Source organism: Billgrantia sp. C5P2 (assembly GCF_051062895.2).
Map to the genome: position 1 here is coordinate 2,616,198 of NZ_CM128542.1, position 110,511 is coordinate 2,726,708.

Annotated in this window: 114 protein-coding genes and 3 pseudogenes (2 of these 117 running past the window's edge); 42 read left to right on the plus strand and 75 right to left on the minus strand. The window is 60.6% G+C overall.

The features are described 5' to 3' along the window. The 7 genes from ACRWQA_RS12035 to ACRWQA_RS12065 form a co-directional block, all read right to left on the minus strand. Positions 1–525: the 5' portion of a histone deacetylase family protein gene (locus ACRWQA_RS12035; RefSeq protein ID WP_434227210.1), read on the minus strand. 510 nt of this gene lie to the left of the window's left edge; the window shows 525 of its 1,035 coding nt (coding positions 1–525); its start codon is at positions 523–525; the stop codon falls past the left edge of the window. 27 nt (positions 526–552) lie between these two features. Beyond that, entirely contained in the window at positions 553–1,830 is a 1,278-nt protein-coding gene (locus ACRWQA_RS12040; protein ID WP_434227211.1) for a TRAP transporter large permease, read from the minus strand. After that, positions 1,827–2,387: a TRAP transporter small permease gene (locus ACRWQA_RS12045; protein ID WP_263583650.1), complete on the minus strand. Its 561-nt coding sequence runs from the start codon at positions 2,385–2,387 to the stop codon at positions 1,827–1,829. The genes ACRWQA_RS12040 and ACRWQA_RS12045 overlap by 4 nt, the downstream gene beginning before the upstream one ends. Before the next feature lie 74 nt (positions 2,388–2,461). Further along, on the minus strand, positions 2,462–3,532 hold the full coding sequence (gene dctP, locus ACRWQA_RS12050; protein WP_263583649.1) for a TRAP transporter substrate-binding protein DctP: 1,071 nt from the start codon (positions 3,530–3,532) through the stop codon (positions 2,462–2,464). Positions 3,533–3,633: 101 nt separating this feature from the next. Next, a complete protein-coding gene (locus ACRWQA_RS12055) occupies positions 3,634–4,404 on the minus strand; it encodes a helix-turn-helix domain-containing protein (RefSeq protein WP_434227212.1) in 771 nt (256 codons plus the stop codon). Between the two features lie 79 nt (positions 4,405–4,483). Further along, positions 4,484–4,768 carry a hypothetical protein gene (locus tag ACRWQA_RS12060; RefSeq protein WP_434227214.1) on the minus strand — a complete coding sequence of 95 codons (285 nt, stop codon included), beginning with the start codon at positions 4,766–4,768 and terminating at the stop codon, positions 4,484–4,486. A 109-nt stretch (positions 4,769–4,877) separates the two neighbouring features. Further along, on the minus strand, positions 4,878–5,057 hold the full coding sequence (locus ACRWQA_RS12065) for a hypothetical protein (RefSeq protein WP_263583646.1): 180 nt from the start codon (positions 5,055–5,057) through the stop codon (positions 4,878–4,880). A gap of 162 nt (positions 5,058–5,219) precedes the next feature. On the opposite strand from ACRWQA_RS12065, the gene ACRWQA_RS12070 reads away from it, so the two are divergent. After that, positions 5,220–6,428, plus strand: a complete 1,209-nt coding sequence (locus tag ACRWQA_RS12070) for an MFS transporter (RefSeq protein ID WP_434227217.1) — start codon at positions 5,220–5,222, stop codon at positions 6,426–6,428. Then, positions 6,425–6,550, plus strand: a complete 126-nt coding sequence (locus ACRWQA_RS12075; protein ID WP_434227219.1) for a hypothetical protein — start codon at positions 6,425–6,427, stop codon at positions 6,548–6,550. The genes ACRWQA_RS12070 and ACRWQA_RS12075 overlap by 4 nt, the downstream gene beginning before the upstream one ends. A gap of 11 nt (positions 6,551–6,561) precedes the next feature. Here the strand turns inward: ACRWQA_RS12075 and ACRWQA_RS12080 are convergent, their stop codons facing one another. Both ACRWQA_RS12080 and ACRWQA_RS12085 read right to left on the minus strand, forming a co-directional pair. Continuing rightward, positions 6,562–6,894, minus strand: a complete 333-nt coding sequence (locus ACRWQA_RS12080; protein WP_263583643.1) for a TfoX/Sxy family protein — start codon at positions 6,892–6,894, stop codon at positions 6,562–6,564. A gap of 22 nt (positions 6,895–6,916) precedes the next feature. Beyond that, complete coding sequence (locus tag ACRWQA_RS12085; protein WP_434227221.1) at positions 6,917–7,879, minus strand: LysR substrate-binding domain-containing protein; 963 nt, start codon at positions 7,877–7,879, stop codon at positions 6,917–6,919. Between the two features lie 125 nt (positions 7,880–8,004). Here ACRWQA_RS12085 and ACRWQA_RS12090 point away from each other — a divergent pair, with 125 nt between their 5' ends. The 7 genes from ACRWQA_RS12090 to ACRWQA_RS12120 all read left to right on the plus strand — a co-directional run bounded on the left by ACRWQA_RS12090 (position 8,005) and on the right by ACRWQA_RS12120 (position 14,546). Next, a complete protein-coding gene (locus tag ACRWQA_RS12090; RefSeq protein ID WP_434227223.1) occupies positions 8,005–8,874 on the plus strand; it encodes a pirin family protein in 870 nt (289 codons plus the stop codon). Between the two features lie 70 nt (positions 8,875–8,944). After that, positions 8,945–9,577, plus strand: a complete 633-nt coding sequence (ycaC, locus tag ACRWQA_RS12095; protein ID WP_263583640.1) for an isochorismate family cysteine hydrolase YcaC — start codon at positions 8,945–8,947, stop codon at positions 9,575–9,577. 64 nt (positions 9,578–9,641) lie between these two features. Further along, positions 9,642–10,223 (plus strand): antibiotic biosynthesis monooxygenase, encoded by a 582-nt coding sequence (locus ACRWQA_RS12100; RefSeq protein WP_434227225.1) that lies wholly within the window; start codon positions 9,642–9,644, stop codon positions 10,221–10,223. 97 nt (positions 10,224–10,320) lie between these two features. Further along, a complete protein-coding gene (locus ACRWQA_RS12105) occupies positions 10,321–11,262 on the plus strand; it encodes a pirin family protein (RefSeq protein WP_434227227.1) in 942 nt (313 codons plus the stop codon). A 48-nt stretch (positions 11,263–11,310) separates the two neighbouring features. After that, positions 11,311–11,919, plus strand: a complete 609-nt coding sequence (locus ACRWQA_RS12110) for an NADPH-dependent FMN reductase (RefSeq protein ID WP_263583637.1) — start codon at positions 11,311–11,313, stop codon at positions 11,917–11,919. Between the two features lie 108 nt (positions 11,920–12,027). After that, entirely contained in the window at positions 12,028–13,101 is a 1,074-nt protein-coding gene (locus tag ACRWQA_RS12115; RefSeq protein ID WP_263583636.1) for a patatin-like phospholipase family protein, read from the plus strand. After that, the gene (locus tag ACRWQA_RS12120) at positions 13,098–14,546 is read left to right on the plus strand and encodes a GntP family permease (RefSeq protein WP_263583635.1); all 1,449 of its coding nucleotides are present in this window, start codon (positions 13,098–13,100) and stop codon (positions 14,544–14,546) included. The genes ACRWQA_RS12115 and ACRWQA_RS12120 overlap by 4 nt, the downstream gene beginning before the upstream one ends. A gap of 105 nt (positions 14,547–14,651) precedes the next feature. Here the strand turns inward: ACRWQA_RS12120 and yddG are convergent. From yddG to corA, 3 genes and pseudogenes are all read right to left on the minus strand, one after another. Further along, a pseudogene (yddG, locus tag ACRWQA_RS12125) lies at positions 14,652–15,485 on the minus strand (aromatic amino acid exporter YddG); the annotation flags it as partial. Between the two features lie 41 nt (positions 15,486–15,526). Beyond that, positions 15,527–16,297 carry a helix-turn-helix domain-containing protein gene (locus ACRWQA_RS12130; protein WP_434227230.1) on the minus strand — a complete coding sequence of 257 codons (771 nt, stop codon included), beginning with the start codon at positions 16,295–16,297 and terminating at the stop codon, positions 15,527–15,529. A 1-nt stretch (position 16,298) separates the two neighbouring features. After that, entirely contained in the window at positions 16,299–17,384 is a 1,086-nt protein-coding gene (corA, locus tag ACRWQA_RS12135; RefSeq protein ID WP_434227232.1) for a magnesium/cobalt transporter CorA, read from the minus strand. A 186-nt stretch (positions 17,385–17,570) separates the two neighbouring features. Between corA and ACRWQA_RS12140 the strand changes: the two genes are divergently transcribed. Next, positions 17,571–17,726: a hypothetical protein gene (locus ACRWQA_RS12140; protein WP_434227234.1), complete on the plus strand. Its 156-nt coding sequence runs from the start codon at positions 17,571–17,573 to the stop codon at positions 17,724–17,726. Positions 17,727–17,810: 84 nt separating this feature from the next. Continuing rightward, on the plus strand, positions 17,811–18,215 hold the full coding sequence (locus ACRWQA_RS12145; RefSeq protein ID WP_434227236.1) for a VOC family protein: 405 nt from the start codon (positions 17,811–17,813) through the stop codon (positions 18,213–18,215). 114 nt (positions 18,216–18,329) lie between these two features. Here the strand turns inward: ACRWQA_RS12145 and ACRWQA_RS12150 are convergent, their stop codons facing one another. Further along, positions 18,330–18,932 carry a TetR/AcrR family transcriptional regulator gene (locus tag ACRWQA_RS12150; protein ID WP_263583629.1) on the minus strand — a complete coding sequence of 201 codons (603 nt, stop codon included), beginning with the start codon at positions 18,930–18,932 and terminating at the stop codon, positions 18,330–18,332. A gap of 97 nt (positions 18,933–19,029) precedes the next feature. Between ACRWQA_RS12150 and ACRWQA_RS12155 the strand changes: the two genes are divergently transcribed. Beyond that, positions 19,030–19,860: an oxygen-binding di-iron domain-containing protein gene (locus ACRWQA_RS12155; protein WP_434227239.1), complete on the plus strand. Its 831-nt coding sequence runs from the start codon at positions 19,030–19,032 to the stop codon at positions 19,858–19,860. Between the two features lie 86 nt (positions 19,861–19,946). Here the strand turns inward: ACRWQA_RS12155 and ACRWQA_RS12160 are convergent, their stop codons facing one another. Together ACRWQA_RS12160 and ACRWQA_RS12165 are read right to left on the minus strand one after the other, a co-directional pair. Continuing rightward, positions 19,947–20,324 (minus strand): group I truncated hemoglobin, encoded by a 378-nt coding sequence (locus ACRWQA_RS12160; RefSeq protein ID WP_263583627.1) that lies wholly within the window; start codon positions 20,322–20,324, stop codon positions 19,947–19,949. Positions 20,325–20,434: 110 nt separating this feature from the next. Further along, positions 20,435–21,010 carry a TetR/AcrR family transcriptional regulator gene (locus ACRWQA_RS12165; RefSeq protein WP_263583626.1) on the minus strand — a complete coding sequence of 192 codons (576 nt, stop codon included), beginning with the start codon at positions 21,008–21,010 and terminating at the stop codon, positions 20,435–20,437. 347 nt (positions 21,011–21,357) lie between these two features. Between ACRWQA_RS12165 and ACRWQA_RS12170 the strand changes: the two genes are divergently transcribed. The 6 genes from ACRWQA_RS12170 to ACRWQA_RS12195 are packed head-to-tail and all read left to right on the plus strand — an operon-like array spanning position 21,358 to position 27,136. After that, a complete protein-coding gene (locus ACRWQA_RS12170) occupies positions 21,358–24,150 on the plus strand; it encodes a monovalent cation/H+ antiporter subunit A (RefSeq protein ID WP_434227242.1) in 2,793 nt (930 codons plus the stop codon). After that, entirely contained in the window at positions 24,150–24,488 is a 339-nt protein-coding gene (locus tag ACRWQA_RS12175; RefSeq protein WP_263583624.1) for a Na+/H+ antiporter subunit C, read from the plus strand. Before ACRWQA_RS12170 ends, ACRWQA_RS12175 begins: the two co-directional genes overlap by 1 nt. Continuing rightward, positions 24,485–26,014: a monovalent cation/H+ antiporter subunit D gene (locus tag ACRWQA_RS12180; RefSeq protein WP_434227244.1), complete on the plus strand. Its 1,530-nt coding sequence runs from the start codon at positions 24,485–24,487 to the stop codon at positions 26,012–26,014. The genes ACRWQA_RS12175 and ACRWQA_RS12180 overlap by 4 nt, the downstream gene beginning before the upstream one ends. Then, positions 26,011–26,520, plus strand: coding sequence for a Na+/H+ antiporter subunit E (locus ACRWQA_RS12185; protein WP_434227246.1), 510 nt, complete (start codon positions 26,011–26,013; stop codon positions 26,518–26,520). The genes ACRWQA_RS12180 and ACRWQA_RS12185 overlap by 4 nt, the downstream gene beginning before the upstream one ends. Then, entirely contained in the window at positions 26,517–26,786 is a 270-nt protein-coding gene (locus ACRWQA_RS12190; protein ID WP_197568760.1) for a K+/H+ antiporter subunit F, read from the plus strand. The genes ACRWQA_RS12185 and ACRWQA_RS12190 overlap by 4 nt, the downstream gene beginning before the upstream one ends. After that, entirely contained in the window at positions 26,783–27,136 is a 354-nt protein-coding gene (locus ACRWQA_RS12195) for a Na+/H+ antiporter subunit G (protein ID WP_263583621.1), read from the plus strand. The genes ACRWQA_RS12190 and ACRWQA_RS12195 overlap by 4 nt, the downstream gene beginning before the upstream one ends. A gap of 35 nt (positions 27,137–27,171) precedes the next feature. On the opposite strand, the gene ACRWQA_RS12200 is transcribed toward ACRWQA_RS12195, so the two are convergent. Both ACRWQA_RS12200 and cysK read right to left on the minus strand, forming a co-directional pair. Beyond that, complete coding sequence (locus ACRWQA_RS12200) at positions 27,172–27,768, minus strand: carboxymuconolactone decarboxylase family protein (protein ID WP_263583620.1); 597 nt, start codon at positions 27,766–27,768, stop codon at positions 27,172–27,174. 16 nt (positions 27,769–27,784) lie between these two features. Then, the gene (cysK, locus tag ACRWQA_RS12205) at positions 27,785–29,275 is read right to left on the minus strand and encodes a cysteine synthase A (RefSeq protein ID WP_434227249.1); all 1,491 of its coding nucleotides are present in this window, start codon (positions 29,273–29,275) and stop codon (positions 27,785–27,787) included. Between the two features lie 162 nt (positions 29,276–29,437). Here cysK and ACRWQA_RS12210 point away from each other — a divergent pair, with 162 nt between their 5' ends. The 4 genes from ACRWQA_RS12210 (at position 29,438) to ACRWQA_RS12225 (ending at position 34,203) form a co-directional block, all read left to right on the plus strand. Beyond that, complete coding sequence (locus ACRWQA_RS12210; RefSeq protein ID WP_434227251.1) at positions 29,438–31,696, plus strand: ATP-binding protein; 2,259 nt, start codon at positions 29,438–29,440, stop codon at positions 31,694–31,696. Then, on the plus strand, positions 31,693–32,244 hold the full coding sequence (locus tag ACRWQA_RS12215; RefSeq protein WP_263583617.1) for a DUF4242 domain-containing protein: 552 nt from the start codon (positions 31,693–31,695) through the stop codon (positions 32,242–32,244). Before ACRWQA_RS12210 ends, ACRWQA_RS12215 begins: the two co-directional genes overlap by 4 nt. 109 nt (positions 32,245–32,353) lie before the next feature. After that, entirely contained in the window at positions 32,354–32,914 is a 561-nt protein-coding gene (locus tag ACRWQA_RS12220; protein WP_434227253.1) for an OsmC family protein, read from the plus strand. Further along, positions 32,911–34,203 (plus strand): NAD(P)-binding domain-containing protein, encoded by a 1,293-nt coding sequence (locus tag ACRWQA_RS12225; protein ID WP_263583615.1) that lies wholly within the window; start codon positions 32,911–32,913, stop codon positions 34,201–34,203. The genes ACRWQA_RS12220 and ACRWQA_RS12225 overlap by 4 nt, the downstream gene beginning before the upstream one ends. Before the next feature lie 98 nt (positions 34,204–34,301). Here ACRWQA_RS12225 and ACRWQA_RS12230 read toward each other — a convergent pair whose 3' ends face one another. Then, positions 34,302–35,267 (minus strand): LysR family transcriptional regulator, encoded by a 966-nt coding sequence (locus ACRWQA_RS12230; protein WP_263583614.1) that lies wholly within the window; start codon positions 35,265–35,267, stop codon positions 34,302–34,304. A gap of 127 nt (positions 35,268–35,394) precedes the next feature. Between ACRWQA_RS12230 and ACRWQA_RS12235 the strand changes: the two genes are divergently transcribed. The 6 genes from ACRWQA_RS12235 to ACRWQA_RS12260 all read left to right on the plus strand — a co-directional run bounded on the left by ACRWQA_RS12235 (position 35,395) and on the right by ACRWQA_RS12260 (position 43,261). Then, complete coding sequence (locus ACRWQA_RS12235; RefSeq protein WP_263583613.1) at positions 35,395–36,333, plus strand: sodium-dependent bicarbonate transport family permease; 939 nt, start codon at positions 35,395–35,397, stop codon at positions 36,331–36,333. Between the two features lie 264 nt (positions 36,334–36,597). Beyond that, positions 36,598–37,767: an isovaleryl-CoA dehydrogenase gene (locus ACRWQA_RS12240; protein ID WP_263583612.1), complete on the plus strand. Its 1,170-nt coding sequence runs from the start codon at positions 36,598–36,600 to the stop codon at positions 37,765–37,767. Positions 37,768–37,779: 12 nt separating this feature from the next. Further along, a complete protein-coding gene (locus tag ACRWQA_RS12245; RefSeq protein ID WP_434227257.1) occupies positions 37,780–39,387 on the plus strand; it encodes a carboxyl transferase domain-containing protein in 1,608 nt (535 codons plus the stop codon). 7 nt (positions 39,388–39,394) lie between these two features. After that, positions 39,395–40,222, plus strand: a complete 828-nt coding sequence (locus tag ACRWQA_RS12250; RefSeq protein ID WP_263583610.1) for an enoyl-CoA hydratase-related protein — start codon at positions 39,395–39,397, stop codon at positions 40,220–40,222. Next, a complete protein-coding gene (locus ACRWQA_RS12255; RefSeq protein WP_434227259.1) occupies positions 40,219–42,270 on the plus strand; it encodes an acetyl/propionyl/methylcrotonyl-CoA carboxylase subunit alpha in 2,052 nt (683 codons plus the stop codon). The genes ACRWQA_RS12250 and ACRWQA_RS12255 overlap by 4 nt, the downstream gene beginning before the upstream one ends. Positions 42,271–42,361: 91 nt before the next feature. Beyond that, positions 42,362–43,261 carry a hydroxymethylglutaryl-CoA lyase gene (locus ACRWQA_RS12260; RefSeq protein WP_434227261.1) on the plus strand — a complete coding sequence of 300 codons (900 nt, stop codon included), beginning with the start codon at positions 42,362–42,364 and terminating at the stop codon, positions 43,259–43,261. A gap of 145 nt (positions 43,262–43,406) precedes the next feature. On the opposite strand, the gene ACRWQA_RS12265 is transcribed toward ACRWQA_RS12260, so the two are convergent. The 10 genes and pseudogenes from ACRWQA_RS12265 to ACRWQA_RS12310 form a co-directional block, all read right to left on the minus strand. Then, positions 43,407–44,189 (minus strand): restriction endonuclease, encoded by a 783-nt coding sequence (locus ACRWQA_RS12265; protein WP_434227263.1) that lies wholly within the window; start codon positions 44,187–44,189, stop codon positions 43,407–43,409. A 92-nt stretch (positions 44,190–44,281) separates the two neighbouring features. Then, positions 44,282–44,773, minus strand: coding sequence for a hypothetical protein (locus tag ACRWQA_RS12270; protein ID WP_434227265.1), 492 nt, complete (start codon positions 44,771–44,773; stop codon positions 44,282–44,284). Positions 44,774–44,930: 157 nt separating this feature from the next. Then, positions 44,931–45,392, minus strand: coding sequence for a hypothetical protein (locus tag ACRWQA_RS12275; RefSeq protein ID WP_434227267.1), 462 nt, complete (start codon positions 45,390–45,392; stop codon positions 44,931–44,933). Between the two features lie 217 nt (positions 45,393–45,609). Beyond that, entirely contained in the window at positions 45,610–46,320 is a 711-nt protein-coding gene (locus tag ACRWQA_RS12280; protein WP_434227269.1) for a hypothetical protein, read from the minus strand. Then, positions 46,317–47,918: an RHS repeat-associated core domain-containing protein gene (locus tag ACRWQA_RS12285; protein ID WP_487247146.1), complete on the minus strand. Its 1,602-nt coding sequence runs from the start codon at positions 47,916–47,918 to the stop codon at positions 46,317–46,319. Before ACRWQA_RS12285 ends, ACRWQA_RS12280 begins: the two co-directional genes overlap by 4 nt. A gap of 137 nt (positions 47,919–48,055) precedes the next feature. After that, entirely contained in the window at positions 48,056–49,183 is a 1,128-nt protein-coding gene (locus tag ACRWQA_RS12290; protein WP_434227273.1) for a WD40/YVTN/BNR-like repeat-containing protein, read from the minus strand. Between the two features lie 80 nt (positions 49,184–49,263). Continuing rightward, positions 49,264–50,178, minus strand: a complete 915-nt coding sequence (locus tag ACRWQA_RS12295) for a hypothetical protein (RefSeq protein ID WP_434227275.1) — start codon at positions 50,176–50,178, stop codon at positions 49,264–49,266. A 3-nt stretch (positions 50,179–50,181) separates the two neighbouring features. After that, positions 50,182–52,350, minus strand: coding sequence for a type VI secretion system Vgr family protein (locus ACRWQA_RS12300; RefSeq protein ID WP_434227276.1), 2,169 nt, complete (start codon positions 52,348–52,350; stop codon positions 50,182–50,184). Positions 52,351–53,311: 961 nt separating this feature from the next. Beyond that, positions 53,312–54,118, minus strand: a complete 807-nt coding sequence (locus tag ACRWQA_RS12305) for a Stf0 family sulfotransferase (RefSeq protein WP_434227277.1) — start codon at positions 54,116–54,118, stop codon at positions 53,312–53,314. A 152-nt stretch (positions 54,119–54,270) separates the two neighbouring features. Next, a pseudogene (locus ACRWQA_RS12310) lies at positions 54,271–54,573 on the minus strand (VapA/VapB family virulence-associated protein); the annotation flags it as partial. A 161-nt stretch (positions 54,574–54,734) separates the two neighbouring features. Here ACRWQA_RS12310 and ACRWQA_RS12315 point away from each other — a divergent pair. Beyond that, positions 54,735–56,462, plus strand: a complete 1,728-nt coding sequence (locus tag ACRWQA_RS12315) for an FAD-dependent oxidoreductase (protein WP_434227281.1) — start codon at positions 54,735–54,737, stop codon at positions 56,460–56,462. On the opposite strand, the gene ACRWQA_RS12320 is transcribed toward ACRWQA_RS12315, so the two are convergent. The 12 genes from ACRWQA_RS12320 to ACRWQA_RS12375 all read right to left on the minus strand — a co-directional run bounded on the left by ACRWQA_RS12320 (position 56,385) and on the right by ACRWQA_RS12375 (position 68,474). After that, positions 56,385–59,543, minus strand: a complete 3,159-nt coding sequence (locus tag ACRWQA_RS12320) for an ATP-binding protein (RefSeq protein ID WP_434227282.1) — start codon at positions 59,541–59,543, stop codon at positions 56,385–56,387. The two genes, ACRWQA_RS12315 and ACRWQA_RS12320, sit on opposite strands and share 78 nt — an antisense overlap. A gap of 116 nt (positions 59,544–59,659) precedes the next feature. Continuing rightward, on the minus strand, positions 59,660–60,673 hold the full coding sequence (locus tag ACRWQA_RS12325; RefSeq protein ID WP_434227284.1) for a hypothetical protein: 1,014 nt from the start codon (positions 60,671–60,673) through the stop codon (positions 59,660–59,662). 27 nt (positions 60,674–60,700) lie between these two features. After that, the gene (locus ACRWQA_RS12330) at positions 60,701–60,994 is read right to left on the minus strand and encodes a helix-turn-helix domain-containing protein (RefSeq protein WP_434227285.1); all 294 of its coding nucleotides are present in this window, start codon (positions 60,992–60,994) and stop codon (positions 60,701–60,703) included. Between the two features lie 213 nt (positions 60,995–61,207). Continuing rightward, entirely contained in the window at positions 61,208–61,876 is a 669-nt protein-coding gene (locus tag ACRWQA_RS12335) for a hypothetical protein (RefSeq protein ID WP_434227286.1), read from the minus strand. A 131-nt stretch (positions 61,877–62,007) separates the two neighbouring features. Beyond that, entirely contained in the window at positions 62,008–62,631 is a 624-nt protein-coding gene (locus tag ACRWQA_RS12340) for a restriction endonuclease (protein ID WP_434227287.1), read from the minus strand. Positions 62,632–62,678: 47 nt separating this feature from the next. Beyond that, a complete protein-coding gene (locus ACRWQA_RS12345; protein WP_434227289.1) occupies positions 62,679–63,779 on the minus strand; it encodes a PIN domain-containing protein in 1,101 nt (366 codons plus the stop codon). Positions 63,780–63,902: 123 nt separating this feature from the next. Then, on the minus strand, positions 63,903–64,493 hold the full coding sequence (locus ACRWQA_RS12350) for a Swt1 family HEPN domain-containing protein (protein ID WP_434227291.1): 591 nt from the start codon (positions 64,491–64,493) through the stop codon (positions 63,903–63,905). A 3-nt stretch (positions 64,494–64,496) separates the two neighbouring features. After that, entirely contained in the window at positions 64,497–65,135 is a 639-nt protein-coding gene (locus ACRWQA_RS12355) for a DUF5343 domain-containing protein (protein WP_434227293.1), read from the minus strand. 95 nt (positions 65,136–65,230) lie between these two features. Next, complete coding sequence (locus ACRWQA_RS12360; protein WP_434227295.1) at positions 65,231–65,818, minus strand: hypothetical protein; 588 nt, start codon at positions 65,816–65,818, stop codon at positions 65,231–65,233. Positions 65,819–66,076: 258 nt separating this feature from the next. Further along, positions 66,077–66,877: a hypothetical protein gene (locus ACRWQA_RS12365; protein ID WP_434227296.1), complete on the minus strand. Its 801-nt coding sequence runs from the start codon at positions 66,875–66,877 to the stop codon at positions 66,077–66,079. A 383-nt stretch (positions 66,878–67,260) separates the two neighbouring features. Beyond that, a complete protein-coding gene (locus tag ACRWQA_RS12370; protein WP_434227298.1) occupies positions 67,261–67,950 on the minus strand; it encodes an EcsC family protein in 690 nt (229 codons plus the stop codon). 95 nt (positions 67,951–68,045) lie between these two features. Further along, positions 68,046–68,474: a hypothetical protein gene (locus tag ACRWQA_RS12375; RefSeq protein WP_434227299.1), complete on the minus strand. Its 429-nt coding sequence runs from the start codon at positions 68,472–68,474 to the stop codon at positions 68,046–68,048. A 336-nt stretch (positions 68,475–68,810) separates the two neighbouring features. On the opposite strand from ACRWQA_RS12375, the gene ACRWQA_RS12380 reads away from it, so the two are divergent. Then, positions 68,811–68,990 (plus strand): CBS domain-containing protein, encoded by a 180-nt coding sequence (locus tag ACRWQA_RS12380; RefSeq protein WP_434227300.1) that lies wholly within the window; start codon positions 68,811–68,813, stop codon positions 68,988–68,990. A gap of 376 nt (positions 68,991–69,366) precedes the next feature. On the opposite strand, the gene ACRWQA_RS12385 is transcribed toward ACRWQA_RS12380, so the two are convergent. From ACRWQA_RS12385 to ACRWQA_RS12430, 10 genes and pseudogenes are all read right to left on the minus strand, one after another. After that, positions 69,367–69,981, minus strand: a complete 615-nt coding sequence (locus tag ACRWQA_RS12385) for a DUF1294 domain-containing protein (RefSeq protein WP_434227302.1) — start codon at positions 69,979–69,981, stop codon at positions 69,367–69,369. A gap of 528 nt (positions 69,982–70,509) precedes the next feature. Next, complete coding sequence (katG, locus tag ACRWQA_RS12390) at positions 70,510–72,711, minus strand: catalase/peroxidase HPI (protein WP_434227304.1); 2,202 nt, start codon at positions 72,709–72,711, stop codon at positions 70,510–70,512. A 209-nt stretch (positions 72,712–72,920) separates the two neighbouring features. After that, positions 72,921–73,490 (minus strand): RNA polymerase sigma factor SigZ, encoded by a 570-nt coding sequence (gene sigZ / locus ACRWQA_RS12395; RefSeq protein ID WP_434227306.1) that lies wholly within the window; start codon positions 73,488–73,490, stop codon positions 72,921–72,923. A gap of 342 nt (positions 73,491–73,832) precedes the next feature. Further along, on the minus strand, positions 73,833–74,273 hold the full coding sequence (locus tag ACRWQA_RS12400) for a DUF1801 domain-containing protein (protein WP_263583592.1): 441 nt from the start codon (positions 74,271–74,273) through the stop codon (positions 73,833–73,835). 46 nt (positions 74,274–74,319) lie between these two features. Continuing rightward, entirely contained in the window at positions 74,320–74,826 is a 507-nt protein-coding gene (locus ACRWQA_RS12405) for a GFA family protein (RefSeq protein WP_263583591.1), read from the minus strand. A gap of 124 nt (positions 74,827–74,950) precedes the next feature. After that, positions 74,951–75,118, minus strand: a complete 168-nt coding sequence (locus ACRWQA_RS12410) for a hypothetical protein (protein WP_263583590.1) — start codon at positions 75,116–75,118, stop codon at positions 74,951–74,953. After that, positions 75,118–75,381 (minus strand): Txe/YoeB family addiction module toxin, encoded by a 264-nt coding sequence (locus tag ACRWQA_RS12415; RefSeq protein ID WP_263583589.1) that lies wholly within the window; start codon positions 75,379–75,381, stop codon positions 75,118–75,120. Before ACRWQA_RS12415 ends, ACRWQA_RS12410 begins: the two co-directional genes overlap by 1 nt. Continuing rightward, positions 75,378–75,620: a type II toxin-antitoxin system Phd/YefM family antitoxin gene (locus ACRWQA_RS12420; protein ID WP_114573958.1), complete on the minus strand. Its 243-nt coding sequence runs from the start codon at positions 75,618–75,620 to the stop codon at positions 75,378–75,380. The genes ACRWQA_RS12415 and ACRWQA_RS12420 overlap by 4 nt, the downstream gene beginning before the upstream one ends. A gap of 285 nt (positions 75,621–75,905) precedes the next feature. Beyond that, positions 75,906–76,444: pseudogene (locus ACRWQA_RS12425) on the minus strand (IS3 family transposase); the annotation flags it as partial. Positions 76,445–76,560: 116 nt separating this feature from the next. Further along, positions 76,561–77,565, minus strand: coding sequence for an extracellular catalytic domain type 1 short-chain-length polyhydroxyalkanoate depolymerase (locus ACRWQA_RS12430; RefSeq protein ID WP_263583588.1), 1,005 nt, complete (start codon positions 77,563–77,565; stop codon positions 76,561–76,563). An 828-nt stretch (positions 77,566–78,393) separates the two neighbouring features. Here ACRWQA_RS12430 and ACRWQA_RS12435 point away from each other — a divergent pair. Then, a complete protein-coding gene (locus tag ACRWQA_RS12435) occupies positions 78,394–78,855 on the plus strand; it encodes a transposase (protein ID WP_434227429.1) in 462 nt (153 codons plus the stop codon). 98 nt (positions 78,856–78,953) lie between these two features. On the opposite strand, the gene ACRWQA_RS12440 is transcribed toward ACRWQA_RS12435, so the two are convergent. Beyond that, positions 78,954–80,369 carry an FAD-binding oxidoreductase gene (locus tag ACRWQA_RS12440; protein ID WP_434227310.1) on the minus strand — a complete coding sequence of 472 codons (1,416 nt, stop codon included), beginning with the start codon at positions 80,367–80,369 and terminating at the stop codon, positions 78,954–78,956. A gap of 222 nt (positions 80,370–80,591) precedes the next feature. Further along, positions 80,592–81,236 (minus strand): TetR/AcrR family transcriptional regulator, encoded by a 645-nt coding sequence (locus ACRWQA_RS12445; RefSeq protein ID WP_263583586.1) that lies wholly within the window; start codon positions 81,234–81,236, stop codon positions 80,592–80,594. Positions 81,237–81,327: 91 nt separating this feature from the next. On the opposite strand from ACRWQA_RS12445, the gene fabF reads away from it, so the two are divergent. Then, complete coding sequence (gene fabF, locus ACRWQA_RS12450; RefSeq protein ID WP_263583585.1) at positions 81,328–82,593, plus strand: beta-ketoacyl-ACP synthase II; 1,266 nt, start codon at positions 81,328–81,330, stop codon at positions 82,591–82,593. A 402-nt stretch (positions 82,594–82,995) separates the two neighbouring features. On the opposite strand, the gene ACRWQA_RS12455 is transcribed toward fabF, so the two are convergent. Further along, positions 82,996–83,523, minus strand: coding sequence for a Spy/CpxP family protein refolding chaperone (locus ACRWQA_RS12455; RefSeq protein ID WP_263583584.1), 528 nt, complete (start codon positions 83,521–83,523; stop codon positions 82,996–82,998). A gap of 62 nt (positions 83,524–83,585) precedes the next feature. On the opposite strand from ACRWQA_RS12455, the gene ACRWQA_RS12460 reads away from it, so the two are divergent. Then, positions 83,586–84,215 carry a Crp/Fnr family transcriptional regulator gene (locus ACRWQA_RS12460; RefSeq protein ID WP_263583583.1) on the plus strand — a complete coding sequence of 210 codons (630 nt, stop codon included), beginning with the start codon at positions 83,586–83,588 and terminating at the stop codon, positions 84,213–84,215. Between the two features lie 284 nt (positions 84,216–84,499). Continuing rightward, positions 84,500–85,393, plus strand: coding sequence for a DMT family transporter (locus ACRWQA_RS12465; protein WP_263583582.1), 894 nt, complete (start codon positions 84,500–84,502; stop codon positions 85,391–85,393). Here the strand turns inward: ACRWQA_RS12465 and ACRWQA_RS12470 are convergent. The 9 genes from ACRWQA_RS12470 to ACRWQA_RS12510 all read right to left on the minus strand — a co-directional run bounded on the left by ACRWQA_RS12470 (position 85,390) and on the right by ACRWQA_RS12510 (position 92,809). Continuing rightward, positions 85,390–86,334 carry a LysR substrate-binding domain-containing protein gene (locus tag ACRWQA_RS12470; protein WP_434227313.1) on the minus strand — a complete coding sequence of 315 codons (945 nt, stop codon included), beginning with the start codon at positions 86,332–86,334 and terminating at the stop codon, positions 85,390–85,392. The two genes, ACRWQA_RS12465 and ACRWQA_RS12470, sit on opposite strands and share 4 nt — an antisense overlap. A 149-nt stretch (positions 86,335–86,483) precedes the next feature. Next, entirely contained in the window at positions 86,484–87,422 is a 939-nt protein-coding gene (locus tag ACRWQA_RS12475; protein WP_263583580.1) for a sensor domain-containing diguanylate cyclase, read from the minus strand. Between the two features lie 111 nt (positions 87,423–87,533). Further along, positions 87,534–88,121: a Crp/Fnr family transcriptional regulator gene (locus tag ACRWQA_RS12480; protein ID WP_263583579.1), complete on the minus strand. Its 588-nt coding sequence runs from the start codon at positions 88,119–88,121 to the stop codon at positions 87,534–87,536. A 16-nt stretch (positions 88,122–88,137) separates the two neighbouring features. Continuing rightward, positions 88,138–88,557 carry an SRPBCC family protein gene (locus ACRWQA_RS12485; RefSeq protein ID WP_263583578.1) on the minus strand — a complete coding sequence of 140 codons (420 nt, stop codon included), beginning with the start codon at positions 88,555–88,557 and terminating at the stop codon, positions 88,138–88,140. Positions 88,558–88,634: 77 nt separating this feature from the next. Further along, a complete protein-coding gene (locus ACRWQA_RS12490; protein WP_434227315.1) occupies positions 88,635–89,756 on the minus strand; it encodes a GNAT family N-acetyltransferase in 1,122 nt (373 codons plus the stop codon). 52 nt (positions 89,757–89,808) lie between these two features. Then, positions 89,809–90,402, minus strand: a complete 594-nt coding sequence (locus ACRWQA_RS12495; RefSeq protein ID WP_434227317.1) for a GNAT family N-acetyltransferase — start codon at positions 90,400–90,402, stop codon at positions 89,809–89,811. Positions 90,403–90,576: 174 nt separating this feature from the next. Then, positions 90,577–91,146: a GNAT family N-acetyltransferase gene (locus ACRWQA_RS12500; RefSeq protein WP_434227318.1), complete on the minus strand. Its 570-nt coding sequence runs from the start codon at positions 91,144–91,146 to the stop codon at positions 90,577–90,579. An 85-nt stretch (positions 91,147–91,231) separates the two neighbouring features. After that, positions 91,232–91,882, minus strand: coding sequence for a dihydrofolate reductase family protein (locus ACRWQA_RS12505; protein ID WP_263583575.1), 651 nt, complete (start codon positions 91,880–91,882; stop codon positions 91,232–91,234). Positions 91,883–91,912: 30 nt separating this feature from the next. Further along, on the minus strand, positions 91,913–92,809 hold the full coding sequence (locus ACRWQA_RS12510) for a LysR family transcriptional regulator (protein WP_434227320.1): 897 nt from the start codon (positions 92,807–92,809) through the stop codon (positions 91,913–91,915). A gap of 149 nt (positions 92,810–92,958) precedes the next feature. On the opposite strand from ACRWQA_RS12510, the gene ACRWQA_RS12515 reads away from it, so the two are divergent. Further along, on the plus strand, positions 92,959–93,561 hold the full coding sequence (locus ACRWQA_RS12515; RefSeq protein ID WP_434227322.1) for a glutathione S-transferase family protein: 603 nt from the start codon (positions 92,959–92,961) through the stop codon (positions 93,559–93,561). Between the two features lie 238 nt (positions 93,562–93,799). On the opposite strand, the gene ACRWQA_RS12520 is transcribed toward ACRWQA_RS12515, so the two are convergent. The 4 genes from ACRWQA_RS12520 to pcaD all read right to left on the minus strand — a co-directional run bounded on the left by ACRWQA_RS12520 (position 93,800) and on the right by pcaD (position 98,380). Continuing rightward, positions 93,800–94,300 (minus strand): DinB family protein, encoded by a 501-nt coding sequence (locus ACRWQA_RS12520; protein ID WP_263583572.1) that lies wholly within the window; start codon positions 94,298–94,300, stop codon positions 93,800–93,802. Positions 94,301–94,346: 46 nt separating this feature from the next. Then, the gene (locus tag ACRWQA_RS12525) at positions 94,347–94,823 is read right to left on the minus strand and encodes a LabA-like NYN domain-containing protein (protein WP_434227324.1); all 477 of its coding nucleotides are present in this window, start codon (positions 94,821–94,823) and stop codon (positions 94,347–94,349) included. 100 nt (positions 94,824–94,923) lie between these two features. Next, entirely contained in the window at positions 94,924–97,116 is a 2,193-nt protein-coding gene (locus ACRWQA_RS12530) for an OsmC domain/YcaO domain-containing protein (protein WP_263583570.1), read from the minus strand. A 433-nt stretch (positions 97,117–97,549) separates the two neighbouring features. Next, positions 97,550–98,380, minus strand: a complete 831-nt coding sequence (gene pcaD, locus ACRWQA_RS12535) for a 3-oxoadipate enol-lactonase (protein WP_434227326.1) — start codon at positions 98,378–98,380, stop codon at positions 97,550–97,552. Positions 98,381–98,491: 111 nt separating this feature from the next. Here pcaD and ACRWQA_RS12540 point away from each other — a divergent pair, with 111 nt between their 5' ends. Then, complete coding sequence (locus ACRWQA_RS12540; RefSeq protein WP_434227328.1) at positions 98,492–99,406, plus strand: LysR family transcriptional regulator; 915 nt, start codon at positions 98,492–98,494, stop codon at positions 99,404–99,406. A gap of 128 nt (positions 99,407–99,534) precedes the next feature. Here the strand turns inward: ACRWQA_RS12540 and ACRWQA_RS12545 are convergent, their stop codons facing one another. From ACRWQA_RS12545 to ACRWQA_RS12565, 5 genes are all read right to left on the minus strand, one after another. Then, the gene (locus tag ACRWQA_RS12545; RefSeq protein ID WP_434227330.1) at positions 99,535–100,062 is read right to left on the minus strand and encodes a GrpB family protein; all 528 of its coding nucleotides are present in this window, start codon (positions 100,060–100,062) and stop codon (positions 99,535–99,537) included. Positions 100,063–100,067: 5 nt separating this feature from the next. Further along, positions 100,068–100,814: an SDR family oxidoreductase gene (locus ACRWQA_RS12550; RefSeq protein ID WP_263583566.1), complete on the minus strand. Its 747-nt coding sequence runs from the start codon at positions 100,812–100,814 to the stop codon at positions 100,068–100,070. Positions 100,815–100,997: 183 nt separating this feature from the next. Next, on the minus strand, positions 100,998–101,156 hold the full coding sequence (locus ACRWQA_RS12555; RefSeq protein ID WP_263583565.1) for a DUF3309 family protein: 159 nt from the start codon (positions 101,154–101,156) through the stop codon (positions 100,998–101,000). Between the two features lie 171 nt (positions 101,157–101,327). After that, positions 101,328–101,711 carry a nuclear transport factor 2 family protein gene (locus ACRWQA_RS12560; protein ID WP_263583564.1) on the minus strand — a complete coding sequence of 128 codons (384 nt, stop codon included), beginning with the start codon at positions 101,709–101,711 and terminating at the stop codon, positions 101,328–101,330. A 38-nt stretch (positions 101,712–101,749) separates the two neighbouring features. Next, positions 101,750–102,118: a glyoxalase superfamily protein gene (locus tag ACRWQA_RS12565; protein WP_434227333.1), complete on the minus strand. Its 369-nt coding sequence runs from the start codon at positions 102,116–102,118 to the stop codon at positions 101,750–101,752. A gap of 441 nt (positions 102,119–102,559) precedes the next feature. Between ACRWQA_RS12565 and ACRWQA_RS12570 the strand changes: the two genes are divergently transcribed. The 3 genes from ACRWQA_RS12570 to ACRWQA_RS12580 all read left to right on the plus strand — a co-directional run bounded on the left by ACRWQA_RS12570 (position 102,560) and on the right by ACRWQA_RS12580 (position 104,491). Next, positions 102,560–102,985: a DCC1-like thiol-disulfide oxidoreductase family protein gene (locus ACRWQA_RS12570; protein ID WP_434227335.1), complete on the plus strand. Its 426-nt coding sequence runs from the start codon at positions 102,560–102,562 to the stop codon at positions 102,983–102,985. Between the two features lie 71 nt (positions 102,986–103,056). Further along, a complete protein-coding gene (locus ACRWQA_RS12575; protein ID WP_263583561.1) occupies positions 103,057–103,746 on the plus strand; it encodes a type 1 glutamine amidotransferase domain-containing protein in 690 nt (229 codons plus the stop codon). A gap of 151 nt (positions 103,747–103,897) precedes the next feature. Continuing rightward, on the plus strand, positions 103,898–104,491 hold the full coding sequence (locus ACRWQA_RS12580; RefSeq protein ID WP_434227337.1) for a LysE family translocator: 594 nt from the start codon (positions 103,898–103,900) through the stop codon (positions 104,489–104,491). On the opposite strand, the gene ACRWQA_RS12585 is transcribed toward ACRWQA_RS12580, so the two are convergent. Continuing rightward, positions 104,477–105,313, minus strand: a complete 837-nt coding sequence (locus ACRWQA_RS12585; RefSeq protein ID WP_263583559.1) for an AraC family transcriptional regulator — start codon at positions 105,311–105,313, stop codon at positions 104,477–104,479. The two genes, ACRWQA_RS12580 and ACRWQA_RS12585, sit on opposite strands and share 15 nt — an antisense overlap. A gap of 195 nt (positions 105,314–105,508) precedes the next feature. Here ACRWQA_RS12585 and ACRWQA_RS12590 point away from each other — a divergent pair, with 195 nt between their 5' ends. Next, the gene (locus ACRWQA_RS12590) at positions 105,509–107,038 is read left to right on the plus strand and encodes a sensor domain-containing diguanylate cyclase (RefSeq protein WP_434227340.1); all 1,530 of its coding nucleotides are present in this window, start codon (positions 105,509–105,511) and stop codon (positions 107,036–107,038) included. A gap of 6 nt (positions 107,039–107,044) precedes the next feature. Here the strand turns inward: ACRWQA_RS12590 and ACRWQA_RS12595 are convergent, their stop codons facing one another. Together ACRWQA_RS12595 and ACRWQA_RS12600 are read right to left on the minus strand one after the other, a co-directional pair. Beyond that, positions 107,045–108,457: an MFS transporter gene (locus ACRWQA_RS12595; RefSeq protein WP_434227341.1), complete on the minus strand. Its 1,413-nt coding sequence runs from the start codon at positions 108,455–108,457 to the stop codon at positions 107,045–107,047. A 50-nt stretch (positions 108,458–108,507) separates the two neighbouring features. Further along, entirely contained in the window at positions 108,508–109,011 is a 504-nt protein-coding gene (locus ACRWQA_RS12600) for a DUF2938 domain-containing protein (protein WP_263583556.1), read from the minus strand. A gap of 65 nt (positions 109,012–109,076) precedes the next feature. Here ACRWQA_RS12600 and ACRWQA_RS12605 point away from each other — a divergent pair, with 65 nt between their 5' ends. Beyond that, complete coding sequence (locus ACRWQA_RS12605; RefSeq protein ID WP_434227343.1) at positions 109,077–109,490, plus strand: helix-turn-helix domain-containing protein; 414 nt, start codon at positions 109,077–109,079, stop codon at positions 109,488–109,490. Positions 109,491–109,576: 86 nt separating this feature from the next. Continuing rightward, positions 109,577–110,413 carry an AraC family transcriptional regulator gene (locus ACRWQA_RS12610; RefSeq protein WP_434227344.1) on the plus strand — a complete coding sequence of 279 codons (837 nt, stop codon included), beginning with the start codon at positions 109,577–109,579 and terminating at the stop codon, positions 110,411–110,413. 86 nt (positions 110,414–110,499) lie between these two features. Here ACRWQA_RS12610 and ACRWQA_RS12615 read toward each other — a convergent pair whose 3' ends face one another. Further along, positions 110,500–110,511, minus strand: the final stretch of a protein-coding gene (locus ACRWQA_RS12615) for an alpha/beta fold hydrolase (protein WP_434227346.1). Its footprint extends 945 nt past the window's final position; only the last 12 of its 957 coding nucleotides appear in the window; its start codon lies off the right edge, out of view — the gene reads right to left on this strand; it ends in the stop codon at positions 110,500–110,502.

Consider the following 110,511-nt stretch of genomic DNA (forward strand, 5'->3'; position numbering starts at 1 on the left):
GTTGAGGAAGCAGAAGCCTCCGGCCCGCTCCGGCCCGGCATGGTGTCCCGGCGGGCGGCACAGCGCATAGGTGGTACCGTGGCCGCCGAGCAATGCCTCGGCTGCCGCCTGGGCGGTAGCCGCACTGGCCAGGATGCCGCGGAAGCTGTCGGCGCCGATGGGACATGCCATGTCGTGCAGGTGCCAGCCCGCCTGGCCTACCGGATGGCGCGGGTAATGGTGGCCGCCGCCACACGGATGGATGTTGGGCATCACCAGCTCGGAGGCTCCGGGCAGCTCGCGCCAGCGAGCGTGGATCGTCTCGAGGAAATCCAGGTAGCGCGGCGTGTGGATCCTGGCCAGGCGGTCGCGAAGGCGAGGGCTGTCGACTTCCTCCGGCTCGCTCAAGGAGAATCCCGCCGCGGCCAATCCCTGGGACAGCATCTCGGCACGCACCGGCCCCTCCGGCGAGGCCGTGAGCTGGCCACGCACCAGAAAGCTGGCAGGTGCGTGGTACCCCTGGTCGGGGTGGTAGAAGAACTTCATCGTATCGTTCCTTGCATTCTGCATTCCTTAGTCGAGCAGCGAAGGGATCCAGGTGGAGAGCGCCGGGAAAGCCGCGAGCAGCACGATGACCACCAGGAACGCCACGTAGAACGGCAGCGAAGCGATGATCGCCCGTTCGTACGGCACATTGGCGATGCGCGCCGCCGTCATCAGGGTCATTCCTACCGGTGGCGTCACATTGGAGATATTGAGCACCACGATCATCAGGATGGCAAAGTGTAGCGGATCGAACCCCAACTGGATCATCGCCGGCACCAGTACCGGTGCCACCACCACCAGAGCCGGCAGCACGTCCATCACGGTGCCGACCACGATCAACAGCACGCAAACCAGCATCAGTTGCAGGAAGGCCGAGTCGCTGAAGGTGGTAATCAGGCCCGCCGCATCTCGCGCGATTCCTGAGCGCGTCACGAACCAGCCGAGTACCGCCGAGGTGGCAAGCAGAAAGAACACCACACCCGAGAAGCGCACCGTCACCACCAGCGAGTGCCAGATCTTTTGCCAGTTGAGATTGCGATAGAGCAACACGCCGATCGCGATGGCATAGACGGCGGCGAAACCGGATGCCTCGGTAATGGTGGTCAGTCCCGAGAGAATGCCCCCCAGGATGATAAGCGGCACGATCATGGCCGGCAGCGCGGCCAGGAACGAAAAGACCGCCACCTTGAAGGGCGTCGACGCCTGCTTGGGATACCCCCGTTTCCAGGCCAGGAAGAAGCTGACGCCAAGCAGCGCCAGTGCCATCAGCAGCCCGGGTATGATGCCACCGGCGAACAGGTCGATCACCGAGATGTCGCGCAGCAGCGTGGCATAGACCACCATCACCACGCTGGGCGGGATGATGGGTCCGATGATCGACGAGCAGGCGGTGATTGCCGCCGCGTACTCGGCGTCGTAGCCCTGTCGCTTCATCTCGGGAATCATGATCTTGCCGATGGCCACGGTATCGGTGATCGCCGCCCCGGTCAGGCCGGCGAAGAACACCGACACCGAGACGTTGACGTGGGAGAGCGCCCCGCGCACGCGCCCGAACAGGGCATTGTTGAAGGCGATCAGCTTGTGGGTCAACCCGCCCTGATTCATCAGTTCGGCGGTGAAGATGAAGTAAGGAACGGCAATCAGCAGGAACCCCGAAACGCCGGAGAACATGCGGTCGGCGATGATCCCGAGCATGCGCTCGCCACCCATGGCAAAGCCGCCGGCCAGGCCGGAAAGCGCCATTACTACCGCCACCGGCGCACCGATCAGCAGCAGTACGACGAAGGTCACGATGGCAGGCGTCATGCGCGTGTCTCCGTTTCGACGGTTTCGGTGTCGATGGTCTCGATCAGCTCGTCGATGACCGTTTCGTCGTCGATGAAGTGCTCGAGCAGGGCGAAGCCTTGCACCAGGTGAAGCAGGATGATGGCGCCGCTGACAGGCATCACGATAGCGGTGAACTTGCCGGGGATCTGGATACGATCCGAGACCATGTAGACCTGGGTGGCACCCAGGAAGTAGTCCCAGCCGTACCACAGCAGCAGCGCACCGAACAGGCCGATCACCGCCAGGCACAGGCCCGCGGCAAACTGCAGCAGCGCCCGTGGCAGGCTGCGTACCAGCAGCGTCATGGCTACGTGCTCACCGTAGCGCAGCGAGATAGTCATCGAGAGAAAGCCGATCCAGGGCAGGAAGAGCCGCGCCAGCGAATAGGTCCAGCTCAGCGAGCTGCCCGTGACCAGCTTGTAGAGAAACGCCGTGAACGAAATGCCCAGCATGATCAACACGCAGGCCACACAGATCACGATCGCCACCTGATTGACCACGTCGCTCAGGCGGCGCAGGGGCCGAAGGAGTTGCATCGGTTCACCTCGAAAGGCCCTCGACCGGCCGTGCCGGTCGAGGGGCGACGTTGGGCACGCAAACGAACCGCGGGCTACTGGCCGTAGACCGCCGCGTCCGACTCGGCCACTTCCTCCCCGACTCGGGACACTTCCGCGAGGAAGGCATCGACACGCTCTTCCTCGATGCCGAAGTCACCGACGATCCACTCCTTCCAGGCCGGCCGGGCGATGTCAGCCATCCGCTCACGCTCTTCCGTGGGCATGATATGGCACGCCTCGAAACGCTCGCAGGACTCCTCCCAACTGGCGGTGGCCAGTGCCCCCGACATGCCGTGGGAGAGCTCGATGGCCTCGCGCGCCGAGGTGACGATGGCCGTCTGCTGCTCCTCGCTCAGTTCCTGGAACCAGTCTTCGCTGATCAGCCAGGCGGCACTGTTGTAGACGTGGCCGGTGAGCGTGGTGTAATCGGTTACCTCATCGAAATTGAAGGTAGTGTTGAGCACCGGCGCATTGAACTGGCCATCGGCCAGGCCGGTCTCCAGCGCCGTGATCAGCTCGCCCCACGGCAGCGGCGTGGCCGAAGCGCCCAGCGCCTTCATGATGGCGACGTGCCCCGGGTTCTCCTCGGTGCGAATGTTGAGCCCTTCCAGGTCCTCCACCGTCTCGATCAAGCGCTCGTTGTTGGTGAACGCCACGAAGCCGCCGCCGTCGTCGAAGGTGCCTAGGTAGCGCATGTTGGCCTCTTCAATGGTGCCGGACATGAAATCGGCGAACCACTCGCTGTCGAAGAAGGCCCAGGCCTGGCGCCAGTTGTCGAACAGGAACGGGGCAGTCATCAGCTGGTAGTCGTCGTAGAAGGACGACATCGCCCCGGTGGTGATGATGGTGGACTGCAGGGTACGCCCGCCCTGCACTTCCGAGGCGGTCTCCACTTCGGAACCGAGCTGACCGCCACCGAAGATCACCACCTCCACCTCACCGTTGGTGCGGGTCTCGACCAGGTTCTTGAAGTGCACCAGCGCCGGGTAGACCTCGTTGTTGCTCATGTCCTCGGGCAACAGCGTGGCGATGGCCATTTCGTGGGATTGCGCCAGTACGTTGGCGCTGGCAACGGCCAGCGGTAGTGCGGCGAGCGCTGCCAGACGGGTCAGCGACGGGGTCATGATCCACCTCATTATGATTGTGTTTTATGGATTGCCACACCAAGCCTAAGAGGAGACCTTGCGCCCCGCTTGCCCCTGACTCACGTCTTCTTGCCCCAGGCTCAGCGATGGCCACGCTCGCTGGAAGGGGAAACTTCAAAATGACGCCGATAGGCGCGACTGAAGCTGCCCTGATCGCAGAAACCGACCAGGCTGGCGATATGCCCCAGGCTCAGGCGGCTGTGCCGAACCAGCGCCCGGGCATGCTCGAGCCGGCGCTGCTGCACATAGGCCAAGGGTGTGACGGAGGTGAGTTCACGAAACAGCGCATGGAAATGCCCTGGGCTCAGGGCACAGAGCGCCGCCAGTTGGTCGACCCGGATCTCGTCGGCAAGATGCCGATCGATCCAGATGTCGAGGCTGTCGAGGTCGATACGCGCGGTGGCGTGACGGCCGAATGAAGTCGTGCTCGGCGCCTCGTCCTTGAGCTGCAGGTAGAGCGCACGCAGCAGCAGCGCAGCGATCTCGCTGTGCAGGGCCGGGAACTGCTCGAGCTGAGCCATCAGTGTGACGGCAAGCTGATTGAGGCGGGTCGATACGGGAAAGAAACACGGCCGCTCGAACAGACGCTGCAGCTCCTCGCCGTCGCGCATGTCGCCCAGCGCAGCCAGCGGCACGTCGAGTACCAGCGTACGATTGCGTCCGTCGCCTTCGTATTCGTGGTGGCTCGCACAGGGAATCAGGCAGCCACGCCCACTGGTCACTCGATTACCGACGCCCTCGATATCGAGTTCGGTGACACCGCAAGTCGCCAGGATCAACTGGTGGTGCGTATGGGCATGGGCCACATGCTCCTGGCCCAGGTTGGAGGCACGCAGATCGAGTAGAGACATGACGGTTTCTTGACGCCCGCTCGGTCAGGGAACCTCCTACACTACCCTGCCGAGCGGCATCATGAAACGGCCCGTTGGCTCAGCAGCGTCCCTTCATGCTCTGCCCGGGCGGGCAGAAGCCGCCACGGTGACGGTGGCGGTCCCGATAACGGCGATCGTCGTAATAACGATGTCCGTCACGGTAGTGGCGCTTCACGTAGCGCTCGCGGTGATGATGATGCCTGTCGCCGTGATAGTGACGATGGGAACCATCGACCACGACCAGCGGCTCGGGCGTGATGCGCGCCGGCGAATAGCTGCAGCCGGCCAGGGCCAACATGAGGGGTAAAATGGCCAGGGTGAGCAAGCGCAGGGACGTTTTCATGGCATGTACCTCGCAAGGGCAAGAACTCCAGACGCCCCTTCCGGTTCCCGTTCGCAGTCGTTATGGGTACGACTCTAGTCAGTCTAGCGCGCCTTTGGGGAGCGCTTATTCAACAGCGTCCCTTCTTGGCCTGTCCCGGAGGACAGAAGCGGCCACCATGATGCCCGCCATGGCCATCGTCGATGACGATCAGCGGCTCGGACTTGATACGTGCCGGCTGGTAGCTGCAGCCTGCCACCAGCATGGCGGCAAGTATCAGGACGAAAGGAAACAACAGGCGCCGTGACATGACGTATCTCCAAGTTGACGAACAGTGTTCATGATAGCGAAGTACAGCGCCTTTACACATGTGGCGCATTAGCTACAAGGAAGTCGCCAATCGGCGACATTGCCAGCCCATGGAGAAAGCGCGATAGTGCATTCTCGTTAGTCTGCAAACGGGATAATCACCATGGACGCCCTTCGCCGCCACACGTTGCTGTTGATCCTGCTCGGCAGCCTGGTCATCTCGCTGGCCATGGGGCTGCGTCATGGCTTCGGTCTGTTCCTCGAGCCAATGAGCAGCGAGCTCGGCTGGGGGCGCGAGGTATTCGCTTTCGCCCTGGCATTGCAGAATCTCATCTGGGGGTTCGCCCAGCCCTTCACCGGGGCGTTGGCCGACCGTTTCGGTGCTGCCCGGGTGGTGGCGGTCGGCGGTGTGCTCTACACCTTGGGCCTACTGTTCATGGGCCTTTCCGAATCGGCGCTGGGCATGTCGCTCTCAGCCGGGGTGCTGATCGGCCTGGGGCTTTCTGGCACCACCTTCTCGGTAATCCTCGGCGCCGTGGGCCGTGCCGTGGCGCCGGAAAAGCGCAGCATGGCCATGGGCATCGTCAGTGCAGCGGGCTCGTTCGGTCAGTTCGCCATGCTGCCGGGCACCCTGGGCCTGCTCGGCTGGCTCGGCTGGTCGGCCGCACTGCTGGCGATGGGCGCCCTGGCGGCAATGATGGCACCGCTCGGCGCCATGCTGAAGGACCGTCCCTCCGCACGCCTGGCCACCGACCTCTCGCTGCGCGGAGCGCTGGACGAGGCCGCCGGGCACCGCGGTTTCTGGCTGCTGTGCCTGGGCTTCTTCGTCTGCGGCTTCCAGGTGGTTTTCATCGGTGTGCACCTGCCCGGCTATTTGTTCGACAACGGCCTGGCCGTCCACGTAGGCAGCACCGTCCTGGCCCTGGTGGGCCTGTTCAACATCTTCGGCACCTACGCCGCCGGCTGGCTGGGCGGCATCTACTCCAAGCCGCGCCTGCTCAGCTGGCTCTACCTGACCCGCGGTGCGGTGATCGCCGCCTTCGTGTTCCTGCCGCTGAGCCCGGCCAGCGCCTACCTGTTCGGCATCGCCATGGGCCTGCTGTGGCTCTCCACGGTGCCGCTGACCAACGGCATCGTCGCCGCAGTATTCGGCGTGCGCCACCTCTCCATGCTTGGCGGTATCGTCTTCCTGTTTCACCAGGTCGGCTCGTTCACCGGCGTGTGGCTGGGCGGCATGCTCTACGACCTGCATGGCGACTATGACGTGGTATGGAAGCTTGCCATACTGCTCTCGGTGATCGCCGCCCTGCTGCACTGGTTCATCAGCGAGGCACCGGTCAAACGCACCGCGCCCCTGGAGGCTCAGGCATGAGACGGATTCACCTGGTGAAACTCGCCGCGTTGCTGGCCCTCGGCGCTGCCCTGTCACTGGCATGGTGGGGCTGGCAAGCGGCCGACGCCTCGCAGCTGCTGCTCGGCTCGCGACTCTGCTGAACTTTTTTCTGTCAGCGCTTGCCCGCCTTGGCGCGTAGCGCCGCCGCGAAGGCGCCACCCGCCCACTCCGCCGCCAGCTCCTGATCCTCGAAGATCGCCTCCGGGGCGCGGTAGTAGGACATCCTCACCTCGCGGCCCGCCTTGTGGTACAGGAACGGCTCGAGCCCCTCGCGCTCGAAGTCGCCCACGTTGCCGTCGTCCGCCTTCAGGTAGAGGGTATCGTCGGCCACCAGGGCGAACATCAGGCCCTGGTGATAGAGGCCATGACCGCCAAACATGCGGCGGGCGGACACCGGCCCGAACCTTGCGAAGACATCCTGAAGATAATCCGTGTAGTCACCCATGTAGCCAGCCCCATCCTTATCCTTAATTAGCGGCGTCTCGAGACTCGCTTACGCCGTGCGACGGCGCCCAGGCGGTTTCGCTGGTGAAATCGATCTCGTCGATATTCTCGGCCAGGAAGTCGAGCAGCGCACGCACGGCGGGCAGGACACCCCGTCGCGAAGGGAATACGGCGTGCAGTATGCCGCCCCGTGGCTCCCAGCCGGGAAGCACGTCGACGAGGTGCCCCGCCTGCAAGTCTTGCCCCGCCACGAGTAGGGCCAACTTGGCTACGCCGAGGCCGGCGAGAGCAGCCTGATGCAGCGTCTCGGCATGATCGGTCACCAAGCGTGGATGATGACGAATCCGGGCGGTGGCTCCGTCCGGTCCGTCGAGTACCCAGAGGTGCTGCCTGTCGACCTGGTCGAAATCGAGGCTGGGCAATCCCGCCAGGTCGCCTGGTGCTCGCGGCTTCGGCCGCCCCTCGAGTAGCACTGGCGCAGCCAGCAAGCGTTGAGGGCTGCGCGACAGTACCTTCATCGAGAGATCGCTGTCCTCGAGTGGCGGAAAGCGAACCCGGATGGCCATGTCGAGCCCCTCCTTGATCACGTCGACCCGGCGGCTGGTTGCCTCTACCTGCACTTCCACATCGGGGCACTGCGCCATGAAGCGAACCAAGAGTGGCGTGATCAGATAGTTCAGCAGGCTCGGCGGACAGCTAAGCCGCACCGTTCCCCTCGGCTGCTGGATATTGGTCTTGATCAGCTCCTCTGCCGCTTCGGCCTCGACCAGCATCGCCACGCAGTGTCGATAGTAAGCCTGTCCCAGTTCGGTAACCGACAGGTGGCGCGTCGAGCGGTGAATAAGCCGTGTGCCGAGCCGATCTTCCAACTGTGCGATGCGCCGGCTCAGTTTCGACTTGGGCAAGCCCAGGGCGCGACCGGCCGGGGCAAAGCCACCATGATCCACCACCTGCACGAAGTAATAGAGGTCGTTGAGATCTTGCATGGTCACTCACTCTCATCGTTCTACTCATGGAACGCAGAGTGTGCATTATAGCCTCTACCGCCAAGATCGTTGCATCTCTAGGCTTTCTGTATCGGCCAAGTAGCCAATCAAGCAGGAGCCAGACCATGAAGAAGATCCACGGCATCTACGGCGCCCCCCGCGGCCATTGGGTTGGCGACGGTTTTCCAGTGCGTTCGCTGTTCACCTACGACCGCCTGGGCGCCGATCACCTGAGCCCTTTTCTGTTGCTCGACCATGCCGGCCCTTACGACTTCCCGCCGGCCCCTCGGCCTCGCGGCGTCGGTGCCCACCCTCACCGCGGCTTCGAGACCGTGACCCTGGTCTATCGCGGCGAGCTGGAGCATCGCGACTCGACCGGCAGCGGTGGGCGCATCGGAGAAGGCGACGTCCAGTGGATGACCGCCGGGGCGGGAATCGTGCACGAGGAGTTTCACTCGCGGGCCTTCACCGCTCAAGGCGGCACGCTGGAAATGGTACAGCTCTGGATCAACCTGCCAGCCCGGCACAAGTCGACCCCCGCGGCCTACCAGACGCTGCTCGATGCCGACATTCCCCGGCTGGCGCTGCCTGGGCGCGCAGGAGAGCTGCGGGTCATTGCCGGTGAGTACCAGGGCCATGCAGGGCCGGCCCACACCTTTACCCCGATCAGCGTCTGGGACCTGCAGCTCAACGCCGGCGCAGAAACGACGCTGCGCGTACCCGAGGGCCACACCACCCTGCTGGTGGTACTCGAAGGAACGGTACAGGTCAACGGCGATGCCTTGGTACGAGATGCCGGCCTGGTGTGCTTCGAGCGCAAGGGGGAGGAGATACGCCTGGAAGCCAACAACGATGCCCGGCTGCTGCTGCTCGGCGGAGAACCCATCGAAGAGCCCGTGGTGGGCCAGGGCCCCTTCGTCATGAACAGCGTGGATGAGCTTCACCAAGCGTTCACCGATTTCCAGGCCGGCAAGTTCGGCCGCCTGGAGGGCTAGCGGCCCCGCCGCAGCCGACCGCGCCCGAGCCCTGACCGGGCGCACTCACCCAACCATGGAGAAAAATCCCATGTCTTATACCTACAACCGACTGAACAAGGACGATGTCGCCCTGTTGATGGTCGACCATCAAGCCGGCCTGCTCTCGCTGGTGCGCGATTTCAGCCCCGACGACTTCAAGAACAACGTGCTGGCCCTGGCCGACATCGCCAAGTTCTTCGAGATCCCCACCATCCTCACCACCAGCTTCGAGGACGGCCCCAACGGGCCCATGGTGCCGGAGCTCAAGGAGACCTTCCCCAATGCCCCCTATTTTGCCCGCCCCGGGCAGATCAACGCCTGGGACAATGAGGAGTTCGTGGCAGCGATCAGGGCCACCGGCAAGAAGCAACTGCTGATCGCCGGCGTGGTGACTGAGGTGTGCGTGGCCTTCCCGGTACTCTCGGCCCTGGAAGAGGGTTATGAGGTATTCGTGGTCACCGATGCATCCGGCACCTTCAACCAGACCACCCGCGACGCCGCCTGGGACCGCATGTCCCACGCCGGCGCTCAGCTGATGACCTGGTTCGGGGTGGGTTGCGAACTGCACCGCGACTGGCGTAACGACATCGAAGGCTTCGGTGGCCTGCTGGCCGCCCACCTGCCTGCCTACGCCAACCTGATCCAGAGCTACGAGCAGCAGAGCCTGGCGCACAAGCGTTGAGGTGAAAGGGCCCGGCTTGCCGGGCTCTACCCTGCTGGTCACCCAACCGCCATGGAGGCTCACCATGCCCATGTCCGTCTCCGACCCCGCCGCCTCGGTTCACTGCGAGGGGGCAACCATCCAGATCCACCATCGGGTCAGGCCCGAGGCCATGGATCGCTACGAAACCTGGCTGCGCCAGATCATCGAGGCGGCCGGCCGCTTTCCCGGTCATCAGGGGGTGCACATCCTGCGTCCTTCCGAAGGTCATCATGACTACGAGATCGCCGTGCGCTTCGCCAGTGACGCCGATGCCCGGCGTTGGCGGGAGTCCCCCGAGCGCCGCGAGCTGATGGGAACCATCCAGCCCGACCTGCAGCAGGCCGAGCGAGTGGAGATCGTCAGCGGCATCGACTACTGGTTCACCCCGCCTACGCCCGCCAGCAAGCAGCCGACGCGCTGGAAGCAGTGGCTGATAACCACGGCGGTCATCTGGCCTCTGACCATGATCGTGCCGCTACTGTGGCTGCCGCTCCTCCAACTGCTACCGGCACTGGACACCTGGGGCATCCGTCATGGCCTGGTCGCCGCCACCATCGTGGGCCTGGTGGTCTACGCCATCATGCCGCGGGTGGTGAAACTGGTGGCGCCCTGGCTGTTCCGTTGAGGCATGGCCAACCCCGACAGGCAGTGCGGCAAGCGAGAACCTATGCTGAAACAAGCCTGACCGCCCATCCCACTTCGTTCTTCCTGGAAAAACGACAATGAGCAATCTCGTCAACGACACCGACCTCACCTCCTCGCTCGATTGCCCTGTGGTCGAAGGCAAGCGCCAGGTTCAGCATGTGGCGCCACGCACGGCCGATGTCGGCGGCATTCCCGTCAACCGTGTGCTGCCGTCGCGCCAGCGACGCCTGATTGGCGCCTGGTGCTTCCTCGATCATGCCGGCCCGGCGGTATTCAAGGGCGACTCGCGAGGCCTGCGTGTCGGTCCCCACCCGCACATCGGCCTGCAGACCTTCACCTGGATGATCGAGGGAGAAGTGCTGCACCGCGACAGCCTGGGCAACGAGCAGGTGATCCGTCCCGGCCAGGTCAACCTGATGACGGCCGGCCGCGGCATCAGCCACACCGAGGAGTCGGTGCCGGGAGAGACGCACCTGCATGCCGCCCAGCTCTGGATCGCCTTGCCCGAGGCCCAGCGCCGCACCGATCCGCGCTTCGATCACTATCCGCAGCTACCGCAGTGGCGCGAGGAAGCCTTCGAACTGACCCTGCTGACCGGTGAATTCGCCGGCCATCGTGCACCGACACTGGCCTTCTCACCGCTGGTAGGCCTGGATCTGTTGGCGACGTCGGCCGGCTCGCTGACCTTGCCGCTGCGTGAGGACTTCGAATACGGCCTGCTATCGCTGGAAGACGAACTCATTATCGAGGGGGAGCGCTTCGGCGCCAATGAACTGGCCTACCTGGGACGCGGGCGCAACCAGGTCGCGCTCGAACTGCCGGAGGGAGGACGCGCCATTCTGGTCGGTGGCGAGCCGCTGGGCGAGGAGATCCTGATCTGGTGGAATTTCGTCGGCCATAGCAGGGCCGAGATCATCGAGGCCCAAAACGACTGGGAAGCCGGCAGTGAACGCTTCGGCAGCATCCCCGAGTTTCAGGGGGAACGCCTGATGCCACCGCCACTGCCCTGGCGAAACTGACAGCACTACACGGATCCAGCGACCAACTGACGAGAGGGACTATTGCCCATGACGCTACATAAGCCACCACGCATCCTGGTCTTCGCCGGCAGCGCCAGAGAGGATTCCCACAACAAGCGCCTCGCCCGCCTGGCCGCCGAGCGGCTCGATCGGGTCGGCGGCCAGGCGACTTTCGTAGACCTGCGCGACTACCCGCTGCCCCTCTACGACGGCGACCTGGAAAGCCGGGAGGGCCTTCCAGCCAGCGCTCGTAGCCTGCAGGGCTTGCTTGCCGAGCACCAGGGTCTGCTGCTGGCCTCGCCTGAGTACAACGGCTTCATCACGCCGTTGATGAAGAACACCCTCGACTGGCTGTCGCGTTCGGATGGCGAGCGCAGCGGCCTGGCACTGTTCGCCGACAAGCTGGCAGCCGTGGTTTCCGCTTCGCCGGGCGCGCTAGGCGGCATGCGCAGCCTGGCGCTGATCCGCCAGTTGCTCGGCAATCTCGGTGTGACCGTACTTCCCAACCCGCTGGCCGTTCCCCGCGCCGCCCAGGCCTTCGGTGAAAGCGGTGAACTGGTGGACGAGAGCCAACAGCAGCGGCTCGACGCGCTCTGCCAACGGCTGGTGACTACCCTGGTCAAGCTTCAAGCTACCGATTCCACGAGCGGCTCCTGAACGGCAAGTAGTCAGGCACTCTGTAACGTAGATAACCAAGACGCCTGTATCGGGCTCGCCCACAAGAGGTCTACACTGCGTTGCAGCATGAATGACACAGGAGATGGCATGCCCAAGGAAGAACGCAAGCACATCGATCTCGCTCTGCAGGGCGGCGGCTCCCACGGCGCGCTGACCTGGGGCGTGCTGGACAGGCTGCTGGAAGATGAACGCCTGAAGATCGACGGCGTGAGCGGTACCAGCGCCGGTGCGATGAACGCCGTGGTACTGGCCGACGGGCTGCACCGCGGCGGCCGCGAAGGGGCGCGCGAGGCGCTCCATGATTTCTGGCACGGCGTCAGCGATGCGGCACGTTTCTCGCCCATTCAACCGACGCCCTGGGACTGGCTGACCGGTAGCGGCAGCCTCGACCACTCACCCAGCTACCTGATGTTCGAGAGCCTGACCCAGCTCATCGCCCCGGCCAAACTCAACCCCCTGAAGATCAATCCGCTGCGGGATCTGGTATGCAAACTGGTGGATTTCGAGCGCGTCAACGCCTGCCGCAGGGCCAAGATCTACGTCACTGCCACCAATGTCAGGACCGGCCGGGCCAAGGTGTTTCGCCAACCGCAGATTTCGGTAGATACGGTGATGGCATCAGCCTGCCTGCCGTTCATGTTCCCTGCTGTGGAGATCGATGGCGAAGCCTACTGGGATGGCGGCTACAGTGGCAACCCGGCACTATTCCCACTGGTGGACGACATGGATTGCCAGGACCTGTTGGTGGTTCAGGTCAACCCGCTGGTACGTCAGCGGCTACCTGACAGCGCCCGGGACATCATCAACCGTATCAACGAGATCACCTTCAACACCAGCCTGATCAAGGAACTGCGCAGCATCCAGCTGCTACAACAGCTGATCGATGCCGAAGGCCTCGAGGTGGAGCGCTACCGCTCCATGCGCCTGCACCTTATCCACGCCGAGCAGGAGGTGGAGAAACTTTCCGCCTCGAGCAAGTTCAACGCCCAGTGGGACTTCGTCTCGCGCTTGTACCGCCAGGGCCGAGGCTGGGCCGATCTGTGGCTCGAGAAAAACTTCGATGCCTTGGGTCATTACTCCACTTTCGACCTGGATGCCGTGTTCAGCGACACTTTTCGCCCGCTCGTCAGGCCGGGCCAGGAGGAAGAGGGCAAGGCATGACCGAAGTCCTGGCCATCGTCGTTGCGCTGTTCCTGCTGATATACCTGGCCTACCGTGGCCTTAGCCTGCTGATCCTGGCCCCGGCGCTGGCCGCCTTGGTGGCGCTGGCCTCGGTGGATGCTCCGCTGCTGGCCAGCTATACCCAGGTATTCATGGGATCGGCGGGCAACTTCATCGTCAGCTATTTTCCGCTGTTCTTGCTCGGGGCGATCTTCGGCAAACTGATGGAGGATTCCGGCAGTGCGGAGGTGCTGGCCGGTGCCATCGTCGAACGCCTCGGCGAAAGCCGGGCCATCCTCGCCGTGGTGCTCTCCTGTGCGGTCATGACCTACGGCGGCGTGTCACTGTTCGTGGTGGCCTTCGCCGTGTTCCCCATCGCCGCAGCGCTCTTTCGCAAGGCCGACCTGCCCAAGCGGCTGATCCCCGGCACCATCGCGCTGGGCGCCTTCACTTTTACCATGACCGCCCTGCCCGGCACGCCGGCGATCCAGAACGCCATACCGATGCCCTTCTTCGGCACCTCGCCCTTTGCCGCACCGGGGCTTGGCATCATGAGCGGGCTGATCATGCTGGGTCTGGGACAGAGTTGGCTGAGCTACCGCGCCAGACAGGCCCAGGCGGGCGGCGAAGGTTACGGTGAACAGGGAAGCGAACCCACCACCACCCACGACCACTTGCGCGAGCGCGCCGCAGGCGAAGGCTTCGATCTGGCCGAAGTCGAGCCGCAGCAGCGCCACGGGCTGCCTTCGCTGCCCCTGGCGCTGCTGCCCATCGTGTTGGTAATCGCGCTGAACCTGCTCTTTACCACTGTGGTCATCCCGGCCATGGACACTGGCTATCTGTCGGATCCGATCTACGGCGCCACCAGCATCGAATCGGTGCGTGGCTTGTGGTCGGTCATTGCCGCACTGGTACTCTCCATTCTCGTGCTGATCGCACTGAACTGGCCACGGCTACGGCAACTGACAGCCTCGCTGGACAGCGGCGCCAATGCCTCGCTGCTGCCGATCTTCAACACCGCAAGCCTGGTCGGCTTCGGCTCGGTCATCGCCTCGCTCGCCGCGTTCGATGCCATCAGCGCCTGGGTCACCACCGCCGGCGGCGACAATCCGCTGATCTCGCTGGCCATCGCCGTCAACCTGCTGGCCGGCATGACCGGTTCCGCCTCGGGCGGCATGAGCATCGCGCTGGCGACCCTGGGCGATACCTACCTGGCCATGGGCCAGGCGGCAGGCATCTCGCCGGACCTGTTGCACCGGGTCACGGCGGTGGCCACCGGTGGACTGGACGCCCTGCCCCACAACGGCGCGGTGATCACGCTGCTCTCCATCTGCGGGCTGACTCACCGCCAGGCCTACCTGGACATCGCCGCGGTGGCCGTGGTCGGGCCAATTATTTCCTTGATCGTACTTGTCGTTGTGGGGTCGCTGGTCGGCTCGTTCTGAGCGGCTCGCTCTAGGCAACCTCCGCGCGCCGCCACCTCCCGCGAGATCGGGGCGCGCCGGAGTCTCCCGCTTCCTGCGTCGCACCAGCGCACCGCTGCCGATCAGCATGCCCAGGGTGATCACGCCGGCTGCCAGCGCCAGCAGCGGCGTGGCCTCGGCATAGCCGGCCACGATCAGTACCACCGTGGAGAGCAGCGGCGTGGCGTAGGCCAGTAACCCAAGCAAGTGCAGGTCGCCGTGCTTGACGCCGACGTCCCAGGTGAAGAAGGCGCTGCCCACCGGCCCCAGGCCCAGGCCGATCACGCCCAGCCACTCGATACCCTGGGGCCAGCGCGTCGCTTCGAACAGCCCATGGCAGGCGAAGGCCAACAGTGCCGTCACCAAGCAGAAGCCGCCCACCGCGGCCGTGGGCACCGTCTTCTTGGCCCGCGACAGCACGGAGTAGCCGCTCCACACCAAGGCACAGGCAAAAGCGGCCCCGTAGCCCAGCGCACTACCGCCGCCGCCCAGGTCGCCGCCGATCAGCAGCGCCGCCCCGGCGAAGCCCAGCAGCCCACCGACCACGTGCCTGGCCAACAGGCGCTCTCCCGGTAGCATGCCGACGAACAGCACGATCAACAGCGGCCACAAGTAGCTGATCAGTCCCGCGTTGGCCGGCGGTGCATTCTGCTGGGCGACGAAGTAGAGCGCGTGATAGCCGAACAGCCCACCAACGCCCAGCGCCCAGACCGAAGGAGCCTGACGCAGCGGCGCGATGAACGACTCGCCCCGCCCCAGGGCCCAGGCGAGAAAGCAGAGGAAGGCGATGCCGAATGCCAGGCCGGTGAGCAGAAACGGTGGCACCGGGCCCGAGAGCTGGGTCAGGGTGGCGAGCAGCGCCCAGTTGAGAATGGTGGTGGCCCCGATGGCCGTGGCCTGGCGTCGGGTCAGAGCGGACATGATGAGACCTCGTCAGCATTGTCGAGGTCACAGCATGTGCTTTACGTAGGGACGCGGCTTGTCGAATCCTGACCTCTTTCCGAGGCGCCGCCCGCGGCCATCAGCCGCCGCCACTCACTCGGCGAGACACCATGCCGCCGGCGAAAGCTGTGTGAGAAATGGGCGCTGTCGGCAAAGCCGCAGGCCAGGGCCACCTCGGTGAGCGAGGCACCACCGACCCGGAGCAACTCGCAGGCGTGAGCCAACCGCTGCCGTACCAGCCACTCGTGGGGCGACAGGCCGGTCAACGCGCGGAACTGACGGGCGAAGACGGCCTCGGCCAGGTGGCAGCGCACTGCCATGTCGGCAACACGCCATGGATGCGCCAGGTCGGCGCGTACGGCGGGCAGCAGCTCGAGCAGCTTCAGCCGCGGCGGTACGGCGCGCCGGCCCCCGGCTGCTAATGCCAGTTCAAGCCAGCGCCCCAGGGACTGGCCCGTTCCATCCAGCCTTTCGCCGCAGGCCACCAGCTCTTCGGGCAGACGCCGAACCTGGCCTTGCAGTAGCCCCTCGAAGGCCAGCGCCTCGCACCATGCCTCGGGCAGGTCGAGTACCAGCACGCGGTTATCGCCCGGTGCCAGGTAGTGGTGCACGTCACCGCTCGCCACCGGGGCCAACATGCCGCGGGTCACATGCGTGAGCCGGCCTGCCGACTCGAGCTCCAGCGCACCATCGAGCCCCAGCAGCAGTTGGTGGTAGCCATGACGGTCGCTCAGCACGCGATCGGGATAGCATCGCGCCTCGATGACCGGACGTTCCAGTGTGTCGGACATGCTAGAACCAGTGCTTGCGCTTGAACCACACCACCATGCCGATGGCAACGGCGACCATCAAACCCCATACCATAGGATAGCCCCAGTACCAGCTTAGCTCGGGCATGGCGAAGGGGCTGGTGGGGTGGGCGAAATTCATGCCGTACACGCCGGCAATGAAGGTCAGGGGCATGAACACGGTGGCGACGATTGTGAGCTTACGCATGCTCTCGTTGAGCCGATGGCTCATGCTCGAAAGATAGATGTCGAGCAGGCTCGCCGTCATGTCGCGATAGCTTTCCACCAGGTCCAGCACCTGTACGGTGTGGTCGTAGACGTCTCGCATCCACAAGCGCGTGTCGGGCGTGAACAGGTCGTCATGGTCGCGCAGCAACTGGTTGATCACCTCGCGGGTGGGCCACAGGTAGCGGCGCAGCATGATCAGTTCGCGCTTCAGCCCGTGCAGGCGCTCCAGCGTCGAGCTGTCAGGTTGATTGAGGATCTCCATCTCGAGTTCCTCGATGCGCTCGCCCACTCCATCCAGCACCGGGAAGGCGTGGTCCACGGCGGCATCGAGCAGGCCATAGAGCAGGTCGTCCGGCTCCCCCAAGGCGCGCCCACCACGCTCCTTGAGCCGGCGCCGCACCTCGACGAACGGATCCAGCGTCTCGGCCATGACGCTGGCGACGATATTGCCGGCCATGAACAGGGTCAACTGGTAGAGGTGCAGGTTACCTTCATCGTCTACCTCGGGGATGCCGAGGGTGACCACCAGCGATTCCTCGAAGCGCTCGACCTTGGGCCGCTGGCCGCCGTTGAGGATGTCCTCCTGGGCCAACGGATGCAGCCCCACCCGCTCGCCGAGCAGCTCGAGCTCCTCGGACGTCGGCATGCCCTGCACGTCCAGCCAGCACAGCACCCCCTCCTCCGACACCTCGGGAATCGCCTCGGACACGATCTCGTGCATCTCGCCCCAGCGGCCGCCTTCGCGTCGTGCCAGCAGGAACGTCGCCGGCCCCTGCAGGGCGACTTGTTCGAGGGACAGGTCGCGCAGCGTACCGGGCGCCGTGCCGGCCGGGTGATAGTGCTTCTGGAACAGTCGGGTCATGAATGGCTTCCTTGGCAAGAACGGCCAGCTCCAATACTGGCATGTTCGGGCCATGCTGCGCATCCGCCTCTCGCGCTCGCCATGGCCATCGTTGCTTCGGCGCTGCTCGGGACAAGAACGGGATTCGTCTACGCTGAGACGAGTTGCCCCGTGTGGCACCCAGACAGTCCAAGGAAGGAGCCGGTCATGTCGTTTTCCGTAGGCGAGCTGTTCGTCGCGCTGATGTTGATCTCCCTGGCATTGCTGGCGAGCAATGTCGTCCTGTCGCCTGATACTCACCGTGGCCTGGCTGGCCTACGGGCTGATCTACTTCGGCCGCATGGTGCCGGAGCGAGGGCGTGACAGGTGGTGACGGCGAGTACTCTGGTGCCTGCCAGCCGCTTGGGCCATAGTGTCGGTTAGGCCCCAGAACGAACTCGGAACGCCATGCTGCCCATCCAAGGGATCGATCATCTGGTACTGCGCATCCGCGACACCGATGCCATGCTCGCCTTCTACTGCGAGGTATTGGGCTGCACCGTGGAAAAGCATCAGGAAGAGATTGGCCTGATCCAACTACGCGCCGGACGCAGCCTGATCGACCTGGTACCCGTGGAAGGCCCGCTGGGGCAGCGTGGCGGCGCAGCCCCCGGAAGCGAGGGGCGCAATCTCGATCACTTCTGCCTGCGCGTGGAACCTTTCGACGCAGGGGCGATTCGCCAATACCTTGCCACCCATGGCATCGAGGTCGGTGAACTCAAGCAACGCTACGGCGCCGAAGGCCCGGGCCCCTCGATCTATCTCGAAGACCCCGAAGGCAATACCATCGAACTCAAGGGGGCGCCCGCCTGAGCGACAGCATCGCCCTAGTCGCGCCGTCGTTTTGATGTACAGAAACCATCAGAGCGCACAAGAAACTGTAGAGCGTCGCACTACCGGCGTTATCAGGTTTGAAGGAACAGCACGTCAGCTCCTCACTCCCTGCAGCCACGCCATCACGAGGTCCGCCATGGCCTCGTCGCCAAGCCCCTGCGCCTCCAGCGATGCCCAGGTGGTAAACGCCAGGGCATGACGCAGCGTAGTGGTTGGGAGCGAATCCTCCGCCCCCCCGAAGCCCTTACCTATCGTCTCGCCCAACGCATTCAACTGGCCGCGAAAACTCTCCATGGGTCCCTGAAGCGCCGGCACCTTGGGCTCGTCGCGAATAGCGGCCCGCCACATTCGCTGGGTATCACGATAGTAGCGATAGAAGGCCACCAGCGCGGCGCGGGCCTGGTTCTGCCCCACTTCGTGGGAGGCCCAGGCGGCAGGGTCCGGCGGCGGGTTGAGCTCGAGCCAGTGACGGGTACAGGCCGCGAAGACCGCAGTTTCGTCAGGAAAGTGACGATAGACGGTCAGACGCTGCACGCCGGCCCGTTGGGCGATGGCACTTATGGTGGTGGCACTCGGGCCGATCTCTTCATGCAGCGCCATGGTCGCCTCGACGATGCGCAGGCGGGTCTCTTCGCGGTCGGCGGCGCGCTTACGTTGGGTATAACGTCGTGTCTCGGTCATTAAGTGAACATACATGTTCACTCAACTCTTGACAAGCGCCGTCCCTGAGTTTTCACTTGCGACGTGAACAATGGTGTTCACTGAAAACAGATCAAGACCCCGGAGCCTGACGATGACCGACAATAATCCTGTAATGCTGACCACCCGGGAGACCGGAAACGACTGGTGTGTGCTACCCGCCTTCCTGCCGTTGCCCGGCATGGGCGGCCTGGCGGTCAACGCCTTCCTGCACAAGGGCCAAGAGCCGGTACTGGTAGACACCGGCCTGGCCGCGCTCGGCGACGCGTTCCTAGAAGCTCTCGAGGCGGAAATCGACCTCACCGACCTGCGCTGGATCTGGCTGAGCCACACCGATGCCGACCATATCGGCAACCTGGCCCGGATCCTGGAACGCGCCCCCAGGGCAAGGGTCGTGACCAGCTTCCTCGGCATGGGCAAGATGGGCCTGCTCGGCCTCGACGTCAGCCGCGTACAGCTGCTGGAGCCGGGTGCACGGCTCACGCTTGGGGACCGCGAGCTGGTGCCGCTGCGCCCGCCTTACTACGACGCACCGGAGACACTTGGCTTCCTCGATACCCGCTCGCGCACCCTGTTCGCTGCCGACAGCTTTGGTGCCCTGCTTCCCCAACCGGCGGAAAACGTAGCGGAAATCGAGGCGCAAACCCTGCGTGCCGGGATGGTGACCTGGTCATCGATCGACGCCCCCTGGCTGGCCACGGTCGACCGAGCAGCCTTGGGCCGATCACTGCATGCCCTGGAGCGCCTGGCGCCGACCACGGTGCTCTCCGGCCACCTACCGCTTGCCGAAGGAAACCTCTCGACGCTCACGGCGCTGGTGCACGAGGCTTGGTGCCTGGCCCCGGCCACCGAGACTGACCCACAGACGATCGAGGCCGTGGCAGCGCAATTGGATAGCAGCATGGAAATCCGACAGGAGGCATGAAAGCAGTCAGCCATGCTCGGCACTTCCACATGACGAAAAAGGCCCGACGCCGTGAGACGCCGGGTCTGTCCGTCACAGGGGCGCCTTCAGACGTGCATGATCTCGTCCTTGAGCGAATAGGCGATGCCGAGCATCTCCTGGCGCGTCTGGGGGTCAACTCCATGCTTGTCGAGCACTGCGAGGATGTCGTCGATGGCGGCCATGTACTCCGCCTCGCTGATGTTCATGCCGCGATGCGCCTCCAGCATGCTCTTGCCGTGGTATTCACCCGGCCCCCCGCCGCCGAAGGTAAGAAACTGCCGCAGGTGGCCCTTGACTGTCTCCAGGTACTCCAGGTCGTCCCGGTAGGGCAGGAATCGCGCCTGGATTTTCGGGTTCTGCATATGCGCCTCGACGATATCCTCGACCAGGCTAGCGATGCCGACTTCCCCGCCCAGCCGCTCGTACAGTGTTGTTGTGTTCATGTCTCGCCTCCCGGGTCGGATGTCATCCGACCCTTGCCTCCGGTTTCGGACCGGCCTTGTGGTCGATCCGGAAATAGACCGGTCGGTTCAGAGCCCGGGTAAAAAAAATTCTACCCGGCGGCGGCAGAGAAGTAGAAATCGAGCATCGCCTCGAGGGGAGCCGGATCGCCACGCAATCGACTACGTAGCGCTGCGCCTTCCCAACAATCCACCAGCAGGTCCGCCATCTTGCGTGGCTCGCTGCCGGGGGGCAGTTCGCCCCGCTGGCGCGCCTCTTCCAGGCAACCTGCGATACGCTCGGCGATGGTAGCGAAACAGCTGGCGATCTTGCGACGAAACACGTCGTTTACTCCAGACAGTTCCTGCCCCACCCCTCCTAGCAAGCATCCCAGGTAGCCCTCCTCGCGGTACTTCTCTCCCGATAGTTCAAAGAAGCGTCGAACCCGGTCCAGGGGCGGCAGGTCCTGGTTGCCCAGCGTCAGATCCAGCCCCTGGTGAACCTCGACCATGTAGCGGTCGATCACCTGCAGGGCGAAGTCCTCCTTGCTCTTGAAATGATGGTAGAAGGAGCCCTTGGGCGTCTTCGTCTCATCGAGCAAGGCCTGGATACCCAGATCGTTGTAGCCGCACCGTAGCAACATCCCCAATCCCGCATCGAGCAGGCGTTCCTTCGTCGTATGGGCCATAGACACTCCATCCAGACCGAACGGTCTAGTTTCAATATGGTTCAACGCAGCGTTACGTCAAGGACTATCGGCCGGCCCGCATTGAAGGGCCAAAAGAAGCACAGCGTTGACATGAGCCAAGGCACGGGCAGGGAAAAGCCCACTATAGTGGAAACCGTTCATCGCATCTTTACGGCAGGCACGCAACGCGATGCGATGAAAGTTCTCCACGTGCTTCAGGGAGTTTGCATGAGAAGAACAATCAACGTTTGTCCAGGCCCACCCGTCAGTAACCGAGCTGCAAAAGGCCGGAGGTTGGCACGGCCCAGCCACTGGCGTACTTCCTGACGATTGCCGCAAGCGACCACATGGCACTTGCCCTCGTCATCCTGCTACCGCTGCTGGGCGCGATGCTGCCCGTATTTCGCCGTGGCGGCACGTCTCGACAGCTCGCCTGTCTCGCCGCCCTGCCTGCCGTTTCGTGTTTCGCTCTGCTGCTGAGCTGGCTGCCGCGGGTCTCGAGCGGCGAGACCGTCATTTACGAACTGAGTTGGCTGCCCTCTCTGGGGTTGAACGTGGCGCTGCGCCTGGACGGCCTGGGCCTGCTGTTCGCCCTGCTGATCACCGGCATCGGCTGTCTGATCCTGCTATATGCCCGTTACTACTTCGAAGGCAGCGCTTCGGCCGCACGTTTCTACACCCTGATGCTGCTGTTCATGGCGGCCATGCTGGGCATCGTGCTATGCGAAAACCTGCTGTTCATGCTGGTGTTCTGGGAGCTGACCAGCCTGGTGTCGTTCCTGCTCATCGGCTTTCACAGCGACCGCCATGCCTCCAGGCTGGGAGCAAGGATGTCACTGGTAATCACCGGCGGCGGTGGATTGCTGCTGCTGGGGGGCATCGTGCTGCTGGGTCAGGCCGCCGGCGGCTATGAACTCTCGGTGGTGCTCGAGGCCGGAGAGCGAATCCGCGCTCATGAGCACTATGCCCTGATGCTCAACCTGATCCTGCTCGGAGCCTTCACCAAGTCGGCCCAGTTCCCCTTCCACCTCTGGCTACCTCACGCCATGACCGCGCCGACACCGGTCTCGGCCTATCTGCACAGCGCCACCATGGTCAAGGCGGGGCTGTTTCTGCTCGCCCGGCTGCATCCGGCCCTGGCGGAAACCGAACTGTGGTTTTACCTGGTCACCCTGACCGGCATGCTGACGCTGATGGTGGGCGCCTTCGTGGCCATGTTCATGCACGACATGAAGGGGCTGCTGGCCTATTCCACGGTGTCCCACCTGGGGCTGATCATGCTGTTGCTGGGCCTGGGAACGCCCATGGCCGTGGCGGCGGCGCTCTTCCACCTGGTATGCCACGCACTGTTCAAGGCACCGCTGTTCATGATGGCGGGCTACGTGGACCGCGCCACCGGCACTCGCGACATGCGCCATATCAACGGCATGTGGCGATTCATGCCGGTGCTGATGGCGCTGTCGGCGATTCCCGCCGCCGCCATGGCCGGTCTGCCGCTGATGAGCGGCTACCTGAGCAAGAAGATGCTGTTCGGCGAGAGCCTGCTGGTAACGACGCCCAGTTGGGCGACCCTGGTGATCCCCACCTGGGTGACGCTGGCGGGGCTGTTCTCGGTGGCCTACTCGATTCGTATCTTCCACAACGTCTACTTCAACGGCAGGCCCATCGATCTGCCCATCTGGCCACCCCGGCAACCCCGCCTGGCGGCCTTGACGCCCATCGCGCTGCTGGCCCTGGCCACGCTCTACGTGGGCCTGGCACCGGCGGGGCTCAACACGCTTCTGATCCACCCGGCGTTCCTGGCGTCTCGCCAGGCCGACCTCTCCGCCTACGACTTCGCGGCGCTGGGTGGCCCCCTGCCCATGATCATGAGCCTCGTCGCGCTGGCGGGCGGCGCGCTCTTCTACATGATTCGCGATCCGCTGTTCCGTCTTCACGCTCGGCTGCCCGAGGTGGATGCCAAGGAGATCTTCGACTGGATCATGCTGCGTATCATCGCTTTCTCCCAGCAGCGAGTCTTCCAGCTCGAGAACGGTTCGCAGCAGCGCTATCTGGTCTTCATCATGATCACCGTCGTGGTACTGGTCGGCGTGGAACTGCTCGCCGTGGCACGCTGGAACGGCGGCGTGCCGCTCGCACCTCTCGATCCGCTGACCTTACTGGCCGCCATCCTGCTCTGCCTGGCGTCCATCGGCGTGGTGGTCTTCCATCACTATCGGCTGCCGGCGCTGTTGCTGCTCGGGGTGACCGGGCTCTTCGTCACCGTCGCCTTCGCCCGCTTCTCGGCGCCGGACCTCGCCCTGACCCAGCTGATGGTGGAGGTAATGGCGGTAGTGATCATGATGCTTGCGCTCTCCTTCCTGCCCCAGCAATCACCCCGGGAATCCTCGCGCAGGAGGACGGCACGCGACCTCGCCATCGCCGGCCTGATGGGCGGCGGCGTGGCAGCCTTCAGTTTCGCCATCCTGACCCGGCCGCAACAGAGCATCTCCGACTTCTTCCTCGCCAACAGCCTGCCCGGTGGTGGCGGCACCAACGTGGTCAACGTGATCCTTGTAGACTTCCGCGGCTTCGATACCCTCGGCGAGATCACCGTGCTGGGTATCGCGGCGGTGGCTGTGTTCGCCTTCACCCGCGACCTGCACCTCAAGGAGCGGGTAGTCGACACCAACCCTGCACACTGGGTCGCCGAACCGCACCCGATCATGCTCGGCACCGTGGCCCGGCTGGTGCTGCCTATCGCCCTGCTGGTCTCGGCCTATATCTTCCTGCGCGGCCACAACCTGCCGGGCGGCGGCTTCATCGCCGGGCTGATCACTGCCGTGGCGCTGACGCTGCAGTACATGGCGGGCGGGCTGGTGTGGGCCCAGGCGCGCATGCTGACCGCCTTCCGGCCGCTGATCGGTGCCGGCATCCTGATCGCCGTGCTCACCGGTCTCGGCAGCTGGCTGTTCGGCTACCCCTTCCTCACCTCGGCCCATGGCCACATGCACCTGCCGCTGATCGGCGATTTCGAGCTGGCCACCGCGATGCTCTTCGACCTCGGCGTCTACGCCACCGTGGTCGGGGCCACACTGCTGATACTGGCCAACCTCGGCAAGCTGATGACCGTGGCGGGCCCCGGCAAGGAGATCGGCTGATGGAACTGCTCTATGCGATAACCCTGGGCGTGCTGACCACCTGTGGGATCTACCTGTTGCTTCGGGCACGCACCTTCACGGTGATCCTCGGGCTCACCCTGCTCTCCCATGCCGTCAATCTCTATCTGTTCGCCTCCGGCCGTCTGGTCGCCGGCGCGCCGGCCATCGTCGGCTTCAGCGAGCGCTCGGCGGACCCTCTGCCCCAGGCCCTGGTGCTCACCGCCATCGTCATCGGCTTCGCCATGACCGCCTTCGTGGTGGTGCTGGCGCTCAAGGCGGCGGTGGAGCTGCGCAACGACCACGTCGACGGCGAGAACCCGGACGAGGACCTTGCATGAACCACGCCCTCATCCTGCCGATACTGCTGCCGCTGGTGACAGGAGCAAGCCAGCTGCTGCTCTATCGGCTGCCTTTCGGCGTGCAGCGCCTGGTGGGTGTCGCCAGCACCCTGGGCCTGGTGCTATTGGGCGTGTGGGGATTGGCCATGGCCGGCTCGGGGGAGTATCAGCTCTACCACGCCGGCGACTGGCCCGCGCCCTTCGGCATCGTGCTGGTTCTCGACCGCCTCTCCGCCATCATGCTGGCACTTACCGCCGTGCTGGGCTTCTGCTGCCTGCTCTACGCCAGCAGCGGTAGCAGCACCGACAAGCGCGGCGCGCACTTCCACGCCCTGTTCCAGTTCCAGTTGGCCGGCCTCAACGGCGCCTTCCTGACCGGCGACCTGTTCAACCTCTTTGTGTTCTTCGAGATCCTGCTGATCGCCTCCTACGCCCTGCTGCTGCACGGGGGCGGCCGCGCCCGCAGCCGCGCCGGGCTGCACTATGTGGTTATCAACCTGGCCGGCTCCGCGCTGTTCCTGATCGCCCTGGGCACCCTCTATGGCCTCACCGGCACCCTCAACATGGCCGACCTGGCCTTGCGCGTGGCGGAGGCACCGCCGGAAGATGCGCCGCTGCTCGCCGCCGCCAGCCTGATCCTGCTGGTGGTATTCGGCATCAAGGCCGCCATCCTGCCGCTGCTGTTCTGGCTGCCCCGTGCCTACTCGGCCTCCAGTGCGCCGGTGGCTGCGCTCTTCGCCATCATGACCAAGGTCGGCGTTTACGCCATCCTGCGGGTTTTCCTGCTGGTCTTTGCGCTCGGCGAATCGCCGGTCAACGCGACCGCCTGGCTCTGGCTGTGGCCGCTGGCGCTGCTGACCCTGGCGCTGGGCGGCGTCGGGGTACTGGGCTCGAACAGCCTGCGCACCCTGACCGCCTATCTGGTGATCCTCTCGGTGGGCACCCTGCTGGCCACCATCAGCTTCGTCACCCCGGCGGCACTCGGCGCCGCACTCTTCTACCTGATCCACAGCACCGGCATGACCGCCGTCTTCTTCCTGCTGGCCGACCTGCTGGGCCGGCAGCGCGAGGAAGGCTACGACCGCTTCTCGGCGATCGGGCCCATCGGTCATCGTTGGCTGCTGGGCACCCTGTTCTTCGTCGCCGCCATCGCCATGGCGGGCCTGCCGCCGTTCAGCGGCTTCGTCAGCAAGGCGTGGATTCTTCAGGCGAGTTCGCAGGAGCCCCAGGGCCTGTGGCTGTGGGGCGTGCTGCTCACCGCCGCGCTGTTGACCCTGATCGCTCTCAGCCGCACCGGCAGCAACTGGTTCTGGCGCCCCGCTGCCATGGCCAAGCCGTACCCGCTCGAACGCGGTCCGCTGGCACTGGTCTCCACCATGGTCGGCCTCAACGGGCTACTGGCGGTGTTCGGCGAGCCAGTGATGGGTTACCTCGAACTGACCGCCGAGCAGTTGCTCGACCCACAGGCCTATATCGCCGCCGTGCTGCCGCAGGCCATCGCTTCGGCACAGGAGATCGCGCCATGACGCCCTCACCGTTCCGCTCCCGGCAGTTCTGGCTGCCGCATCCCCTGTTCTCGCTGTTCCTGGCGCTGCTATGGCTGTTGATGGTCAACGACTTCAGCGTGGCCCATGCCCTACTGGGGCTGGCCCTGGGCGTGGCCATTCCCTTCGTGACCCACGCCTTCTGGGCCGAAGAGGCGAAGATCAAGCGACCCCTGCCGTTGCTGCGCTACCTGCTGGTGCTGCTGGTGGACATCCTGCGCTCCAACCTGGTGGTGGCCATTCGCATCCTGCGCCCCGCCCGGCATCTGCAGCCTGGCTTCTTCCTCTACCCCCTGGCCCTGGACGACGACTTCGCCATCACCATCCTGGCCAGCACCATCTCGCTGACGCCCGGCACCGTCTCGATCCACCACGATGCGAAGGCCAATACCCTGCTGGTCCACGCTCTACACCTGGAGGACGAGGCCGAGGCCATCGCCACCATTCGCGAACGCTACGAACAGCCACTCGAGGAGATCTTCCGATGATCGCTACCGTCATCACGGTCGCCATGACTCTCTTCGCCATTGCCGCCCTGCTCAATCTCTATCGGCTGGCCGTCGGCCCGGACATCGTCGACCGGATCCTGGCGCTGGACACGCTGATGATCAACAGCATCGCGCTGATCGTGCTGGCAGACATCCGGATGGGGCTGGGCGTGCTGTTCGAGCTGGCCCTGCTGATAGCGCTGATGGGCTTCGTCAGCACTGTCGCCATGAGCAAGTACCTGCTACGAGGAGACGTGATCGAATGACCACTATCGACATGCCATGGTATCTGGAGCTCGTCGTCGCCGTCTTCCTGCTGTTCGGTGCCCTGGTGGCGCTGATCGGCTCCTGGGGGCTGGCCAAGCTGCCCGATTTCTACACGCGCCTTCACGGCCCCACCAAGGCCAGCACCCTGGGCGTCGGCTGCACCCTGATCGGCTCGCTGATCTACTTCAGCTACCAACAGGGCGGCGTCTCGTTCCAGGAGGCCTTGGTGACGATCTTCCTGTTCGCCACCGCACCGGTCAGCGCCCATATGATGGGCAAGGCCGCTCTGCGCCGGCGGCTCCCGGGTGTGGCGCGCACCCGCAACATGCCCGACATGTCCGAACGATAGCCCCCTGATCCGTTTCGACGCCGTTTACCGCAGGTTCAGGTCCGCGCTGCGTCAAGTGCTATCGGCCTGCCCACGCTGAGCGGTTCCACCAGCCCGGGTGGGAGCTCGCGGAAGGCGGCGTCGGCCTCGGCCCCTAGGCCGTCGAGAATACGGGTGAAGAAGGCGCGCCCCGCCACTACGGCAACGATGTCGAAGATCTCGTCATCGGCGAAGCCGTGAGCCCGCAGCGCTTCGATATCCTCGGCGCCGATTTCCTGGGCGCGGCAGGCCACCTTGGCGGCGAAGGTCATCATCGCACGCTCGGCCTCACTGAGCGGCCCCACTTTGCCCGCCACCATGGCCTGGGTCTCTTCCATGCCCAGCAGACCCGACAGGACCTTGGCATGCGCCAGCGAACAGTAGGTGTTGCCCAAGGCACGGGCGGCAGCCAGCGTCACCAGTTCGTACCGGCGCGGCTCCATCGGCCGGCGGATCGTTGCGATCAGCGCCGCCCAGCACTTCATGACCTCCGGGCGATGACAAAACACGCGGGCATAGTTGGGCAAGAATCCGAAGTGGGCCGCTTGGCGCTGGTACATCTCCTTGACCTCGCCCTCGGCCAGTTCCGGGTCAATCGTTTCGATGTAGCTCATGTTGGTTTCCTCCGTATCAGGCCGTGGTGGAGCGTGGGTGCAGCCAGGTCGGCAACAGGAGTTCAGGGTCGATCCTCGCCTCGCTGTCGTAAGCGACGCCGCACGCTGCCAGGCGTTCGCCGAGGCTACCGTCGGACCAGGCCTCGAACAGCTCACCGCAGCCGCCGAGCGGCTCGCCGCCGATGAATATCTGCGGAATGGTCGGCGCCCCGGTGCGCCGCGCCAGCACCGGTCGCAGGCGCACGCCCATGTCGTCGGCCTGACACGCCGGAGCATCCAGCTCCACGCTCACGAAGTCGACGCCCAGGCGGTCGAACAGCTTGCGTGCAGCCCAGCAGAACTCGCACCAGGCCAGGGCGAACATGACCACCGGCGCCTGAGCCAGGTAGTCGTCGAGCCGACGCTCGGCCTCCATATCGTTCGGCGATTCCTGCACTGCGGCCACACGCGCCACGGGCATGGTCGCCGGCTGGGGAGTGGGAGTATCGAAGCGACAACCGGGCGTGGAACGCGACAGCGCCAGCTCTTCCGCGTTCATCTCGTCCTCGATGCCTTCGAACAGCGGCGTGGACTGGTAGCGCTCGCCGGTGTCGGGCAGCATGCAGACCACATGGCTGCCGGCCGGCGCCCGCCGAGCCACCTGCAAGGCAGCGGCCAGGGTCGCACCCGCGGAAACGCCGACGAAGATGCCTTCCTTGCGGGCCAGCTCGCGGGCCAGTCGCAGAGCGTCCTCACCCGCCACCGGCACGACTTCGTCGACCATACCGGCGGCTACCGCCTGCTGGGCGAGCGGCGAGATGAAATCGGGGCTCCACCCCTGCATCAGGTGGGGGCGGAAACGTGGGTGGCTCCTGCCTGCCGGCTGCGCCTCGCCGCTGCCCAGCAGCGGGGCATTGTCGGGCTCGGCGACCACTACGAGGGTCGACGGATCGGCGGCTTTCAGCACCCGGGAGACACCCTTGAGCGTGCCGCCGGTACCGAAGCCGGTCACCCAGGCATGGATCGGCTCCCCTTGCATGTCCTCGAGGATCTCCTGCGCCGTGGTGCGGCTGTGTACCTCGGCATTGGCCTCGTTCTCGAACTGGCGGCACAGGAAGTAACCGTGGGTCTCGGCCAGTTCAACCGCCTTGGCCAGCATGCCGCTGCCCTTCTCGGAAGCCGGCGTGAGCACCACCCGGGCGCCCAGGAAACGCAGCAGCCGACGCCGCTCCAGGCTGAAGCTCTCGGCCATGGTCACCACCAGCGGATAGCCCTTGCGCGCGCATACCATGGCCAGGCCGATACCGGTATTGCCGCTGGTGGCCTCGATCACCGTCTGGCCGGGGCGCAAGGCGCCGCTGCGCTCGGCCGCCTCGATCACCGCCAGCGCCATGCGGTCCTTCACCGAGCCCATGGGGTTGAAGGCCTCTACCTTCACGTGCACGTTGACATCCGGCGGTGCAAGCCGGGAGAGCCGCACCAGCGGCGTGCGGCCGATGGTTTCCAGTATGCTGGCGTAGCGGGTCATGGTGAGTCTCCTCGGGGTGGGTAGACCAACAGCGTTGGCTCGTGCCGAGGAAGCCGGCGTGTAAATCAGCGTGGTTTTTCCTGCCAAAGGAGTAAAAAAATGGGCGGTCGGCCCGGTGGGAACGCGGACTATACTGCTAACGTTCTCCCATAGGGTCCTGACATGAATGCGCTGACCCTCAACCTGCTCGGCGATCTCGAAGTAATACGGGACGGGCGGGTATTGGCGCTGCCTCCCTCCCGGAAAACCCGTGCGCTGCTCGCCTACCTGGCGCGCCACTCCCGCCCCCTGAGCCGCGAACACCTGTGTGACCTGCTGTGGGAACTGCCCGACGATCCGCGTGGCTCGCTGCGCTGGAGCCTGTCCAAGCTGCGCCGGTTGGTGGACGATTCCGACAGGAACCGGCTCAAGGCGGACCGATTGGGCGTGAGCCTGGATACCACAGACATCGACATCGACGTGATCGGCCTGCATGCGCTATGCCACGGCGGCTTGGCGACGGCCGACACCGAAGTGCTCGCACAGACCGCGAGCCGCTACCGTGGCCCTTTCCTGGAAGGCCTGGAGTTGGACCGGTTTCCCGACTTCCACGCCTGGTGCCTGGCTGAGCGAGAAGCCGCCATGCGTGCCCAGACGACCCTGCTGACGACGCTTGTCGGGCGGTTCGCCGATACCCCGGATCGCGCCTTGCCCCATGCCCATGCCTGGGTGCGCCTCGCCCCCTTCGACGAGGCGGCACGCGCCTGGTTGGTGCGCCTGCTGCTGGCCCTGCACCAGCCGCGCGAAGCCGAACGACAGCTGCAGTTGGGTACGCGACTCCTCCGCGAGGCGGGCCTGCCGCTCAACGGCCAGTTGCTGCGTGCCTGGCGAGAGGCCAAGCAAGCCCAAGGCCCATCGGCATCAAGTGCCGAAACGACGATACCGCCACGCCCAACTGATGCTGAACGCCCCTTGGTCCTGGAGGGCGATACCCTCGAAGTGATGCGCTGGGCGGCGCTGCTTGCTCCCGACCCCGACCCAGCCACCCTGGGCCAGGTCTCGGGGCTCGACACCAACCGTATCGGCATGGCCCTGGAGGTGGCCGAACGGCACCAGTGGCTCTCCACCGGCCCCCAGGGGTTGCTGCGCTTCACACGCAGCGAGGTGGCCACCGAGCTGTACGAAGCAATTTCCCCGGCCCGCCGCCAGGCCATGCATCGGCGCGTTGCCGAATGGCTGACCGACGGCCCCCTGAACGACATGCGCCAAGCCAACAGCCTGGCCTACCACGCCCACGCCAGCGGCGACCTTGAACTGGCTGCCCGGGCGATGATCGAGGCCGGCCGCTTCTGCCTGCGCATCTTCGCCAACAAGGAAGCCCAGCACTTCGCCCAGCGAGGCCTGGCACTGATCGACGACATGACCGGTGTCCGGCGCGTGTGCCTGGCCCTCGAGCTTAACGACCTTCTCTACAGTGCCGCGCCCCTGGCAGATTGGGAGGCCGGCGCCGGCGAAGTGGTCGCACTGGCCGAGCAGGCGCTGGAGCACGGTGCCCTGGCCCATGCGCGGCTCGGCTATCAGTTGGCCAGCCATATTCGCTGGGCCCATGGCCAGTGGAGCGACGCCCATGAACAGACCCTGCAGGCGGAGCGTGCGACCCGCTGTTGCGAAGGCCGCGAGCAGGTCATCGCCATGGCCGAGACCGCCCGCTGCCTGGCCATGCTGGAGCGCGACCTGCACCAGGCAGCCGAACTGCTCGCCCAGGCACGCGAACTGGCCATCCGGCAGAATATCGGCCACCCCGCCATTCCGCTGGCCCAAGGCCTGCTCAGCCTGCACGAGGACCGTTTCGACAAAGCGGAAAGCTACTTCAAGGAGGCCCGCACCCTGTGCAAGGCCATGGGCGACAAGCTGGGCGAGTTCCAGGCCCAGGAGACGCTGTTGCTGATGGACTTCGAGCGTGACGATTATGCGCAGGCCCGAGAACGCTGTGCCCAACTGCGTGAACTCGCCAAGCGCCTGCGCGACGGCAGCGAGGCGCCCTATGCCGCCGCCGCCGAAGCCTTGTGCCACTACGCCCTCGAGGACGACCCCGACCCCTTCGACGTCGCTCTCGTCACCCTGCGCCACGCCGACGCGCGCCATCGCCTGGCCGTTCTGCTGCTGCAATCGGCACGGCTCGACCTCGCCCGCACGCGCGCCGAAAGCACCAGGCACCGCGCCAGTGAAGCCCTGGAGCACGCCCGGGTGCTCGAACGCCCCAGCGAGCAGTTGCTGGCCCATGCCCTGCTGGCCGAATGTGCCCGGCGCCTTGGCGACACGGTCGGCAGGCACCAGCACGCCCAGGCCGCAGAAGCGCTGGCAAGTGGGCCCGTCGCCGGCTGGGCCCGACGCCGCTGGCAAGCGCTGCTGGCCCAGCCCACAGCCGAGGACGAAGCATGATCGACGTCATCCTGGAACGTGGCTTCGACCGCCCTCTCGCGCCGGAGCTGGTTCGCTCGCTGAGCGAGGCGGCCCAACCGTGCTTCGACCTGCACCGGATTCAATGGCAGGAGAGCCTGCTGGCCCGGGATGGACGCCGCCTGGTCTGCCATTTCCTGGCCCCCGACGTGGAATCGGCACGTATCGGCCTGCGCCATGCCGGCGCCGACATCAGCTCGCTATGGGGCGGCAGCGTGCACGATGCCCCCGGCCTGAAGGCCACGGATCTGATAGCCGCCAACGTCATGGTGGAGCGCCGCTTCGCCGCGGCGGTGACCTTCGAGGCGATCCAGGCCCTGGAAGACGCTGGATCAGCGTGCCTGGACAATCATCAGGTGCGCTTCCTGCGCACTCTCTTCTCGCTCGACCGGCAGCGCATGCTCTGCCTCTACCATGCACCGGATGCCGAATCGGTACGCCTGGCCCAGCATCAGGCCGGTATGCCGGTCACCCACGTCTGGGCCTTCCAGCGCATCGCACCCGTGATGGATTCCACGCAACCCCTCTGAAAAAACCACGCCCTCTCCCACGCTGGCTCACACCTAGCCCGCCGAATCTCGCTGTTGACCGCTGACGGTCAACCCATGACGAGACACAACAACATTAAGGAGAGTCTAGATGCACACCGCCACCCAACAGATCGACAACGGCGTCAACGTCACCGCCTTGCTGGGCGCCCGCGAAGCGCTGTCCCAGGCCCCACAGGCCGCCCGCTTCACCTGGCGCGCTCACTGCGACTGGGTTCGTGGCACCCATAGCCAGATCGTCGTCGAGGACTTCCATGGCCTCGGCGAAGCCCAGCAGCACCGCTCACGCTTCACCTTCGAGGCAGACCACCCCGAGGTATTCGCTGCCGAAGATCACGGCCCCACCCCGGTGGAATACGTGCTGGTCGGCCTGGCCGCCTGCCTCACCGCTGGCGTCGCCGCCGTGGCCCAGCATCGCGGCATCCAGCTGCGCTCGGTCAAGGCCACGGTGGAAGGCGACATGGACATCCAGGGCATCCTCGGCATGGACCCCGACGTCCGCAACGGCTTCGACGATATCCGTGTGACGTTCGAGATCGACGCCGACGCCAGCCGTTCCGACATCGAGGCGCTGGTGGCCCAGTCGCAGAAGCGCTCGGCGGTCTACGACCTGCTCACCAACCCCACTCACGTGAAGGTCAGTGTGAAATGACCGCAGGGCTTCAACGCCCGCTGCACCGCCCGGCCCGCGCCGTGACCACCGTGGTCATCGGCGCGGGACACGCCGGGCTCGCCATGAGCCACCACCTGGCGCGGCGCGGCATCGACCATGTGATCCTGGAGCGCGGCGAGGTGGCCAATGCCTGGCGCAAAGAACGCTGGGACTCGCTGCGCCTGCTCACACCCAACTGGCAGACACGACTGCCCGGGCAAGCCTACAGCGGGCCGGAACCGGAAGGCTTCATGAGCGTGACGGAACTGGTCGCCTTGCTCGACCGCTACGCACGCGGCCTCTCGGCCCCGCTGCATACCGACACCGAGGTGAAAACGGTATGGCCCTCTGACGGCGGCTACCGGGTAGTCACGAATCGGGGCGACTGGCGCTGCCGGGCGGTGGTGATCGCCACCGGCGCCTGCCAGCTTCCCGTCGTGCCCGCCATGGCCGCAGCCCTGCCGCCCTGGATCGAAAGCCTCACGCCCCATGAGTATCGTCGCCCGGAGCAGTTGCCGCCGGGCGGTGTGCTGGTGGTGGGCGCCTCGGCCACCGGCGCGCAACTGGCCGACGAAATCCAGCGCAGCGGCCGCCCCGTGACGCTTGCCGTGGGGCAGCACCTGCGACTGCCGCGACGCTACCGCGGCCGCGACATCCAGTGGTGGCTGGAACAAGCGGGAATGCTCGACCAGCGCTTCGACGAGGTGGAGGACCTGGCCCGCGCCCGGCGCCAGCCCTCCCCCCAGTTGCTGGGCAGTGACGAGCCACAGGACCTGGACCTAAACGCCCTGAGGGAGCGCGGCGTACGCCTGGTCGGCCGCCTGGCGGGGCTGGCCGGCACCCGGCTGCAGTTCTCGGGTTCGCTTGCCATGCACGCCACGGCTGCGGACCTCAAGCTGGTGCGGCTGCTCGAGAACCTGGATGCCTGGGCCATCACCCACGGCTGGCACGACGCCCTGCCTGCCCCGGAGCACCTGCCACCCACGCGGGTACCGCAGCGGCCCTGCCTCGGTCTCGACCTCGCCAGCGGCGAGATCCGCACGGTGCTGTGGGCCACCGGCTTCCGGCCCGACTTCAGTTGGCTGGACGCGCCGGTATTCGACACCCGCGGGCGCCTGCGGCACGAAGGCGGCATAGTGGCGCCAGGCCTCTACGCCATGGGCCTGCCCTTCATGCGCCGGCGCAAGTCGGGCGCCATACACGGCGCCGACGATGACGCCCGCGATCTCAGCCACCACCTCTCAGGCTGGCTGGCCACGGCAGGACGGCGTCACGACTCTTTTGCCTGATGAATGCTCTGAAGCAGGCGAATGTGCTGATGCAAAAAGACCCAGCCGCTCCTACTGAGCGGCTGGGTCCTCTTTTCATAATGGCGCCAAGCGGAATGCTATAGCTCCGCTCCCACCTCCAATAGCCCCAGCATCGGCTCCAGCTCGTTGGCCAGGAAGCGCGGTTCCACGCATTCGTCGAGATGCCCCGCGGCAAAGCGCAGGAACCCCATAGCGGCATGGGGCAGGCGGCGGTCGCGGCGCACGATGAACTGCCAGTGGCTTTCGATGGGGAAGTCGACGACAGGCAGGATCGCGATATCGGGGTGCTCCGGCGGCAGCACGTGCTCGGAGAGTACGGCCAGGCCCAGCCCGGCCGCCACGCCAACGCGAATCGCTTCGTTGCTGGCCATTTGCAGTGTGGGGCCCAGCGAGAGGCCGTGCTCCTGCAGCCAGCTCTCGAACATCATGCGTGTCGCCGAGCCCGGTTCGCGCAGCAAGAAGCGCTCACGCAGCAGCTCTCCCATGGAAATGCTTTCGCGGTGCGCCAAAGGGTGCCCCTGTGGCGCGACCACCACCAGCGGGTTGCGCAGGAAGCGTCCGGCCAGCGCATGTGCCAACGAGGGAGGATGGCTGAAAACGTAGAGATCGTCGTCCTGGCGTTCGAAGCGGGTCAGCATCTGGCGGCGGTTGCCGATGTGCAGGGTCACGTCGACGTCGGGAAAGGCTTGGCTGTAGGGCCCGAGCAGGCGCGGCAGCACGTACTGGGCGGTATTGACCAGAGCGATGCTGAAGCGCCCCCGTTCGCCGCCACGCAGCGCCTCCAGGTAATCCTCGAAGTCGTCGAAGCGGCCGAGTACCTCGCGGCTGGCCCGGTAGAGCTCCCGGCCCGCTTCGGTGGTGGTCAGCCGCCCATGACCGCTGTGCAGCAACGGTTCCCCCACCGCCTCGCCCAAACGCTTGAGCTGCTGGGATACGGTCGGCTGGGTCAGGTGAAGCTGCCGCGCGGCCTCGCTGACCGAGCCCGTTCGTACCACGGCAACATAGACCTGCAGCAGACGAAACGTCAGGTGGCGTACGTTCATGGTTGGCTTCACTGCAGCATCATAGATAAATATCTATACTATTTGGCATCACATTCAATTGGAATCAATACCACTCACTCCTCACAATCCGCGCCACCTGTCATCGCGTTCCAGAAGAAGAGAGCCCATGCCCGACATCGTCGTGATGTTCTTCCTGCTCGGCCTGCTCGCCGGCGTCGTGAAATCCGATCTCACCATTCCCAAGGCCGCCTACGATACCCTGAGCCTGCTGCTGATGTTGACCATCGGCCTAAAGGGCGGCATGTCCCTGTATGGCAACCTCAACTGGTCGCTGATACCGGAACTGCTTGCCGTGGCCGCCCTGGGCGGGCTGATCCCGCTGGCCCTGATGCCGGTGCTGCGCCGCCTGGTTCGGCTATCGCCCGCCGACAGTGCCAGCATCGCCGCCCACTACGGCTCGGTCAGTGCCGGTACCTTCGCCGTGGCGCTGGCCTTCGCCGAGAGCCGTGCCCTGCCCATCGGCGCCGAGGTCACCCTCTACCTGGTGATGATGGAGCTACCCGCGATCATGGTCGCCATCGCACTGTTCCGCCGCCATTCGGGCAAGGATTCCAGCGAAGCGCTGCAAGGCATCTGGCACGAGACACTGACCAACCGCGGCGTGATCCTGCTGGCCGGCGGTGCGGTGATCGGCGCCATGTACGGCCCGGCCGAAGGCGCCAACGTCACCGACCTGCTGACGGGCGCCTTCCATGCCGTGCTGGCCCTCTTCCTGCTGCAGATGGGCCTGACCGCGGCGGAAACCCTGCGCCCGATTCCCTGGTACCACTGGCGGCTGCTCACCTTCGCCCTGGTAGCGCCGTTCGTGCTGGCCATGGCCGGCCTCGCGGTCGGCCTGATGCTCGGCCTGCCCACCGGCTCGCTGATGATTCTCACGGCACTCGCCGCCAGCGCCTCGTACATCGCCGCCCCGGCCGCCATGCGCACTGCCATCCCCCAGGCCAACATCGGCCTGGCCATGCTGGCATCGCTCGGCTTCACCTTCCCGCTGAACGTGATCGTGGGCATCCCCATCTACCACCAGCTCGCCATGTGGCTGGGCTAAACCGGCTTAACCTGTCGCCACGCCACCGGCCATACCGGCCGGTGGCGCTCATTCCAACCTTCTGCCACGCTTCCCTCTAGCCCTGTTTTACGTTCCTCTCTCGTACCCATCTTCGACATTCGTCGCACCCTTGGAAGCTGCACTTTACGTTAACGTAAACCTCGCCTAGTCTAGTACCATTCGTAAATAGCACTGCGGATTGCGCCTGCGCGGCCCGCATCACCAGACAGCTGGTCTACCACTGACACTAGGAGTTCCGCCGCCATGTTCACGTCCTACAAGCCCCTCGACTTCGGCCTCGATGACGAACTCAACATGCTGCGCGACCATGTGAACGCCTTCGCCCGCGACGAGATCGCCCCGCGCGCCGCCGAGATCGACGAGAAGAACGAATTCCCCAACGACCTGTGGCGCAAGTTCGGCGACATGGGTCTGCTCGGCATCACAGTACCGGAAGAGGACGGCGGTAGCGGCATGGGCTACCTGGCGCACTGCATCGCCATGGAGGAGATCTCCCGCGCCAGCGCCTCGGTGGGCCTCTCCTACGGCGCGCACTCCAACCTGTGCGTGAACCAGCTCAAGATCAATGCCAGTGCCGAGCAGAAAGCCAAGTACCTGCCCAAGCTGATCAGCGGCGAGCACGTCGGCGCACTGGCCATGTCCGAGCCGGGTGCGGGTTCCGACGTGGTCTCGATGAAGCTGCGCGCACGCCGCGAAGGCGACCACTACGTGCTCAACGGCAACAAGATGTGGATCACCAACGGCCCCGATGCCGACGTGCTGGTGGTCTACGCCAAGACCGACCCGGAAGCCGGCTCCAAGGGCATCACCGCCTTCATCATCGAGAAGGACTTCAAGGGCTTCTCCACCGCCCAGAAGCTCGACAAGCTGGGCATGCGCGGTTCCAACACCTGCGAGCTGGTGTTCCAGGATTGCGAAGTGCCGATCGAGAACGTGCTGGGCGAGGAAGGCAAGGGCGTGCGCGTGCTGATGAGCGGCCTGGACTACGAGCGCACCGTGCTCGCCGCCGGCCCCATCGGCATCATGCAGGCCGCCATGGACGTCGTGGTGCCCTATATTCACGAGCGCAAGCAGTTCGACCAGTCCATCGGCGAGTTCCAGCTGGTGCAAGGCAAGATCGCCGACATGTACACCACCCTGAACGCCTGCCGCGCCTACCTCTACGCCGTGGCAGCCGGCTGCGACCGCGGCCAAACCTCCAGGAAGGACGCCGCCGGCGTGATCCTCTACTGCGCCGAGAAGGCCACCCAGGTGGCGCTGGACGCCATCCAGTTGCTCGGTGGCAACGGCTACATCAACGAGTACCCCACCGGCCGCCTGCTGCGCGATGCCAAGCTGTACGAGATCGGCGCCGGAACGAGCGAAATTCGCCGTATGCTGATTGGCCGCGAAATCTACGCTGAATCCAAGTAAGGGGAGCCGGCAATGGCGATTCTGAACACCCAAGTCAATCCGCGCAGCGACGGCTTCCAGGCCAACGAAAGGGCCATGCGCCACGAGGTAATGAAGCTGCGCGAGCTGACCGCGGCGATCAGCCAGGGGGGTGGCGAGAAGGCCCGCACCCGCCACGAGTCCCGCGGCAAGCTGTTCGTGCGCGACCGCATCGACCACCTGATCGACGAAGGCTCACCCTTCCTCGAGTTCTCGGCGCTGGCGGCCCACGAGGTCTACGAGAGCGACGTGCCAGCCGCCGGCGTGGTCACCGGCATCGGCCGTGTGAGTGGCGTGGAGTGCGTGATCGTCGCCAACGACGCCACCGTCAAGGGCGGCACCTACTACCCGCTGACGGTGAAGAAGCACATCCGCGCCCAGGAGATCGCCCGCAAGCACCGCCTGCCATGCATCTACCTGGTCGACTCTGGCGGCGCCTTCCTGCCCCGTCAGGACGAAGTGTTCCCCGACCGCGACCACTTCGGCCGCATCTTCTACAACCAGGCCACCCTCTCCGCCGAAGGCATCCCGCAGATCGCCGTGGTGATGGGCTCCTGCACCGCTGGCGGCGCCTACGTGCCGGCCATGGCCGACGAGTCGATCATCGTCAAGCAGCAGGGCACCATCTTCCTCGGCGGCCCGCCGCTGGTGAAGGCCGCGACCGGCGAGAGCATCAGCGCCGAAGACCTGGGCGGCGCCGACGTGCACGCCAAGATCAGTGGCGTGGCCGACCACTACGCCGAGAACGACGCCCACGCCCTGCAGCTCGCCCGCGGCTGCGTGTCGCGGCTGAACTGGCAGAAGCGCGGCCAGCTCAAGATGCAGGAGCCGAAGCCCCCGCGGCTGGACCCCAGCGAGATCTACGGCATCGTCGGCACCGACCTCAAGAAGCCGTTCGACGTGCGCGAAGTGATCGGCCGTATCGTCGACGACTCCGACTTCGACGAGTTCAAGCGCTACTACGGCGACACCCTGGTCACCGGCTTCGCCCACATTCACGGCTATCCGGTGGGCATCGTCGCCAACAACGGCGTGCTGTTCTCCGAATCCGCCGTGAAAGGCGCCCACTTCATCGAGCTGTGCGCCCAGCGCAAGATCCCGTTGATCTTCTTGCAGAACATCACCGGCTTCATGGTCGGCTCCAAGTACGAGCACGAAGGCATCGCCAAGCACGGCGCAAAGCTCGTCACCGCCGTGGCTTGCGCCAAGGTGCCCAAGTTCACCGTGCTGATCGGCGGCAGCTTCGGCGCCGGCAACTACGGCATGTGCGGCCGCGCCTACGACCCCAACCTGCTGTTCATGTGGCCCAACGCGCGCATCTCGGTGATGGGCGGCGAACAGGCCGCCGGCGTGCTGGCCCAGGTCAAGCGCGAGCAGTACGAGCGCGAAGGCCGCGAGTGGAGCAAGGAAGAGGAAGAAGCCTTCAAGCAGCCCACCCGCGAGCAGTACGAGCACCAGGGCCACCCCTACTACGCCAGCGCACGGCTGTGGGACGACGGCGTGATCGACCCGGCCCAGACCCGCGACGTGCTGGGGCTCTCGCTCGCCGCAGCGATGAACGCGGAAGTCCAGGAAACCAAGTTCGGCGTGTTCCGGATGTGAGGTCGCCATGACACAGACATATTCAAACCTGAATATCGACGGCCGCGGCGTCGCCCGGCTGACGCTGAACCGTCCCGAGGTGCATAACGCCTTCGACGACAGCCTGATCGCCGAGCTCAACGAGCACCTCGCCAAGCTCCACGACGCTGCCCGCCACGGCGAGGTACGCGTGGTGGTGCTGGGCTCCGAGGGCAAGAGCTTCTCCGCCGGTGCCGACCTGAACTGGATGAAGCGCATGGTGGAGTACGATTTCGAGGGCAACCTGGCCGACTCGCGCAAGCTCTCGCAGTTGATGCACGGCCTGGACACCTTGCCCTGCCCCACCGTGTGCCGCGTGCAGGGCGCCGCCTTCGGCGGTGCCGTTGGCCTGGCCGCCTGCTGCGACGTGGTAATCGCTTCAGAGAAGGCCAAGTTCTGCCTCTCCGAGGTCAAGATCGGCCTCTCGCCTGCGGTGATCAGCCCCTACGTGCAGCGCGCCCTTGGCTCGCGCCAGATGCGCCGATTCGCGCTCACCGCCGAGGTGATCGACGCCGACCAGGCGCTGGAACTGGGCCTGGCTCACCAGATCGTCGGCCATGATCATATCGACGAGGCCGTGAGCGAAATGATCGAGACCCTGCTGGCCGGCTCGCCCCAGGCCCAGCGCGCCACCAAGTCGCTGCTGGCCGAAGTGGCCCGCGACGCTGACAGCAAGGCCACCCGCGAGCACACCTGCCGGGTGATCAGCGAGCTGCGCGTCAGTGCCGAAGGTCAAGAAGGCCTGACCAGCTTCTTCGAGAAGCGCCGCCCCGCCTGGGCCGACGACAATACGAATTCCTCGGAGCGCCGCTCATGAGTCAGACCCACGATTCCCGTACCACGCCCTTCGACACCCTGCTGGTGGCCAACCGCGGCGAGATCGCCTGCCGCGTGATGCATACCGCCCGCGCCATGGGCCTGCGCACCGTGGCTGTCTATTCCGACGCCGACGCCGAGGCCCGCCACGTGCGCGAGGCCGACGAGGCCGTGCGCCTGGGCCCGGCCGCCGCCCGCGAGAGCTACCTGAAGGTGGAAGCGGTGGTGGAAGCCGCCAAGCGTACCGGCGCCGGCGCCATTCACCCCGGCTACGGTTTTCTCTCCGAGAACGGCGCCTTCGTCGAAGCCCTGGACGCCGCCGGCATCACCTTCGTCGGCCCGCCCGCCTCGGCGATTGCCGCCATGGGCGACAAGTCCGCCGCCAAGGCGCGCATGGCCAATGCCGGCGTACCGCTGGTGCCGGGCTACCACGGCGACGACCAGGACGACGCCCTGCTCAAGTCCGAGGCTGACAAGATCGGCTACCCGGTACTGCTCAAGGCCAGCGCCGGCGGCGGCGGCAAGGGCATGCGCGTGGTGGAAAGCGGTGAGCAGTTCCAGGCCGCACTGGACGGCTGCCGTCGCGAATCACAGGCCGCCTTCGGCGACACCCGTATGCTGATCGAGAAGTACCTGACTCAGCCGCGCCACGTCGAAGTGCAGGTGTTCTGCGACAGCCACGGCAACGGCGTGTACCTGTTCGAACGCGACTGCTCCGTGCAGCGCCGCCACCAGAAAGTGCTCGAGGAAGCCCCCGCCCCCGGCATGACCGCCGAGCTGCGCCGCGAGATGGGCGAAGCCGCCGTGCGCGCCGCCAAGGAGATCGGCTACGTGGGCGCCGGCACCGTCGAGTTCCTGCTTGATAAGGATGGCTCGTTCTACTTCATGGAGATGAACACCCGCCTGCAGGTGGAGCACCCCGTTACCGAGATGATCACCGGCCAGGACCTGGTCGAATGGCAGCTGCGCGTGGCCATGAGCGAGGCGCTGCCGCTGACGCAGGACGAGCTGACCATCACCGGCCACAGCTTCGAGGCACGCCTCTACGCCGAGGACCCGGAGCAGGACTTCCTGCCCGCCACCGGCACCCTGACCCGCTTCGCCATGGACCTGGAAGGCGCCGGACTCGACCCGCGCCAGGTGCGCCTGGACAGCGGCGTGGAAACCGGCGACGTCGTCTCCATGCACTACGACCCCATGCTCGCCAAGCTGATCGTCCACGGCGACGACCGCGACCAGGCGCTCTCCACCCTCAACCGGGCGCTGGCCGCGCTGGACGTGCAGGGTGTGGTGACCAACCGTGCCTTCCTGCAGCGGCTGGCCACGCACCCGTCGTTCAAAGCGTGCGAGCTGGATACCCGCTTCATCGAGAAGAACGAAGCCACCCTCTTCGCCCCCAAGCAGTACAGCATCGAAGAGTACGCCGGTGCCGCGTTGATCGGCCTCAACCAGCTCGCCCGCGAGTGCGAGAGCGACTCGCCGTGGGACCGCCACGACGGCTTCCGCCTCAACGCCCCGCACACCATCCGTATCTCGCTGTGCGATCCGGCCCACGTGCAGGACGACGAGAACTCGGAAAACGTGGTGGTCGTGGAAGGCACCCGTGCCAGCGGCGCCGACCCGTGGGACCTGACCATCGGCGGCGAGACCCTCACCGCCCGCCTGCAGCACCTGGAAGGCGACGCCGTGGCCGTCACCCTCAACGGCCATCGCCGTCGCCTGCAGGCCCGCCGCGACGGCAACGTCGTCGTGATGGTCGACCCGCGTGGCGAAACCCGCCTGTTCTGGCGCCGTATTGACGCCATCGACCACGGCCACCACGAGGCCGAGTCGACCCTCACCGCGCCGATGCACGGCACCGTGGTCGCGCTGTTGGTGGAAGCCGGTCAGAAGGTGGAGAAAGGCATGCCGCTGATGGTCATGGAAGCCATGAAGATGGAACACACCATGACCGCCCCCGCCGACGGCCACGTGGAAAGCTTCCACTTCAATGCCGGCGATACGGTGGGACAAGGCGACGTGCTGCTGGAATTCGCTCCCGCGGAGTAAGCTGGAAGCAAATCTGAGAGCGCCAAGGTGAGCGGCGCGGGGGTAAGCCGCGGTTCATAACCTCGGCCGAGAACAGGAAGGAGTGTAGAACATGGCATTTCCCAAGCGCGTACGCCTGGTCGAGGTCGGCCCCCGCGACGGGCTGCAGAACGAACCCAACCCGATCGATACGGCCACCAAGCTGGAACTGATCGACCGCCTGGGCGCCGCCGGCCTCACGTACATCGAAGCCGCCAGCTTCGTCTCGCCCAAGTGGGTGCCACAGATGGCCGACCACCGCGAAGTGATGACCGGCCTCAAGCGTCGCCAAGGCATCACCTACGCCGCCCTCACCCCCAACCTCAAGGGGCTGGAAGCGGCACTGGAGTGCGGCGTGGAGGAAGTGGCGGTATTCGGCGCGGCCAGCGAGGCTTTCTCGCAGAAGAACATCAACTGCTCAGTGGCCGAATCCCTCGAGCGCTTCGCCCCCGTACTGGAACGCGCCCAGCAGGCCAACGTACGCGTGCGCGGCTACGTCTCCTGCGTACTCGGCTGCCCCTACGAAGGCGAGATCGCCCCGGCCAAAGTCGCCGAGGTTTCAAAAGCACTCTATGACATGGGCTGCTACGAAATCTCGCTGGGCGACACCATCGGCGTGGGCACACCCCTTGCCGCCAAACGCATGCTCGAAGCCGTGAGCGACGCGGTGCCCATGGCCCATCTCGCTGCCCACTTCCACGACACCTACGGCCAGGCCCTTGCCAACCTCTACGCCGTGCTGGAAGAAGGCATTAGCGTGGTGGACAGCTCCGTCGCCGGCCTTGGCGGCTGCCCCTACGCCAAGGGTGCCTCCGGCAACGCCGCCAGTGAGGACGTCGTCTACCTGCTCAATGGCCTCGGCATCGAGACCGGCATCGACCTGAACAAGCTCGCCGAGACCGGCACCTGGATCACCCAGACCATCGGCCGGCCGAACCGCTCGAAGGTAGGAGTGGCGCTGGCGGCGAAGTAATTAGGTGATAGAAATGGAAAGCCCCTGAGCCAGGAGGTTGGCTCAGGGGCTTTCATCTTTTATTGCTGCTTAACACCAACATCATCAATCTTCCAAGAAGGCCGTTAGCGACGCTTTAAATAGAAGCTCACTGTGTCCGCGCGCATTAATGACTATTTATTAAAAACCTAACCGAAACCTCTTCAGGTGTTGCTAGGACACCTAACCACTTCCCATCTTCTTCTCGCCCGTTTAAAAAAAGCAAAAACTTAACTCTCCCTTTGACGACACCAGCTGTTTTCAACAAAAAACTTAAAGAATGCTGAGGAAGACCTCTCACAACATAGTTTTTCCCGTCAGCCAAGCTTGAAATAAATGTGCTAGCATCTGATTTAGAAATAAATAAAGGAATAATACTCCTCTCAAAAAAACCACCATCCTTTTTCGCCCAATAACTACCTGTTAACCTTCCATCTTTACTCTCCATTATTGCCCAGAAAGGCTCACCAATATAAGTTTCATCAGGAAGTGCAACCGCTTTAATCCTGTTCCCAACCAGTATATTTAATGTTGGCAAATCCTCTAGCTCCAACAACTGAACACCATAATGCTCAGCATATTCCAGCGCTCCAGACTGGTAACCACTTTTACTTACAAATATACCTTGCAGATTCCCTACATCTTGCAGCTTAGCATGAAAATCAAGCACATCTGATTTTTGAACTTTACGCCCAGTGAACTTGCACTCGAAGGCCACTCGATGAACCACGCCTGACCTTTCAAACTGGTAGAATACATCTATTTCATGTTTCGCACCCGACCTCCCTATCAAAATCGAATTGCTTGCAACCACGACCCCTTCATCTCTCAGATTCAAAAGAGTCGAATAAACGTACTGGACATAACTTTCCAGATCCCTTGGTTTTTTCACAAGCTCATGTCTAGACATTTTAAAAACCTATCAAATATGCGACCCACACGAAGATCGATCACAGTGCGTCAGGACAGGGAAGGAACCATTGCGATAGCTATCGTAAAAAATCAGGGAATCTCCCGCCGATATAGCGAGTAGCCCGAGACTCGCCAACGGGTGCCGGTGTGCGCGTCGTAATAACCGCCTTGGGCGCTGCGCCCCTCATCTTCGATTTTCCAGTTACCGCCCCCGTCATAACTCACCGCGGTAACGTCACTGCCCAACAGGCTCGATTCGTCGACTCCGTCAAACAGCAGGCCTTCTTCCGGTGTCAGGTACAACGCATAGCCCTTCAGCTTGGAGGGAAGCTCATGCAGTCGCTGCAAGGTGTCTCCATTCCAGCTCCATACGACACTCGGCCGAGGTGCTTCTCGTTCCTCCGCGGGAAGTGAGAAATAAGGTGCACCTTGGGTGGTCAGCACATAAACGTTGCCTTCGCTATTGGTGGCGATATCCATCACCACATGGCCGGGGATCGTGAAGGTCTGCTGGGAGATCTCTTCTCCCCAAGGCAGCGCATGAATCCGGCTGGCATCGGCAGCGTGATCATAGAAAGCCATGCGCAGCACATTGTCTTGCCCTAGTGCTACCAAATCGAACTGTTGGCGGGGGTTCTCAGGGTTGCGAGAGCCTTCGGGTACCGGCAACTCATCCCAATGCTCACCACCATCCCTAGTGCGCCAGATCCTTGGTCCCCAGCCGATGAGATAGCCGCACTCAGGATCGAGAAAGCGCAGGAAGGTTAATGTTCTGGTCTTCGGGCCAGCGGAGCTTTTCCCACTCTTGTCCCTTGTCGGTGGATTTGAAGAGCTGAGTAAGCTGTGGGAGATAACGCTGCCCGGGAAGACTCTCCTGGGTGCGATCCGTCCAGCCGGTGGCCAGGTAGATAGTGTCCCAGTTTGGCGATAGCCACCAATCAGCTTGCTGTGCTGTCTCCTCGAAGCGCAAGGAGAGTTGGCTATCCAATTCTCCAGCGAGAATACGTACTGCACGACGATTAGCTCTTTCATGGACATTACCCATCCATTCTTCGGCGAACTCGGCCTTGGAATCAGGGTCGTCAAGCTGCTCCTGAGTCATTGGCTTAAACGTCAACTCCGGCTTGGTCAGCTTCATCGAAACAACATTTTCACCATGAACTCGAAAGTCTCCCGGCCCATAAGACTGGTCCTCACTCATGAAGCCGTTACTCACTCGCTCCCACTTTTCATTGCCACCCACGACATAGCCGACAGCCAGAAATAGTAACAATGATATGACAACCCATCGCGAGCCATGTCACGTTCCTTGGTGACAGTTTCGACTGTCAAGCGAATACTATCACTGTACATCCGAAAGAATAGCAATAGAAATCAAAGCCCGGCATGATACACGCCATCGCTCAAAAATCCAAAAACTACGACTTCACCCTCCAAGACTCAACCCTTTCCCTGAGATGATCTCTAATCTCATCTATGAGATGAAGATTCTGCCCAGACACATAAAATTCAACTGCGATATCATCGTAGAAAATATATGTCAGGCACCTTTCCCTCATCCCCGTCTCTGTTACAGGACTATTGCTGTATCGGCAGTCCGCAACCCAAAAATCTAGAGGATCTTTAGGCGCGCCCCCCCCAAGCCTCGGAAGCTGCCTAACCACTGACCAGTTACGACTACTGGTCCGAGGATAAATTTTATACCATCCATCCACATGGTGTGCTTCAATAACTTCCTCTTTCCCAGAATTTGCCTTCTCCCAAAGATCACGGTATCTATCCGGATCTTCATACCGTGCTACCTCATATGGTTCCAACACATGAAGAACTGCGCGTATAACTTCGATATAATCCCCGTCCCTGACTTGGTAGCCTGGCGCTGCTTCTGAAAGCCCTTCCGCAGAAAACTCCAAAACAAACGCCTTAGAGCCATCATCCAAACCAGGCAAGTTAGCAATCCAGCTAGGCATACTCCCCTGACGAGAATTTACTTTTGGGATCTCAAAAGTGTCGTCTCCGAGGTTGACTTTAACGGTGTCGGACATAAAGACCGAAGCCGAATAGCCAATTACGCATGCTGACAGCAAAATAACTATTATAGATCTCATATTACGACCAGTAAGCTTCATTTCCAATCACATCCGCCACACCACACGACGCGGGTCGCATCCGCCTCCCAGACAGAGCCAGTCAATGGTGTTCCACCAAAAGCAGTCGACGGCAAGCCATACTCAGCGAACACTTCGTGATGATAGACTGCGATCTGCTGAGGATTAAGGAGGCCTAAAACACCTGCCGTATCGTTGTTTACCGCATCAATATGCGCATTCATAAGATCCAGCCGGACACTATCAATATCTATTGAGGTGCCTGCATAAACTCGTGAAAATGCCTCCAAACGATTGTTAATACTAGTGCCGCCAAACAGATAATCTGCGACCCCGCCGGATGGGTTCAGTGATGCCAAGCCCGCTCTAGCAACGGGGTCTCCCATTTCTAGTCGAGATTCCCAAAATCCTTGTACATTTCCTACATCGGCCAGTTGTTGTTGCTCAGCTGTTATCCTCAGGTTCTCATGCGACTGGCAACTATGCATTCCCTCCAACCCCAGCGGATCCACCATCCCTGTCGGGTTGCTGACATAGCCATACAGGTTCCTGCCACCCTTCAGACCGATCGGGTCTTGGCTGATGTACCTGCCCTGTTGCGGGTCGTAGTAACGGTGGCGATTGTAGTAGAGACCACTCTCTTCGTCGTGCCACTGGCCCTGGAAGCGGATGGGCTGGGCGGTACGGCCCTGTTCGTTGGTGACCGCTGCCCAGTCGTCGGGCTGGGCTTGCCACAGGGTGTCGCCCCGGGGCGTGACGAGCTGCATGGGTGTGCCCAAGGCGTCGGTGATGTAGGCGCTGATCTGCTTAGGCGCGTCGGGGCCGGCCTGGTCAACTCTGAGCATGGGTACGAAGCTGCCTGGCTCATAGACCACGGTGGTGCGTTGGTTCTCTTTCGCTTCGTGCACAAGCCGGTCGCCATCCCAACCGTAGTGGGTGGTGGCGGTGGTGGCGGTGGTGCCGTTGGCGTGATGGACAGTCTTGCTGATGCGCCGCCCCAGGGCGTCGTAGCGGTAGCGGGCTTCTTCGGTCGCTCCCTGGGCGCTGGTGCGGATCAACCGTACCAGGCGGTTGGCACCGTCGTAGCCGAGGCTGAGCCGCTCGCCATTGGAAGCCTCGCGCTCGATCAGGTTGCCGGCACCATCGAAGCGATAACGGCTGCCGTCGAGTTCGCTGAGCTGGTTGGCGGCGTTCGGGCGTGTGGGTTCACCCGGCTGTGCGTTCAACCGGTTGCCGGCGGCGTCCACCGGGTAGCGGTGAGCGCGGTCGCCGTGCTGGCTGGCAATCAGCCGCCCGGCGGGGTCGTAGGTGTAGGCGATGATCGGGCTGCTACTGCCCTGCCCTGAGCTGCGGAAACTGAGCCGGCCCAAAGCGTCGTAGCGGTAGTGTTGCTCGTCCTGGGCACTACCGGGGCCACGCAGGCTGAGGCGATCCACTTGGCCGAGTTCGGTATAGCCACGCTCGAGGATCAGCGGTTGGGGCTGATCGGCGCTGCTCAGGCGGCGCTGGGTCTCGCGGTGCAGAGCGTCGGGCTCGAGGGCAATTTCGAGGCCCAGCCCGGGCGCGCTGAGGCCGTGCAGGTGGCCGCTGCCATAGGTGTGCCAGGCGAGTTCGGGCAGGTCTCCGTAGCGGCTGGTTTAGCCACGCTACCGCTCAGGAAGACAGCAAGTGTCTTCCCAAGCAGTGGGAGAGTAAATTAAGGCGCATGCATCTAAGGCGTAGGAAACAGCCATTGAGAGGGCTTTCTAGACCCCATTTAGGGAATCTCGCGTCGATAGAGCGAATATCCTTCCACTCGCCAACGGGTGCCGGTTTGCGCATCGTAATAACCACCCTGGGCGCTACGCCCCTCATCTTCGATTTTCCAGCTTCCGCCCCCGTCGTAGCTCACCGCGGTAACGTCGCTACCCATCAGACTAGACTCGTCGACACCGTCAACCAGAAGGCCTTCTTCCGGTGTCAGGTATAGCGCATAGCCCTTCAGCTCGGGCGGAAACTCATGCAACCGCTCCAAGGTATCACCGTTCCAGCTCCACACGACGCTAGGTCGAGGCGCTTCTCGTTCCTCCGCGGGGAGTGAGAAGTAGGGCGCACCCTGGGTGGTCAGCACATAAACGTTGCCTTCGCTATTGGCCGCGATATCCATCACCACATGGCCGGGAATCATAAAGGTCTGCTGGGAGATCTCTTCTCCCCAAGGCAGCGCATGGATCCGGCTGGCATCGGCGGCATGATCGTAGAAAGCCAGGCGCAGCACATTGTCTTGTCCTAGTGCTACCAAATCGAACTGTTGGCGGGGATTTTCAGGGTTGCGAGAGCCTTCGGGTACTGGCAACTCATCCCAATGGTCTCCACCATCCCTCGTGCGCCAGATCTTCGGCCCCCAGCCAATCAGATAGCCGCGTTGGGCATCGAGAAAGCGTAGAAAGGTAATATTCTGGTCTTCAGGCCAGCGGAGCTTTTCCCACTCTTGTCCTTGGTCGGTAGATTTGAAAAGCTGGGTGAGTTGCGGTGTGTAGCGCTGGCCCACTGCAGGCTCATCGTAATAATTGGTCCAGCCGGTTGCCAGGTAGATAGTGTTCCAGCTAGGTGACAACCACCATTCTGCTTGTTGAGCGCGCTCTTCGAAGCGCTGCTCAATACCATTTACCAAGTGCCCTTCTAGAATACGCACAGACCTACGATTAGCTCTTTCATTAACGTTACTCATCCACGCTTCAGTAGGCTCAGCCCTACTTGGATCACTTCGCTCCGCTCGTGGTTTGAATGTTATCTCCGGGTTGGTCAGTTTCATTGAAACCACCTGCTCGCCGCGAATTCGGAAATCACCTGGGCCGTAGGGATTATCCTCCTTCATAAAATCATTGCTAACGCGCTCCCACATCCTTCCTCCCCCTATCCCGTAACTCGCTATCAATACGATCAGCACAGCTAGTGGCCAACGAATTCTACGCATATCCACTCCTAACGCAGGTGATGCATTAAACGTGAAAGCGCTTGTTCTACAGCACTAACCCCTTCATTGACATGCGCACCGACAGCTTCAGCCGCCGCCCGCGCACCGGCTGAGATAGCATCTCTCGTACCGATAATTTTTTCACGCCCCACCTCCATACCGCTATCAAAGGCTTGGTTCCATGTCTCTCCATCCAGCCACTCCTCGACATTTGGCTGAGTACCGATGCGCATCAAGTCACTGATCGGAAGGTCGGCAAGACCAGCATCCAGGTAGGCCGGGACATGAGTATTAAAAGCAAAGGTTTTAAATGTATTCTTATTCAGCTCCAATTCATACTGAGGCACAACCATCTGAACGCTACGATTGGGATACCGGCGACTTACAACATTAACTTCCTCGCCTATCATATTATCCTTCAATCCATCTTCAATATTACTTTGCAGAAGATAGCGCGCGTCGTCTAACCAAGCCCCCCCTGACTCACTTAGCCTAGGCCGTAAACGCTCTCCATATGTGTAGCAGTAATAGTAGCCATAACTGATGTAATAATCTGGCGGCTGATGCTCACAACCAATATGGCGCATCATAAAATTGGAATGGCGTGACCAGTGTTCATGCGTACTGCTGGGAGCAACTAATATATCGCGATTCGCCAGAAGCCGACGTACCACTCCAACATCATCAAAAGGATTCCACCTTGTTGCCCAAGCCCGAATAACTTCCCACGTAGCCACCCCAGTCTTGTCGATAAACTCATCGTGAAGCGGCCGATAATAAAATTCACAACGCCCCAGTAGGCTTTCTGCAGCAGGCGGCACCTGCTTGTCACAAATATGCAGTGGCACCTCAACACGGTCCGTATCGTCCGCTGGGGTATAAGATGCATCCGCCCCGCCCAGTACGCGTTCAAGCGACGTCATAACTCAATCCTCCAGAATATCGATATGAAGCCGCCCCGGCCTTTGGCTTTGCGCCATCTCGGTTTCGCCAAGTTCGTTAGTACGCCCCTCCTGGACGACTTTGCCCTGAGCGTCAGTCATTCGGTAGCGCATGTTGGCAGCAGGAATATTGGTACCCGCCCAGGTGATGACGAACGCTTGATCGTAACTGCCCATGGCAAGCCCTTCTGCACCTACCGGTAACAAAGGTTCTGCCGCCCCCTGCCCACTCCCCGAGCCGGGGCTGCCGCCGGAGTTGATCTTGACCTGGGCGCCGACGATGGTGATGCCGCTGGGGTCGAGCTTGAGGAAGCTGCCGCCGGCCTTGAGGGTAATCTCGGCGCCGGCGTCGATCACGGTCTTGCTGCCGGCCTTGTGGTGCACTTCCTGGCCGGCTTCGACGAGCTGGGCGCGGGCGGTCTTTTCGTGGCGGGTGGTGCCGACGATGAGGTGGTCGTCGCCGTCGACCTGGAGGTGGCGCTGGCCGTGCACGGTGAGGTGGTCGTTACCGTGAATCTCGCTGATGCGGTTGCGGTGCACGGTGAGGTGGCTGTCGTTGCCGATCTCTTCGGTGCGGTCGTTGTTGGTCAGCAGTTCCAGGTCTTTCTGGGCGTGGAGCCAGATCTGCTCCTGGCCGGCCTGGTCTTCCAGGCGCAGTTCGTTGAAGCCTTCACCCTGGTGGCTCTGGGTGCGGATGACGGTGCGGGTCTTGTTGGCCGGGAGTTCGTAGGGCGGGGTGTTGACGGCGTTGTAGATGCGCCCGGTGATCAGCGGCTGATCGGGGTCGCCTTCCAGGTAGCTGACTAAAACTTCATGGCCGATCCGCGGGATGGCGAGGCTGCCGTAGCCGCCGCCGGCCCAGTCCTGACTGACCCGGAGCCAGGCGCTCGCCGTTTCGTTGGGTTCGGCATAGCGATCCCAGGGGAACTGCACCTTGACCCGGCCGTGCTCGTCGCAGTAGATCTCCTCGCCTTCGGGCCCGACGACGAAGGCGACCTGGGGGCCATCGACCCGGGGCTTGGGGTTGGCCTTGGGGCGCCAGGCCAGGTCGGCGGGCATGAGCACGAGGTCGTTGTGGTACGTGGTCATGCCGCCACTGTTCCCGCCCTCGGTCTGGCTTTGGACGATACCGTCCTCTTCCAGGGCCTGGGGCTGCTTGCCGTAGTGGACCACGCCGAGCACTTGCCAATCCTGGTTGAGCTCATCGAGGTCGTGGTCGGTCAGGGTGAAGCGCACGCCCGGGGCCAGCTCGGGCAGGTCGCTTTCGGCGTCGGCGGTGCTGGCACTCTGGCGGAGCGATTCGAGGCGGATGCGGGTGAAGGCCTGGCCGGAGGCGTCGCGCTTGTAGCGGCCGGGGTAGTCAAAATGCTCGTAGTCGACACGCTGGGCGTGTTCCTCCAGCCCGTCGGCGAGGTGGTCGTGCAACTGGCCGTAGGCCGGGCGCTTGAACGAGTAGTCCTTGAGCGTGGTGGATGCCGGGGCGACCCGGGCGAACTGCTCAAGCTTGCGCACGTGGCGGGTCGGTGGCGTGCCGCCGGCGCGGCCGTGGTAGGTACGGCTGCCCAGATGAGTGAGCACCTGGGGCGCGTCGGCGAAGACCAGGCGATGAGCGGCGCGGGGTGTCTCACCGCCCGTCTCAAAGAACTCATGAAAGTAGAACAGGCCCTCTTCGGCGGCCAGACGCTCGACGAAGGCGAGATCGTGCTCACGGTACTGAACGCAGTACTCCCGCGTCTCGGGTTCGCGGGTGGCGGCGAAGGCGACATCGGTGAGGCCGTGTTCGTCGCACAGGGTATTGAGTACGGTGAGCGGCGAGACCTCCTGGAAGATGCGCGAGTTGTGGCGCAGCCCCAGGCGCCACAGCGCGGGCTGGATCTTCACGTGATAGAAGGTGCGGCGATGGCCGCGGTCGCCACGGCCGAACTCGCTGACGATGCCATGGACGCGGCGCAGCGCCTCGCCCTTCTGCCAGATCGTCAGGGTGGCCTCACGGTCGAGAATGTCGGTGGCGGAGAGGCTGCCGTCGCGGCTGGCGAAGTGCACCGTCAGCTCGAAGGGCGCGGAGAGCTCCTCGCGGTGAGTGAACTCGACCACCGCCAGGTCGTCGGCCCCGGCCAAGGCCAGGGTGAATTGCCATCCGCTTGCATCGGCCATGATGCCTCCCTGCGTGAAAGATGCTGCTTTTATTGGTTAATTAGGGGAATCGCAATTCCTCGCGCAGAGAGCATACCAATCGCAGCGGCGGGTTTCTGTGGCACATCGCCGATTCTGATGTAAGAGATAGCTTACAAATGAGGCGGACAGCTCCCTGGCTGGTCTCGGGGGCTGCCCCTGCGCCGTTGGCGCCAAGGCGCCAACGGCGTGGCGAGTAAAGACGTGGCCTAACTGCCAACGGCCTAACCGACCGAAGGCGGGCATGACGCTGGTGGCGAAGTTATGATGGAATAAAAACCAAGAGCCCCCGAGTCAGAAATCTGGCTCGGGGGCTAAGAAAATATTAGACAAACTGCCCGGCATAATGGTTTAACGTTGCCAACAAGAGCAGCTTTGCAGTGGAAACGGAGCCGCAACAAAAAACTGTCGCAGTGCTTGGCCGAGTTAAGAGGTTCACACACCTCTGTTTGTGGCCACCCAAAATGCGATGCCCATAACAGCCAGGGGGATACAGCTCGTTACAAGCCCAGCAAAAGAAGAGACTATATTCTGACCTTTAACCAACAACTGTATGCTGATTAGGAGAGCACACACCCAGCAGCATAACCCCAAGATACCAGCCGGCGAGGCGATTATAAACGAAGTCTCAACAGATAACCCCAGTGCGGTAAAGATACCAACCAGCAAGTACATGCTTGGGAAGCAAACCCACCCCAAAACACTGACTAAAAATGGCTTTGTCTTTAATCCTAAAACTAAATGCATATTGATGCTGACCTATAACGTTGCCAGCACGCGCTTGTCGCGCGCATGGCCTTGCTAGCAATTTCATGCGAAGTATCGACGGTAAACCAGGAGGAACGCTTCCGGGCAGACAGGAACCTCTTATGCGCAAACGCAAACGCAAACACAAAGCACACTGCGACAAGCCGAGCAGCGGGTTGGCGTCCTAAGCGTCTTGTTACGCAGATAGCATCCTTTTGACCTTGCCCTCAATTTTCTTGATGATGCTTGGTCCTGCATTACTCAAAAGCTCACTAGATGCATTGAAATCAGAGATGAATCTCTTCTCCCATTCTGCGTTTCTAAGGTCACTCTGCTTTTTTGTGACTGGTTCGCGGGGTATTTCAATCGGATCGATCTCTACGCCCATGAAATTTGCTATATCATTTATCGACCGAACGAGATCATGACGAACATCATCAAAGTTCATTTCGATGTAATTACAGCCGTTAGCAGCTAACGTGTACCTCCACGAGGCGTTGTTCAAAATGGTCTCGCGAAGGCATTTGTCAATATGGGCGAATTCATAGTGCGGATCATCGCTTACCGCCTTTTGGCCAGCAATCCAGACCCCTGTTTGACTGGCTATCGACAGTGATACGGCCTGTTTCAATAGATCCTTTCGCGACAAGAGAATGTAATACGCATCTGGAAAACACTTGGCCACATTATCGAAACCACCAAACAGCTTGATGTGCGGATAATGAAGCTTTATTCCAAACACGCCGTTAGGCGATGTCCTTCGTCGCTTTATTTCCGCCATAACCGCTTGCAACTCATCTTTTTTTAGTCGCCTCTTCCATTCCAAAAGATTTGCAGGGTTCGCATACTCCAGTGGGAAACCAAATCTGTTGGTTTCATGTAATGCATGTCCAAGCATATGACTGCCGCACCTTCCCGTGGATGCGATAATCAACACCTTGGAAGGGGCTTCCACTCTTGGGTAGTCATGACTTTCTGAAAATTGTTCTTCATATAGATGCATTGGATCACCTCCATATGCAAGACAGATAGACGCTACAGCCCCTGCCCCGCAGTATGGATGATAATTCGCATCTTCCCTAGTGATCCCCAATCACATGATTCGAGGGCGCCGAAGCGCCCCCGGTGTTGGCCTACTGAAGCCCAAGTGATCACTCAGTGCCAGCTACCTTTGCCACCGCCGACGCCGGTGACGATGGAGACTGCCCCGGATTGGAAGTGGCCCAGCAGGTTGCTGTGGCTGTCGAAGTACAGAATGCTCAGGTAGACCGGCGTGGCCTGAAACTCGAAGCTCACGGTATCGCGATAGAGCCGGTCGAGATCGTTGGTATAGACGTGCCCGAAGAGTGCGCCGCCGCCCGGTGAGGAGGCGCCGCCGGCGTGGCCGTCGAAGGTCTTGCCATCGGTGATGTTGACCTGGAACTTGAGATAGAAGACCAGGCTGGCCACGCTGCCATTGGCGACGTGATGGGTGACCGCATCACCTCGGTATCACCACGAACGCTGGAAACGGCGCCACGAAGCGCAACGGATCACTTCGGTATCAGCTCATCCCAGGCCCTTGGAAGCGACGTCCTCTTGGCGGATTCTTGGGGAAACAATTACTGGGGGGCACCATCATGGACCTAAAACCGCTACGGATCGCCATCATCGGCGGCGGCGTCTCCGGCCTGTCGCTGGCTTACTACCTTCAGAAGTTCGGTAGCGAGGCGGCCCGACAGCTCGAGGTCACCATCTTCGAGCGCAAGGCCACCCTGGGCGGCAATGCCGAGACGGTGTGGGTCGACCTTGGCTGCCGGCGCTATCCGGGGAAGCCCGACTCGCCCTATCGCCGCTGGGCCGACCTGGGCGTGAATGACGTCAACCTGGCCACCTACCACCGCCTGCGCACGATACTCGGCGAGATCGGCGAGCTTGAGCGCATGAAGCCGCTGGAGAATACCGAGAGCTATTTCAGCCGCGACGGAAGCATCGCCCTGACCGACGACAAGGACTTGTTCCGTGGCGTCAGCGACCCGGCCCATGAGCTGAGCAAGGTCGATGGAGGCCGGCTGGCACTACTGATCCCCGTGGTTCACCAAAGCGCTATCGCCCTGGTGGAGAATCATCGCGTTACCCCGCGCTATACGGTGGATGACTTCTTCGATGCCTGTATCGCCGCGCCCGCCGATATGCTGGCCGCGGCAGCGGAGCGCTTGAGCGTTACCATCGACTGGCAGGACCCCGAGCTGCCGGCGCGGCTGGAGCGTATCCGCCAGAGCATCTACTACCCCCGCATCTCGGCCATGTACTTCGCCGACGATCGCGGCCCGGGCGGCATGCCGCTCCAGGCCCCCTTCGAGTATTACCGCATTCAGGAAGGCGGCTCGCCCCCGGACCGCCGCTACTTCGAGCATGGCGCCCAGCACTGGCTGGAAGCCCTGGCCGCGCATATCACCAACCCGAATACGCCGGGCCCCCGCGTTCAGATCCTGCGCGGTATCGAGGTGGAGGCCAGCCTCTCGACCCAGGGCGTGACTCTGACGGAGTGTGCTCCCGGCGAACGCCGCTGGGACGCCGACCTGCTGATCATGGCCACTCATGCCGAAGACGCCCTGCCACTGCTGACGTTCGGCGACGGCTTGAGCGACACCCAGCGGGAGCTGCGGCATATCCTCGGCAAGGTGCGCTACACCCGCAGCTTCAGCGTCTGCCACACCGCCGCCGCCCGCCTGCCGCCCAATCGCAACCTGTGGCGCACCTATAACATCGAGGTGCGCAATCCCGAAGACACCTTCTTCCCCTACCGTATCGACTACGTGGCGAACCGCCACCAGAACGATGCCGAGAACCCCGCCTACAACCAGGCCGGCCTGCCGCAGTACTTCGTCTCCCTGGTGGATGACCTCAACCGGATTCCCCGCAGCGAGATGCTCGAGCGGCAGTCCTCTCCCCTGGACACGCCCGTAGCGCTGGCGAACACCGCACCCGGCGAGGCAGGCTACCGGGACCGGCTGCCGCCACTGGACAGCGCCTTGGAAGCCAAGGCCTGGACCCTGTTCAAGCACAACGTGTTGGATGCCAACTGCCTGGAGGCGCAGGCGGAGATCGAGCGCTATAACCAGACCACCGCACGACAGAGCGCCGAAGGCCAAGAGGGTTGCCCACTGCTGTTCGCCGGCGGCTGGACGCGCGGTGCCGGCCTGCAGGAGCAGTGCCTGGAGCAATCGGAGCACCTCGTCGCCCTGCTGCTGGAGGCACCGGAGCGTCGGATCGAGGGTCCCCTGCGGTTAGCGTCGACTAGCAGCAAGGCGAGGCAGCGTCATCACCAGGCCAGCGGCTTCGCCACGGTGCCAGCACGCCCGTAGGGCTTGCAGGGTGCTCACCTCGCTGCCCTTGTCGCCTTCCACCTGCCCGCTCTCCAGCCAGTCGGCATGGGCCTCGATCAGGGCGCGGTGGTGCTCGCCCCAGGCACAGGGCTCCGCCGCCATCAGCTGGGTCAGGCGCCGGGCATAATGGCGCGCCGCATCCGGGCGCCCGTCGAGCAGGCTGACCTCCGCCGCCGCGATCAGGAAGCGATAGCCGTTGTGCCCCACGCAGCCGGCATCCAGCAGCGCTTCGCCCTGTTGCAGGGTCGCCAAGCGAGCCTCAGGCTCCTCTTCCAGCAGTGCCCGGGTGCCCAGCACCCAAGGGCCGATAAAGGCCTTCAGCCCATGCTGTTCGACCAGCTGCCAGGCACGCTCGATGCTGGCGCGCGCCTCGGCCAGCCGCCCGGTGATCAGCTCGACCCGGGCACGGCTTTCCAGCAGGAAGGCCTCGAAGCGCCCCGAGCCCAGGCCGCGAGCCACCGTCAGCGCCTGTTCAATCTGCTCGTCCGCCGCCTGGGGGTCGCCCTGGGAGATCAGAATCCACCCCGCCGTGAGCCGTGCGACCACCTCGGCACGCCGATTACCGACCCGCTTGCCCAGCTCGGCGGCATCGAAGCAGTCGGCGAGCGCCGCCTCGGTCTGGTTGGCGTAGATGCGCGCTGTGCCCAGCATGAATAGGTTGGAGGCCTCCAGGTCGGCGTGGCCGTGGGTCCGGCAGAGCGTTACGCAGTGGTCGAACATCTCGAGGGTGCTGCGCATCTGCCCCTCGGCATAGTGCGCATCGCCGAGCCCGCTCATGGCCTGGATCTCGGTGCGCACATCGCCGCCACGGCGGGCCTGCTCCAGGGCCCGGGTGTGGTAGGCGCGGCTGGTGGCGAAATCGCCGCGGGGGAAGTAGAGGTTGCCCTTGAGATAAAGCGCCTCGGCCAGGGGCAAGGGATCCTCCAGCGCTTCGGCCAAGGGCAGCAGGCCATCAAGTATCGCCTCCTCCGCCTCCAGCGCATCGAGCATGTTCAGCACGCGAGCCAGCCACAGGTCGGCGCTGATGCGCTGACACTCCTCCCGGGCGAACGCACGGGCCGCCTCGAAGAGCTCCCTCGCCGCCTGGATACGCCCGGTGGCCATCGCCACTTGGCCCTGCAGCAGCATCAGCCGGTACTCATCCTTCGGCGCATAATCGATGGTGCGGCACTGCTTCAGCAGCGCCAGGGCTTCCTCATGCCGGTAGCGGCCCATTTCCGCCGCCACCGCCTGCAGGAACGCACTCGGCGCCTCCAGCGAGCGCGCCCGATGAAGGTGGCGCGCCCGCAAGCCCGGTTCCGCCTCGCCGTAGAGTTCGGCCAGGCGCAGGTGCAGGCGGTCGCGCTGAATCTTGGGAATGCCTTCATAGATCCCTTGCAGGATCAGGTCATGCACGAAGCGGTAGCTGCCCTCTTCCAGCGGGCGAACCAGGCTGTAGCGCTGGGGCAGTTCGGGTTGGTAATCGGCCTGCCCCAGCACCTCCTGCAGCGACGCCAGGGAGAAGCGCTGCCCCATCACGGCGGCGATGCACATGGCCCGACGATCCAGGTCGGTGAGCTGGTCCAGCTTGGTCTGTACCAGGTTGGCAAGGCTGGCCGGCAAGCTGCGGTGAGGATGGAACAGCAGCAGCTGGGTCAGGAACAGCGGGTTGCCCTGGGCCTGGGTCACGCAGCGGGCGGCGTGCTCGGCGGGCACCGTGCCGAAGCTGGCCACCAGGGCCTCGGCCTCCTGGGCGCGCAATGGCGGCAGCTCGATCAGCGTGAGCGGCAACTCGGGCAGCTGTGGCCGCAGGCGGGTCTCCAGCGGGTCCTGCTCCAGGCGCGAGGTAAACAGCCAGATCACCGGCGCATCCTGGGTCTCCTGCAGCAGCCCGGTGAGGGTCGCCAGCAGCGCCTCGTCGGCCCAGTGCAGATCCTCCACCACCAGCAGTTGGGGGCGATGGATGGAGCGCGCCAGGAGCACGTCGCGCAGCGCCTGTACCAAACGCTGGCTGCGGGTCGCGGGGGTCATGGCCGCATAGAGCGACTGCGCCTGCTCCGGCTGAGGCAAGCCCAGCAGCGGACGCAGCAGCATGGCATGGTCCACCGGCAGGCGCAGCGCCGAGAGGCGGTCAAGCAGTTGAGCTTCGTCTATTCCCTCACCCTGCACCTCGCCGGAGGCTTGCAGCAGCGAGCGGGTGAGCTGCATCAGAGGGCCTTCGTCGGCGCGCGTGCCGAAGTCCAACACCTCGGCCTGGTGATGATCGGCATGGGCCGCGGCCATCTCGGCAAACTCAGCGCTCAGGCGGGTCTTGCCGATGCCCGCCACACCGCGGATGTAGACCAGATGGCCGGCCTGGTAGGCTCGGGTACTCTCCAGGATGGCTTGCAGCTGCCCCAGCTCCACCCGGCGCCCCACCAGATCGAAGCGGGCCTCGTGCGCCTCGTCCCGGGGTTGGCGATAGCGTAGCCACTCCCCGCCTTCATCATCGAAAACGAAACGCTCCGCCAACTGCACCGCCACCCCACGCTCGACCCAAACGCCGCTCGCATCCTTCGCAATCACAGGAGACTCAGAAGCCGGCCAGTGGCCGGCCTGAAGATAAACGCCGCGGGCCACCCCCTGCTCCACCAGGGTGGCGGCACACAACAGGCCGCGCTGCGCATCGCTGCGGTAAGCCCGGGGCAGCCCGAACAGCGCCGTGCTCCCTTCCGCCAGGCTGCCGCCGAAATGCTGAACCCAGCTCGCCAGCGCCGAGGGATCGGCCGCCACGGCATGCAGTTGGATCAGCACGCGGGCGCTCTCCATCTCCTCCACATCGGCGGCGGACACGGCGGAAGCCTCTTCGGCCTCCACCGACAGCGCCTCGACCTCCACCTCGTAGATCTCGGCCAGATGGCGAGCGGTACGATAAAGCACCGCCTTGCCGCTCTCGGCCCGCTTGATGGAAGCGATAGAGACGCACAAACGACGATCGAAACAGTACTCGGCCAGCGCCTCCTGACTCAGGCCCAGCCGCTTGCGATGCTGCTTCAAGCGCTCACGATCCAGCCGCAAGCGCCCGTCTTGGGGGATGATCACTGTTGGCTTCCTTTGCCGCGTAGGTGGAGTATGAAGGACAAACGAGATTTTTTGGTCTTTAGGAAGAGGCTAAGCCTAGCAGAGCACGGACATGTAATGACTCGCTGGCTTTGCGGTCAGTCACGCTCCGATTTCTCCAGTTTTTTTAACGCAAAAAGCCCCTTTTCGGATACGGAGCGGGATTTATCCGATGAGAATTTTTCAGCCAATTCCTTCGCGAGGACACCTAGACTATCACGTTCCCGAATAAGAACTTCGGCTGAAACTCGTCTTACAAGAGACGACCGGTCCTCGGCTGATCTTTTCAACAAGGCGGGCAATGAGGCCTGGACGTTTAGTTCTCTCTCATGAATTATTGGCTTCTCCCGCCCTTCGCAGTAACGAATATCTGTCCACTCCCATTTCCAACCGACCATCCATGCTATTCGGCCTTCAAATAGGCTGCGGTAAGCTTTAGCTCGCACTGAGGGTTGGATAGCCAGGCTAGCAATATCTTCCATTTTTTCATCAAGAATCGGCGTACGTCCAAGCTGAGTAAAGAGAGTTGGCATGGGTCCAGATGCCGAAGAAATCAACTTGGACCTTAGCAATTCAGCCACCTGATTATCACATACAAGCTGAAGGACAACCTCTTTGTCCTCTTGCTCAAGCCGCCCCCATGAACCCCAATTGGAAAGAACAATACATCGCACTTCAGCCACAATTTCTGGGTCCGTCGCCTTTGCCATTTCTGGCAGCTTTTCTCTTGCAGCCTTACGAACTTGTGGCACCCAATCATTAAGCCTTCGAACAGCAAGGCCAAAAAAGAAGGCGTTTGGTGCCGCACCAGTCAGAGAGTGCAAAGTTTTCTCGCGCGTGTAACCATCCCGACTTACAATATCTAACCATGTTAATGTGACATTATGCCTTGCCCACACCTTCCACTTTGGCGGCGTAGATTCACTTAGGGCCAGAGAGAACTCAGAACGAATCAATCGCTCCCAATATTCAAAACTCGAAAGAGGAAGTTGACATGTCGCATCAACAAGTGCAGACATATCGGCTACGACTCTCCCTCCCGAGTTTAACGAGCGAGCAAATTCCCTTACCGCCGCTATAACTTTATCTTCCGTAGCTTGAGATTGTTTCACTTTCTAATTCTCTATTAATACTTCTTCCTAGCAAGCTTCCGGGAGAGCAAAGAAAAAAGCAACCAATGATGAGGGCAAAGCCTCCTCGGCCTCCGTCGACAGCTCCTCAACCTCGACCTCGTAGATCTCGGCCAGGTGACGAGCGGTACGATAAAGCACCGTCTTGCCACTCTCGGTCCGCTTGATCGAAGCGATGGAGACACACAAGCGCCGATCAAAACAGTACTCGGCCAGCGCCTCCTGACTCAGGCCCAACCGCTTGCGATGCTGCTTCAAGCGCTCACGATCCAGCCGCAAACGCCCGTCTTGGGTGATGATCAATTTGGGGTCCTTTGTTGGGCGGTGGATATGTCAGGTGAATACCATCACTGTACACCTGGTGACTCCACTCAACTGCTTTGACTTTGAACTCGATGCTATAGCGTTGCGTTTTCTTCCCCGTGACCATCTCGGGCATCGGTTCTCTCCTGTTAGGGAGTTATCGATGCGTGTCCACTGGAGTGGGGGAACTCCACGTCGTTCTGCCTGCATTTGTTAGGCCTTATCTATTTCGATTCGAGCTCGAAGCTTAGCAACATCTCTACCGATCTGTTCCATAACAACCTGCATGTGCTGGTCAGTATTGGTTGCAAATTTTTCATAAACAGTCCTCAAACTTTCATTTTCCCACGGTGGTTCGTCCTGCGTGTAGGTATGTGCTTCTACAAGATCGGCATCCTTAACATACCTAGAAGCTTCGGATCTAAATATTTCAAAGCATTTATCGAGATCGTTGGAAACGTAAATTTGCTTCTCAATAATTAGTTTTCGGAGTTTCGTATAAGTTGCGTGGTAGGTAGAGCCCCAGTCTTCGTGCACCTCCGTCAGGAACTCTTCCTCCATCGAGGTTATATACTGGTTTTTTAACTCCAACAACTTAAGGTACGTACCGACCCGCTCAGAAAAGAAATTCTCGTAGAAACTTGCGGATATGCCTGCAAAATATTCTTGTTCTTTCAGTGCCCTGGACGAAGACGACTTGAACGTTTCCAGAGCTAACTGATGCTGGGCCTTAGTCGTTTCGAGCTCCGAGTCGAATCTTGCTTTCGTCGACCTAGCGATTCGATCTGTCCATATTGTCCCAAGGAAGTGAGCGAACGCTGCTACTATGAAGGTAGCTCCACCCAGAGATGCTAAAACAGATGCAACAACTTCGTTGACCATAGAATCCCCGATGAGAAAAGAAGCCTTACGCCGCGTTAAGAAGTTAGCAACACCACCACATAACCTAAGCTATAGTGCTATAAACACCAAAGTCGATTCAAAGCAAAAGTTCAGAGTGATGCGAATCTGAATTAAACGCTTTGTTGTGGAACTTCACCCTTAATTTCAGACATATAACTCTTTAACAAAGATCCCCAGGTGTGATATACGAAACCGTTATAAACTGAGTAAAAACCAGCGCCCTCAGTTCTATGTGCTTGATTTACCAATGCCCTTTTGTATTCATTTTTTCTCTGTTGCTCTAACTGTTTGAAATCTTCTGGCGTCATATGGTACAAAACCATGTCGATTTGCTCATCTGGTAACAGCCTAAGCAAACCAATTCCATTTGAACGAGAGTAGTTTAAAGCTCCACGCTGATAAGCGGAAGAGGTTGCAAAAAGCCCTTTAACGTTAACTCCCGCCATTTGATTGAGTTTTGCTTTAAACTCCTCAACGTCATCAACTGGAACAGGCTTGGAATAGTCTTTACATTCACAGACCCAAAGCATTGACCAAGTGTTTGCACCTGGCATCCAAATTTCAATAGAAATATCTACGACAATGCTGCTGTCTCTATCCTTCGAATAATACCCCTTATTCTGAAATAGACGACAACAACTGGGATTTAGCCCCAAATAACCAGAGCTTACGAGACCCTTTATATTAGCGAAGACCTTATCTTCGAATCTGTCGCCTTTTGCTACTGTGTTCAAACCCACCTCCAAGTTTCATAACAACAAAATCAGGTGCGTTATAGGCGTCACCTAAATTTTTTTGTTATGCCATTATCGCCAATTGAAATCAATTCCAAATTAGAGTTCTCAATCTCATCCCCCTCTACTACAAGAGCCAGCTTTAAAGAAACCGGTCCAGAGAAACTTGTACAAGCATAGGGCGCGGGGTATTCCGTACCTTCATCAAGCAGCCGTTTTACTTCATAATCCCTTTGATATTGCTGCCAGTCAGCACAAACTTCGCATGAGACGCCGGCATTAACTGATAATTCAACATATCTTGTGGCATCACCAATCAATCGAACATCATGAGCAATAATATTTTTTACCTCATAGACCTCTGTTAGGTGCATGTCACAGTTTTCAGTTTCTAAACCTATTAAAGCTCTCGCCGCATTCCTAGCGTCAATTAAGTCAAACAAGCCATCCTCCAGCCAGCTTTCAAAATCAAATTCTTCAAAATCACAATTATTTATTTTATTCAACAACGATTCTGAAAGCTCCAAATGGGGCAATATCTTCACATCAGTAAAACTTTTCAACAAAGTGTGACAACTGATCTTTTTAGGATCAAGCCCGCGCTCTTTCAAATCCAGGATTAACTCTGTATGAAGATTTTCTTTTTCAATAAAATCCTTTGAATTATTTGTTATAAAAGCCACTGAATCACACTCAGAGCGACTCATTAATAGGATGATATTTTCCCAAATCAAAGCATCACAATAACCTTCACCATTATCTTTAAATGGCTTTTTCCGCCTCATCGCCTTTTCAGCAATTACCCTATGCCGTACATCTGGATAACCAATGACTTCGATATCAAATTCGAGAATGAGATTATCGAAAAACTCTCGATATGTGTTGAGCTTTTCCGAAAAACCAATCAGCTTTTCTAAATTTAATTCTACTTTTAACTGAGACTCAATTTTTTTAATCGGATGCTCTATTTTGGCGTATTGCTCTTTGTATTTCTTTTCAAACTGACTGATTACTTCATCTCGGACGACAGCTGGAACAACAAGCTGCTCCGCCACAACCTTATGGTTTTTTAGTAAAATTAAGAAAGAACTACTGTCCATCCAAAAATTCTGAACAAATACATTTGTATCTAAAACAATATAATTCATAGACTATCGCCATATTTCGCAAAAAGCATAACATCTCCAACACGCGCAGCTTCGTAGTAGTGCAAGATTATGGAGGCGAAGCCGAAATAAAAAGCTATCGCTGTGCTTGGCATTGTTATGCTCCTAGCTCATCAGCCTAAACCAGTCGCGAACACTTAAAGTTAGCCGCAGAACTTCATCTTCAGCTAACTGACTACAATGCGCAATTGGTCCTCGCAGAGTATTCAGACTTGCCAAAACCCTTTCGACGCCCTTTGTACTATTAAAGATTGAGCCGAATGTATCCCAGTTTTTCTTTATAATTTCACCCAACTCACCAAAATTAGTGTAATCTATCGGCTCATCTGATCGTCGGCTTATCCCGGAGTCTAATTCCTTCTTTATTCTTCCACTCACACCATCTTGAACTACCTTCGGTACTATTTCTTCATTCTCCCACCATGTCGCACCAGCCTTTTCTTCCAGCATCTCAGTAATTAAAATTCTTATCGACACTTCGAGGCAGTAGAATGTTTCATAATGTTGCGCCATTTCTCTAGCTTTTGCCCTAACTTCTGATTCAAACTGCGGATAATATTTTTCGTCTTTTTCGGTGGCCTTATCTACTTTATGACCAAGTACCACATCATGATCTGCTTCAACCTTGTCCAATTCGTGCAGCATGAGCTGGTTGGACATCCCAAATAATTTTAACAAGTTGCTTGGTGTATCCACTTTTTAATCCTTCAACAAATGCTCTTTAAGACTTTTGAATATCGCATCAAATACCGCAATGTCGGAGGTTGCAGGGAGGTTCAAGTTTATGTTATAGCCAATATTCAAGCCTACGCTTTCTCTGCCATTTGAAGGAGGTATATTATTTTTGTGTGTATTTTCCTGATAGGAATCGGCTTCACCCGAAGTGATAACGGACGTCGTGAAGGCAGGCTCTTCAAAAGTAGCAAAGCTCTTGAGCGTCTTAAATGTAGCGACTATATATGTAATTATCGAATTGTCATGATCTAGACCAGTAACTTGGGCAACTATCCCCTTTAGATCAGAATCACCCTTTTTGTGTATGCTTTCATTTACATCAAAAAGGTCGGAATATCCGTACTTAAGCGCTTTAAATGCTGCCTGCCCTGCCAAGGTTGGATTTCTGAACTCCCTATACCATTCCGTCGGAGTCCCATCAGATGCTATAAAATTAATTCTTTTTAAATAAGGCGGAAGAGTCCTTGCTGATCCGCCTTTCATATCGAGCTTTTCATTTAGAAATTTCTCATTAAAAAGCTCTGGCGTACTTGCTTCCTTTATCTTTTCCAAGCAGCTTTTTAATCGTTTTTGAGAGGTCATATAGGGAATGTTGTGGGCCATCTACAGTTCCTTTTAGTAGGTTGATGCATAACGCCATACGCAGCGGCTGGTTTGTGTAGCAAGGCGAAACAGACCGGTCCGACTGACTCTACTGGTTATCTTGTTGGTAGTTCGTATATAGCATACAAAACGTGCTGATTTCTGCGCACAGGCAAAGTAACGGACGACCTAATTCCAGCACTCTCAATTACACCTTTCAGCTTGTCCCAAGATGCTCCGGAATCCCAATCATATGGATGGTCCCACCATTCCTTATTCGCAGAGCTCGTGGTTATCGCCAGCAGAACACCATATTTAATTACATCAAGGCCATCATCTTGTTGAAGTCGGTCCTGAACAAAATGGAACCGGCAGATTTTCTCAAAATCTGAAACAAGCTCTAAGGCTTTCTCTGATGAAAATAGCTTCTTAGCTTCTACAAACACTATAATCTTGGTCTTTTTAGCTTTACGGAGCAGAAGCAGATCCACTCGGCTGTGGCCAGTTTGAATATTTGCGTTCGATGCTTGTGGATACGCATAAAAGCCGGATATGAGTGCCTGATGTGCCAGGTGCGTAGTAAGGTTCGCCTCTTGCAATCCATTTTTATCAGGATTAATGACCGGCCAATATTCCTCAAGCCCTTCCTCCAAGGACTGAATTGCAGCCATTAATAATTTCTCGACTTCTTGTAGATCGCTCACACAGCTCCCTTAGAACATAACGCCAGAATAACCCGCAAAACCTGGAGCGGCGAAGCCGCGAAAGATTTTGTTGGGTTCATCCCGGGTTCATTCATTCGTTAGGAAATCCAATAAAGCAGCCTACAGCCGTGCTTTACACTTTAAACTCAGTGGCCAATAAAAAGTTCTACTTAAAAAAGACACGCCTCGGACCAAGCGACGCCAAAACATTGAGACGCAGACACTCGTCAGTGGAAGCCACTCGCACACACCAAGCCACTAGTTGACATTTAGCAGGGAGAACCGACGGAACCGACGGATATCACGGGTTATAAATTTTTCGAACCGGTCAATACGCTTGCAACCCGACTGAGTCAAAGTCCAGTAGTAATAATCCAGAACCCACTCATGCTTTGCAATAACCCCGGCATCAGTCTCCCGCATTTTCTTCTCATATATTTCTTGCATCTCAGCCAAGATAATATCTTCATTACCCCCATCCCTATTAATTAGTTGCGGGGCGAAGTGCAAGACAAACTCCCTACCATCCTTTATGACATAGTCTTCACCACCACCAATCAATGACTCAATAATAGAAGAGTCAATCACAATTCTTGGAAAAATGGCTTTGGTGCTATCGAGAACATACGCCCTCTGAAGCGCAACCGATGAGGTAAACGAAAACCCATACTCGTTATCTACAACGTCTTTATGCAAGCCTTCAGAAATTCCGCCCCGGAGAAAAAGCCCCTCGAAACTCAGATGTGCAGACAACACCCTGCAAAAATGCAAAAGTCCGATCAACCCTCCGTCGGTCGACTTATCCTTCGGGATCGTCAAAATTACACTATCGGAGAAGAATTTGACGTCCAGCCCACTAACATCCCATAACAGAGAAGAGATTTTTTGAACTTCAATCGCATGCGAAAGAGCCCGCCTAAACCGACCGTACAAGTTGTAGCTGCCAGAAAAGTATTCTTCGGACTTCTTCTTGTAACCAAGAATATCGAGGAAAGCACAGTAATGCTCCGTTGCTTCGTGGTCATAGATATCTATTGCTTGCCAATCGGGGGTCGCCATGCAAAAGCCTCTATCACTGTCACATAAACTTAAATTATTCACGTACACATTGACCCAAGAATCCCACCTGTGCGGAGCATGGTTCTTGGGGTTTCCCATCGTACTGACGTTGACACTTGACCCGTTTCATGGCGAACTGTCCCTCTAGGTATTCCTTTCGCCAGCGTGACAGCATGAAGGGGTGATATCCAGTGCTTCGGCAACGCCTTTGACTCTCCAGTGAGCCTGGTGCCTCCATTCCACCGATTTGACTTTGAACTCGGTGCTATAGCGTTGTGTTTTCTTCCCCGTGATCATCTCGGGCATCGGTTCTCTCCTGTTGGGGAGTTATCGATGCGTGTCCACTGGAGTGGGGAAACTCCAACGTCGACTGGAACCTGTTGTTATACAGTTCCCGCCTGACGCTGCTCAGCTTGCCAGGTTCGAAAATATTCCTTCTTGTAGGACTCAAGCATCTTGTTTGCGGCTGCTCGTGCAAAAGCATAGTTCACCGTTGCCCCTGCAAAAAACCCAACTACTGGAATGAACTTTGCGGCCTGTTTTGAAGTGATTTCTTTTCCAAGCTTTCCCGCGACAAGCACAATAAGCTTAATAACTGGATTGCTATAGGCACCGCGCTTTCCAGCAATAGAGCTGGCTTTTATAAGCTGAGACTTAATTGCCGCCTGCGCTGCGCTATCGAACCCAAGCGCGCATAGATATATTTCAGTATTTTTTTCATTTTGAAGCGGATCGTTAGGATCAAATCCGTTCAGAATAGATAGCCTTTGCCCTAATCTGTAAAGTTGAGCCGCCATGTTGGCGACATCAACACCACCTAAAGAAATTGCTGTTACTACACCACCAATCCCCGCCGTGGCACCGCTCATTGCACTGTACCGCGCTGCCAGCCCCGCGTAGGCGTGCATTACGTCCTCGATTCTCCAGTAATTATGGGCCTGCGTCCTAAAATCCGCAATTTCAGAGACGGGAAGGCCCGCTGAATTGGCGTCACGAAACACCGACTTAATATCCACGTCCAAGACAATAGTCTTTATCTTGTCGATGACCTTCAGATCCGTCGTCTTGCTCATGAGGTTTTCTCAGATTTAACTATATACGCCCAAATATGTGGCGTCCGACGCAGGAGGGCGTCTGGCGCGTGAATCGCGCGTACATGATTTGCTTGTTAGCCCTTTTCCGCCACATCAAACACTGGTGACTTGAGAAGGCCGAGAGCTACCCGGCTGCAGATAAGACTAGCTATATATTCATTGTTGTAATCGCACATCTTGGACTCTGATTCCAGGTCTTCGTAAACTAGACCGCCGGCCCCGACATAGAAACGGGTTACCTCATGCTCTTCGTCTTCGAATCTGACCAGAAAACGATATTCCATGTAGAAATCATCGCCGACTCTCACAACTCGTGGCTTCGATAGAATCCTATAACCGAAGACGTCAACGAATACATCGTCGCTCCCAAATTCTAGCTTGGTCGGTATGTCTCGCGGCACAGCATTGGTGCGAGCGTTTTCAAGGAATCCGTCGTTCGTCTCCAGCACAGCTTCAATACGGCGCTTTGCTTTCGCTATTGTTACTACTTCGTCTTGGCTCATTCGATACTCCTTTGTACGAGATTTAGGGCTAACGCCCTTGTTCAGCAGCCTGCGGTGAAACCGCGTCTAGGCTGTCCGATGGAGGCACCGAAGGTGCGGAATGTACCGAAACAGCTTGTTAGCTGTGCTTGTCACGCGACCCCAGCCCATCTTGTATTGCTAAAAAATGTTTGGGAAAGCCGCAGACAGCATTAATTGTTCTTATCGGGCCAGGTTTCCATGCTATCGCCAATGAATCTGGTTCCACACGCCTTACAGACGTAAAAGTACTCGTCATCTCGATTGCCATGATAGCCGACCCTCTTCGATAACCCGGATCTTTGGATTAGTGAACGCATGCTGCCGCTGGGGCCGCGCCTGCTGGCCAGCGAGCGTATTGCCTACGGCGCGTCGCTGAGCCAGGCCCTGTCGGTCATGCTGTGGCATCAGGTCGACCGCCTGACGGTAGTCGACGAGGAGGACATTCCCATTGGCGAGCTGTCGCTGCGTCGCCTGCTTAGGGCCAAGGCGTCATGAGGTCAGAATCGCTCACCGGCAACCTCCCCACCGCCCTGGCTCGCCGGCGCCAGTGTCGGAGTGCCTCTTATTTGTCTTACCGTTCAAAAGATCTTGGCAAGCCATGCATGGTTCCGCCACCTTGGGAGTCTCCTTTTTGATCAGCTAACAGTGACTGGACAGCACGTCCTGATATTGGATGAACGTGCTAGCACATTCATCCAATATTATCTAATGCGTCATTCTATCTATAATTTAGTGTTTTTTTTCTGACTTTTAATTTTATCTCAGCCACCTACGCAGGATTCTCACGCGTGCGCGTTTTGCCGGAACCAATACTCTGTATGCACACAAACTAATGGACAAGGAGGCAACCAAGTGCAACGTACCACCTCATTTAACCAAACCCCAAACTAGCCAAAACGCTCGCAGTTTCCCCCGTATAAGCAAGCCACCCAAACACAGCACAATTCACCACCACCCCACACCAAAACATGGCCTGAAACGGTTGCTTCCTGGTTTTGTGCCGAAACAGTCGCTGCGCTACCAGTGCGCCGGGCCAGCCACCGATCAATCCTGCGAAGAGCAGCGTGGCTTCCGGTGTGCGTCTTCTACCCTTCCCTGCTGCGGCTTTGTCGATGCCGTACATGGCGAAGGTAATCACGCTCAGCAGGGGGTATACCGCCAGGAGCTGCATTGGCATGTGGCCTAGAGCGCTCAGGGCTGCCAGGAGAGCGAAGAAGGCAGCGGCTATCGTGAACGCCAGCATCAGCCCTCTGGAGAGCGGGGATGCATGGTGTGCCGCTTTCAGGTAGAGCGCCTTCTGGGCTCTCGGCCTGTTCTGGTTATCTCTGGTCAGGTGGTAGGCGATCGGCTCGTTGACTGTTGGCCGGCGCCCACTGCGGGGAAAAGCGCTGATGTGGACGAATACGCGGGTGCCGCCTTCAGCCGGTGTGATGAACCCGAAGCCCTTGTCGTCGTTCCACTGTGTGAGCTTGCCTTCGTGCCGCATCGCGTTATCTCTGTGTCGGCGAAATCGGTTTTTAAATCCAATAAGTTAATAGGGGTTTCAGATAAGGCTGGGTTTTGTCAGGCGGGGGAATTGGGAGTCGGGGCACGCTACCGCCCCTGCTGGCAGAATGGATGATAATGAGCATCATCCTTAGTGCGGCAGTCCCTGCGTATCTTGATTATCTAGCCGTCTACTGCGGCTTTTTACCAACCGTAACCAACAGAAACGTTGAGGGCAACGCCAACGAAAGCATGAGGCGCGATAGTGCCACTTCTCTTGATCTGCATCTGTCCTCGCTTGCGAGGCGAGGCGCTGCCGGAAAAATCGGCGAGCGATGGCCAGACAAGGCAAAAATTATCGAAAAGACGGAGTTTACGAGCTGTAAATGAGTATTTTGAGATGATTTTTAACGCCGTATGGCCGAGCGCAGGCATTTTTCCGACAGTGCCTAAAAACCCCGAAGGCGGGTTTTCCACCTTCGGGGTCGGTTTTGAGCCAGGTCCCGCGTTACTGCCGCGGACCTGTCATTCAGCGGTGCAGGTCGAAGCGGTCGTTCTCCATGACCTTGACCCACCCTTTCACGAAGCGGTCGATCATCCGCTCCTCGCCGCCGTTGGCGGCGTACTCCTCGGCGATGGCGCGTAGCTGCGAGTTGGAGCCGTACACGAGATCGACACGGGTGGCGGTCCACTTCTTCTCGCCCGTCTTGCGGTGGCGGCCTTCGAAGCGCTCCTCTTCCTCATCGAGGGGCTCCCAGACGGTGCCCATGTCGACGAGGTTGACGAAGAAGTCGTTGGTCAGCTGGCCGGGGCGATCGGTGAAGATGCCATCGTTGCTGTTGTCACCGACGTTGACGCCGATGGCCCGCATACCGCCGAGCAGCGCCGTCATCTGCGGTACGCTGAGGTTCAGCATGAAGGCGCGGTCGATCATCAGGTGCTCGGCCGGGATGGAGGTCGCCTGGGGTTGCATGTAGTTGCGGAAGGCATCGTGCTTTGGCTCGAGGTAGGCATGCGCATCGATCTCGGTCATCTCCTGGCTCGCGTCGGTGCGGCCCGGGGAGAACGGTACGGTGATGTGGTGGCCGGCTGCCTTCGCCGCCATCTCGACTCCCACGTTACCGCCCAGAACGATCATGTCCGCCAGCGAGATGTTAGTGCCGGAGGCGTCCTTGATCTGCTCGAGCCGGTCGAGCACCTCGGGCACGCCGGAGCTCACGTTGACGTCCCAGCCGATCTGCGGCTGGAGACGGATGCGCGCGCCGTTGACGCCGCCGCGGTGGTCGGTCTGGCGATAGGTGCAGGCCGCGGCCCAGGCGGTGCCCACCAGTTGCTTGGCGGTTAGGCCGGAGTCGGCGATCTGCTGCTTGAGCGTGGCGACCTGCTGATCGTTGACCAGCGGCCCCTCATGCTTGGGCACCGGGTCCTGCCAGACGAGGTCTTCGTTGGGCACATGCGGGCCGAGGTAGCGGGCTTGCGGACCCATGTCACGGTGCAGCAGCTTGTACCAGGCGCGGGCGAACTCGTCGGCGAGCACGTCCGGGTTCTGGTGAAACTCGTTGGCGATCTCGAGATAGGCGGGATCGGTGATCATCGCCATGTCGGCGGTGTTCATCACCGGCGGGTTCTTCTTGCCTTCGATGTGGGCGTCGGGCACCCAGAACCCCTCCTTCACCTCGACCGGCTGCCACTGATTGGCACCCGCGGGCGACTTCTTGACCTCCCACTGGTGGGCGAAGATGGTGTTGAGGTAAGAGTTGTCCCACTTGGTCGGCGTCGGGGTCCAGGCGCCCTCGAGCCCGGAGGTGACCGTGTACTCACCGAGGCCGGTCTCGTGCTTGTTGGCCCAGCCGATCCCCTGCTGGTGGATCTTCGCGGCCTCAGGCGCGTCGCCGACGGCATCGGCCGGTCCGTTGCCGTGCATCTTGCCGAAGGTGTGGCCGCCTACTGTCAGCGCGACGGTCTCGCGGTCGTTCATGCCCATGCGGGCGAAGGTCTCGCGTACGTCCTGGGCGGACTTCATCGCGTCGGGAACGCCATTCGGGCCCTCCGGGTTGACGTAGATCAGCCCCATCTGCACCGCGGCGAGCGGGTTGTCGAGGGTGCGGCTGCCGTCTTCCCAGGTGCCGGTATAACGCTCGTCTTTGGTCGAGAGCCACTCGGCCTCGGGGCCCCAGTAGATGTCGTCCTCGGGCGCCCAGATATCGGAGCGGCCGAAGCCGAAACCGAAGGTGCGAAAGCCCATCGTTTCCAGCGCGCGATTGCCGGCAAGGACCAGCAGGTCGGCCCAGGAGATCTTCTCGCCGTACTTCTGCTTGATCGGCCAGAGCAGCCGGCGCGCCTTGTCCAGGTTGCCGTTGTCGGGCCAGCTGTTGAGCGGTGCGAAGCGCTGGGCGCCGGTGCCGCCGCCACCGCGGCCGTCGATAGCGCGGTAGGTTCCGGCGGCGTGCCACGACATGCGAATGAAGAACGGGCCGTAGTGGCCCCAGTCGGCGGGCCACCACTCTTGGGAGTCGGTCATCAAGGCATCGAGATCGGCGCACAGTTCGTCGACGTTGAGCTGCGAGAACGCCTCGGCGTAGCTGAAGTCGGCACCGAATGGGCTGGCATCGGGGTGCTTCTGGTGCAGCACGTTGAGGTTGAGCTGGTCGGGCCACCAGTGTTCGTTGCCCTGCAGACTGGGTGTGGTGCGTGCCCCCCACTCCCGGCGTTTAGACTTTTGTTCAGACACGGTCTTCTCCTCGACTGGATGGTGGCCTACAGGAGATTTGAGCCGACGTCGCCGCATCGCCTCATTTTTGTCATTCCTACAAGCCGTCAGATATCAGTGAAGGATTAAGGACCGAAGCCGTCAAGGAGATGGCAGGCTTTCGCCTCGATAGGGGCAGGCTATGAGAGATCGAGGAAGTGGAGTAGCACGGGGAAAGTGACGGCCTTGTGCTAGTGACATTGGCACCCTTCACCGAGATCGTAGTTCAACACCTCTCCGTGCTGGTTCATTTCGACTCGGCAACACTGCACCAGCGCTTCGCGCAGCAAGGCGCGGCCGCGCTGCACGCGGGATTTGGCAGCTGAGATCGACAGCCCCTTTTGGGAAGCATACTGCTTCTGAGTCAGGCCGGCCTCCGTGGTGGTGAGCAGCGCTTCCCGGTACTTTTCCGGCAGCTTGCCCATGAGTGGGCACAGGCATAGGGCCAGCTCCGCTTCCGCTCGCTCATCTGGCTCCGATTGCTCATCCAGTTCCGCCGGCAGCGGTTCGAGCGGCTTGTGCGCCCGGTAGTGATCCACCAGTGCATTGCGGGTGATCTGGTAGAGCCATGCGCGCAGCCGGGAGCCGTCCCTCAGCTCATCGCGGTGGGAGAACGCCTTGATGAGGACGTCGTGCACGATGTCCTCCGCTACGCTCTCGTCCGCTACCCGCCTGCTCACGAAGCGCAGGAGTTCGGTGCGAAACGCCTGCCACAGCAGGCGTTGGTCCTGTTCGTGGTTCGCACTTACCGACACCCGCATGCAGCCTCCTCCGTGGGTGGGCCGCAGCATTCGGCCTTGGCCTGCGGCAGGCAGCAGGTGGCCTGCTCGCTTGGGTCGCAGCACGGCTGCGATGCGCTGTCCTGCCCAGCCGCCTCAGTTGATTCAAGTGCCTGCGCTTTCTGATTCATTTTGGATTCCTCCAGGTGAGAATACCTCGCCCTTTGCGAGGCTTTCACAACAGGAGACGGTCCAGGCGTCAGAAGGACGCAAAAATTCTGCGCGAGAACCTCCCTGATCCAAAAGGGAACGGCATGTCAGCCACCATGATGCTGATTTCATCTTGGCGCCATGTCATCTTGGACCGACTGAACGGGACCTTCGCTAGAACATACGTTCACCAGGCAGGTTGGATGCCTGGCGAATCCACTCCGCTACCTGTTCCTCGTCGATCTGTTCGTCCTGGTGAATATGCAGGTAGCGGGTATTGGGGTCCTTGGATGCGATGGGCGGCAGCGGCTCCAGCGAGGCGCCGTTGAGAAACGCCACCTTGATGTACTTCGTGAAGCAATGGAATGTGAGGAACCACCCCTCTCCCTCGATTCCATAGAAGGGTGAGTTCCATCTCACGGCCTTGCGCACATTGGGGACCGTACGCTCAATCAGCGCATCGAGCCGGCGCCCGACGTCTTGCTTCCACTCCGGCATGGCGGCGATGTAGGCCTGCACGGGGGCGTTGCCGTCAGCCTTGGGGATCTGCGGGTTGCCTCCCGAGAGGAGCTTCGGCTTGGCTTCTGCCGGTGGGTTGGCCTTGTCGCGTGTCATTGCCGCTTTCCTCCTGTGAAGTCTGAACATGCGCCTCTTTCTACGCTCAACGCCCGAACAGCATCGCCGCTCTGGCAACCATGAGCTTCGCAACGAACTTGAGCGGATATGTTGCATAGCTGGGCACGTCGTTCGGAATGTCGCAGTTCTCGGGCTTGAACTTGGTTTGGATACGCATCTGCAACGGTGGTGCATTACTCCCGAACCTTGCTCGGTACACCGAGAACCAGTGTCCCTTCTGAAAGTCGAGATACATAGCTGAATTACAGCATGTCGCGACGACCCTTTGCGTGGGAGACTCAGGCTTGATCGTGAAGGCCTGCATGAGATCGCTCCCCTTTGAGCATCTCAAGCGGTCCTTGCGGTAGAGCAAATATTCTGTCCCGCCATCCGGCTCCAGAACCGGGTGTGCGTTCGGGAGTTCTTCGATCTGCCGAGCCCCTTCCTGGCAGTCGTCGCAATAACAGGCTGCGCCCAGAATCGGTGAGCCGCTTACTTCGAGTTCAATGCTTCCACAAGCGCAACGAGCAATCGATTGATTCGCGGTCGTCATCAACTATTCCTCTCTGGCGGCGTCCAGCGCCGCAATCACCCACTTGCCGCGTGCATTGCTTGGTTAACGACAGGGGCTTTCGTTCCCTGCTGCTCAGGAGGTAATGCCACGCGGGGCGCTGCTCCTAACCCGTGGCATCCAGCATGCTCTCCAGCTTACTCTCGTCGACGCCGAGCATCTGCAGGATGTTGCGCTGGACGGCGTTGAGGATGTGCTGGCGCTCCTGCTCGTTTCTCTGTAGACGGGAAGTGGTGCGCGCAGCCCACTTCAGTCCGTAAACAGGGTTAGGCATCAATCGTAATGACTCCAGAGCCGGAGAACTTTAATGACTCGTTCGCCTTCAAGCACCTGATACACCAGACGATGTTGAATATTGATGCGCCGTGAGTAGGCTCCCGCAAGATCACCGATAAGTTTCTCAAACGGAGGCGGCTTCCGGTACGGGTCTTCTGCAATCAGTGCCAGCAATTCCAGAGCTTTTGGCTTCAGTCCGCTGGACGCCAGCTTCTTGGCATCTTTCTGGGCTTGCTTGGTATAGACCAACTTCCATGTCACCAGTCGAGCTCCTCGTCACACTCATCGACAGGAGCATCCATCCCCTCGCGGATAGACTCTCGCATGCCTGGCACAGAAAGCAGGTATAGAGTTTCCTGAATGGCTGACCAATCTTCTTCTGACACCAGGACAGCTTTATTCCGCTTACCCAGGATAACGATCGGCTGGTGAGATTCAGCCGTTTCATCGATCAACCGATACAGGTTGCTGCGTGCCTCAGTTGCGGTTATTCCGGTCATGGTCCACCTCTGGTGTGTTCACCCTTTCATTAATTGTACGCCTTCAGGTACGTACGTCAATACGAACGCAACGAGTGACGACCGGAGTCTGTTCGGTTGAGCGCGTTTTCATCCACCTCACGGTAAAACAGGCAGCCTAGGAGCCTGTCGGGTTTGACCGATCGTCACGAGAGATTTGGACTTCGAGACAAGTTTATCGATCTGATGAGGCGAATAGCCCGCTATTTAACGAATCAGAACGAATGAAATTGGCCGAAAGACCGGGTGACGCCTAAGCCCTAAGCCACTCCCCTTCCGGCTCATCGAGGCCTGGAACCCCTGCCGATCCAGCGTGGAGAGGTAATCACGAGATGCGTACTGCCGCGATCGCTAGGATGGATCAACCCGTTCTCGGGCTGCCGGCGACCTATGGCCATCTCCAGGGCGTCCAGCACCAGCTACGTGCGCATGTGGTCGGCCGTCGCCCAGCCCACCAACTGCCGGTCGTGGAGGTCGAGAACCGCCGCCAGATAGAGCCATCCCTCCAGCGTCCAAATAGTCGTGATATCGGCCACCTAGACCTGATTCGGTTCCGCCACCATGAACTGGCGGTTCAGCAGACTGGGGGCCACCGGCAGGTTGTGCTCACTGTCGCGCGTATGGCACCACCGACGCCGCTGCCGTGCCTCTACACCCGCCTCCCGCATCCAGGCTTCGGGCCTGGTAACGGCCACGTAGCCGCGCCGTCGCAGTTCTCTGGCTATGCGGCGGCTGCCATAGCTGCCACGCTTCTGGCGATGGATCTCTCTGACCACGTGTAGCAGGGCCTGGAGCTTGTCATCAGGACCACCGCATCCGCCTTGAATTCATCGGAAAACCGACGTCGAGCCTTCTTGGTCATGAATACCTTCATTGCCTACATTATGAGGCTTATAGGGGTGTCCGCTCCAATTGGAGCACTTCACGTTGCACTCAAGCCCCAGAAGTCAGCAATGTGACGCGTGGAAGAGATATTCACATCAAGCATGAAGGCGCCTCTCGAGCCGTAACTCTTTTTACCATGCGTTTTCAGCGGTGTGCCGTGGCCCATCCCGCTAATATTGTATTCTTCAATAAGTTCGTGACCCTCGACATCACTCCATACTCGCCGAGGATAGCCATTGATGATGTGTGTACTAGATGGCCTTTTCTCAAGATTATGAAGCGCTCGCCACTGCCCGAGGATTGCGTTGGCGTTCGAGGCATCAACCGTATGGTCACAGCTTCCATGCCAGACCGACAGTGTTGGCCAAGGCCCCTCATGCGCCGAGGCATTACGCAGCCGTGTTTCAAGCTGTTGTGCTGTCGGGGATCCGCGACCCTTCATTCGGCGTAGTGCCGCCAGGGTTGTGTAGGCACTGCCATAAGGCAAACCGGCGATGATGGCGCCGCCAGCAAAGATTTCCGGGTAGGTCGCAAGCATGACCGACGTCATGGCGCCGCCTGCGGACAATCCTGTGATGAAGATACGCTCGGGGTCGATGCCATGATCTATGACCACTTGTTCAACCATATGAAGAATGGAGAGTGGCTCGCCAGCGCCGCGATTGCTGTCGCCAGGCTTGAACCAATTGAAACCTAGAAGCCAATTGTTCAACCGCCGCTGCTCGGGAAAAAGCAATGCAACGCCATATTGGTCAGCAATTTCAGACCAGCCGGAACCCTCGTCGTACTTCGCTGCTGTCTGTTTACAACCATGTAGAACGACGACGAGCGGCGCACCCTCGGGCAAATCCGCCGGTATATATATCTTGGCATCCAATCCGCCCGGGTTTGACCCGAATTCGTCCAAGTCTGCCAGATGGTTATTAATGCTAGCACCTCCGAACGTATACGCACTTAGATCCATAAGATGTAACATCACCTTCTCCTTCCGAATGATGAAATTTCCTGTAACAGGCAGTCCCTTCACAATATTTGATGTCACTCTACGCGACCAATGGCGACTCATCTGTTCGTAAGCGAACATAATACTTTAGTCTACCGGGCCTTCTGCCTGAATGGCCGCTTACGCTGGGCATGAAGCCGACGTGACCCTGCTCGACAGCGATCTCCATCCACGCCAAGCCTTCATCGACAGCCGAGGCGTCTAGCGGGCGGGAAATCGGGGGACGTCCCTAAGGGATCCCCAAGAATAGAATAGGAAAGTCAGCATAATAGGATTGAAAAAAAATCTGCATGGGCAGGCATGTTGTTAATCGCCAAACCAACATTATGCCGAGGAGCCCATGCAGACGACCCGATTCTTGCAAGAGATACTGTCGGATTCAGCCCAGGTCATCCATTCCCTTCGCCTGAACGCTGTTCTTGATAGCGTGCAGGCACTGCTGGCTGGACAGCGCCTGGTGCTCACCGCCTTGGAGCGTCACCTACCGGGCGACACTACCCCCAAGCATGCCATCAAGCGCATGGATCGTTTGCTCGGCAATCCTCATCTTCAGCAGGAGCGATCGTTGTTCTATTGGCATGTGGCACGCCTGCTCATCGGTAGGATGAGGCACCCACGTATCCTGGTGGACTGGTCACCAGTAGACGACCGAGGCCGATATTATGTCCTGTGTGCGGCGATTATGTCGCCCGACACTGGTGCAGCCTCCAGGCAGTACTTGGCAGTCAATTGGTCACTTGTTAACAGGTGCCAAAACGCCCCACGAAATCCTCGGTCCGATAGAAACTGCAAGGTGCTGCCCACTTCACACGCGGCTTTATCGGGTGCGAAAAGCTGCCAAGGGCAGGAAGCAGCTCTATAAATTTGGTGGACCATCGCGAGCCCGGCGTAGCCAGAAGAAATCAAGAGCCTTGGATTCCAGTCAACAACTTTCCGCCATCTCTCACGATTGCCAAAAAATTGGTGGCAATATATAGCCAGCGCATGCAAATAGAAGAGGGCTTTCGCGACGTAAAGAGCCCTTTGTTCGGCCTAGATTTCGGAATGAATCAGACGCGTAGCGAGCGGCGAATCGAGATTCTGTTGATGATCGCCATGTTGGCCAGCCTAGTGATACTGGCGTGCGGTCTGAAGGTCCGACATGAGGGACAGATTAAGCAGTTTCAGATCAACAGCATTAGATCCCGCTCGGTCTTATCGCTGTGGCGTGTTGGGCATGAAGCAATATTGCATCTGCCGTGTCTGCCATCTCGATCGCGGCTCCATGATCTGGCCGACCTCATCCAGCAAGAGGCCAGTGCTCAGCATGAAAGTGGTGGATATCGATGAATTCGTGGGGATCCCTCAGCAGTAGATCAGCGTTCAGTCCGACAGGCTCCTAGGCGCAGGCCCAGGCCACCGAACGGCTTAAGCGGCAAGCTTCCGACTCAGCCGGGTGCGATGTTGCGATTGACGCGCAAGCGGTTGTCAGGGTCCCAGCGACGCTTGATCTCGCCGAGCCGCTGGAGCGCCGGGCCAAGGGCCGCTTCAGTACGCTCCTGGCCTTCGTCTTCGGTCAGGAAATTGATGTAGGTGCCGCCAGTGGAGAAGGCCTTCAGGTCGTCCCACGCCTCGCGGGCCCAGGCGATGTTCTCCGCGTCGTCGGCCGCCGACTCCCAGGCGCCTCCGACGTTGAAGACATAGCGCGCATCGCGGTTGCCCACGGCCGAGTGGTCGTCTTCATGCCGGTTCAGGGCGCCGCCGAGCTGGAACAGGATCACCACCGAGTGCGGCGAGCGGATGCGTCCGGCATGCTCGATCGCCTTGTCGCACAACGCGGGCTCGATACCCGGCAGATACTCGCTCTTCCAGTAGTAGCGCCGCCCCTTGGGCTGGGTGGCATCGAGCAGCTTCTGCATCTGCGCATAGGGCCGCCGCACCATCACGTCTCCGATGGGTTGGCCGAAGGCCTTGATCGGCGCGACCACCAACTCGCCCTCCTCCGGGTCACCGCTATAGCAGGCAAGTAGCGCCACGATCGGCTGGCCGTGGTACTCCTTCGGCAGCCAGGGGACCGGCGGCGCGGGACGCATCAGGGCGACCAGGGTCAATTCAGGCGGAGCCTGCTCGGCCAGGCGTTGATAAAGCTCGAGCACCGCTGGGGCCTCGCTGGCGGGCCAGGCCACCAAGCCCCCCACCACCTCGGGGCCGACGGGATACAACTGGTAGTCGAAGCCGGTCACCACACCGAAGTTGCCGCCGCCCCCGCATAGGCCCCAGAACAGGTCGGCATTCTTATCGGCACTGGCATGCACCAGGCTGCCGTCGGGGGTCACCACGTCCATGCCCAGCACGTTGTCGGTGGTATAGCCCCAGCGCCGGCTCAGATAGCCGAAGCCGCCCCCGAGGGTGAGCCCGGCGATGCCGGTGGTGGAGATGAAGCCGAGCACGGTGGCCAGGCCATGCACCTGGGTCTCGCGGTCCACGTCACCGAGCACACACCCCGCCTGGGCATGGGCCACCCGGCGTTCGCGGTCGACCCAGACCCCGCGCATCAGCGAGAGGTCGAGCATCAGCGCGCCATCGGCCACCGCCAGGCCCGCGATGTTGTGACCGCCCCCCTTGATGCAGAGCAGCAGCTCGTGCTCACGGGCGAAGCGCACGCACGCCATCACGTCGGCGACCCCAAGGCAGCGCACAACCATAGCCGGCCGTCGGTCGATCATGGCGTTCCACAGGCGGCGCGAGGCTTCATAGTCCGCGTCTTCCGGCGTCAACAGCGGGCCCTGAAGCTGGAGCTTCAAGCCAGCAAGCATGTCCGGGCTCAGATCGATCTCGGTACCCTCGAGTGTTGTTGCTTTCATGGTCAGGGCTCCTGTCGAAGCGTCAAAATGGCGGCCATGTCGCGGCCTCTCGCCATACGCAGCCTAGAGTAAGACGTACGACTAAACTTAGTTGAAACGTCGGCGCGACAGGAATTCACGATCGGTACCGCTTGGACAACGCCGTCGATACGCCGCCCCGAGGAGACAATTCGATGACTGACTGGGGAACGCAATAGAAAGCCGGATGGCCGGGCGCTGCTCCTAACCCGTGGCATCCAGCATGTCTTCCAGCTCGCTTTCGTTCACACCAAGCATCTGCAGGATGTTGCGCTGGGCGGCGTTGAGGATGTGCTGGCGCTCCTGCTCGCCGGGCAGGCTCTTGGCGATGGCCACGGCGCCGACCAGGGAGGCGAGAATGGCGCGGGACTTGTCGGCGATGACCTCGCGGTCGGGCTCGAAGGGCAGTTTCTTGAGCCGGCTGAGAGCGATGAGGCGGGTTTCCAGCATCTTCTTCATGCGCAGGTAGGAGGCTTCGAAGAGCGTGCGGATCTCGGCGTTCTCGTTGCCGATCTCGTTGAACAGCACCGTCTCGGGCCCCGGCTTGTGCTTGCGTTCCAGCTCCTGGAGGTTCCAGCAGTTGGCAACCAGCTCCGTCAGGTGCTTCACCGAGAGCGGCCCCTTGACCAGCCGGGCTGCACGGCTGCTCTCCAGGGTTTCCCGCACCGAGGCGTGGTAGAGCGCTTCCTTCGAGGCGAAGTGCGCGTAGAAGGCGCCGTGGGTCATCTTGGCCAGCTTCATGATCTGGCCGATGGAGACCTTCTCGAAGCCTTGGCGGCTGAACAGCTCGATGGCGGACTTGAGGATTCGCTCCCGCGATTTGGCCTTGCGGCTCGTCGAGTAGGGCATGACGACTTCACACTCCCACGCTGAATATTATCTTGATCATATCAAGCTTGGTGTTAGCGTGGCACAACCCCAAGCTGTTCAGGAAATTACCATGCAATCACCGCTCGTCATCACCGGCATGGGCATGATCAGCCCCCTCGGCTGCGGCGTCAAGGCAGGCTGGGAGCGCCTGCTCGCCGGCCGTTCCGGCATTTCCTCGATCAATCGCTTCGATACCGGCGAGCTGCCGATCAAGGTTGCTGGTTCGGTGCCCGGCATCGAGGACGACCCGGAAGCCGGCCTCGACCCGGACCGGGTGCTGGACGTCAAGGAACGTCGCAAGATGGAGCTGTTCAGCCTGTACGCCATGGCCGCCGCCGAAGAGGCGCTGGCCCAGGCCAACTGGTTCCCCGAAAGCGATGCGGATCGGCTGGCCACGGCCACCATCATCGGTTCCGGCATCGGCGGTTTCCCCACCATCACCCAGGCGCAGAACACCCTCTCGACGCGCGGCCACCGCCGGCTCTCCCCTTTCACCGTGCCGGCCTTCCTGGCCAACCTGGCGGCGGGTAATGTCTCGATCCGCTATGGCTTGCGCGGGCCGATGGGCTGCCCGGTGACGGCTTGTGCGGCTGGCGTGCAGGCCATCGGCGACGGCATGCGCCTGATCCGTAGCGGCGAAGCCGAGGTGGCCCTGGTAGGCGGCGCCGAGGCTTGTATCGACCCGCTCTCGCTGGCCAGCTTCCACGCCATGAAGGCGCTCTCCACCGAGCAGGACGCCCCCACCAAGGCGTCGCGGCCCTTCGACCAGGCCCGCAACGGCTTCGTCATGGGCGAAGGTGCGGGGCTATTGGTGATCGAAACCCTGGCCCACGCCGAGGCGCGTGGGGCAACGCCGCTGGCCATCCTCAGCGGCTACGGCACCAGCGCGGATGCCCACCACATCACCGCCGGCCCGGAAGATGGCGCTGGGGCCGCTGCGGCCATTCGCGCGGCGCTGCGGATGGCGGGGCTCTCCCCCGAGGCGATCGACCATATAAATGCCCACGCCACCTCGACACCAGTCGGCGACCGTGCCGAGGTCGCGTCGCTGCGCAACGCCTTCGGCGAGGCCCTCGGCGGCATCCCGATCTCTGCCACCAAATCCTCGACTGGTCACCTGCTCGGTGCCGCCGGCGGCGTGGAGAGCATCTTCTCTGCCCTGGCGGTGATGCACGACCGCCTGCCCCCTACCCTGAACCTTGAGAACCGCGACGAGGACCTGCACGACCTGGATATCGTCTCGGGCTCGGCACGCGAGCATGCGACTCAGCACGTGCTGTGCAACGGCTTCGGCTTTGGTGGGGTGAACGCCGCGCTGATCGTGAGCAAGGTGTAGTTAGCCCAGACGCCAGGAGCCTACAAACGACAACACCCCGAGCCTGTAGCTGGCTCGGGGTGTTGGGTTGTCTTACGAAGCCTCAATGACAATGAACTCTACCTACGCTGTTATCCATGTGGCAGCACTGCCCTGGCGGGGAACTCTTGCGGCAGCCTCCGCCATGGGCCAGAACGCTGCTGCTGAACACCAACAGCGCAAAAGCAACGATTACAATTTTCATAGCTTCCCCTTCATTTAATTATTATCGGAAGTCCTGCACTGCCAGATTGCCTGAACCCCATCTTCGGCGGCAACTCACAGTCTGTACGCGTTGGCGCAGGAATAACTCCAACGCGATTCAGCACGCTCGCTACCAGGCGTACTCGAGGCTTTCATATGCGTTGTGCTGCTCCCGAGACTCTAGTGACGATGACCGCCACTTCCGTAGCTTCGCAGGTGACTGTAACGCCGAACCTGCTCGTCATCGAGAACCGTGAGCATATGCAGGTGGTATTCGAGGTGGACCGCCCGCAGCCGGCCCCAGAGCCGAGCCGCCTGCTCGGTCAGGCGCTCGATCTCCTCGAGCGTTGCACGTCGCTCTGCAAAGAGCCGGTCCAGCTCGCGCTCGCTTTCGATCACCTGCTCGCCGAGATCGCCGGCTCGCGTGCGCATGCGCTCGTAAGCCTGTTCGGTTTTCTCCTGCTGCTCCTCGGTCAGTTCCAATTCGTCGGCCAGCTCCAGTACATGTAGGGGACCAGGGTAGCCGTTCAGCTCCGCTGGCAGGGCTAGCTCCATTCCCCTGCCCAGCCGAAGCCCTTCCACGTCACTGGCTGCCAGCGCCTTGATCTCACGTGAATGAAACTCGGCGTAGGATCCGTGCCCTCCACCTTCGCCGTGGGCCGCCCCGGTGGCAAGGAGAAGCAAGGTAAGTGTCAGCAGGCGTGTCATTAGGGTGCTCCCGTCTCGGTTTTCAGTTGCACCCAGAGTGGGGCCGGCAGCATCATTTGGGTATGAGCAAGATCATATCCAGTGACCCACCGAGCATTGTCTCCACCATCGAGGCACTAGCAGGGCGTTCCGGCCGCCGGCGGCAACTTGCCGCTGGGGAAATGCTGTTTCACGCCGGGGAAGTGGTCACCTCGGTGTACGTAATGGTGTACGGCCAGGTTCGCCTGATACGGGTGAGCCACGCCGGTGCTGAAGTGACCGTCAACCGCGCCGGCCCCGCCTGCTGGCTGGCCGAAGCATCACTGTTCGCCGAACGTTACCACTGCGATGCGATCGCCGACTCCGAGGCCTGCCTGCTCAGCTTCCCCAAGGCAGTCGTTATGGAGGGCATGCAACGCCGCCCAGAGCTTGCGACTAGCCTCATGGCAGATCTTGCCCGCAGGCTCCATGAGGCGCGCCTGCGCATCGCGATCCTCAACATCCCTACTGCCCGTGAACGCCTGCTTGCCTATTTGCGGGCATATGCCGGCGGTGAGGGCGCCGAACTTAAGCTACCCGGTAGCTGGAAGGCTCTGGCGAGCGAGATCGGCCTGACGCATGAATCGGTTTATCGCGCGCTGGCACAACTCCAGCGAGAAGGAAGGATCCGGCGAGAAGGCCGACAGGTTTGGTTGATGCCACCCTCTGGCTAAGACAAGTCTCCTTCCTGACTACAACTCCCATATTACATGACCTATAAATTGCCATAAGACTCCGACTGCTGTTGTATTAAGCACTTCGGCTGCTTGAAGCCGAATAGATACAACTCAGCACTTTGCATGCCAGTGTGATAGAAATTTACCTATTACCGAAAAGCTTTCGGATACTAGTCATTCATTACGATTCGTCAAGTAACTTTCGGCAAACCTTCATTATTCAGCACCAACAGGACTCGCTAGGGTTCTCCTAGGAAAGGACACATCCCTGGAGAGCCCCAATGACAGCGAATGCTACCGCTATTTCACGCTCACGCCTTGGCGTGGCAGCCCTCGGCTTACCTTCACTGTTCATTGTGATATGGAGTTCGGGCTACATCGCCGGTAAAGCTGCCCTGCCCTTTGTCGGTCCTTACACCATGGTTTTCCTTCGCTTCGCCAGCGCTGCTTCGGTACTGCTGATGGTTGCCTTCGCAACACACGCTCCTTGGCCGAAAACGTGGAAGGATGCCGGCCACATTGCCGTTGCCGGCATGCTGCTCCAGGCGATGCAGTTCTCCGGGCTCTATTCCGGCATCAGTCTTGGCGTGAGTGCCGGGGTTTCGGCACTGATCGTCGGCACGATGCCCATATTCGTCGCACTCGGTGCTGGCATATTTCTTTCCGAGCGCATCAAACCGCAACAGTGGGTTGGGCTCGTGGTCGGTTTGGCGGGCGTAGCCTTGGTCGTTTCGGAGAAGCTCACTTTTGGTGAGGCGACGATTGGCGGTTATATAGCGGTCCTCTTCGCCCTGCTTGGCATTACGCTCGGTACGCTTTACCAGAAGAAATACTGTTCAGGCATGGATCTCCGTACGGGCGGTTTCATTCAGCTGAGCGTAGCGGCAACTGTTGCTTTCGCTGCTGCCTATACACTGGAGGACCTGCAGTTCACTGTCACGCCAACTTTCTTGTTCGCGACGAGCTGGATGAGCCTTGTTAACTCAATAGGAGGCATCAGCGTACTGTTCGTCATGATTCGCCGCGGAGATGCAAGCAAAGTAGCCAGTCTCTTTTACCTCATTCCTGGCGTAACTGCGCTCATGGCCTATGCACTCCTTGGAGAAACGCTTCATCCGCTGGCCATCGTTGGATTTATCGTGACCGCTTTCGGAGTTTATTTGAATAATCGCTAAGAAAGCAGAGGTGCGTGGCCCTGCGAAGCATTTATATTGAGTTCCGGAAAGGGCCAGCAACGCCGAATCAGCTCGATCAGCCACCTTACCTGCTTCACCTCAACGGTGGCACCAAGCTTGATACTGAGACAGATATCCGGCAGAACGGGAAACTGTTGGGGGCTCAGTGGATAGGTAAGTCCGTAGCGAGAAGGTGTGAAAGGTAGAACGCTTACACCAAGGCCCGCCCTGACCGCAGCAAGCAAGTCCCCGAGGTCTCGAGCCTCGTAAGCAATGCGCCACTGCCTCCGGTCTTGCTTGAGTCTCTCGATCTGGATATCACGAAGAATACAGGGAGGGGCGAATACGACGAGCGGAACCTCCTTTCGGCAATCAATTTGGTAGCCCCGTGCACCCAGCCAAGTGAGGCGAAGGTCAGACACAACGATATCTTTCTGCTCACTCGTGTATAGCGTCCCCGGCGGTTCGATAGCGATCACCACGTCGAGTTGTCCATCGGACAACATGCGCTGCAACACCATTGAACGCCCCAGTTGAAGATTGACGTTAATGTGGGCATGTTCCGAGCGTAAGGAAGACAACATGACTGGGAGATGATCGTGGGCAAAATATTCTGCAACGCCCAGGCGAATAGTAGTCCTCACATCGCGACGTTGGCCGAGCTTCTCGAAAGCCTCGTCGTTCAGGGCAAGGATTTCCCGTGCATACCATAGGAAGAGCTCGCCGGCTTCGGTCAGACGCTTGCGCCGACCATGGGTTTCGAAAAGCGGTTGCTCGAACTGCTCTTCCAAGCGGCGTATGTGATGAGAAATTGCCGATTGGGTAAGATGCAGGGCTTGCGCAGCTTCTGAGAATCCGCCGTGCTCGGCAATGGAGACGAAGGTACGTAGTAGCGTTATATCGAAGTTCGTCTTACGTACTGGCCCAGCTCCGCCAACCATGAGCGTTCCCTCCTTACCCAAAATCTCTTCATACCCCTTGAGTAGCGTGAAGCGCAACAAACCTGCACAGCGCTTGCAGAGGCGGCAATGTTGATACCCTGACCGACCCAGAGTTCAGGCCTGGCGAGCAAAAGCCAGGCGTGACCAGATCACTCCGTGACGATACGGTCCCGCCCGCCCTGCTTGGCCCGATACAGCAGCCTATCCGCCTTCTCGATCAGCGAGGCCTGGCCGCCACCTTCCGCAGGATTGGCAGTTGCCACTCCCATGCTGACGGTGACGAGGTGGGAAACATCGGACGCCCGATGCGGAATGGCCGCGTCACTGATGGCTGCCCGGCAGCGCTCCGCCACCTGCCGGGCGGATTCGAGGTCCGTCTCCGGCAAGACGAGCGCGAACTCCTCGCCACCGAAGCGCGCCAGCAAGTCTCGTGGTCGCACGATCGACGAACCGAGGATCTGCGCAATACGGAGCAGGCAATCATCGCCGGCGAGATGGCCGTAGTGGTCGTTGTACTGCTTGAAGCAGTCGATATCCAACATGATGAAAGAAAGTGGCTGGCCACTGCGTCGGGCACTTGCCCACTCTGTCTCCAGCACGGAATCGAGCAGGCGGCGGTTGGCGACACCGGTGAGGCCATCCTGGTACGAGAGCTCCTCGAGCTCACGTTGCAGCCGTAGCAGCTTCTCTTCGTTCTGCTTGCGCTCGCTGATATCGAACATGAAGCCGATCAGCGCTTCCACTTCGCCCGCGCCGTTGCGTACCACATGCACGACATCGCGAATCCACACGTAGGTACCGTCAGCCTTCAGTGCACGATAGTCTGCTTCGTGATCGACCCCCGCCTTGGACTGCGCGACGCAGAAGTTGACGACCCGGTCGCGGTCGTCCGGGTGCATACGCTCTATCCAGTCGTCGATGCCGACCCAACTATGCGGCGACCACCCTAGCAGGCTTTCGATTTGCGGCCCGATATAGGCGAAGCTCATCGTTTCCCAGTCGATCTTCCAGGGGATGGCCTTGGTAGACTCCAGCAGCGTTTTATAAACGGCGGTGTCTACGTTCATCTCTACGACAACATCATTCATGGATTCATGGCCTCCGCAAATTCGTTATGCGCGTCCATGCATGAACTCATCTTGCTTCACGACTCTGACACAGCGAGACCAGGAAACAGAACAAAAATATGACTATCGGTCTCATACGCGAGTATGAGCTTGTCTGATACGTGACTTGATTCGACTGAGTGCCGCCGGTGTGACCCGCACGTAGCCGGCTATGTCGCGGTCGGCCACGCGGTTGGCGATGTGAGGGTATTCTTCGATGAAGCGCCGGTAACGCTCTTCCGCAGAGAGAGTCAGCAGGTCGCGCTCCCGGCACTCCTTGCGAAAACCGTAGAGTTCGAAGGCCCGCCTGAGCGCGCGCTGCCATTGGGGGTGCCTGTCGCCGAGCTGGTTCAGGATATGGTACGGCAACGATTCGACCGACGCCGCGCAGGCGGCGATGGCGCTGAAGCTGGTGACGCCGCCCGGCGAAAGGGCGGCAAGACTGGCGAAGAATCTCTCCTCCGCGGCAAACGCCTTGACCCAGGCATCGCCTTCGCTTGTCTCGTAGATCATCTTGATGATCCCGCGTTCCACGAAGTAGACGAAGGGATGCGCCACGCCGGCCCGAAAAACGATATCGCCGGGCAGTAACGCCTTGCGCCGCAGCGAAGGTTCGACGAGATGCCACTCAGGAAGCGAGCAGCCGGCCAGCTGCTCGAGAATGTACTTCGCTGTGCTCAAGATATCCCCATGCGCATTAACCTGGGCGCTGCTGCTTCTCCACATGTCGCCCGAAGTTATCTAGGATAGCCTGCCAGCCTTGTCGCTGCATTTCCGGAGGATTCTCGGGCTCTGCATCGAATGCCGATTTGACGAGGACGCCGTCGGCGCGCTCGATGAACTCGACCTCGACTTCACGGCCGTCGCTCATGCGGTATTCGATCAGCTCAAGCGGCACGATACGGGTGTAGGTGCCCTCGAAGTCAAAGCCCATACTCCCGTCCTTGGCTTCCATGCGCGACAGGAACTTCCCCCCTTCGCGCAGATCCACGCTACTCCGCGTGGTGTGCCAGTCATCCGACGCGGCATTCCACTGCTTGATATCGTCAGGGCTGCTCCAAGCCTGCCAGACGCTTTCCAGGTCGGCCTTGACCAAGGTTTCAATGGCGATCTTCACGGGTGTCTCCTCCAGTAGAGCCAATCGGTAGCCTTGCAACTCATAAACGAACAAGACGAGGCCAATTCGACATTTCGCTACGAGCCCGACCTGAGCACCAGAAGCTCGTCACCATTTCCATCGTAAGTGCCGTCGGCGCGCCATCCTTGCGCACGGTAGAAGCCATGCGCACGGGAGCTTGCATCGGGAGATGCCCCCAGCCAGAGCTCTCGGTGCCCTGCGGCCTGAAGTGCCTCTACGACACGGCAAATGAGTTCCTTGCCGATACCCAAGCCTTCATACTCTGAGAGAACCGCAAGGACAAGCACCTCCCCGCTCTCCAAGTCACCACTGCAGAAGCCAACTACGGTGGATTCACACTCGCAGACATAGCTGACGAGCTGACCCGACGCCAAGGATGAAGCGATGGATTGCGGCGTAATGCCGAGGCTCGCCAAGCGCTCACGGGGAATGGCGTTCTCGCGCGTGCGTTCCCTGACGAAGAATAGAGATTCGATATCGCTCAGTTGCGTCCCGCGGAAGTTGAGATTTGGAAGTGCGTCAGGTTCAAACTGGTAATGAAAAACATTTCTATGCTCACCATTCAACTGAGGCGCTTTATAATATTTTTCGCTTCTTCCTTTAAGCGCAAAACCAGCTCGTTCAAGGGTTTTCTGGGCGGCAATATTCTCTACATCAACATAAGAAACGACATTTCCTCTCTGCTGCCCAGCGAGCATGTTCCGAGCTGCCAGTGATAGCGCTTCAGCGGCGTAGCCCCGCCCTCGGTATGAGGTTCCAATGCCGAAGTGAAGTACCGTTGTCTCACCATGCCTGACCGCCGTGACCAAGCCTACGGCTTCTTCGTGATCATGGGAATACACAACCCAAGTGCAAATCCCGAAGCAAGCCAAGCTTTCCTGCCTCGAGAGCCTATCAAGCATACGCTCAGTCTGTGCTATGTCAGAGTGAGGCTCTCGGGCCAAGTATCGTGACGACTCCAGATCGCCCGTATAATTATTGAAAATACTCGGAATGTCCTCACGGCTGAAGTATCTCAACTCCAGTCTTGCAGATCTCATAAGAGTATCTCCCTGATGCACGGAAAGCCTGCCAGAGACGATTCCGGTCGTCTTCATCACTTGCTTTCCGCGGCACTCACATGTGGCTCCCTCCAAGGAATATCCGCAGCATTCGGCTTTGGCTTCTGCAGGCAGCATGTCTCACGGCTGACCATAGAGCAGTATGCAATACCGAGCCTGAGCGGAGCCATTAAAATGTGCGTTCTACCACTTTCGTCATCAAGAGCCAGTCACCCGTATGCGGGCAGCCAGGAAACGGGACTATCGGTCGACGCGCATAGACTTGATAACCGAGCTTTTCGTACAGCCGGTGGGCGGCAGCATTCTGTTCCGCCACGATCAAGCTAAGCGTCGTAGCATGTGAGTCAGCGGCAAGTCGCTCCGCCTCTTCCATGAGCATGTGCCCCACCCCCTGGCCGCGATACGCCGAATCTGTCGCCACGGCATTGACGTACCATGAGCCGGGGACCAACGCTTCCAGCTCGACGAGCGGCCGGACGACGGCAGGAATCTCGTCCAGTGGACCGGTTTCATAAGGATCGGGTAGCCGATAACCGAGCAACATGCCGGCAATCGCCCCGTCGCGCTCCGCGACATGAGCATTGGTATAGCTGAATCCACTTTCGGTCCCGGCTACACGGCGAGTGCCAAACGCCATGACTTCCTCGCCTGGGTCAGCCATGCACTCCCAGAGATAGGCAGGGATCCCCTCGCCTGCCAGATTCATGAGCTCGGCGAGCTTCGGGGCATCTTCGATCTTGGCTTTGCGTATCGTGGTTTTCATGGCTCGGATTTCCACGCAATCGTTGCGGATCGTCTGGACGGCATTCATGACAATACTAGTATGGTTCAATCTGCCGCCGCGAAATGCGCCATCTGGTCCGCATCCGCCTTCACAAAGGCCGGGCGGGCCGTGGCACGCTCGACATAGCCTCGGCAGGCCGGCAACCATTCGCGCTTAGCCAGTTTGAATCTCCTTACGCTTGATGGGCCGATCCTTCTTCCGGCGAGCCACTTCATGAAAACCGGCCTCTTCAAAAGCTTTGGCCAAGCCGACAAGCGAGGTGGAGGAATCGAGACGACGCTTCCCCGGTTCAACAGGATAACCCTCAACGACTTTGTACCCTTGCTGCTTAGCGAAGCGCAAAATCTCATGGAGAAGCTCGAGCTGGATATTATTCCCCCGGGCCTGACGGTCGACGAAGAAACAGTTAACCGATAGCACTTCCTGATCGTCTACCGGTTTGGCAACCTGCGATTTGTTCAGCCGTGGATACCATTCGCGAGGCCCACACCCACACCAAGCGACAGGACGGCCCTCTGCATAAGCCAGGATACCCGGCACATCGCCTGCATCCACGCAAGCCTTCATTGCCCGACGATTCCCCTCACCTTGTTGCTTCTTCCAATCGGGAAATGACAGACGCCAGTGCATGCACCAGCAGCCCTTGCAACCCTCATAGGCACCTAATAGCGCCTCAAATTCGTGCCAAGTTGCTGTGGTAAGTGGTTTGAACGACAAGACCATTGCTGCCCCCTTGCCTATATCTTGATGCTGAACTGGCTAGAGATGCGAGAAGTATTATCGGGCGGCCCAGCCTTCGCTGTACGACTCAACGCCTCCTTTGGAGGACGACATGGGTGGCCCTGTCGGTAGCCGACCTCTCAACACACTGGTAGCCGAGAGCGCGCATGTCGATATCGGCGAACAAGTGCTCCCCTGCGCCGAGCAGAGCAGGCGTGATGGCAAGGTGGAGTTCGTCGACCAATTGCGCCCTTAGATACTGTTGAAGCGTAGCCACGCCCCCACCGAGACGCACATCCATACCGTTGGAAGCCTCTTTGGCGCGCTCCAGCGCCGCATGGATGCCTTCCGTGACGAAGTGGAACGTGGTGCCGCCTGCCATCTCGATGGGGTCGCGAGCATGATGCGTCAGCACGAAGACAGGTGCATGAAAAGGCGGGCTGTCTCCCCACCAGCCCTTCCACTCTTCGTCCTGCCAGGGGCCGCGCACGGGGCCGAACATGTTGCGGCCCAGGATCCAGGCGCCGACGTTCTCGAAGCCGCGCACCACGAAGTCATCGTCGGTTCCAGTCTCCCCGCCCTGCGTGCCCAGCACCCTTTGCTGAAACGTCGCGGTCGGGAACACCCAGTCATGGATCTCCATGCCATTGAGACCCATCGGGTTTTCCAGGCTCTGCTCGGGGCCGGCGGCAAACCCGTCCAGCGAAATACTGAAGCATGAGACACGCAGCTGAGTCATCGTTATCTCCTCAAGGGACACTACACATGGTCAGTAGTCGAACGGCCCGCCTGGATTTCGACATTCAAGCTGACCGGACTCGAGCCTGAGCGCCAGCGCTCTCGCCAACTCACCCGCCCAGCTCGCCGACACCAGCGGATGCCCGGATGAGGCGCTGACCAGCACGATATCGATACTGGGCAGTGCCGGCATTTCATGGATGGCATCGACTTCGACCAAATCAGGCGGCAAGGAAGCCGTGGCCGCCGCGGTGACGGCATTGCCCTGTCGAACCAGGGCCATCAAGGCTCCGGCGTTGGCACTGAGTGCCTTGATCCGATAGTGCCTGTGCGTCTTGTTCAAGCCATCCAGAGCCGAGCTATGAAATTTGCAATCGGCTTCATAAAGCGCCAGGGGCAAGGCTTCGTGCTGCTGCCAGTCGAATTCCGGGTGCTGTATCCAAATTCCCTTATCGAGCATCAGCACATGGCCTTCATCACTGTTGACCGCGCGAGTCAGGATGGCCAGGTCCAATGCCCCTCCATCCAACAGGTTTCTCAGCTTGGTGGTAGGCGCACAGATCAGCTGCAATTGTACGTTTGGGTATTGGTCATGAATGGTATTGACCAACAAGGGAAGCAGGCTCTGGGCGTAGTCATCCGGACTGCCGATGCGCAACGTAGGCAAAGCGGCGTCCGTTCTCAATTGGACTAGCGCTTCGTCGTGCAGGGCCAGCAAGCGGCGAGCATAGCTGACGAGGCGTTTGCCGTCGTTGGTGAGCTCCAGGTTGCGACCTTCCTTGAAGAACAAGCTGCAGCCAGCCTGCTCTTCCAGTCGCTTCATTTGCATGCTGAGCGCGGCTTGGGTTCGGTGCACATGGCGAGCAGCCCGGGTCAGGCTACCGGTATCGACAACGGCGATATAGGTACGCAGGAGATCCATGTCCATGTAACGGGGCCTCTATCCATCAGCCCCACTTATGGCTGATATTATTTCTATTCGTTTGTCGATCTGCAGGAAAAGCGGAACACTGCACCCCAGTGCTCGAGGATAAATACCAGAACGGCTTCCCTCTCATGCAATCACTGGAGACGACGATGATCTTGCACGACTACCTGCCTTCCGGCAATGGCTATAAAGTGCGCCTGCTGCTTAATCTGCTGGATCAGCCCTATGAATATCGCCATTACGATATCGTTCAGGGAGAAACCCGCACCCCCGAATTCCTGCATAAGAACCCCGCCGGCAAGATCCCGGTACTGGAACTCGACGACGGCCGATTTCTCAGCGAATCAAACGCCATTCTCTACTACCTGGCCCAAGGGAGCGACTATTGGCCCGAGGGCGATTGGGATCAGGCTCAGGTTCTGCGCTGGATGAGCTTCGAGCAGTACAGTCACGAGCCCAACATCGCCACATCTCGCTTCTGGCTCACTCACCTTGGTCTGAACGAGGAACGCAAGGCGCAACTGGCTGGCAAGCATGCGATGGGGCGGGCGGCGTTGGCGGTCATGGACGAGCACTTGGCAAAACAGGCCTGGTTCGTCGCGGATCGCTACACCATCGCGGATATCGCGCTCTACGCCTATACCCATGTGGCCCACGAAGGGGGATTCACATTGGAAGACTACCCCAGCGTCTGCCGATGGCTGGATCGTGTCGCGTCCCACCCTAATCACAGTCCAATCACCGCAGAATAGGAAAACTGTGACCGGGAAGCTGACGGCGCTGCTCGCCGTCAGTTGGCTTTGCAAGCTCGATGTCTAATGGCTTTTATGCTTCATCTCCGCGCAGTGCTCGACACCCTTCGGCACAACCATCATTTCTTCCGGAGCAAGACTGACCTCTCCAAACACCAGTAGGTCGTCGCCCGCTTGAAGAAATACCCTGTCACGGCAGGAACTTGATTGTATGTGCTAGCGCACGCTCGATGGAGGGTTAGCCCTCCCTGCGTGCGGGTTCGCTGATATGCAAAAACTTGGTATAGAGGTCGCGAGGAGGAGCAACCGAAATGGACTTGAGCACCTGCCCGACGTTACCACGGTGATAGCCACCGTGCGTCGCGACATGCAGGAGGATCTCTTCTCGGCTCATTCGCCCTCCGTCACCATCGGTGAACGTGAACGCCAAGACTTCAGCTAGAGCCGACTCATCGAGTTCGGCTATGTAGTCCACGTACCAGGCATCTGTTGCCTCCACGTCGTTGTGCAGTTGACTGAGCGTCGGCGTGTCTTCGGTGTTCGTTGCATCGTACGAGCTCGACTCTCCACTGAGATGTGCACGGAAGATTCGATCGACGACGTAGGTGTGATTAAGGGTGCGGATGCATGTGTGCAGCTGCTCGGCATGATTCAGCGGCAGCGTTGCAAGCAGCGTGAACAGTTCGGAATTGGCCCAAGCCTTATAGTTAAACAGGGACTGCAAGCTAGTAAGGGACATAACACCTCCGCTGAGTATGGAGAATTAACCATGCCGAACCAAGCGACTAACTTAATAATAGAAAACCATCAATCGGATTATACTCACTAGCCGCTCTCATTAACGAAGCAGCCGTGAACTGAGGCACGCCATAGACCTCGACCTTCTTTCCATGCACTTCACGAATCTTGTTCACCAGCAGATCAAAGTCGCCATCACCCGACACCAGCACTATGACGTCCGCCTGCTCGGCGTATTCTATGGCATCGAGAGTGATGCCAACGTCCCAATCGCCTTTCGCGGAGCCGTCCGACCTCTGGATGAAAGGCTTCAGCTTTACCTCGAACCCGATGGCCCTGAGAATGTTCTGAAACTCTCGCTGCTTCTGGTCGCCCCGGTCTATGGCGTAGGCAAAGGCTTTCACGACCTCTCTTCCTGCAGTGGCCTCGGCCCAGAACTTGTTGTAGTCGAAATTACGCCCGTACGCTTCCCGCACTGTGTAGTAGACATTCTGGACATCAACGAATATCGCAACTTTTTCCATCTCATGTACTCATTCTTGTTGAATAGTGGCACCAAACGCAGCGCCCCGGGCCAGTGCTGGCCCGGGGCGCTGCGTGTCGCAAAGCTGACAGCTAAGCGGCTTACAACGCCACCCCTGCCCTGGCGGCGCGGTGGGCATGCAGCTTCTTGTAGCTCTCGATCAAGCGCTGATGCTTCTCCAGGCCTTCGAGCTGCATGTTGGTCGGTGTCAGCCCGTGGAAGCGCACCTCGCCACTCACGGAGCCGACAACGGCTGCCATGGTCTGCTCGCCGAACATACGCGTGAGGTTGTAGATATAGTCGTCGAGCTCCAGCTCGTCGTCGAGTACGATCTCCAGCACCGCGGCCACGGCCTGGTAGAACAGCCCGCGCTCTACGGTGTTATCGTTGTACTGCTGGAACATCTCGACCCGCTCCAGTGCCTCTTCGTGCTGCTGCAGGGCGAGGTTGATCAGCAGCTTCAGCTCGAGGATGGTGAGCTGCCCCCACACGGTGTTCTCGTCGAACTCGATACCGATCAGGGTGATGATGTCCATGTGGTCGTCGAGCTGGCTCTCTTCCAGGCGCTCCAGCAGGTCGGCCAGCTGGCCGTCGTTCAGCGCATGGAGGTTGAGGATGTCCTCGCGGTAATCCAGGGCCATGTTGGTGTTGTCCCAGATCAGGTCGTCCACCGGGTAAACCTCGGAGTAGCCCGGTACCAGGATGCGGCACACCGGCGCGCCCAGATCCTCGTGCACGGCTACGTACACTTCCTTGCCCAATTCTTCGAGGATGCCGAACAGTGTCGCCGCTTCCTCTTCATTGCTGCCGGAGAAGTCCCAGTCGCTGAATTCGACGTCGCTCTTCGCGCTGAAGAAGCGCCACGAAACCAGCCCCGAGGAGTCGATGAAGTGCTCGACGAAGTTGTTCGGCTCAGAGACGGCCTGTGAGTTGAAGGTCGGCGGCAGGAAGTCGTTCAGGCCCTCGAAGCTGCGGCCCTGAAGCAGCTCGGTGAGGCTGCGCTCCAGCGCCACCTCGAAGCTGGGGTGGGCACCGAAGGAGGCGAACACGCCGCCGGTGCGAGGATTCATCAAGGTCACGCACATCACCGGGAACTGGCCGCCCAGTGAGGCGTCCTTGACCAACACCGGGTAGCCCTGGGCTTCCAGCGCCTGGATGCCTTCGAGAATGGCCGGGTAGCGCTGTAGCACTTCCTGGGGCACGTCCGGCAGCGCCAGCTCCTGCTCGAGGATCTCGCGCTTCACGGCCCGCTCGAAGATCTCCGAGAGGCACTGCACCTGCGCCTCCTGCAGCGTGTTGCCGGCGCTCATGCCATTGCTGAGGTAGAGGTTCTCGATCAGGTTCGAGGGGAAGTAGACCGTCTCGCCGTCGGACTGCCGCACGAAGGGCAAGGCGACGATGCCGCGCTCGACCTTGCCGGAGTTGGTGTCGATCAGGTGCGAGCCACGCAGCTCACCCTCGGGGTCGTAGATCTCGCGGGTATACGCGTCGAGGATGCCCTCGGGCAGCTCGTCGTTGGGCCCCGGCTTGAACCACTCTTCATTGGGGTAGTGAACGAAAGCGCTGTTGGCGATCTCTTCACCGAAGAACTGGTCGTTGTAGAAGAAGTTGCAGCTCAGGCGCTCGATAAATTCGCCCAGCGCCGAGCATAGCGCGCTCTCCTTGGTGGCGCCCTTGCCGTTGGTGAAGCACATCGGCGAGGCGGCGTCGCGAATGTGCAGCGACCATACGTGGGGCACGATGTTGCGCCAGGAGGCGATCTCGATCTTCATGCCCAGCTCCGCCAGGATGCCGGACATGTTGGCGATGGTCTGCTCCAGCGGCAGATCCTTGCCCTCGATCCAGGTGTAGGCTTCCTCGTCGGGCTGCACCATCAACAGCGCCTGGGCGTCCTCGTCGAGGTTTTCCACCGTCTCGATCTGGAAGTCCGGGCCAGTCTGCACCACCTTCTTGACGGTGCAGCGGTCGATGGAGCGCAGGATGCCTTCGCGATCCTTCTCGGAGATGTCTTCCGGCAGCTCGACCTGGATCTTGAATATCTGGTTGTAGCGATTCTCGGGGTCAACGATGTTGTTCTGCGAGAGCCGGATATTCTCGGTGGGGATGTCACGCGCCTTGCAGTACACCCGCACGAAGTAGGCCGCACACAGCGCGGAAGACGCCAGGAAGTAGTCGAAGGGGCTTGGCGCCGAGCCGTCGCCCTTGTAGCGGATGGGCTGGTCGGTGATGACGGTGAAATCGTCAAACTTGGCTTCAAGCCTGAGATTTTCGAGAAAATTGACTTTGATTTCCATGACGGGCTACCGATGGGGAAGTGTTGCTGGCGCAGGCCGAGGCGCGCAGTCTACCACACGGGCAAGGCCCTTTCGGCAACCGATAGCACAACGAGAAGACGTGGCAGCGTACGGTACGAGCCGTACGGAGGGGGTCGAGAGGAACCTGACTGAGGGGCAAACAAAGTCTACCCGGCAAACAACAAGGTAGCGTTCGTTCGCATCCTTCTTGTTTGCCGGGTAGTTCCCTGCGTACTTATGTCTGTTGCTTCTGAGCCGTCTCAGCGGCTTTCTTTACGCAATTTAACGTTGAGTAACGTTGAAAGCAACATAGACAAAGGGCTAAGGCGTATGACGACTCTGGTACTGCCTGGCAGACAGAAGAGCCACTAAGTGGCTGAATACGCTATGACTGTGCCCCTCCAGGGCTCCATGCCGTATCGACCGGCCCGTTTCAGCTCAGCAAAAAGTTTATTACCGCCTTCATGAATTCCGCTGGGAATTCGATGTGGGTCATGTGGGCGGCTGGCATCACCGTAAGCTTGGCGCCGGGAATGGTGGCAGCCATCGCTTCGCTGTGGCTGACGGTGGTCACGGGATCGTGCTCGCCGGCGATGATGAGCGTCGGAGCCGTGATGAGCGCGATGGTACGCCGCATGTCGGTGTCGCGAACGGCCGCGTAGGCACCGGCCAGGCCCTGCCGGTCCGTGGACAGCAGCGTGGCACGAAACGGCTCCACGACAGCGCTTTCGGGCTCCAGCATACGCGCCGGAAACCAGTTGCGCAGGAACCTCTCGGCGGTTTGCTGCATGTCTTTCGCTTCGAGCACGGCAGCGATGGCTTCGTCCCACTGCCTGGCCGGCCCCAGATACGAGGCGGTGTTGCTCAGGATCAGCCGGTCGATTCGCTCGGGCGCATGAATGCCCAGCCACTGCCCGACGAACCCACCCAACGAGAGCCCCAGGAAGTGGGCATGGTGAATACCCAGGCTATCCAGCAGTTCCAGCACATCCCTGCCGAGGCGGTCGATGGAATAGGCACCGTTCGGCACGCCCGACTCGCCGTGTCCGCGCATGTCGTAGCGCACCACGCGGAAATGCTCGGCCAGCTCGGGCACTTGGCGATCCCACATTTCCAAATCCGTGGCAATGGAGTTGGAAAGCACGAGCACGGGGCTATCGGCAGGCCCCTCGGTGCAATAGGCGATGCGGACGCCATCGCCCGTGGTGAAGTAAGAACGCGTCTTGTCGGCGGCGTTTACAGGGTTGGAAGCCATGCGGGACATATCGAACTCCTAGGCAATTTGCCTTGGGTGGTGAGTGAAGTTCGATAGTAGTTGCGCCTCCTGATAGAAAATATTACATAGTTTGATACGACTCTGTTAAGAAAACTGACAATGAACAAGTTCACACTGCACGAGCTTCATTGCTTCGTCGCCGTGGTCGATGAAGGCGGCTTTCAGGCGGCGGCGGCAGTACTCAACCGCTCGCATGCCGCGATATTTGCCGCGCTGGCAAAACTTGAGCGTCAGTTCAACATCGCCCTGCTCGACAGGAGCGGCTATCGAGTGCGGCCTACCGAAGCCGGTCTTTCGCTCTATCGGCGTGCCCAGTCGATACTCCGGGATGCAGATGCGCTATCCCTGCATGCCCAGCAAATGGCCATGGGCGAAGAGACCGAGCTCAATGTCGTGATCGGTGACCTCTGCCCTCGCTCGAAGATCCTTGGGTTACTCAGCCGCTTCTTTGCTGCATGCCCCCACACGCGCCTGCAACTCCACTATGAGGCAGTTACCGGGCCCTGGGAGCGGCTGCTGAACGGCGAGGCCGACCTGATCCTGCACCGAGTCGACAAGAGCGACCTGCAATTGGAGTGGATCGACATCGGCACGATTTCATTGATACCGGTCGTTGCACCGGGTTTCCTGCCCTTTCCCATTACGAATGCGATCACGCCGGAGCAGATGCGCGAACTGACCCAATGCGTGCTGCGTGACACGGCGCAGCACGCCGAGCCTCGCAATTACTATGTGGTGGGTGGCCCTTCTCAGTGCAGCGTGGCCGATCACGAGATGAAGAAGGATTTCATCCTGCAAGGCATGGCCTGGGGCCACCTGCCACGCTTCATGATCGAGGAGGAGTTGCACGACGGCCGCCTGCTCTCCATTGCCGGGCGTCATTTCCCCGGCGTTACCGAGGAGCTGGTCGTAGGGCGTCGGCGCGACCGCCCCCACGGGCCTGTCGCCCAGCGGCTGTGGGAGGCTCTTGAAGCGCAGGCGCCAGTCATCGAGCGCGAGTTTGCGGGACGCTAATCACTCTCAGTCGTCACTGCCATCTGTGCATCGGGTATCGATTCTCAGTGCTCCGTCCTGGGATCGGGCTTCGATCCACACTGACAAGTCGTGCGGCATCAATTAAAGACGACCGGAGCGAGCACCATCTATGGATGCATTTGCTCCCGCCATGCCAGCGCTCGCTGTTCATATAGCTTCACGAAATCCGCCTTGCCCTCGGAATAGCGTGTAATGTCATGGCGACAGACTTTGGCGACTCGCTGCTTCAACTCGCCATACTCTCTGGCCACGACGGGATGGGCGCGCAGGTAATCACGAAACGCAAGATGTCGCTGTGCGTCCAGAGAGCCCCACTCGAAAGCATGAATCTGATGGGTTCTACTAATACCACCCTTGCGGTAGTAACGACGGCCCGGCAAGCCAAACTCTCCCAGACACTCATAGCCGATCGCCTCGAAGCAACGCGATCGCCCATCCAACTCCTGTAAGTCAGCCACTTCGAGCAGAATATCGATGATGGGTTTGGCCTGCAGCCCTTCGACCGAGGTGCTGCCGATGTGATGCACACGATTGTGGAGACCGGCCACCGCCTCTTCGATAAGACACCTCTCTTCATCGAATCGGCGCGCCCAGCTCTCCTCGTAGGGGACCACTACTATGTGATTCATGTTCATCAGTCTTATCGCCCGCCCGTTACGTCCAGCAACGCCCCGGTCGAGTAGGAAGCTTCGTCGGAGAGCAGCCAGAGGATGGCGCGGGCGACTTCTTCGGCTTCTCCGCCGCGCTGCATGGGCACGGAAGTTTTCACCCGCTCGACGCGGTCCGGCTCGCCGCCGCTGGCGTGGATCTCGGTGTAGATTACGCCCGGGCGCACGGCATTGACGCGAATGCCTTCGCCCGCAACCTCCTTGGCCAGGCCGATGGTGAAGCTGTCGATGGCGCCCTTGGCAGCGGCGTAGTCGACGTACTCATTGGGCGCACCAAGCCGTGAGGCAATGGAGGAGACATTGACGATCGCCCCGCCCTGGCCACCGTGCCGGGTCGACATACGCCGCACGGCCTCGCGAGCACAGAGAAAGCTGCCGATGACATTGATCGAGAGAACTCGACTCAGGCGTGCGGCGTCCATCTGTTCGACGCGCATCTGAGTTTCCAGAATGCCGGCGTTGTTGACCAGCGCCGTGACCGGGCCGAGCTGCTCATCGACTTCTTCGAAGAGACGCACCACGTCGGCCTCGGAGCCGACATCGCCTGCCACGGCAACCGCCTCGCCGCCGGCACGGGTTATCTCCTCGACCACGGCGAACGCCGCAGCTTCGTTATGCCGGTAGTTGATACACACGGCGTAGCCGCTAGCGGCGCCCAAGCGCGCCGTTGCCGCACCGATGCCTCGGCTGCCGCCGGTAACCATCAGAACCTTTCCCAAGGTAATCCTCCCCCTATCCCGAACCGTGGCTCTTCACTCGCTTGGCAGTCACACTGGGCAAAGAGCAAGCAGCCAATCGTCGCTTCGCATCTTCCCACGCGATATGGGAAGTTATACCGCAACCCGACCATTCTGGAGCCCAGTTGGCACACTGACTCGTGTCGCGGGGAGTGAATCAGCTGGCTATAACCTACCCATCAAAACCAGAATGAGCAGTATGATCAAAACCAGCCCGAGCCCTCCGCTGGGGGCGTATCCCCATCCCCTGCTGTGGGGCCAGGCGGGTATCACGCCGATCAGAAGCAATATCACAATTATCAGCAAAATTGTTCCTATTGACATGTTGAATCTCCCAGCAGTGAGTGGCGGGACAGTGCTGAAGCAGGTGCTCGCAACATATCAATGCGGCTTACATTGGGTGGGCTCAATGTGTAAGCGTCAGGCCATGTCCTTATATTTGACACTAGACCATAGGAAGACGACCGTCTTGGAACCTGCGCCTCATTTTCCCGTTCAGCTGCGGTCGACGATCTTGGAAATCCGCTCGCTGCCGAACGTGAACTCGGAGATGCCATTCAGTTCGATCAGGCTTCCCGCCTTCGGCCCGCCGGGAATGTCCTGCGCCAGGCGGCCGTGGTAATCGATCTCGGCCGTGGCGCCGTCCTGGCTGAAGGTCAGGCTGGTAACACGCTGCACACGCTCGGAGAAGAATCCCTTGGCATGCTCGGCGAGCTGCCGAAACTCGTCGATCCCGTCGGCAGAGGTGGTGAGTTCACCGCCCGAGTAATTCTCGAAGGTGATGTCGGAGTCAAGTACGGCCAGCATCCCGTCAATGTCAAAGTGATTGTAGGCAGCGATGTATCGATCAATCAGTTCACGCTTCGTCGATTCGTCCATGAAGTGCTCCTTTCGGGACAGGTGGTGGTACCCGTCGTTCAAGTGCTGATCGCATTGGTGAATGTCAGCCGGTTACCGAATGGGTCGGCTATCGTCATGTCCTGGCTTCCCCAGGGCATCACTTCCAGACCCGGCTTGGCGTACTTGTAATCGGCAGCATGCAACTGCTGGTGAAACGCTTCGAGCTCGTCGGCCTCGATGCGCAGCGCCGCCCCCGGACTGCAGTCGCCATGGTGCTCGGAGAGATGCAGTACGCAACCATCCTTGGAGACCTGCATGTACAGCGGCATGCCTTGCGCGAAGCGATGTTCCCAGTCCACCTGAAAACCCAGGAAGTCGATATAGAACTCCCTGGCTTTGGCTTCATCAAAGACGCGCAGGATCGGAGTCGTCTTGCCGAATTTCATTCCACTGAGCTCCCGTTGTGTTTATACGTCTATTGAGCCGTATAGCCGGCCACGCGTCCAATACCCTCAAGGAGTGCACCAGTAGCGCCTCCTTCAGGCATAGGCCAAAGGCCCCTTTGGCTCAAGGCTTCGCTTTGCTGTGAAGCTCACCCTAGAACCATTCCAATACCCTTAGAACGAAGACAGCTGGATAACCCATAATGGCAGGCATCATGGTCAGCACCATGCCAAGTGCGCGGCCCTCGGTGCCCTGTCGGTAGCCGCGTAGAAACAGCACGCGACCGATCACGAAGAACGCCACGCTGACGGGAATGAGCGAGAGCCATGCCCCCGCGACCAGGCTAGCGAAGGCGAAGTAGAACCCGACGGCAAGGACCGACTGCTCCAGCTACCCCATACCGAGGCGTGGCCACGACACCAACTCCAGACTCAGGATAGCAAATGCCGCCAGCGAGCCATTCCCGCCAGCACGAACCATCAAGCCGTCGGCTTCGCCTGGTTTACGACGGCGAGTGCCCGATGTGCCGTCGCTACGTTCGCTGGCAGCGAATCCGCACGGAGGTCGGCAAGCTCGAACTGATCGACGCCAGGCGCAGCAGCGAAGCGCGCCGGGAGCTCACGGACTTGGGCATCGATCTGGATGAGGGCTTCGCCCTGCAGGTTGGCGAACGCTGGTACCACGGCAGCGAAGCCCTGCATCGCCTCACCCTGCTGGGCACCCGCAGCGGCGTGTTCAACCGCTTGATGTATCGGCTGTTTGCGAGCCCCGGGCGCACCGCACAGTTCTATCCTCTGCTCAAGAGGTGCCGGAGCGGGCTATTGAAAATGCTGGGAAAGGGCCCCATCGACAATCTGGATCGCAAGTGAGCCGGATGCGATTGCGGCTGCTCCGCTATCTTCAAGGTTGGATACAGCCAACCGCCATGACAGGAGTTCCCATGAGTTCACGTATTCTGATGGTTCTGACCTCGCACGACCGTCTCGGCGATACCGGCGAGCCCACCGGCTTCTGGCTCGAGGAACTGGCGGCGCCCTACTACGCCTGCCTGGATGCCGGCGCCGAGGTGGTACTGGCCTCGCCCAAGGGCGGCAAGCCGCCGCTGGACCCCAAGAGCGACGCCGAGGAGAGCCAGACCGAAGCGACCCGGCGATTCCAGCAGGACGATGAGGCCCAGCGGGCCCTGGCCAATACCCGTCGCCTGAGCGAGGTCAGTGCCGACGATTTCGATGCCGTTTTCTACCCTGGCGGCCACGGCCCGCTTTGGGACCTGGTGGAAGACAAGGATTCCATCCGCCTGATCGAAACCTTCTGGGCGCAGCAAAAGCCGGTGGCCGCCGTCTGCCACGCCCCCATCGTGCTGGTGCACGCACGCGATACCGACGGCAACCCGATCATTCGCGGCAGGCAGGTCACCGGTTTCACCAACGAAGAGGAAGAGGCCGTGGGACTCACCGAGGTCGTGCCGCACCTGGTGGAAAACGCACTGAAGGAAGGCGGCGCCCACTACTCCAAGGCCGACGTCTTCACGCCCTACACGCGCCAGGATGGCCTGTTGATCACCGGCCAGAACCCGCCCTCCTCCGAACCGACGGCCCGACTGCTGCTGGAGGCGTTGGGCAAGAAGTAGACGACACACTCTCAAGCCTACCGCTACCGGCCTGCTTCGGCCGGTAGCCTTCCCTTTCGCAAGACCTGCATTCATTCACCTCAATTTCCTTCAATACCGCCCCCTGCCGCTGCGGCACGCTTGGTTCATTGCTAACCAGGAGAATGTCGCGATGAGCCTTGCCCTGATTCTGCCAATGTCGGCGTTTGCCCTTGCCGCTTCGATCTCCCCTGGGCCGGTGAACCTGGTGTGCCTGAGTAGCGGCACGCGCTACCCCCTATCCCAGGGACTGGTGTTCGTGACCGGGGCCACGCTGGGCTTCGTGGTGCTGTTCGTTGCCGTGGGGTTGGGGCTCTACTCGGTGCTGGCGGTGGTGCCGGGGTTGGAACAGGCACTGCGCTGGGCGGGGGTGGCGTTTCTGCTCTACATGAGCGTTCGGCTGTTTCGCGACGACGGTCGCCTGCCGGAAGGCGGAGCCCAGCGGGCACCGGGGTTCATGACGGGGGCACTCATGCAGTGGCTCAACCCCAAGGCGTGGCTGGCGTCGGCCTCGGGCATCGGGGCCTACACCAGCGGCAGTGACCTGCAGCAGGTGCTGCTGTTCGCCGCGCTCTACCTGCCGATCTGCTGGCTGTCGCTGGGCAGCTGGGTCTATGCCGGGGCCTACCTGAGGCGCTATCTCCACCGGCCTGCCGTGCTGATAGCGGTGAACCGCACGCTGGCGGTGCTGCTCGCCGGTAGCTGTGTCTATCTACTGCTCGGGTGACGGCTGGCGATACTGATTCGGCGTGGCGGCCACCAGGCGCTTGAAGGTGCGCTGGAAGTGCGGCTGGTCGGCGAAACCGGCGTTCAAGGCCGCTTCCGCGATGGGCGTGCCGCCTTTCAGTTCGCGCTGGCCGAGTTGGATGCGACGGTTGATCAGGTAGGCATGCGGCGTGAAGCCGAAATGACGCTTGAAGGCACGAATCAGATGGCCGGGGCTGTAGCCGGAGCGCTCGCACAGGTCATCGAGGGAAATGTCCTCTGCCGCGTGCGCGTCCAGGTAGGCAGCAAGCTGCCGCAGGTTCGCCGGGGCCAATGGCAATGGCCGTGCCGGCTGACCGGCCAGTTCGTGCATCAGGGCGGAGAGGTATTCGACCACGACCGTTTGCCTGTCGAGCAGGTCGCGTGTCGGATCGAGCAAGCAGGCCGCCATATGGCAGTAGCCTTCATACCATTTGGGCGCGCGAATCACGGCGGTGGGAAAATCCTGCCAGCGCGGCGACGCCAACAGCCCGGCCTGGTAGCGCAACTCGATCAGCCAGTCGGTATCGACGTAGAGCATCAGGTAGGCCCAAGGCCGGTCGTCGATGGCGCTACAGGCGTGCATCCAATCGGGATTCATCATCACCAGGGTGCCGGCATGCACGTGGTAGCGATCCTCCCGGTAGCGGAAGGTGCTCTCCCCCGCGGTAATGGCGCCCAGCGACCAATGCGTATGGCTATGCGGTGCATAGCAGACCCTGCGGCCATCATCGACCTTGCGCAGCTCCACGTGCGGCATGCGCGGGTCGCGCCAGAACAGGGGCTTGTGGGATGTCGTTGTCATGGTTGGCTCGCTGCGTCTTCATACCAGTGTAGCGCTTGTGACGGGCTACTTGGCATACCCAAGGCCTTGGACCATGTTAATGCCAGCCCTCGCAGCCGGTGTTAGGCTACTGGCAAGAGCGTTTTAAACGGCTCATCACTCTAACGAATCGATGTCGTGCTGCCTGCAGCAAGCAGGCAGACGACCTGGGCGGGCATGCTAGATATCAAATCTCTTCCAACACGGGCGCAGCATTCTCTCAAACGTCCTCACCGACTTGCTCTGGCGACGTTGCCGCCGCGTGCCTTCGCCTTTTGCCATACCTTCGGGACCACGCTATGGATTGCCTTGGAGGAAGGCAGCGGCTGGTCGCTGATCCTGCCGGCGCTACTCCTGCTGCTATGGCCAGCCGTCGCGTACGGCCACGCTGCCATGGCTCACGACTCAAAGCGCGCCGAATTCAGGAATCTCTATTTCGACAGCCTGTTGTTCGGTGCCTGGTGCAGTGTGCTCGATTTCTATGTGCTGGCCACCGTCACAATCGGCCTGGCCTGCTTCATGAACAACATGGTGGTCGGCGGGCCACGGCGAATGGCGGCTTCCATGGCACTGTTTGCTGGCGGCGCGCTGGGCTGGAGCGCGCTGACCGGGTTCGGCTTCCGGCCGTACGTCAGTACCGGGTTGGACATCTATCAAGGTGCCGGCGCAGTGATATATTTCCTGGCAATCGCCCAGGTGATGTATGGGCAGAATCGCAAGATCGGCCGCAGTATCGTCGAGATCAAGTTCCAGAACCGGGTCTTTCATGCACTGCTCCAGCTTGGCGTCGTAGCCAATCGCGCCTCGAATATCCATACCCTGCTGGAGGACTCGCTGAAGCACCTGCACGCCGATTTCCCAGAGTACGGGTTTGCCGTGTTCCTCCAGGAGCGGCAACGCCCCGAGGTGACACGCTACGCTGCCGTCACTGGACTTCGACTCGGCCCGGAGGATGAGCGACGCCTCGGCGGGCTTTTGGCCACGCTTCATGATCGCGAGGAAAACACCATCAAGCTACGCGAAACGACCGTCGGCGAGCAGCTGTATGCAACGCCCATGGCCGGCCGTCTCAGTCTCTACGATGGCTGGCTCATCGTGCGCGCCCCCAAGCTGGACGGTGCGCTGGAGAGAATGCTGACCCTGTTCGCCGACCAACTGGCGGCGGCCACCGAGAACAAGCTGCTCCATCTGGAATTGAAAAAGACGGCGGAACGCGACGGCCTGACCGGGATTTACAACCGTGGCTTCTTCGAATCGGCGCTGCAGTTGAGCATTCAGGCCAAGGCACAGCCCCCGGGGCTGGATTTCGCCGTATTGATGATGGATGTCGATGGGCTCAAGAAGGTCAACGACCAGTATGGCCACGTCGCGGGCGATCAGCTCATCACTGCCGTTGCCGAGCGCTTGAAGATGCAGTGCCGCGAAGATGACATCCTCGCACGCTATGGCGGAGACGAATTCGTCATTCTGTTCCCTTCCGCAGACCTGTCAGCACCCAATCGCGTCGCCACATTGATCCGATCACACTTGGAAGGACAGCGGTGCACCATCACCTCCACGCACGGTGAGAGCGTGGAGGTGCAGCTTCGTTTGAGCATGGGCACAGCCAGTTCCACCGAGGTGCCCGCCCAAGAAGTACTTACCCTGGCGGACAATCGCATGTACGACGACAAGACCCAGCGCCGCAGTGCAAGAGTCCTCGGCTGAACAGGCTCATATCAAGGCGTTGGCAGCCACTGAGCATATTTTTCGGCGGCTGAGCCCGAGGGTGAGGAGCGCTACGAGCCCGTAGGCAAGGGCAGCAGCCCCAAACGCCCAAGAGTAGCCTGCTATCGTGTCGGCTTGCGTCGCTGCAACCGACATCAATACGGCAAGCCCAACGGTCGGCCCCAGCTCCATGGCCGTATTCATCACGCCTCCGGCAAGCCCTGCCTGCTCTTGCGGTACGTTTATCGACGAGAGTACCGCCGAGCCAGAGAAAACCATCGAAATACCCGCTGCAAGCAGAACTTGTCCGGGCAGAAGCACGCTCACATAGGCGGTATCATGAGCGATTGCCGTCAGCACCGCGAGACCGATGCCAGCAATGGCAAAGCCTCTGCAGCTGACGCCGGCCGCACCCCAGCGCTCTACCAGCGATACGGCAACATGGTTTGCCGCCACCAAGGTGATGGCGAATGGCAGGAATGCCAGCGCCACTTGCAGTGGCGACCAGCCGCGGACTTGTTGCAAGTAGAGCGTAAGAATGAACTCTATCAACACCGAGCCGGCAGCAGCCAGCAGCATTCCGGCGAGCCCGGCGACACGGCACGGCTCCCGGATGAAGCCGAGTGGCAACAGCGGATAACGGACCCTACGCTCAACCATCAGAAAGCCGATCAGGAGCGCAATGCCAACCACCAGAGGACCGAATACGCGAACGGAGGCCCAGGCATAGTTCTCGCTGGCGATCAGGCCATAGCTGGCCAGGGCGATCCCCAGGGTTGCGAGTATTGCGCCAAGTGGATCGAGCCCGAGGTACCGCATCTCGCGGCGCTCCTGCGGCAACCGCCCGCGGGTCAGCACGAACGCGGCTACTGCGATCAGCACCGGAACGCTGAACATCCAGCGCCAGGAGAGCCAGGTCGTGACGATGCCTGAAGCGATAAAGCCCAGCAGCGCGCCGAGTACGGAGACACCTCCCCATACGGCCATGGCCTTGCCGTAGGCCGCTGGCTCCGGAAAGATCGCACGCAGTAGAGCCATAGCGGCAGGTGCAGCGAGGGCTGCCCCCACTCCCTGCGCAAAGCGCATGCTGACGAGAAGCTCGAAGGAAGGCGCCAGCGCGGCGCCCAGCGAGGCACTGCCGAAGACGGCCAGTCCAATATAGAAGATTCGTTGCCCGCCGAAGCGGTCCGTCAAGCGACCACCAAACAACAGTAGCCCACTGAAAGGCAAACCGTAGGCTACCTGCAGCAGAAGCAGTTCTGGCGAGCCCAGAGAGAACTCCAGCCCCAACCTGGGCAGCGGCACCATGATGAGCGCGATCGTGAAAATAAGCGTCGCCTGTACCACAGCCAGCACCCGGAAAACGAAGCCGGCCTCAGACAGACCTTTGCCATCCATGGATGAAGAATTCGAACCCATTTCGTTTCTCCCTTAAGCGCCCCGAGTTGGATCGAAGCAGTGAGATATGTTTACAGCCAGGCAAGCTGCGCCCAGGCATTCGCAGCCAGAAAGAGGCCGATGGCAAAGGAGGTATGCGCAGCAAGACTTTTTATCTGAGTGATACCTGGCTTTGGTGTGCGCATACCGGCAATGCCAATACCGAAAGCGGGCTGCATGATGAAGAAGGGAACCATGACAGTGCCGATACCAACGATCAGAGCCGGCCCCAGTGTGGGGTTGCGCACCCATTCCAACCCCCAGAGAGCATTCAGAAGAGCAGCAAAGACGATGCCGATGGCGTAGTGCACGATCCAACCCCAGGCACGCTCACCGGCAACAGGCGGAGCCGCCATGATGGGGTCGTGACGAAATCTGCCTTGCGAGAAGTGGCCCAGCCATCTTGCCACCAAGGCATAATCGAGGGGTGGCGCATGGAATACACGCTTCTGAATCCATCCCCATGCATCCATCACCAACGTGGCGCCAATACCAATCACCACGGAATGCAGGAGTATTTGGTTAACTTCGTGCATGATGAAACTCGCCCTTTGTCCACGACGATTTCAATGTACGAATTCAAGTGAACTTGAGGTCAAGCGTGAAAACTCTGGATATTGCAGAGGTCGCCCGGCGCTCCGGCCTGCCGGCCTCTACCCTGCGTTACTACGAAGAAAAAGGTCTCGTTCGCTCGGTGGGAAGAAACGGCCTGCGGCGGCTGTTTACGGAAAACGTTCTGGAGCGATTGTCGCTGATTGCGCTTGGGCAAAGCGCTGGCTTCACCCTGGAGGAAATCGGCGCCATGCTCGGTACCAGAGGCGGGCCCGATATCGATCGTGCTCGGCTCATCGCCAAGGCCGACGAACTGGACCGGAAGATTCGTCACCTGACAGCGATGCGGGATGGCCTGCGTCATGCCGCCGTCTGCCCTGCACCGAGCCACATGGAATGCTCGACTTTCCAACGCCTGTTACGTCATGCCGCGAGGCCAGCTCGAGAACGGCGCAAGCAGTAAACGACACTACGGGAACACTCGCGCTTGGCACCATGAGCGCCAGCTAGGGGTGCCGGCCAACGAACTCATACGGAGGTGACTCAACAGTGGATCGGTTATCGACGTTACTGTCGCAGTTCGGCGTAAGGGCGCGCCTCTTCCATAACGGCACGGTTTGCAGCGTCGCGTCGATCGATGATGCTGGCCACGGATACTTGCACCTTCTGCAGGGCGGCACCGTCACCTTGCGCAGCCCCAAGGCGCCGGACCTGCTGGTCACGCGCCCGAGCCTGATGTTCCTGCCACGCCCCCTCCCGCATACGATGATCGCTTCCGAAGCGGACCCCGCCAAGCTTCTGTGCGCCTCACTGGCCTTCGATGGCGGCGGGAGCAACCCGCTATCGGCTTCTCTTCCCGATCGCCTGGTGCTGGCCCTGGACGAGTTGCCCATGCTGGCGGAAACCCTCAGATGGCTGTTCGAGGAAGCCGCCGCAGAGAACTGTGGCAAGGAGGCGGTGCTCGACCGCCTGTTCGAGCTGCTGGTGATCCAGCTGTTGCGGCATCTGCTGGCTCACCAAGGCCTTTCCACCGGCATGATGGCCGGGCTTGCCGATCCACGCCTGTCTCGCTCTTTGGTACAGATGCACAACACACCGCAGCGGGCCTGGACGGTAGGCGAACTCGCAAGCGAGTCGAACATGTCCCGTGCCAGTTACGCGGCGCACTTCCGCACCGTCCTGGGGCAAACGCCGGCGGACTACCTGTTGAGCTGGAGAATCAGCCTGGCCCAGAAGCGTTTGCTCCAGGGCCGGCCGATTGCGTTGATAGCCGACGAAGTGGGGTATGAAAGCCCGTCGGCACTCGCCCGGGCCTTTCGGCGCAAAACGGGCAGCAGTCCTCGCGATTGGATGAAGTCACTTCAGGCCGACCCACAAAGCGCATGAGCGGCCCTGTGCTCGCAGGGCCGCTCATGTGCTTCATTGGTGTTGCCCCTTCGGCCCTGTGGCGGCGGGACCGAAGATGGCGGTGCTTATTTACGAAG

Excerpts from the sequence above, each read along its gene's own strand:
- ACRWQA_RS12040 (WP_434227211.1), bottom strand. The coding sequence starts at position 1,830 with ATGACGCCTGCCATCGTGACCTTCGTCGTACTGCTGCTGATCGGTGCG.
- ACRWQA_RS12045 (WP_263583650.1), bottom strand. The coding sequence starts at position 2,387 with ATGCAACTCCTTCGGCCCCTGCGCCGCCTGAGCGACGTGGTCAATCAG.
- dctP (WP_263583649.1), bottom strand. The coding sequence starts at position 3,532 with ATGACCCCGTCGCTGACCCGTCTGGCAGCGCTCGCCGCACTACCGCTG.
- ACRWQA_RS12055 (WP_434227212.1), bottom strand. The coding sequence starts at position 4,404 with ATGTCTCTACTCGATCTGCGTGCCTCCAACCTGGGCCAGGAGCATGTG.
- ACRWQA_RS12060 (WP_434227214.1), bottom strand. The coding sequence starts at position 4,768 with ATGAAAACGTCCCTGCGCTTGCTCACCCTGGCCATTTTACCCCTCATG.
- ACRWQA_RS12065 (WP_263583646.1), bottom strand. The coding sequence starts at position 5,057 with ATGTCACGGCGCCTGTTGTTTCCTTTCGTCCTGATACTTGCCGCCATG.
- ACRWQA_RS12070 (WP_434227217.1), top strand. The coding sequence starts at position 5,220 with ATGGACGCCCTTCGCCGCCACACGTTGCTGTTGATCCTGCTCGGCAGC.
- ACRWQA_RS12075 (WP_434227219.1), top strand. The coding sequence starts at position 6,425 with ATGAGACGGATTCACCTGGTGAAACTCGCCGCGTTGCTGGCCCTCGGC.
- ACRWQA_RS12080 (WP_263583643.1), bottom strand. The coding sequence starts at position 6,894 with ATGGGTGACTACACGGATTATCTTCAGGATGTCTTCGCAAGGTTCGGG.
- ACRWQA_RS12085 (WP_434227221.1), bottom strand. The coding sequence starts at position 7,879 with ATGCAAGATCTCAACGACCTCTATTACTTCGTGCAGGTGGTGGATCAT.
- ACRWQA_RS12090 (WP_434227223.1), top strand. The coding sequence starts at position 8,005 with ATGAAGAAGATCCACGGCATCTACGGCGCCCCCCGCGGCCATTGGGTT.
- ycaC (WP_263583640.1), top strand. The coding sequence starts at position 8,945 with ATGTCTTATACCTACAACCGACTGAACAAGGACGATGTCGCCCTGTTG.
- ACRWQA_RS12100 (WP_434227225.1), top strand. The coding sequence starts at position 9,642 with ATGCCCATGTCCGTCTCCGACCCCGCCGCCTCGGTTCACTGCGAGGGG.
- ACRWQA_RS12105 (WP_434227227.1), top strand. The coding sequence starts at position 10,321 with ATGAGCAATCTCGTCAACGACACCGACCTCACCTCCTCGCTCGATTGC.
- ACRWQA_RS12110 (WP_263583637.1), top strand. The coding sequence starts at position 11,311 with ATGACGCTACATAAGCCACCACGCATCCTGGTCTTCGCCGGCAGCGCC.
- ACRWQA_RS12115 (WP_263583636.1), top strand. The coding sequence starts at position 12,028 with ATGCCCAAGGAAGAACGCAAGCACATCGATCTCGCTCTGCAGGGCGGC.
- ACRWQA_RS12120 (WP_263583635.1), top strand. The coding sequence starts at position 13,098 with ATGACCGAAGTCCTGGCCATCGTCGTTGCGCTGTTCCTGCTGATATAC.
- ACRWQA_RS12130 (WP_434227230.1), bottom strand. The coding sequence starts at position 16,297 with ATGTCCGACACACTGGAACGTCCGGTCATCGAGGCGCGATGCTATCCC.
- corA (WP_434227232.1), bottom strand. The coding sequence starts at position 17,384 with ATGACCCGACTGTTCCAGAAGCACTATCACCCGGCCGGCACGGCGCCC.
- ACRWQA_RS12140 (WP_434227234.1), top strand. The coding sequence starts at position 17,571 with ATGTCGTTTTCCGTAGGCGAGCTGTTCGTCGCGCTGATGTTGATCTCC.
- ACRWQA_RS12145 (WP_434227236.1), top strand. The coding sequence starts at position 17,811 with ATGCTGCCCATCCAAGGGATCGATCATCTGGTACTGCGCATCCGCGAC.
- ACRWQA_RS12150 (WP_263583629.1), bottom strand. The coding sequence starts at position 18,932 with ATGTATGTTCACTTAATGACCGAGACACGACGTTATACCCAACGTAAG.
- ACRWQA_RS12155 (WP_434227239.1), top strand. The coding sequence starts at position 19,030 with ATGACCGACAATAATCCTGTAATGCTGACCACCCGGGAGACCGGAAAC.
- ACRWQA_RS12160 (WP_263583627.1), bottom strand. The coding sequence starts at position 20,324 with ATGAACACAACAACACTGTACGAGCGGCTGGGCGGGGAAGTCGGCATC.
- ACRWQA_RS12165 (WP_263583626.1), bottom strand. The coding sequence starts at position 21,010 with ATGGCCCATACGACGAAGGAACGCCTGCTCGATGCGGGATTGGGGATG.
- ACRWQA_RS12170 (WP_434227242.1), top strand. The coding sequence starts at position 21,358 with ATGGCACTTGCCCTCGTCATCCTGCTACCGCTGCTGGGCGCGATGCTG.
- ACRWQA_RS12175 (WP_263583624.1), top strand. The coding sequence starts at position 24,150 with ATGGAACTGCTCTATGCGATAACCCTGGGCGTGCTGACCACCTGTGGG.
- ACRWQA_RS12180 (WP_434227244.1), top strand. The coding sequence starts at position 24,485 with ATGAACCACGCCCTCATCCTGCCGATACTGCTGCCGCTGGTGACAGGA.
- ACRWQA_RS12185 (WP_434227246.1), top strand. The coding sequence starts at position 26,011 with ATGACGCCCTCACCGTTCCGCTCCCGGCAGTTCTGGCTGCCGCATCCC.
- ACRWQA_RS12190 (WP_197568760.1), top strand. The coding sequence starts at position 26,517 with ATGATCGCTACCGTCATCACGGTCGCCATGACTCTCTTCGCCATTGCC.
- ACRWQA_RS12195 (WP_263583621.1), top strand. The coding sequence starts at position 26,783 with ATGACCACTATCGACATGCCATGGTATCTGGAGCTCGTCGTCGCCGTC.
- ACRWQA_RS12200 (WP_263583620.1), bottom strand. The coding sequence starts at position 27,768 with ATGAGCTACATCGAAACGATTGACCCGGAACTGGCCGAGGGCGAGGTC.
- cysK (WP_434227249.1), bottom strand. The coding sequence starts at position 29,275 with ATGACCCGCTACGCCAGCATACTGGAAACCATCGGCCGCACGCCGCTG.
- ACRWQA_RS12210 (WP_434227251.1), top strand. The coding sequence starts at position 29,438 with ATGAATGCGCTGACCCTCAACCTGCTCGGCGATCTCGAAGTAATACGG.
- ACRWQA_RS12215 (WP_263583617.1), top strand. The coding sequence starts at position 31,693 with ATGATCGACGTCATCCTGGAACGTGGCTTCGACCGCCCTCTCGCGCCG.
- ACRWQA_RS12220 (WP_434227253.1), top strand. The coding sequence starts at position 32,354 with ATGCACACCGCCACCCAACAGATCGACAACGGCGTCAACGTCACCGCC.
- ACRWQA_RS12225 (WP_263583615.1), top strand. The coding sequence starts at position 32,911 with ATGACCGCAGGGCTTCAACGCCCGCTGCACCGCCCGGCCCGCGCCGTG.
- ACRWQA_RS12230 (WP_263583614.1), bottom strand. The coding sequence starts at position 35,267 with ATGAACGTACGCCACCTGACGTTTCGTCTGCTGCAGGTCTATGTTGCC.
- ACRWQA_RS12235 (WP_263583613.1), top strand. The coding sequence starts at position 35,395 with ATGCCCGACATCGTCGTGATGTTCTTCCTGCTCGGCCTGCTCGCCGGC.
- ACRWQA_RS12240 (WP_263583612.1), top strand. The coding sequence starts at position 36,598 with ATGTTCACGTCCTACAAGCCCCTCGACTTCGGCCTCGATGACGAACTC.
- ACRWQA_RS12245 (WP_434227257.1), top strand. The coding sequence starts at position 37,780 with ATGGCGATTCTGAACACCCAAGTCAATCCGCGCAGCGACGGCTTCCAG.
- ACRWQA_RS12250 (WP_263583610.1), top strand. The coding sequence starts at position 39,395 with ATGACACAGACATATTCAAACCTGAATATCGACGGCCGCGGCGTCGCC.
- ACRWQA_RS12255 (WP_434227259.1), top strand. The coding sequence starts at position 40,219 with ATGAGTCAGACCCACGATTCCCGTACCACGCCCTTCGACACCCTGCTG.
- ACRWQA_RS12260 (WP_434227261.1), top strand. The coding sequence starts at position 42,362 with ATGGCATTTCCCAAGCGCGTACGCCTGGTCGAGGTCGGCCCCCGCGAC.
- ACRWQA_RS12265 (WP_434227263.1), bottom strand. The coding sequence starts at position 44,189 with ATGTCTAGACATGAGCTTGTGAAAAAACCAAGGGATCTGGAAAGTTAT.
- ACRWQA_RS12270 (WP_434227265.1), bottom strand. The coding sequence starts at position 44,773 with ATGGCTTTCTATGATCACGCTGCCGATGCCAGCCGGATTCATGCGCTG.
- ACRWQA_RS12275 (WP_434227267.1), bottom strand. The coding sequence starts at position 45,392 with ATGAGTGAGGACCAGTCTTATGGGCCGGGAGACTTTCGAGTTCATGGT.
- ACRWQA_RS12280 (WP_434227269.1), bottom strand. The coding sequence starts at position 46,320 with ATGAAGCTTACTGGTCGTAATATGAGATCTATAATAGTTATTTTGCTG.
- ACRWQA_RS12290 (WP_434227273.1), bottom strand. The coding sequence starts at position 49,183 with ATGTGGGAGCGCGTTAGCAATGATTTTATGAAGGAGGATAATCCCTAC.
- ACRWQA_RS12295 (WP_434227275.1), bottom strand. The coding sequence starts at position 50,178 with ATGACGTCGCTTGAACGCGTACTGGGCGGGGCGGATGCATCTTATACC.
- ACRWQA_RS12300 (WP_434227276.1), bottom strand. The coding sequence starts at position 52,350 with ATGGCCGATGCAAGCGGATGGCAATTCACCCTGGCCTTGGCCGGGGCC.
- ACRWQA_RS12305 (WP_434227277.1), bottom strand. The coding sequence starts at position 54,118 with ATGCATCTATATGAAGAACAATTTTCAGAAAGTCATGACTACCCAAGA.
- ACRWQA_RS12315 (WP_434227281.1), top strand. The coding sequence starts at position 54,735 with ATGGACCTAAAACCGCTACGGATCGCCATCATCGGCGGCGGCGTCTCC.
- ACRWQA_RS12335 (WP_434227286.1), bottom strand. The coding sequence starts at position 61,876 with ATGGTCAACGAAGTTGTTGCATCTGTTTTAGCATCTCTGGGTGGAGCT.
- ACRWQA_RS12345 (WP_434227289.1), bottom strand. The coding sequence starts at position 63,779 with ATGAATTATATTGTTTTAGATACAAATGTATTTGTTCAGAATTTTTGG.
- ACRWQA_RS12355 (WP_434227293.1), bottom strand. The coding sequence starts at position 65,135 with ATGGCCCACAACATTCCCTATATGACCTCTCAAAAACGATTAAAAAGC.
- ACRWQA_RS12365 (WP_434227296.1), bottom strand. The coding sequence starts at position 66,877 with ATGGCGACCCCCGATTGGCAAGCAATAGATATCTATGACCACGAAGCA.
- ACRWQA_RS12370 (WP_434227298.1), bottom strand. The coding sequence starts at position 67,950 with ATGAGCAAGACGACGGATCTGAAGGTCATCGACAAGATAAAGACTATT.
- ACRWQA_RS12375 (WP_434227299.1), bottom strand. The coding sequence starts at position 68,474 with ATGAGCCAAGACGAAGTAGTAACAATAGCGAAAGCAAAGCGCCGTATT.
- ACRWQA_RS12380 (WP_434227300.1), top strand. The coding sequence starts at position 68,811 with ATGCTGCCGCTGGGGCCGCGCCTGCTGGCCAGCGAGCGTATTGCCTAC.
- ACRWQA_RS12385 (WP_434227302.1), bottom strand. The coding sequence starts at position 69,981 with ATGCGGCACGAAGGCAAGCTCACACAGTGGAACGACGACAAGGGCTTC.
- sigZ (WP_434227306.1), bottom strand. The coding sequence starts at position 73,490 with ATGCGGGTGTCGGTAAGTGCGAACCACGAACAGGACCAACGCCTGCTG.
- ACRWQA_RS12400 (WP_263583592.1), bottom strand. The coding sequence starts at position 74,273 with ATGACACGCGACAAGGCCAACCCACCGGCAGAAGCCAAGCCGAAGCTC.
- ACRWQA_RS12405 (WP_263583591.1), bottom strand. The coding sequence starts at position 74,826 with ATGACGACCGCGAATCAATCGATTGCTCGTTGCGCTTGTGGAAGCATT.
- ACRWQA_RS12410 (WP_263583590.1), bottom strand. The coding sequence starts at position 75,118 with ATGCCTAACCCTGTTTACGGACTGAAGTGGGCTGCGCGCACCACTTCC.
- ACRWQA_RS12420 (WP_114573958.1), bottom strand. The coding sequence starts at position 75,620 with ATGACCGGAATAACCGCAACTGAGGCACGCAGCAACCTGTATCGGTTG.
- ACRWQA_RS12440 (WP_434227310.1), bottom strand. The coding sequence starts at position 80,369 with ATGAAAGCAACAACACTCGAGGGTACCGAGATCGATCTGAGCCCGGAC.
- ACRWQA_RS12445 (WP_263583586.1), bottom strand. The coding sequence starts at position 81,236 with ATGCCCTACTCGACGAGCCGCAAGGCCAAATCGCGGGAGCGAATCCTC.
- fabF (WP_263583585.1), top strand. The coding sequence starts at position 81,328 with ATGCAATCACCGCTCGTCATCACCGGCATGGGCATGATCAGCCCCCTC.
- ACRWQA_RS12455 (WP_263583584.1), bottom strand. The coding sequence starts at position 83,523 with ATGACACGCCTGCTGACACTTACCTTGCTTCTCCTTGCCACCGGGGCG.
- ACRWQA_RS12460 (WP_263583583.1), top strand. The coding sequence starts at position 83,586 with ATGAGCAAGATCATATCCAGTGACCCACCGAGCATTGTCTCCACCATC.
- ACRWQA_RS12465 (WP_263583582.1), top strand. The coding sequence starts at position 84,500 with ATGACAGCGAATGCTACCGCTATTTCACGCTCACGCCTTGGCGTGGCA.
- ACRWQA_RS12470 (WP_434227313.1), bottom strand. The coding sequence starts at position 86,334 with ATGGTTGGCGGAGCTGGGCCAGTACGTAAGACGAACTTCGATATAACG.
- ACRWQA_RS12475 (WP_263583580.1), bottom strand. The coding sequence starts at position 87,422 with ATGAATGATGTTGTCGTAGAGATGAACGTAGACACCGCCGTTTATAAA.
- ACRWQA_RS12490 (WP_434227315.1), bottom strand. The coding sequence starts at position 89,756 with ATGCTGCCTGCAGAAGCCAAAGCCGAATGCTGCGGATATTCCTTGGAG.
- ACRWQA_RS12495 (WP_434227317.1), bottom strand. The coding sequence starts at position 90,402 with ATGAAAACCACGATACGCAAAGCCAAGATCGAAGATGCCCCGAAGCTC.
- ACRWQA_RS12500 (WP_434227318.1), bottom strand. The coding sequence starts at position 91,146 with ATGGTCTTGTCGTTCAAACCACTTACCACAGCAACTTGGCACGAATTT.
- ACRWQA_RS12505 (WP_263583575.1), bottom strand. The coding sequence starts at position 91,882 with ATGACTCAGCTGCGTGTCTCATGCTTCAGTATTTCGCTGGACGGGTTT.
- ACRWQA_RS12510 (WP_434227320.1), bottom strand. The coding sequence starts at position 92,809 with ATGGACATGGATCTCCTGCGTACCTATATCGCCGTTGTCGATACCGGT.
- ACRWQA_RS12515 (WP_434227322.1), top strand. The coding sequence starts at position 92,959 with ATGATCTTGCACGACTACCTGCCTTCCGGCAATGGCTATAAAGTGCGC.
- ACRWQA_RS12520 (WP_263583572.1), bottom strand. The coding sequence starts at position 94,300 with ATGTCCCTTACTAGCTTGCAGTCCCTGTTTAACTATAAGGCTTGGGCC.
- ACRWQA_RS12525 (WP_434227324.1), bottom strand. The coding sequence starts at position 94,823 with ATGGAAAAAGTTGCGATATTCGTTGATGTCCAGAATGTCTACTACACA.
- ACRWQA_RS12530 (WP_263583570.1), bottom strand. The coding sequence starts at position 97,116 with ATGGAAATCAAAGTCAATTTTCTCGAAAATCTCAGGCTTGAAGCCAAG.
- pcaD (WP_434227326.1), bottom strand. The coding sequence starts at position 98,380 with ATGTCCCGCATGGCTTCCAACCCTGTAAACGCCGCCGACAAGACGCGT.
- ACRWQA_RS12540 (WP_434227328.1), top strand. The coding sequence starts at position 98,492 with ATGAACAAGTTCACACTGCACGAGCTTCATTGCTTCGTCGCCGTGGTC.
- ACRWQA_RS12545 (WP_434227330.1), bottom strand. The coding sequence starts at position 100,062 with ATGAACATGAATCACATAGTAGTGGTCCCCTACGAGGAGAGCTGGGCG.
- ACRWQA_RS12555 (WP_263583565.1), bottom strand. The coding sequence starts at position 101,156 with ATGTCAATAGGAACAATTTTGCTGATAATTGTGATATTGCTTCTGATC.
- ACRWQA_RS12560 (WP_263583564.1), bottom strand. The coding sequence starts at position 101,711 with ATGGACGAATCGACGAAGCGTGAACTGATTGATCGATACATCGCTGCC.
- ACRWQA_RS12565 (WP_434227333.1), bottom strand. The coding sequence starts at position 102,118 with ATGAAATTCGGCAAGACGACTCCGATCCTGCGCGTCTTTGATGAAGCC.
- ACRWQA_RS12570 (WP_434227335.1), top strand. The coding sequence starts at position 102,560 with ATGCCGCCAGCGAGCCATTCCCGCCAGCACGAACCATCAAGCCGTCGG.
- ACRWQA_RS12575 (WP_263583561.1), top strand. The coding sequence starts at position 103,057 with ATGAGTTCACGTATTCTGATGGTTCTGACCTCGCACGACCGTCTCGGC.
- ACRWQA_RS12580 (WP_434227337.1), top strand. The coding sequence starts at position 103,898 with ATGAGCCTTGCCCTGATTCTGCCAATGTCGGCGTTTGCCCTTGCCGCT.
- ACRWQA_RS12585 (WP_263583559.1), bottom strand. The coding sequence starts at position 105,313 with ATGACAACGACATCCCACAAGCCCCTGTTCTGGCGCGACCCGCGCATG.
- ACRWQA_RS12590 (WP_434227340.1), top strand. The coding sequence starts at position 105,509 with ATGCTAGATATCAAATCTCTTCCAACACGGGCGCAGCATTCTCTCAAA.
- ACRWQA_RS12595 (WP_434227341.1), bottom strand. The coding sequence starts at position 108,457 with ATGGGTTCGAATTCTTCATCCATGGATGGCAAAGGTCTGTCTGAGGCC.
- ACRWQA_RS12600 (WP_263583556.1), bottom strand. The coding sequence starts at position 109,011 with ATGCACGAAGTTAACCAAATACTCCTGCATTCCGTGGTGATTGGTATT.